Annotated in this window: 103 protein-coding genes, 1 tRNA gene and 1 pseudogene (3 of these 105 running past the window's edge); 58 read left to right on the top strand and 47 right to left on the bottom strand. The window is 65.6% G+C overall.

Features of this window, described 5'->3' with window-relative positions; all coding sequences use genetic code 11:
* Positions 1-960 carry the start of a TonB-dependent receptor domain-containing protein gene (locus QW845_RS18875; protein ID WP_315803056.1) on the bottom strand. Its footprint begins 1,431 nt before the window's first position, so 960 of the gene's 2,391 nt are visible here — the first part of the coding sequence; the start codon lies at positions 958-960; its stop codon lies off the left edge, out of view.
* A gap of 339 nt (positions 961-1,299) precedes the next feature.
* A complete protein-coding gene (locus QW845_RS18880) occupies positions 1,300-2,169 on the bottom strand; it encodes an NAD(P)-dependent oxidoreductase (protein WP_315803057.1) in 870 nt (289 codons plus the stop codon).
* 259 nt (positions 2,170-2,428) lie between these two features.
* Between QW845_RS18880 and QW845_RS18885 the strand changes: the two genes are divergently transcribed.
* The 4 genes from QW845_RS18885 to QW845_RS18900 all read left to right on the top strand — a co-directional run bounded on the left by QW845_RS18885 (position 2,429) and on the right by QW845_RS18900 (position 6,670).
* Positions 2,429-2,875 carry a VOC family protein gene (locus tag QW845_RS18885; protein ID WP_315803058.1) on the top strand — a complete coding sequence of 149 codons (447 nt, stop codon included), beginning with the start codon at positions 2,429-2,431 and terminating at the stop codon, positions 2,873-2,875.
* Between the two features lie 132 nt (positions 2,876-3,007).
* Positions 3,008-4,132, top strand: coding sequence for an Mrp/NBP35 family ATP-binding protein (locus QW845_RS18890; RefSeq protein WP_315803059.1), 1,125 nt, complete (start codon positions 3,008-3,010; stop codon positions 4,130-4,132).
* A 179-nt stretch (positions 4,133-4,311) separates the two neighbouring features.
* Positions 4,312-5,406, top strand: a complete 1,095-nt coding sequence (locus QW845_RS18895) for a TRAP transporter substrate-binding protein (protein WP_315803060.1) — start codon at positions 4,312-4,314, stop codon at positions 5,404-5,406.
* Positions 5,407-5,581: 175 nt separating this feature from the next.
* Complete coding sequence (locus QW845_RS18900; RefSeq protein ID WP_315803061.1) at positions 5,582-6,670, top strand: TRAP transporter substrate-binding protein; 1,089 nt, start codon at positions 5,582-5,584, stop codon at positions 6,668-6,670.
* Between the two features lie 98 nt (positions 6,671-6,768).
* Here the strand turns inward: QW845_RS18900 and QW845_RS18905 are convergent, their stop codons facing one another.
* From QW845_RS18905 to QW845_RS18920, 4 genes are all read right to left on the bottom strand, one after another.
* Complete coding sequence (locus QW845_RS18905) at positions 6,769-8,445, bottom strand: TRAP transporter large permease subunit (protein WP_315803062.1); 1,677 nt, start codon at positions 8,443-8,445, stop codon at positions 6,769-6,771.
* 23 nt (positions 8,446-8,468) lie between these two features.
* Positions 8,469-9,050 (bottom strand): TRAP transporter small permease subunit, encoded by a 582-nt coding sequence (locus QW845_RS18910; protein WP_315803063.1) that lies wholly within the window; start codon positions 9,048-9,050, stop codon positions 8,469-8,471.
* A 317-nt stretch (positions 9,051-9,367) separates the two neighbouring features.
* Positions 9,368-10,258, bottom strand: coding sequence for a cation diffusion facilitator family transporter (locus tag QW845_RS18915; RefSeq protein ID WP_315803064.1), 891 nt, complete (start codon positions 10,256-10,258; stop codon positions 9,368-9,370).
* A gap of 235 nt (positions 10,259-10,493) precedes the next feature.
* Positions 10,494-10,766: a hypothetical protein gene (locus QW845_RS18920; RefSeq protein WP_315717640.1), complete on the bottom strand. Its 273-nt coding sequence runs from the start codon at positions 10,764-10,766 to the stop codon at positions 10,494-10,496.
* A gap of 488 nt (positions 10,767-11,254) precedes the next feature.
* Here QW845_RS18920 and QW845_RS18925 point away from each other — a divergent pair, with 488 nt between their 5' ends.
* Complete coding sequence (locus QW845_RS18925) at positions 11,255-13,024, top strand: tannase/feruloyl esterase family alpha/beta hydrolase (RefSeq protein ID WP_315803065.1); 1,770 nt, start codon at positions 11,255-11,257, stop codon at positions 13,022-13,024.
* Positions 13,025-13,148: 124 nt separating this feature from the next.
* On the opposite strand, the gene QW845_RS18930 is transcribed toward QW845_RS18925, so the two are convergent.
* The 8 genes from QW845_RS18930 to QW845_RS18965 form a co-directional block, all read right to left on the bottom strand.
* Positions 13,149-15,410: a DUF2235 domain-containing protein gene (locus QW845_RS18930; RefSeq protein WP_315803066.1), complete on the bottom strand. Its 2,262-nt coding sequence runs from the start codon at positions 15,408-15,410 to the stop codon at positions 13,149-13,151.
* Between the two features lie 218 nt (positions 15,411-15,628).
* Complete coding sequence (locus tag QW845_RS18935; RefSeq protein ID WP_315803067.1) at positions 15,629-16,015, bottom strand: nuclear transport factor 2 family protein; 387 nt, start codon at positions 16,013-16,015, stop codon at positions 15,629-15,631.
* Positions 16,016-16,243: 228 nt separating this feature from the next.
* Positions 16,244-16,921 (bottom strand): spermidine synthase, encoded by a 678-nt coding sequence (locus tag QW845_RS18940; protein ID WP_315803068.1) that lies wholly within the window; start codon positions 16,919-16,921, stop codon positions 16,244-16,246.
* 136 nt (positions 16,922-17,057) lie between these two features.
* A complete protein-coding gene (locus tag QW845_RS18945; protein ID WP_315803069.1) occupies positions 17,058-17,879 on the bottom strand; it encodes a DUF2182 domain-containing protein in 822 nt (273 codons plus the stop codon).
* A gap of 36 nt (positions 17,880-17,915) precedes the next feature.
* Entirely contained in the window at positions 17,916-18,548 is a 633-nt protein-coding gene (locus QW845_RS18950) for a DUF1326 domain-containing protein (protein ID WP_315803070.1), read from the bottom strand.
* A gap of 182 nt (positions 18,549-18,730) precedes the next feature.
* The gene (gene moaA, locus QW845_RS18955; RefSeq protein ID WP_315803071.1) at positions 18,731-19,762 is read right to left on the bottom strand and encodes a GTP 3',8-cyclase MoaA; all 1,032 of its coding nucleotides are present in this window, start codon (positions 19,760-19,762) and stop codon (positions 18,731-18,733) included.
* A gap of 210 nt (positions 19,763-19,972) precedes the next feature.
* Positions 19,973-20,365 (bottom strand): hypothetical protein, encoded by a 393-nt coding sequence (locus QW845_RS18960; protein ID WP_315803169.1) that lies wholly within the window; start codon positions 20,363-20,365, stop codon positions 19,973-19,975.
* A gap of 266 nt (positions 20,366-20,631) precedes the next feature.
* Positions 20,632-21,318 carry an HAD-IA family hydrolase gene (locus tag QW845_RS18965; protein WP_315803072.1) on the bottom strand — a complete coding sequence of 229 codons (687 nt, stop codon included), beginning with the start codon at positions 21,316-21,318 and terminating at the stop codon, positions 20,632-20,634.
* 173 nt (positions 21,319-21,491) lie between these two features.
* Here QW845_RS18965 and rpiA point away from each other — a divergent pair, with 173 nt between their 5' ends.
* From rpiA to QW845_RS18990, 5 genes are all read left to right on the top strand, one after another.
* Complete coding sequence (gene rpiA, locus QW845_RS18970; RefSeq protein ID WP_315803170.1) at positions 21,492-22,184, top strand: ribose-5-phosphate isomerase RpiA; 693 nt, start codon at positions 21,492-21,494, stop codon at positions 22,182-22,184.
* Between the two features lie 48 nt (positions 22,185-22,232).
* Positions 22,233-22,754, top strand: a complete 522-nt coding sequence (locus QW845_RS18975; protein ID WP_315803073.1) for a DUF2059 domain-containing protein — start codon at positions 22,233-22,235, stop codon at positions 22,752-22,754.
* Between the two features lie 33 nt (positions 22,755-22,787).
* Positions 22,788-24,173, top strand: coding sequence for a glutathione-disulfide reductase (gene gorA, locus QW845_RS18980; RefSeq protein ID WP_315803074.1), 1,386 nt, complete (start codon positions 22,788-22,790; stop codon positions 24,171-24,173).
* Between the two features lie 152 nt (positions 24,174-24,325).
* Positions 24,326-25,084 (top strand): DUF4336 domain-containing protein, encoded by a 759-nt coding sequence (locus QW845_RS18985; RefSeq protein ID WP_315803075.1) that lies wholly within the window; start codon positions 24,326-24,328, stop codon positions 25,082-25,084.
* A gap of 107 nt (positions 25,085-25,191) precedes the next feature.
* Positions 25,192-26,415: a caspase family protein gene (locus tag QW845_RS18990; protein ID WP_315803076.1), complete on the top strand. Its 1,224-nt coding sequence runs from the start codon at positions 25,192-25,194 to the stop codon at positions 26,413-26,415.
* An 85-nt stretch (positions 26,416-26,500) separates the two neighbouring features.
* Here QW845_RS18990 and QW845_RS18995 read toward each other — a convergent pair whose 3' ends face one another.
* From QW845_RS18995 to QW845_RS19010, 4 genes are all read right to left on the bottom strand, one after another.
* The gene (locus QW845_RS18995) at positions 26,501-26,719 is read right to left on the bottom strand and encodes a hypothetical protein (RefSeq protein ID WP_315803077.1); all 219 of its coding nucleotides are present in this window, start codon (positions 26,717-26,719) and stop codon (positions 26,501-26,503) included.
* Positions 26,720-26,759: 40 nt separating this feature from the next.
* The gene (locus tag QW845_RS19000; protein ID WP_315803078.1) at positions 26,760-27,170 is read right to left on the bottom strand and encodes an SRPBCC domain-containing protein; all 411 of its coding nucleotides are present in this window, start codon (positions 27,168-27,170) and stop codon (positions 26,760-26,762) included.
* On the bottom strand, positions 27,167-27,490 hold the full coding sequence (locus QW845_RS19005) for a metalloregulator ArsR/SmtB family transcription factor (protein ID WP_315803079.1): 324 nt from the start codon (positions 27,488-27,490) through the stop codon (positions 27,167-27,169). Before QW845_RS19005 ends, QW845_RS19000 begins: the two co-directional genes overlap by 4 nt.
* A 194-nt stretch (positions 27,491-27,684) precedes the next feature.
* On the bottom strand, positions 27,685-29,397 hold the full coding sequence (locus QW845_RS19010) for a jacalin-like lectin (protein WP_315803080.1): 1,713 nt from the start codon (positions 29,395-29,397) through the stop codon (positions 27,685-27,687).
* Positions 29,398-29,725: 328 nt separating this feature from the next.
* Here QW845_RS19010 and QW845_RS19015 point away from each other — a divergent pair, with 328 nt between their 5' ends.
* Together QW845_RS19015 and QW845_RS19020 are read left to right on the top strand one after the other, a co-directional pair.
* Entirely contained in the window at positions 29,726-29,917 is a 192-nt protein-coding gene (locus QW845_RS19015; RefSeq protein ID WP_315803081.1) for a hypothetical protein, read from the top strand.
* Positions 29,918-29,959: 42 nt separating this feature from the next.
* Complete coding sequence (locus QW845_RS19020) at positions 29,960-30,688, top strand: sulfite exporter TauE/SafE family protein (protein WP_315803082.1); 729 nt, start codon at positions 29,960-29,962, stop codon at positions 30,686-30,688.
* A gap of 602 nt (positions 30,689-31,290) precedes the next feature.
* Here the strand turns inward: QW845_RS19020 and QW845_RS19025 are convergent.
* Positions 31,291-32,166: an alpha/beta fold hydrolase gene (locus tag QW845_RS19025; RefSeq protein ID WP_315803083.1), complete on the bottom strand. Its 876-nt coding sequence runs from the start codon at positions 32,164-32,166 to the stop codon at positions 31,291-31,293.
* 173 nt (positions 32,167-32,339) lie between these two features.
* Here QW845_RS19025 and QW845_RS19030 point away from each other — a divergent pair, with 173 nt between their 5' ends.
* The 3 genes from QW845_RS19030 to QW845_RS19040 are packed head-to-tail and all read left to right on the top strand — an operon-like array spanning position 32,340 to position 35,512.
* Positions 32,340-33,728: a class II 3-deoxy-7-phosphoheptulonate synthase gene (locus QW845_RS19030; RefSeq protein WP_315803084.1), complete on the top strand. Its 1,389-nt coding sequence runs from the start codon at positions 32,340-32,342 to the stop codon at positions 33,726-33,728.
* Entirely contained in the window at positions 33,728-34,081 is a 354-nt protein-coding gene (locus tag QW845_RS19035; protein ID WP_315803085.1) for a diacylglycerol kinase, read from the top strand. Before QW845_RS19030 ends, QW845_RS19035 begins: the two co-directional genes overlap by 1 nt.
* A gap of 12 nt (positions 34,082-34,093) precedes the next feature.
* On the top strand, positions 34,094-35,512 hold the full coding sequence (locus tag QW845_RS19040; RefSeq protein ID WP_315803086.1) for a nitrilase-related carbon-nitrogen hydrolase: 1,419 nt from the start codon (positions 34,094-34,096) through the stop codon (positions 35,510-35,512).
* Positions 35,513-35,538: 26 nt separating this feature from the next.
* Here QW845_RS19040 and QW845_RS19045 read toward each other — a convergent pair whose 3' ends face one another.
* Positions 35,539-36,702 (bottom strand): DUF2865 domain-containing protein, encoded by a 1,164-nt coding sequence (locus tag QW845_RS19045; RefSeq protein WP_315803087.1) that lies wholly within the window; start codon positions 36,700-36,702, stop codon positions 35,539-35,541.
* Between the two features lie 153 nt (positions 36,703-36,855).
* Positions 36,856-37,164 (bottom strand): hypothetical protein, encoded by a 309-nt coding sequence (locus QW845_RS19050; RefSeq protein WP_315803088.1) that lies wholly within the window; start codon positions 37,162-37,164, stop codon positions 36,856-36,858.
* A 390-nt stretch (positions 37,165-37,554) separates the two neighbouring features.
* Here QW845_RS19050 and cysS point away from each other — a divergent pair, with 390 nt between their 5' ends.
* From cysS to QW845_RS19070, 4 genes are all read left to right on the top strand, one after another.
* Positions 37,555-38,964: a cysteine--tRNA ligase gene (cysS, locus tag QW845_RS19055; RefSeq protein ID WP_315803089.1), complete on the top strand. Its 1,410-nt coding sequence runs from the start codon at positions 37,555-37,557 to the stop codon at positions 38,962-38,964.
* A gap of 113 nt (positions 38,965-39,077) precedes the next feature.
* Complete coding sequence (locus QW845_RS19060; protein ID WP_315803090.1) at positions 39,078-39,581, top strand: GNAT family N-acetyltransferase; 504 nt, start codon at positions 39,078-39,080, stop codon at positions 39,579-39,581.
* Positions 39,578-41,191, top strand: coding sequence for a citramalate synthase (gene cimA / locus QW845_RS19065; RefSeq protein WP_315803091.1), 1,614 nt, complete (start codon positions 39,578-39,580; stop codon positions 41,189-41,191). Before QW845_RS19060 ends, cimA begins: the two co-directional genes overlap by 4 nt.
* Before the next feature lie 115 nt (positions 41,192-41,306).
* Positions 41,307-41,684 (top strand): VOC family protein, encoded by a 378-nt coding sequence (locus QW845_RS19070; protein ID WP_315803092.1) that lies wholly within the window; start codon positions 41,307-41,309, stop codon positions 41,682-41,684.
* A gap of 3 nt (positions 41,685-41,687) precedes the next feature.
* Here the strand turns inward: QW845_RS19070 and QW845_RS19075 are convergent, their stop codons facing one another.
* Positions 41,688-42,290, bottom strand: a complete 603-nt coding sequence (locus QW845_RS19075) for a TIGR00730 family Rossman fold protein (RefSeq protein ID WP_315803093.1) — start codon at positions 42,288-42,290, stop codon at positions 41,688-41,690.
* A gap of 252 nt (positions 42,291-42,542) precedes the next feature.
* Between QW845_RS19075 and QW845_RS19080 the strand changes: the two genes are divergently transcribed.
* The 13 genes and pseudogenes from QW845_RS19080 to QW845_RS19140 all read left to right on the top strand — a co-directional run bounded on the left by QW845_RS19080 (position 42,543) and on the right by QW845_RS19140 (position 58,779).
* On the top strand, positions 42,543-44,516 hold the full coding sequence (locus tag QW845_RS19080) for an ABC transporter ATP-binding protein/permease (protein WP_315803094.1): 1,974 nt from the start codon (positions 42,543-42,545) through the stop codon (positions 44,514-44,516).
* A gap of 124 nt (positions 44,517-44,640) precedes the next feature.
* Positions 44,641-45,345 (top strand): annotated as a pseudogene (locus QW845_RS19085) (phosphatidylserine decarboxylase); the annotation flags it as partial.
* 87 nt (positions 45,346-45,432) lie between these two features.
* Positions 45,433-46,323 (top strand): phosphatidylcholine/phosphatidylserine synthase, encoded by an 891-nt coding sequence (locus QW845_RS19090; RefSeq protein WP_315803095.1) that lies wholly within the window; start codon positions 45,433-45,435, stop codon positions 46,321-46,323.
* A gap of 110 nt (positions 46,324-46,433) precedes the next feature.
* Positions 46,434-47,153 (top strand): RraA family protein, encoded by a 720-nt coding sequence (locus QW845_RS19095; RefSeq protein ID WP_315803096.1) that lies wholly within the window; start codon positions 46,434-46,436, stop codon positions 47,151-47,153.
* A 289-nt stretch (positions 47,154-47,442) separates the two neighbouring features.
* Positions 47,443-49,632 (top strand): hybrid sensor histidine kinase/response regulator, encoded by a 2,190-nt coding sequence (locus tag QW845_RS19100; protein ID WP_315803097.1) that lies wholly within the window; start codon positions 47,443-47,445, stop codon positions 49,630-49,632.
* Entirely contained in the window at positions 49,629-49,991 is a 363-nt protein-coding gene (locus QW845_RS19105) for an Hpt domain-containing protein (RefSeq protein WP_315803098.1), read from the top strand. The genes QW845_RS19100 and QW845_RS19105 overlap by 4 nt, the downstream gene beginning before the upstream one ends.
* A 164-nt stretch (positions 49,992-50,155) precedes the next feature.
* Positions 50,156-50,929, top strand: a complete 774-nt coding sequence (locus QW845_RS19110; protein ID WP_315714499.1) for a motility protein A — start codon at positions 50,156-50,158, stop codon at positions 50,927-50,929.
* Positions 50,930-50,965: 36 nt separating this feature from the next.
* The gene (locus QW845_RS19115; protein WP_315803099.1) at positions 50,966-51,796 is read left to right on the top strand and encodes a flagellar motor protein MotB; all 831 of its coding nucleotides are present in this window, start codon (positions 50,966-50,968) and stop codon (positions 51,794-51,796) included.
* Between the two features lie 280 nt (positions 51,797-52,076).
* The gene (locus QW845_RS19120) at positions 52,077-53,975 is read left to right on the top strand and encodes a potassium transporter Kup (protein ID WP_315803100.1); all 1,899 of its coding nucleotides are present in this window, start codon (positions 52,077-52,079) and stop codon (positions 53,973-53,975) included.
* Between the two features lie 151 nt (positions 53,976-54,126).
* Complete coding sequence (locus tag QW845_RS19125; protein ID WP_315803101.1) at positions 54,127-56,049, top strand: potassium transporter Kup; 1,923 nt, start codon at positions 54,127-54,129, stop codon at positions 56,047-56,049.
* Positions 56,050-56,157: 108 nt separating this feature from the next.
* Positions 56,158-56,487, top strand: coding sequence for a rhodanese-like domain-containing protein (locus tag QW845_RS19130; RefSeq protein WP_315714496.1), 330 nt, complete (start codon positions 56,158-56,160; stop codon positions 56,485-56,487).
* A 9-nt stretch (positions 56,488-56,496) separates the two neighbouring features.
* Positions 56,497-57,660: an aminotransferase gene (locus QW845_RS19135; protein ID WP_315803102.1), complete on the top strand. Its 1,164-nt coding sequence runs from the start codon at positions 56,497-56,499 to the stop codon at positions 57,658-57,660.
* A 12-nt stretch (positions 57,661-57,672) separates the two neighbouring features.
* Positions 57,673-58,779 carry a polyamine ABC transporter substrate-binding protein gene (locus QW845_RS19140; protein ID WP_315803103.1) on the top strand — a complete coding sequence of 369 codons (1,107 nt, stop codon included), beginning with the start codon at positions 57,673-57,675 and terminating at the stop codon, positions 58,777-58,779.
* A gap of 102 nt (positions 58,780-58,881) precedes the next feature.
* On the opposite strand, the gene QW845_RS19145 is transcribed toward QW845_RS19140, so the two are convergent.
* The 7 genes from QW845_RS19145 to QW845_RS19175 form a co-directional block, all read right to left on the bottom strand.
* A complete protein-coding gene (locus tag QW845_RS19145) occupies positions 58,882-59,259 on the bottom strand; it encodes a VOC family protein (protein WP_315803104.1) in 378 nt (125 codons plus the stop codon).
* Between the two features lie 155 nt (positions 59,260-59,414).
* Entirely contained in the window at positions 59,415-60,347 is a 933-nt protein-coding gene (locus tag QW845_RS19150; protein ID WP_315803105.1) for a lipid A biosynthesis lauroyl acyltransferase, read from the bottom strand.
* Between the two features lie 16 nt (positions 60,348-60,363).
* Entirely contained in the window at positions 60,364-61,638 is a 1,275-nt protein-coding gene (locus tag QW845_RS19155; RefSeq protein WP_409997940.1) for a beta-ketoacyl-ACP synthase, read from the bottom strand.
* Positions 61,639-61,676: 38 nt separating this feature from the next.
* Positions 61,677-62,882, bottom strand: coding sequence for a beta-ketoacyl-ACP synthase (locus QW845_RS19160; protein ID WP_315803106.1), 1,206 nt, complete (start codon positions 62,880-62,882; stop codon positions 61,677-61,679).
* Positions 62,879-63,349: a 3-hydroxyacyl-ACP dehydratase FabZ family protein gene (locus tag QW845_RS19165; protein ID WP_315803107.1), complete on the bottom strand. Its 471-nt coding sequence runs from the start codon at positions 63,347-63,349 to the stop codon at positions 62,879-62,881. The genes QW845_RS19160 and QW845_RS19165 overlap by 4 nt, the downstream gene beginning before the upstream one ends.
* 9 nt (positions 63,350-63,358) lie before the next feature.
* Positions 63,359-63,640 carry an acyl carrier protein gene (locus QW845_RS19170; protein ID WP_006609130.1) on the bottom strand — a complete coding sequence of 94 codons (282 nt, stop codon included), beginning with the start codon at positions 63,638-63,640 and terminating at the stop codon, positions 63,359-63,361.
* Between the two features lie 217 nt (positions 63,641-63,857).
* Complete coding sequence (locus tag QW845_RS19175) at positions 63,858-64,208, bottom strand: hypothetical protein (RefSeq protein ID WP_315803108.1); 351 nt, start codon at positions 64,206-64,208, stop codon at positions 63,858-63,860.
* Between the two features lie 239 nt (positions 64,209-64,447).
* On the opposite strand from QW845_RS19175, the gene QW845_RS19180 reads away from it, so the two are divergent.
* Entirely contained in the window at positions 64,448-65,074 is a 627-nt protein-coding gene (locus tag QW845_RS19180) for a ParB-like protein (protein ID WP_315803109.1), read from the top strand.
* Positions 65,075-65,079: 5 nt separating this feature from the next.
* Here QW845_RS19180 and QW845_RS19185 read toward each other — a convergent pair whose 3' ends face one another.
* Together QW845_RS19185 and QW845_RS19190 are read right to left on the bottom strand one after the other, a co-directional pair.
* Complete coding sequence (locus QW845_RS19185; protein ID WP_315803110.1) at positions 65,080-65,664, bottom strand: peroxidase-related enzyme; 585 nt, start codon at positions 65,662-65,664, stop codon at positions 65,080-65,082.
* Positions 65,665-65,822: 158 nt separating this feature from the next.
* The gene (locus QW845_RS19190) at positions 65,823-67,577 is read right to left on the bottom strand and encodes an ATP-binding protein (RefSeq protein WP_315803111.1); all 1,755 of its coding nucleotides are present in this window, start codon (positions 67,575-67,577) and stop codon (positions 65,823-65,825) included.
* Positions 67,578-68,065: 488 nt separating this feature from the next.
* Between QW845_RS19190 and QW845_RS19195 the strand changes: the two genes are divergently transcribed.
* The 3 genes from QW845_RS19195 (at position 68,066) to QW845_RS19205 (ending at position 70,363) form a co-directional block, all read left to right on the top strand.
* Entirely contained in the window at positions 68,066-68,587 is a 522-nt protein-coding gene (locus QW845_RS19195; protein ID WP_315714485.1) for an Hsp20/alpha crystallin family protein, read from the top strand.
* A 171-nt stretch (positions 68,588-68,758) separates the two neighbouring features.
* Positions 68,759-69,676: a 3,4-dihydroxyphenylacetate 2,3-dioxygenase gene (hpaD, locus tag QW845_RS19200; protein ID WP_315803112.1), complete on the top strand. Its 918-nt coding sequence runs from the start codon at positions 68,759-68,761 to the stop codon at positions 69,674-69,676.
* A 168-nt stretch (positions 69,677-69,844) separates the two neighbouring features.
* Positions 69,845-70,363, top strand: a complete 519-nt coding sequence (locus QW845_RS19205; RefSeq protein ID WP_315803113.1) for a hypothetical protein — start codon at positions 69,845-69,847, stop codon at positions 70,361-70,363.
* A 26-nt stretch (positions 70,364-70,389) separates the two neighbouring features.
* Here QW845_RS19205 and QW845_RS19210 read toward each other — a convergent pair whose 3' ends face one another.
* The gene (locus tag QW845_RS19210; protein WP_315803114.1) at positions 70,390-70,545 is read right to left on the bottom strand and encodes a hypothetical protein; all 156 of its coding nucleotides are present in this window, start codon (positions 70,543-70,545) and stop codon (positions 70,390-70,392) included.
* A 232-nt stretch (positions 70,546-70,777) separates the two neighbouring features.
* Here QW845_RS19210 and QW845_RS19215 point away from each other — a divergent pair, with 232 nt between their 5' ends.
* A complete protein-coding gene (locus QW845_RS19215; RefSeq protein WP_315803115.1) occupies positions 70,778-72,115 on the top strand; it encodes a sulfotransferase in 1,338 nt (445 codons plus the stop codon).
* 20 nt (positions 72,116-72,135) lie between these two features.
* Here QW845_RS19215 and QW845_RS19220 read toward each other — a convergent pair whose 3' ends face one another.
* From QW845_RS19220 to QW845_RS19230, 3 genes are all read right to left on the bottom strand, one after another.
* Positions 72,136-74,364 (bottom strand): tetratricopeptide repeat protein, encoded by a 2,229-nt coding sequence (locus QW845_RS19220; RefSeq protein ID WP_315803116.1) that lies wholly within the window; start codon positions 74,362-74,364, stop codon positions 72,136-72,138.
* A 226-nt stretch (positions 74,365-74,590) separates the two neighbouring features.
* Positions 74,591-74,664: transfer RNA gene (locus QW845_RS19225), tRNA-Gln, on the bottom strand.
* Between the two features lie 181 nt (positions 74,665-74,845).
* Positions 74,846-75,556 (bottom strand): TetR/AcrR family transcriptional regulator, encoded by a 711-nt coding sequence (locus QW845_RS19230; protein WP_315803117.1) that lies wholly within the window; start codon positions 75,554-75,556, stop codon positions 74,846-74,848.
* A 168-nt stretch (positions 75,557-75,724) separates the two neighbouring features.
* Between QW845_RS19230 and QW845_RS19235 the strand changes: the two genes are divergently transcribed.
* Positions 75,725-78,004, top strand: coding sequence for an arylsulfatase (locus tag QW845_RS19235; protein ID WP_315803118.1), 2,280 nt, complete (start codon positions 75,725-75,727; stop codon positions 78,002-78,004).
* A gap of 26 nt (positions 78,005-78,030) precedes the next feature.
* On the opposite strand, the gene QW845_RS19240 is transcribed toward QW845_RS19235, so the two are convergent.
* Positions 78,031-81,177: a multidrug efflux RND transporter permease subunit gene (locus QW845_RS19240; RefSeq protein WP_315803119.1), complete on the bottom strand. Its 3,147-nt coding sequence runs from the start codon at positions 81,175-81,177 to the stop codon at positions 78,031-78,033.
* Entirely contained in the window at positions 81,174-82,355 is a 1,182-nt protein-coding gene (locus tag QW845_RS19245; RefSeq protein ID WP_409997941.1) for an efflux RND transporter periplasmic adaptor subunit, read from the bottom strand. The genes QW845_RS19240 and QW845_RS19245 overlap by 4 nt, the downstream gene beginning before the upstream one ends.
* Before the next feature lie 146 nt (positions 82,356-82,501).
* Between QW845_RS19245 and QW845_RS19250 the strand changes: the two genes are divergently transcribed.
* The 7 genes from QW845_RS19250 to QW845_RS19280 all read left to right on the top strand — a co-directional run bounded on the left by QW845_RS19250 (position 82,502) and on the right by QW845_RS19280 (position 89,217).
* Positions 82,502-82,963: a MarR family transcriptional regulator gene (locus QW845_RS19250; protein ID WP_315803121.1), complete on the top strand. Its 462-nt coding sequence runs from the start codon at positions 82,502-82,504 to the stop codon at positions 82,961-82,963.
* A gap of 378 nt (positions 82,964-83,341) precedes the next feature.
* Complete coding sequence (locus QW845_RS19255; protein WP_315803122.1) at positions 83,342-83,602, top strand: hypothetical protein; 261 nt, start codon at positions 83,342-83,344, stop codon at positions 83,600-83,602.
* 258 nt (positions 83,603-83,860) lie between these two features.
* On the top strand, positions 83,861-86,284 hold the full coding sequence (locus QW845_RS19260; RefSeq protein WP_315803123.1) for a TonB-dependent receptor: 2,424 nt from the start codon (positions 83,861-83,863) through the stop codon (positions 86,282-86,284).
* A 2-nt stretch (positions 86,285-86,286) separates the two neighbouring features.
* Positions 86,287-86,976 carry a Fe2+-dependent dioxygenase gene (locus QW845_RS19265; RefSeq protein WP_315803124.1) on the top strand — a complete coding sequence of 230 codons (690 nt, stop codon included), beginning with the start codon at positions 86,287-86,289 and terminating at the stop codon, positions 86,974-86,976.
* Between the two features lie 11 nt (positions 86,977-86,987).
* On the top strand, positions 86,988-87,926 hold the full coding sequence (gene exbB / locus QW845_RS19270) for a tonB-system energizer ExbB (protein WP_315803125.1): 939 nt from the start codon (positions 86,988-86,990) through the stop codon (positions 87,924-87,926).
* A 6-nt stretch (positions 87,927-87,932) separates the two neighbouring features.
* Positions 87,933-88,412: a TonB system transport protein ExbD gene (gene exbD, locus QW845_RS19275; RefSeq protein ID WP_315803126.1), complete on the top strand. Its 480-nt coding sequence runs from the start codon at positions 87,933-87,935 to the stop codon at positions 88,410-88,412.
* 16 nt (positions 88,413-88,428) lie between these two features.
* Positions 88,429-89,217: a TonB family protein gene (locus QW845_RS19280; RefSeq protein ID WP_315803127.1), complete on the top strand. Its 789-nt coding sequence runs from the start codon at positions 88,429-88,431 to the stop codon at positions 89,215-89,217.
* A 21-nt stretch (positions 89,218-89,238) separates the two neighbouring features.
* Here the strand turns inward: QW845_RS19280 and QW845_RS19285 are convergent, their stop codons facing one another.
* The 7 genes from QW845_RS19285 to QW845_RS19315 all read right to left on the bottom strand — a co-directional run bounded on the left by QW845_RS19285 (position 89,239) and on the right by QW845_RS19315 (position 95,713).
* Positions 89,239-89,643 (bottom strand): hypothetical protein, encoded by a 405-nt coding sequence (locus QW845_RS19285; RefSeq protein WP_315803172.1) that lies wholly within the window; start codon positions 89,641-89,643, stop codon positions 89,239-89,241.
* A gap of 61 nt (positions 89,644-89,704) precedes the next feature.
* Entirely contained in the window at positions 89,705-90,385 is a 681-nt protein-coding gene (locus QW845_RS19290) for a site-2 protease family protein (RefSeq protein ID WP_315803128.1), read from the bottom strand.
* A 54-nt stretch (positions 90,386-90,439) separates the two neighbouring features.
* Positions 90,440-90,829: a GFA family protein gene (locus QW845_RS19295; protein ID WP_315803129.1), complete on the bottom strand. Its 390-nt coding sequence runs from the start codon at positions 90,827-90,829 to the stop codon at positions 90,440-90,442.
* Positions 90,830-90,926: 97 nt separating this feature from the next.
* A complete protein-coding gene (locus QW845_RS19300; protein ID WP_315803130.1) occupies positions 90,927-91,673 on the bottom strand; it encodes an SDR family NAD(P)-dependent oxidoreductase in 747 nt (248 codons plus the stop codon).
* Positions 91,674-91,799: 126 nt separating this feature from the next.
* The gene (locus QW845_RS19305; protein WP_315803131.1) at positions 91,800-92,534 is read right to left on the bottom strand and encodes an SDR family oxidoreductase; all 735 of its coding nucleotides are present in this window, start codon (positions 92,532-92,534) and stop codon (positions 91,800-91,802) included.
* Between the two features lie 137 nt (positions 92,535-92,671).
* Positions 92,672-94,495: an IlvD/Edd family dehydratase gene (locus QW845_RS19310; protein WP_315803132.1), complete on the bottom strand. Its 1,824-nt coding sequence runs from the start codon at positions 94,493-94,495 to the stop codon at positions 92,672-92,674.
* Positions 94,496-94,633: 138 nt separating this feature from the next.
* Entirely contained in the window at positions 94,634-95,713 is a 1,080-nt protein-coding gene (locus QW845_RS19315) for a LacI family DNA-binding transcriptional regulator (RefSeq protein ID WP_315803133.1), read from the bottom strand.
* Between the two features lie 288 nt (positions 95,714-96,001).
* Between QW845_RS19315 and QW845_RS19320 the strand changes: the two genes are divergently transcribed.
* The 6 genes from QW845_RS19320 (at position 96,002) to QW845_RS19345 (ending at position 103,090) form a co-directional block, all read left to right on the top strand.
* Positions 96,002-97,063: a sn-glycerol-3-phosphate ABC transporter ATP-binding protein UgpC gene (locus tag QW845_RS19320; protein ID WP_315803134.1), complete on the top strand. Its 1,062-nt coding sequence runs from the start codon at positions 96,002-96,004 to the stop codon at positions 97,061-97,063.
* A gap of 69 nt (positions 97,064-97,132) precedes the next feature.
* Positions 97,133-98,455 carry an ABC transporter substrate-binding protein gene (locus tag QW845_RS19325; protein WP_315803135.1) on the top strand — a complete coding sequence of 441 codons (1,323 nt, stop codon included), beginning with the start codon at positions 97,133-97,135 and terminating at the stop codon, positions 98,453-98,455.
* Positions 98,456-98,704: 249 nt separating this feature from the next.
* Positions 98,705-99,661, top strand: coding sequence for a sugar ABC transporter permease (locus tag QW845_RS19330; RefSeq protein ID WP_315803136.1), 957 nt, complete (start codon positions 98,705-98,707; stop codon positions 99,659-99,661).
* The gene (locus QW845_RS19335) at positions 99,658-100,593 is read left to right on the top strand and encodes a carbohydrate ABC transporter permease (protein ID WP_315803137.1); all 936 of its coding nucleotides are present in this window, start codon (positions 99,658-99,660) and stop codon (positions 100,591-100,593) included. Before QW845_RS19330 ends, QW845_RS19335 begins: the two co-directional genes overlap by 4 nt.
* A 271-nt stretch (positions 100,594-100,864) precedes the next feature.
* Positions 100,865-101,848, top strand: a complete 984-nt coding sequence (gene denD, locus QW845_RS19340; protein ID WP_315803138.1) for a D-erythronate dehydrogenase — start codon at positions 100,865-100,867, stop codon at positions 101,846-101,848.
* Between the two features lie 72 nt (positions 101,849-101,920).
* Entirely contained in the window at positions 101,921-103,090 is a 1,170-nt protein-coding gene (locus QW845_RS19345; protein ID WP_315803139.1) for an acetyl-CoA acetyltransferase, read from the top strand.
* 225 nt (positions 103,091-103,315) lie between these two features.
* On the opposite strand, the gene QW845_RS19350 is transcribed toward QW845_RS19345, so the two are convergent.
* Entirely contained in the window at positions 103,316-103,879 is a 564-nt protein-coding gene (locus QW845_RS19350; protein WP_315803140.1) for a DinB family protein, read from the bottom strand.
* Between the two features lie 165 nt (positions 103,880-104,044).
* Between QW845_RS19350 and ybaL the strand changes: the two genes are divergently transcribed.
* Positions 104,045-105,793, top strand: coding sequence for a YbaL family putative K(+) efflux transporter (gene ybaL / locus QW845_RS19355; RefSeq protein ID WP_315803141.1), 1,749 nt, complete (start codon positions 104,045-104,047; stop codon positions 105,791-105,793).
* Positions 105,794-106,561: 768 nt separating this feature from the next.
* Here the strand turns inward: ybaL and QW845_RS19360 are convergent.
* On the bottom strand, positions 106,562-106,987 hold the full coding sequence (locus tag QW845_RS19360; protein WP_011926088.1) for a GFA family protein: 426 nt from the start codon (positions 106,985-106,987) through the stop codon (positions 106,562-106,564).
* 264 nt (positions 106,988-107,251) lie between these two features.
* Between QW845_RS19360 and QW845_RS19365 the strand changes: the two genes are divergently transcribed.
* The 4 genes from QW845_RS19365 (at position 107,252) to QW845_RS19380 (ending at position 111,464) form a co-directional block, all read left to right on the top strand.
* On the top strand, positions 107,252-108,457 hold the full coding sequence (locus QW845_RS19365; protein WP_315803142.1) for a CoA transferase: 1,206 nt from the start codon (positions 107,252-107,254) through the stop codon (positions 108,455-108,457).
* A 4-nt stretch (positions 108,458-108,461) separates the two neighbouring features.
* Positions 108,462-109,628, top strand: coding sequence for an acyl-CoA dehydrogenase family protein (locus QW845_RS19370; protein ID WP_315803143.1), 1,167 nt, complete (start codon positions 108,462-108,464; stop codon positions 109,626-109,628).
* A 346-nt stretch (positions 109,629-109,974) separates the two neighbouring features.
* On the top strand, positions 109,975-111,111 hold the full coding sequence (locus QW845_RS19375) for a thiolase family protein (protein WP_315803144.1): 1,137 nt from the start codon (positions 109,975-109,977) through the stop codon (positions 111,109-111,111).
* A complete protein-coding gene (locus QW845_RS19380) occupies positions 111,108-111,464 on the top strand; it encodes a Zn-ribbon domain-containing OB-fold protein (RefSeq protein WP_315803145.1) in 357 nt (118 codons plus the stop codon). The genes QW845_RS19375 and QW845_RS19380 overlap by 4 nt, the downstream gene beginning before the upstream one ends.
* Before the next feature lie 676 nt (positions 111,465-112,140).
* Here QW845_RS19380 and glsA read toward each other — a convergent pair.
* The gene (gene glsA, locus QW845_RS19385; RefSeq protein ID WP_315803146.1) at positions 112,141-114,000 is read right to left on the bottom strand and encodes a glutaminase A; all 1,860 of its coding nucleotides are present in this window, start codon (positions 113,998-114,000) and stop codon (positions 112,141-112,143) included.
* A 384-nt stretch (positions 114,001-114,384) separates the two neighbouring features.
* On the opposite strand from glsA, the gene QW845_RS19390 reads away from it, so the two are divergent.
* Positions 114,385-115,343, top strand: partial view of an IclR family transcriptional regulator gene (locus tag QW845_RS19390; protein ID WP_315803147.1) — the 5' portion only. Its footprint extends 28 nt past the window's final position; 959 of the gene's 987 nt are visible here — the first part of the coding sequence; it begins with the start codon at positions 114,385-114,387; the stop codon falls past the right edge of the window.
* Positions 115,301-115,343 carry the start of an acyl-CoA carboxylase subunit beta gene (locus tag QW845_RS19395; protein WP_315803148.1) on the top strand. Its footprint extends 1,517 nt past the window's final position, so only the first 43 of its 1,560 coding nucleotides appear in the window; its start codon is at positions 115,301-115,303; its stop codon lies beyond the right edge, outside the window. The genes QW845_RS19390 and QW845_RS19395 overlap by 71 nt, the downstream gene beginning before the upstream one ends.

Here is a 115,343-nt window from a genome sequence, read left to right on the forward strand (position 1 = left end):
GGCCACCGGCACCAGCGGCGTGCCCTCATAGGGCTTGGCCTTGTAGTCCTTGAACTCGGCGGCAAAGAAGGTCTTGAAGCTCTCGGACAGCCGGTAGTCGAGCTGGCCGGAGACATGGACATTCTTGAACTCGGTGTCGTCGATGAAGCCGACCTCCTTGGTCCGGCTGATGTCGAAACGATAGTCCAGGCCCTTGACCGTCGTGCTGCCGCCGGAGCCGAAGCCGCTGCGGAATGTGCCGCGCTGGTCGAAGCCGACGAAGGCCTCGCTCTCGACCGGGCCGCTGTGCGGGGTCTTGGTGACGAAATTGATGGTGCCGCCGACCGCCCCCTGGCCTGAGATCAGCGAGGAGGGGCCCTTGAGAAACTCGACGCGGTCGAGGTTGAAGGTCTCCATCGTCAGCGCGCTGAATCCGGTCGGCCCGATGTTGATGCCGTTATAGAGGACGTTGACCTGGTTGCCCTGGAAGCCGCGCATCGCAAAGCCGACGTCGTTCGGCGCATCGCCGGCGCTGACGCCGGTGGCACCTTTCACCGCGTCGACGGTCGTGTAGTAGCCCTGCTCGCGCAGCGTCTCGGCGCCGATCACCTCGACCGTCGCCGGCACCTCGCGCGCGGCCAGGCCGAGCCGGCTGCCGGCTGCCGGGATGGCGTTGCCGTTGAGCGGGGTCGCGGTCGCGTTGGTGGCCTGTGAGGGAACGGATGGCGCTGCCTGCGCTGGCGCGGTCCCGCGTTGCTGGACGGGACGGGTGGTCCGGTCCGCCGTTCGGCCGCGCGATTGCGTCCGGTCGGACACTGGCCGCTGCCGCGGCGCGTCGACCGTTACATCCGGAAGCAACGTGTTGGCCGCCGGTGTTACGGCGGGGCTTGCCGTTTGCTGCGCGTGAGCCATGTGGCCGGCTGACCACCCGGCCACAAGTCCCGCCAACGATATCGACCCCCAGATCGTCCGCACGCTCATTCTGATCCCCACCGCAGGTCCGGACTGAGCCGGCGCCTGCGCCCGTAACGTTCACGATGCCCGGACGAGAGTTAGCTTAAACCTCCGGAAATGAAATGTTATAACATTTCAAACGGGCGATTCCGGCTGAAGGGCGTCTCGATCTGGCAACACATGCGAACGATTAGCGATTGCAACGGGTATCAGCGAGTCGCAGGGGGCGCAATGGAGCGTTCCGATGCCATTCAGAGCATCTGGCGTCGACGACAGGGCGGGTCCGGCTCGCATACCGAGTCCAATGCAAAACGGCCGCCCGTCGAACCGAGGGCGGCCGCTTGATGGTGTCGACAAGCCCCGGGACTACTTCTCCAGACGGGCCAGCAGGCTCGACGTGTCCCAGCGCTTGCCGCCGAGCTTCTCGACCTCGGAATAGAACTGGTCGACCAGCGCGGTCACCGGCAGATGGGCGCCGTTGCGGCGCGCTTCGCTGAGGCAGATCGACAGGTCCTTGCGCATCCATTCCACCGCAAAACCAAAGTCATATTTGCCATCGTTCATGGTCTTGTAGCGGTTCTCCATCTGCCACGACTGCGCGGCGCCCTTGGAGATGGTCTCGATGACAGCGGGAACGTCGAGGCCGGACTTCTTCGCGAAATGGATACCCTCGGACAGGCCCTGCACGAGGCCGGCGATGCAGATCTGGTTGACCATCTTGGTCAGCTGGCCGGAGCCCGCCGGCCCGAGCAGCTTGCACATCCGGGCATAGGCCGCGATCACCGGCTCGGCGCCGGCATAGGCGTCGGCGGTGCCGCCGCACATCACCGTCAGCACGCCGTTCTCGGCGCCGGCCTGGCCGCCGGACACCGGCGCATCGATGAATTTGAAGCCGGCCTTGGTGGCTGCGGCGTCGAGCTCACGTGCCACTTCAGCCGAGGCGGTGGTGTGGTCGACGAAGGTCGCGCCCTTGGCCATGCCGGCGAAGGCGCCGTCCGGGCCGATCGTGACCGAGCGCAGGTCGTTATCATTGCCGACGCAGCACATCACGAACTCCTGGCCTTCGGCGGCCTGCTTCGGCGTCGGTGCTGCCTTGCCGCCGAACCTGTCGGCCCATTCCTTCGCCTTGGCCGCGGTGCGGTTGTAGACCGTGACCTCGTGACCGCCCTTCTTCACGAGGTGTCCTGCCATGGGGAAACCCATGACGCCGAGACCGATGAAAGCGACTTTAGCCATATGAGCTACCTTGACCTTGGGGTTCTGCCGGCGGCCTTGAGAGGGCCGGGCTGTTCTTGAAAGGAACACATCAGCACCCGGCGCGGTCGCGGCGGTGCTGGACGCCGCACCATACCGGCTTGCGAGGCGGGGGCAACGGCTTCGTGACGGATGCGAAAGCGCCGCCGCGTGCTAAAGAGGCATCATCATGACGGCTTGCAAAGCCGCCATCCGGCAACGAAATCCAGTCAACCAACGAACCAGCCAGGGAGTGTCTCGCATGGGCGTCAGCGTCGGCGTGCTCGATCATTTCAACATCCGGACCCGCAACCTCGCCGAGACCGTGCGCTTCTATGAAGACGTGCTCGGGCTCGAGAACGGCGCCCGTCCGGACTTCGCCTTTCCCGGCGCCTGGATGTACAGCGAGGGCCGCCCGGTGGTGCATCTGGTCGACATCTCGCCGACCTCCGAGGCACAGAAGCCGGACTCCGGCGTCGTCCACCATGTCGCCTTCGTCAGCCGCGGCTTCGCCGGCATGAAGGCCCGGCTCGCGGAGAAGGGCATGCCGTTCGAAGCGCGGCAGGTGCCGGGCGGGGAGCTGTGGCAGATCTTCGTGCGCGACCCCAACGGCGTGATGATCGAGCTCAATTACGAGGCAGCGAAAGAGCGGGCTGAGGATGCGCCGGTGGAGACCGCCTCCGACATCGGAACCATGGTGGCGTTTTGAGCCGGTCGGCTTTATGAAGCGGCGCAACGCAGGGCCGGAGCGGTGCCGTCGCAGACGACGGAAGATCATGTCCGGCCAACAGGATAGGGCGCGACGATGTGGCGCGTTCTGAGCTATTTCAGGAGACGCGCCGTGAGCGTGACGCAGCAGCAGGTTATCGAGGCACTCAAGCGGGTCCGCTCGCCACGTGGCGTGGCGCTGCCGGCCGCCGGCGTGCTGTCGCCGATCACGGCCAATGACGGCAAGGTGTTCTTCTCGATCAATGTCGAGGCCAGCGAGGCTCGCGCCTGGGAAGACACCCGGGCGCAAGCCGAAGCCGCCGTGCGCGCCATTCCCGGCGTGACCATGGCGATGATCGCGCTGACCGCCGAGCGCAAGGCGGGCGCTGCCGCCCCGCCGCCGCGGCAAGGCGGGGTGCAGCCGGTCTCGGCGCATCGTCCGCACCAGCATCCGGCGGACTCGCCGATGTCCCGGCAGGCCGCGATTCCGGGTATCGCGGCCGTCATCGCCGTGGCCTCGGGCAAGGGCGGTGTCGGCAAGTCGACCACCGCGATCAATCTCGCGCTGGGCTTGCGCGATCTCGGCCTCAAGGTCGGGCTGCTCGACGCCGACATCTACGGCCCGTCGGTGCCGCGGCTGACCGGGCTGCAGGAAAAGCCCAAGCTCACCGACGACAAGAAGATGATTCCGCTGTCGCGCTTCGGCCTGTCGATCATGTCCATCGGCTTTCTCGTCGACGAGGACAGCCCGATGATCTGGCGCGGCCCGATGGTGATGTCGGCGATCAACCAGATGCTGCGCGACGTCGCGTGGGGCACGCTCGACGTGCTCGTCGTCGACATGCCGCCGGGCACCGGCGATGCCCAGCTGACGCTGGCGCAGAACGTGCCGCTGAAGGGCGCGGTGATCGTGTCGACGCCGCAGGACCTGTCGCTGATCGACGCCCGCCGCGGGCTTGCGATGTTCCGCAAGGTCAACGTGCCCGTGCTCGGCATCATCGAGAACATGAGCTACTTCCAGTGCCCGCAATGCGGCACCCGGTCCGACATCTTCGGTCATGGCGGCGCGCGCCACGAGGCCGAGCGGCTCGGCGTGCCGTTCCTCGGCGAAATCCCGCTGCACATGGACATCCGCTCGACGTCGGACGCCGGCAACCCGGTGGTCGAGAGCGAGCCGAAGGGTCCGCATGCCGCGATCTACAGGACCATCGCCGCGTCGGTGCGGGATCAGCTCAAGGACGCCATCGCCGTTGCTTGATGCACTGCAGCGAAGCGCGTGCGACTATTGGACTGTTTGTCATTCCAACGTCGCGTTTTCGCTTAACCGGTTCCGTGCTAAAGCCCGGCCCGGATCGCCTTCGACCGTGTGCGGCCAATCGCATCGGCGGATAAATGCTTTTTCAACGGGAAACGCCCCCAACAAGGAGATGCCTTAATATGAAGCGTCGTGATTTTCTGAAGGTTTCGGCCGCCGGTGCCGCGGCGACGGCTGCGGTGGCCTCGCCGGCGATCGCGCAGTCGATGCCGGAAATCAAGTGGCGGTTGACCTCGAGCTTCCCGAAGTCGCTCGACACGATCTATGGCGGCGCCGAGTACCTGGCGAAGCAGGTCGCCGAGATGACCGACAACAAGTTCCAGATCCAGGTCTTCCAGGCCGGTGAGCTGGTTCCGGGTCTGCAGGCGCTCGACGCGACCTCCAAGAACACCGTCGAGATGTGCCATACGGTGTCGTATTATTACGTCGGCAAGGACCCGACCTTCGCGATCTTCGCGTCGGTGCCGTTCGGCCTCAACGCCCGGCAGCAGAACTCCTGGCTGTATCAGGGCGGCGGCAACGAGCTCGCCAACGAGTTCTTCAAGAAGTCGGCCAACGTGATCGGCTTCCCCTGCGGCAATACCGGCACCCAGATGGGCGGCTGGTTCCGCAAGGAGATCAAGACCGTCGCCGACCTCTCGGGCCTGAAGTTCCGCATCGGCGGCATCGCCGGCCAGGTGCTGCAGAAGCTCGGCGTCGTGCCGCAGCAGCTCGCGGGTGGCGACATCTACCCGTCACTGGAGAAGGGCACCATCGACGCGGCCGAGTGGGTCGGTCCGTATGACGACGAGAAGCTCGGCTTCCAGAAGGTTGCCAAGTACTACTACTATCCGGGCTTCTGGGAAGGCGGTCCGACCGTCCACGCATTCGCCAACCTCGACAAGTATAACGAGCTGCCGAAGCACTATCAGTCGATTCTCGCCAACGCGACGGTCAACGCCAATACCTGGATGGCCGCGCGCTACGACCAGGTGAACCCGGCGGCGCTGAAGCGCCTGGTCGCCGGGGGCACGCAGCTGCGTCCGTTCACCAACGAGGTGCTCGAAGCCTGTCTCAAGGCGACCAACGAGCTGTGGGGCGAGATCTCGGCCAAGAACGCCGACTTCAAGAAGGTCATCGACGCGATGCAGGCCTACCGCTCGGACGAGTATCTGTGGTGGCAGGTCGCCGAGTACACCTATGACAGCTTCATGATCCGCTCGCGTACCCGCGGCTGATCGTAGCTTCAATCGGCGGATCGACTTGGGCCCGGCCTCGTGAGAGGCCGGGCTTTTGCGTTGCGGCAACTTTTCGCAATGGCACTCCGACGCACTTTGATCCACACTGGAACTGAAGCCTCACAAAGAAGGCTGCTCAGGAAACGAACACAATGACCCCCAGGAGGGAAGAACTATGAAGCGGAGAGACTTCATCAAGGTGACTGGGCTTGGCGCCGCTGGCGCGGCCGCGATCGCGGCGCCGGCCATCGCACAATCGATGCCGGAGCTGAAATGGCGCATGCCGACGAGCTGGCCGAAATCGCTCGACACCTTGTATGGCGGCGCCGAGATCATGGCCAAGGTGGTCGGCGAGGCCACCGACAACAAATTCCAGATCCAGCCGTTCGCGGCCGGCGAAATCGTCCCCGGCCTGCAGGTTCTCGACGCCGTGCAGAACGGCACCGTCGAAATCGGCCACACCGCGTCGTACTACTACTTCGGCAAGGACCCGACGTTCACCTTCGGCTCGTCGGTCCCGTTCGGGCCGAACATGCGCCTCAACCAGGCCTGGTACATGCTCGGCGGAGGACGCGAGATCCTCAACGAGTTCTACACGAAGTACAATGTCGTCTCGCTGCTTGCCGGCAACACCGGTTGTCAGATGGGCGGCTGGTTCCGCAAGGAGCTCACCGGCGTCAACGATCTCAAGGGACTGAAATTCCGCGTCGGTGGCTTTGCCGGCCGCGTGTTGCAGAAGCTCGGCGCGGTGCCGCAGCAGATCGCCGGCGGCGACATCTATCCGGCGCTGGAGAAGGGCACGATCGATGCGGCCGAGTGGGTCGGACCCTACGACGACGAGAAGCTCGGCTTCGTCAAGGTCGCGCCCCACTACTACTATCCGGGCTGGTGGGAGGGCGGACCGATGCTGCTCTCCTTCGTCAACCAGGATCGCTGGAATGCGCTGCCCAAGCACTATCAGAAGGTCCTCGAGCATGCCGGCCACTATGCCAACAACTGGATGATGGCGAAGTACGACCAGAGTAATCCGGCGGCGCTGCGCCGGCTGCTCGCCGCCGGTGCCAAGCTGCATGCGTTCTCGCCGGAGATCATGCAGGCCTGCCTGAAGGCGGCGCGCGAGCTGCACAGCGAGGTCGCGGCCACCAACCCCGACTTCAAGAAGACCTATGAGTCGCTGACGGCCTTCGCCGGCAATGGCTACTCCTGGTTCCAGGTCGCCGAGATCGGCTACGACGCCTTCATGGCGCGCAACTCGCAGAGCTGAGGCCGGCGTCGTATCGCGTCAGGAGGCAGCGACAAAACAAAACCCCGGCGCGTTGCGCCGGGGTTTTTCGTGGGCGGAGCGATTGCGCGCCGCGGCTATCACTGCTTCGGCGGTCCGACATCGATCTGCGGCGGGCCGAAGTCGAGCGGCGGCGCATCGATCTGCGGAATCTCGATCTTGATCGAGTTCGGATCGACGGTCGAGGCCGCGCCCTTGTAGTGCATGACCATCGAGGGGAACAGGATCACCAGCATCACCATGACCAACTGAATCACGACGAACGGCACGGCGCCCCAGTAGATCTGGCCGGTCGTCACCGGCTCCATCCGCTTGCCGGTGACGCGGTCGAGATAGGACTCCTTCGGCGCCACCGAGCGCAGATAGAACAGCGCGAAGCCGAACGGCGGATGCATGAACGAGGTCTGCATGTTGACGCCGAGGATGACGCCGAACCAGATCAGGTCGATGCCGAGCTTTTCGGCCGCGGGCCCCAGCAGCGGAATGATGATGAAGGCCAGCTCGAAGAAGTCGAGGAAGAACGCCAGCACGAACACGAAGGCGTTGACGAAGATCAGGAAGCCGATCTGGCCGCCGGGTAGGGAGGTCAAGAGGTGCTCGACCCAGACATGGCCGTTGACGCCGTAGAAGGTCAGCGAGAACACGCGCGCACCGACCAGGATGAAGACCACGAAGGCCGACAGTTTTGCGGTGGACTCGACGGCCTGGCGGACCAGGTCGAAGCTGAGCCGCCGCTTGATCGCGCCGAGGATGATCGCGCCGGCTGCACCCATCGCGCCGCCTTCGGTCGGCGTCGCGAGCCCGATGAAGATCGTGCCGAGCACCAGGAAGATCAGGAACAGCGGCGGCACCATCACGAAGGTGGTCTGCTGCGCCATGCGGGACAGGAAGCGGTATCCGGTGGTGCGCTCCAGCACCCAGTTCACGACTGCGACGGCGAAGGCAAACACGATGCCGTAGAACATGCTCAGCACGACGAAGTCGGCGCCGTGATATTCCGAGCCGCGCATCATGAACCAGCCGAACACGCAGCTCGCCAGAAACAGCACGCCCAGCGATTTCAGGCCGCGGTCGCCCGAGTCCTCGCGAAAGCCGATCGCATCGGCCGGCAGGCCGGGCGCCGATTTCGGAAAGATCATGCTGGTCAGGAAGGCGTAGAGCGCATAGATCGCGGACAGCACGAGGCCGGGGATGAAGGCGCCTTCATACATGTCGCCGACGGACTTGCCGAGCTGGTCGGCCATCACGATCAGGACCAGCGACGGCGGGATGATCTGCGCCAAGGTCCCGGAGGCGGCGATGATGCCGCTGGCAAGCCGGCGGTCGTAGCCGTAGCGCAGCATGATCGGCAGCGAGATCAGGCCCATCGAGATCACGGACGCGGCGACCACGCCAGTGGTGGCCGCGAGCAGCGCGCCGACGAACACGACCGCATAGGCGAGGCCGCCGCGGATGGTGCCGAACAGCTGGCCGATGGTGTCCAGCAGGTCCTCGGCCATGCCGGATCTTTCCAGCACCAGGCCCATGAAAGTGAAGAACGGAATCGCCAGCAGCGTGTCGTTGTTCATCACGCCGTAGACGCGTTCCGGTAGCGCCTGCAGGAAGTCCGGCCGGAATTCGCCGAGCTCGATGCCGACGAGGGCGTAGAACAGGCCGACGGCGCCGAGCGAGAAGGCTGCCGGATAGCCGAGCAGCAGCATCACGACCAGCGACGCGAACATGATCGGCGCCATGTTGGCGATCAGAAAAGCTGTCATTGAAGTATCCCCCAGCCCGCCGCTTACTTCTTTTCGATCGCTTCGACGAGGTGCTCGACCTCGGCCTCGATCCCGTGGGATTTCGCAGCGTGGGGATCAGGGATGAGCCCGCGCATCACGGCGATGCGCTTGATCAGCTCGGAGATGGCCTGCGCCAGCAGGAACACGAAGCCGATCATGATGAGGGATTTCGCCGGCCATTGCGGCAGGCCGCCGGCATTGCTGGACTGCTCGTTGATTTCGAACGAGCGCAGGAAGAACGGCACGCTGGTGATGATCATCACGACGCAGAGCGGAATCAGGAAGAGCACGTGGCCGACGACGTCGATGGTGTCGCGCAGCCATTTGGGCATCATCGCGTTGACGATGTCGATGCGGATGTGCTCGTTGTCGAGCAGCGTCCACGGCGAGCACAGCAGGAAGACCGCTGAGAACAGCACCCACTGCAGCTCGAGCCAGGAGTTCGACGAGGTGTCGAGCGTCTTGCGGACGATGGCGTTGATCGTCGAGATGATGACGGCGAGCAGGATGAGCCACGCCAGCCGCTTGCCGGTCCAGGTCGTGAACGCATCGATCCCACGGCTCAATTTCAGCAACGCTTGCAACGCAATCCTCCCCCAAATGTCTTGCGACGTCCCATGGCCCGTTCTGGCTGCGCAGCACATGGCGCAACGGCCTATCCGGCCCGGCAGGCTCAAAAACGAGGGCACCATTTCAGCGCCTCGTGTTGCCGTCAATCGGAAAAATGGGCAAAAATGAGCGTTGCCGCAACATGTTGCAGGACTGGCGACGCTGCGCCACAGCTGTCGCAGGTCGCCGGGGCCGGGCGATCGCTGGCCGGCGAATGAAGGTCAACGGGCCGAGCGTGAGGGCGGGGGAGTCCTGGGTGCGGCCGACGGACCACGTCCGGTGCGCAGCGGTCTTACAGCACCACCACGCCGGAATGCTTGGCCTTGTTTTCGGGTTCGACGTGGATGGTGATCCAGCTGTGCTCGTCGTCCTCGCGCAAGGCCGCCTCGATCCGGTCGCAGATCTCGTGCGCCTGGTTGACCGACATCTCTCCGGGCACCACGAGGTGGAACTCGATGAAGGTCAGCTTGCCGGCATGGCGGGTCCGGACGTCGTGCGCCTCCAGCGCCCCGTCGGCATGCGCGCTGATGATCTGGCGGATGCGCGCAAGCGTGGTGTCGGAGACCGCCTCATCCATCAGCCCGCTGGTGGATTCCTTCAGCACCTGCCATCCCGACCACAGGATGTTCACCGCGACCAGCACCGCCAGCGCCGGATCGAGGATCGGCAACTGCAACATCACCGCGAGGCCGAGGCCGACCACGACGCCGCCCGAGGACACGACGTCCGTCAGCAGGTGCCGGCCGTCCGCCACCAGCGCTGGCGATCGCAGCCGCTTGCCGCGCGTGATCAACAGCCAGCACCAGACCGCATTGATCGCGCTCGCCAGCGCGTTCACCGCGAGGCCTTCCGCAGGCGCCGAAAACGCGCGCGCATTGAAGAAATTCCCGTAGGCCTCATGGATGATGAGCAGCGCCGCCACGACGATCATGACGCCCTCGATCACCGCGCTGAAGTACTCGACCTTGTGGTGGCCGAACGGATGGTTGGCATCCGCGGGCTTGGCGGCGATGCGCACCGCGCCGAGCGCGACCACGGCGGTGACGACGTTGACGATGCTCTCGACGGCATCGGAGTAGAGCGCGACCGAGCCGGTGATCCAATAGGCAAGATATTTCAGGCCGAGCACGATCGTTCCGACCACGAGGCTGCCGATGGCGAGCTTGAGCGATTGCGAGGCCATGATGTCCTGATCCGATCCCGCGCTGGGGTACTCAACGCTGCGGCGGAACGCAACCAGGGTGGAAGCGGTTCGGTGTCGGGAAGGAGCTGATGCCCCCGGTTTTTATGGCCGTCGAGACCGCCTATAGCGGCGGTGTCGCTCCGATGGAGAAGTGATCTGTGGAAAACAGAAAGGTCGCGCCCACGGACATGGGCGCGACCTTGTCGGCAAACGCCAACAGGAATGACGCCGCCGACTACTTCTCTTTGATGACCGTGGTGGTGCTGGTGGAGCTGCCGACCGTGCCCTCGTCCTCGCAGACCTTGGTCTGGCGGATGCGGTCCTCGGCTTCCACGCGGCTGGTGAACGCCATCGGTCCGATCTGCGTGACGACCTCGCGGTCGGCGGGGCGTGTGGTGGTGATGGTGCAGCGATGGCTCGGTCCCTGCACGATGTAGTATTCGTCAGCAAGCACTGGCGCGACCGATCCGATGATCACTGCGCCGGCAAGAAGAAGGGGTGCTTTCATCGTCGCCTCTCTTTTCCAAGAACAGCCAAAAGGGGAGCGAGGGGGCGATGAGGAGATCTTGTCCTCATCGTTCGACGCTCTCCGCGTTTGCAACTCGGTCGACTGGTCGGGGTTCCGGCACGCCAGACGCAGCCTGTGTTGATGCGATGCAGTGTCGGCAACGATGGACGCGAGATTTCGTCAGGGCGCAGCGACGCCAGCGCAGGCCCGCGGTGGCTCGCTGGTCGATGTCGGCTGCGACGCGGACGATCGCGCAAAGTCTCCGCGGCGGGATCCCTGACATGCCGGTGGCGAAGCTGAGCGAACGGTCTGTGCTCGGCCGATCCGCACATCGTTTCCCAAAACGCGGGCACGCGACGCGAAGATATTTGCAGACCGGCTCGGCTTGAGCGGTGACGTTCTTCCGGGCTTCACATTCTGATGCGACCTTATGTTGTGGGGCGGCCCACATGCGCCGTCGGCTCAGACGGGGAAGCGGGGACTCGGACATGCTTGGGTTGCGTCTTTTCGGCTTGATCCTGGGAGGCCTGACCGCGATCGCGGAGATCGCGACGCCGTGTGCGGCAACACCGTGCAGCAACCTGCAGACGCTCGCGCTCGAGCATACCACCATCACGCTGGCGACCGACATCACGAGCGGCGTCTTCACCGTTCCCGGGAGCAATCCGGCGCAAGACATCACGGGCCTGCCGGCGTTCTGCCGCGTCGCCGCGACGATCGCGCCGACCGTGGATTCGGCGATCAAGATCGAGGTCTGGCTGCCGGCGTCGACGTGGAGCGGGCGGTTTCTCGGCCTCGGCAGTGGCGGATTCGGCGGCTACTACGACTATGGCGGCCTCGCGTTCCGCCTCAAGGCCGGTTACGCTGTTGCCTACACCGGTCTGGGAACCGGGACCTCCGGATGCACCGTTCACTACTGCGGATCGGACGGCAACAAGGGCAACGCGCTCGCGATCGCTCTCGGCGACAAGGCGACCCCGAGCCTCGGGCTCTACGGGCATCCCGAGCGGATCACGGATTTCGGCCATCGCGCGGTCCACCTGATGACGCTGCGCGCCAAGGAGATCGTACAAGCATACTATCAGCAGAGCGCGACCAGGGCCTATTTCTTCGGCTGCTCGACCGGAGGCCATAGCGGACTGATGGAGGCGCAACGCTATCCCGAGGACTATGACGGCATCCTGGTCGGCGCGCCGGCCTACAACCGCACGCACCTGTATGCGACGACGCCGCTCGGATGGCGCAACACGCATGCGAGGCCGGGACGGCAGATGCAGGCGGGTCAGATGTCGCTGATCAACAACGCCATACTGGCACAATGCGCGGGACGAGACGGCGGAGTCGCAACGGACCAGTTCCTGACCAATCCGCGGCGCTGCCGGTTCGATCCTAAAGTCCTGCAATGCACCGGCGGCGACGTGCCACCGGCATGCCTGACCGAGGAACAGGTCACGACGATGCAGAACTATTATGCCGGCACGGTCGACCCGGTGACCGGTGAGAGGATCGTTCCGGGCTTTGCACCGGGCAGCGAGACCGAGGATCTCTCGGTGAAGGGGATTATGCTCAAGCAGCAGCTTCCCGAGCCGCTGTTCGATGGCCCCCTTTATTGGGTCTATGGTCCGACCTTCGGGCAGCCCGGCAGTGCCGTGAACTACACGAACTTCGACATCCATCGCGACCTGCCGGCTGTGGAGGCCATGCTGGCCGAGCCGCTGAACGCCACCAGCCCGGATCTCACGGCCTTCCGGGAACGCGGCGGCCGGCTCATCATGTATCAGGGGTGGGCCGATGAGCTTGTGATGCCGCAGAACACGATCGACTACTTCAACTCGCTTGTGAAATTCGACAGCCCGTCCTTCGCGACGCGGCGAGGAGACGAAGCGCAGGTCGGTGCTGACGTCGCGGAAGATCGGTTCGGCGGCGATCACGTGCGAGCCGGGCTGCAGCGAACCCTGAGCTACGCCCGCCTGTACATGGTGCCGGGCATGTATCACTGCGGCGGCGGACCTGGCCCCAACGCGTTCGTCTTCCTTCCGGCGCTCCAAGACTGGGTCGAGAACGGCACGCCGCCGGGGTCCGTCGTCGCGACCAAGTACGTCAACGACACGGCGCCCGATGTGCAGATGACGCGGCCGCTCTGTGTGTTCCCGAAGATCGCGCGATACAACGGCCGCGGCAGCACCGACGACGCGGCGAGCTTCTCTTGCGTCGAGGGTGGGCACCGTCATGACCACGGTCCGCACGACGAGCAGTGAGGCAGGTGTTTGAACACAGCGAAGCGGCTCGCCGACAATCGATGATGACCTCGTCCCTGCATCAGAGAACCGCGATCGACGTCGCGATGTCGATACGCCGGTCCACACCGTCGGCGATGGTGATTCACAGCAGCCTGACGCTCACCTTCGCCTTGCCGGTGTTGTTCGGATAGAATGCATCGTACACCCAGGGTAACCCGATCACCGCGTCGTTGACATAGAGGAACAGCTCGCCGCCGCGGTCGGCCTTGAACCTCGCCTTGTAGGCTTGAGGTGTCGTGTTGGGCGCGGGAACGGGGTCGAGGAAATATTCGTCGACGCCGGTCTCGCCGACCCTGGCGATCAGCCGATACCACGGCCGGAACAGAACGCGGCGCAGCAGGATGCCTGCGTAGAACTTCAAGCGGGCGTAGCCCTGGACCGTCGAGGTGCGATAGCCGGCGGGCGTGACCGGCCGCCCGGCGTCCTCCCACGGATCGGTCATTGTGACGATGATCTCGTAGGAGAAGCCGGGACGGACGCTCAAGCCGGTGGGCGCGCAGACCGCGTCGGTCGAGAAATCCCGGGCATCCTGCGGAATGCCCTTGTCGACCGCGACGAGCTCGCGGGCAGGGGTACCATGGCAGAAGGCGCCCATCGAGTCCGCGGCGTTGAACAGGAAGTGACTGATCAGCGTGGCCGCAAGCCAGACGGTGCCGACAGCGAGGAAGAACGGGCCGACATGCCGCTTGCCGTTCCTAATGACGAACTGATAGGCGCGATTGGTCCGGAGCGCGTAGATGGTCCGATGCACCAGGCCAGACGGCATCGGGGGTGATGCCCGTTCGCGCCAGATTACGCGCATCCGGTCGCCGATGCGGTCGCTGAGGCCTGTCCCGAGCGCAGTCAGTACGACCAGGATGATGATCCCGCCGGCGAACCATTCGGGGTTGGCGGCGTACCAGTCCGTCCACCAGTGCAGCGAGTTCGGCAGGAACGATTCGACCAGCCGGACGGCTTCGGAGACCATCCTGATGCGGGAGGCGTATTCGTGCGTGCGATCGAGGTCGTGGAACAGCCAGAACGCCGCGAGGTGGAGCGAGGCTGCCAGCGTCGCGAAATAAGCGAGGCGTCTGAACCACACCAGATTCCACAGCTTTTCCTGGGCCGCGAACCGGGCCGCCGCGCCGGCCGGCGTTTCGAACGTGGTCGGCCCGAGCGGCGTCAGTGTGCCGTCGTAGCGGACGATCATGTAGTTGTCGGGCAGCCCGATGGGCGCATAGGCGTTGCAGCCGCTGTCGATGCGGTCGAAGACGCTTTCGTGGATCTTCGGCATCGGCACCTGGACGCCCGCGGCCGGGTCGTTGCAGAGATCCGACACCTTGCGCGGGCCATAGCGATAGTAGGAGCCGAGCCCGGAGCGCGAGTTGTAGAGGCGTCCATCCTTGTCCTGCGACGTGACGATCGACCTGATCGCATCCGGATCGGCCTCGGGCGCGGTCTTGAAGATCAGGCCGCGCTTGACGGCTTCGCCGACCAGCCAGGTCAGGGGGACGTAGGAGACGGAATCGTCCGGATAGCCGCCGCCGACATTGCCGTGCATGCCGACGAACCAGACCTGAACCAGCCGTTCGTCATCGATCGTCCTGGCATCCTGCGGCTTGGTCTCGCCGGCCTCGGTCCAGAGCACCGGATGGAATGTCGTTCTCTCGTCGTCGAGCGCGAGCGCGTGGCGCGCGCATGTCACCCGCGGGTTGAGCACGCGATTGGGCAGCTCGAGCGGCCACACCCAGTTGGAGATGCCTCGCGTCATCTCGTCGATCGGCAGTCCGTAGGCGGCGACGGTGTCCCACAGCCCGATGAACTCGATCGCCGGGAGGCGTTTTCGCTCGAGGAGGTCGAGAGATTTGCGGCCCATGATGCGGTCGATCACCGGCACCAGCACATGATCGCGAAGCCAGCGGAACGGCACCTCGATCCGCCAGATCGAATGGTAGCCCTTGGCGCGATAGGCGCGATAGGCCTTCACGGCGCCATCGTGCAGCTCGGCCTCGGTGCCGGCAACGATCAGGCCCTGGTCGAGCATCAGCGCGGCCAGCACCCGCACGGTGAAGGCGCCGCGGCTGAAGCCGAACAGATAGATCTTCGAGCCATGCTCGTGGTCGTAGTTGCGACAGACGAACTTGTAGGCGTCGAGGATGTTGCGCTTGAGACCGAAGCCGAACGCGCCGCCGAGCAGGGCGAGAGGGACTAACGACGATGTGCCGACGCCGTCGTCATACTTGGCCGCCTGGGCATTGCTCTGCAGGTCGAGCGCCTGGAACATGCGCCAGACGTTGGTCCGCCACACGCTCGACGCGGCGTTGCCGGTCCCGTCGGACAGGATGATGATCTTGGGACTCGCCATGCAAAGGACCCCGCTCGACATTCCCCCGGTCGAGAGCCGGGAGCGTAATACGGACGATCGGGAAAGCAACCTGAGATGGTGTGAGGCTTTCGGCGGCGTGGCCGGAGGATGCGGGACGCCGCTGCAGCGACGCGGCGACCCGAGGACGAAAATGCACTGCGCTGCCACCGAAATGCCGACATCACCGAAATGCGGTTGCCGTCGCCGTTCATCGCCCTTCAGGCGGGGTTGATGTGCTCGACGAGATGTGCGCGCGAGGGCGCCCGGTCGAAGGGATCGCTGAAATATTGCGTCTCATGCACCACTTTGCCGTCGCGGAATTCCATGATGCTCACCACGTAGGAGGGCACGCCGTCATAGGTCAGGACCAGTTCAGTGACCCAGAGATCGCCGCCGCCGATGATCCGCTGCACTGTGAAGCGCTTGTGGTTGGGCTGGACGAAGCGGCTTTCCTGAATGTTGCGCCGGCTGCGGATACGCTCGCCCGATTGCGGATAATCGAGCACGGCATCGTCGCGATAGATGGCGTGCTCGGCGTCGAAATCGTTGGCGTCCGATGCATCCCAATGGTGCTGCAGGGCAGCGCGCGTGGCGCGGTCGTCCATGGCAATCTCCCATTCAGGCACGCGCTCTCGTTGCAGAGCGTCCGTCGACACGCCAGAGAACGGCGCATCCTCGCGGCGTTCGCGCGTTGATGCGGGCATCCGCCGGCTTCGCAGCCGTGATGCATCATAGGACGATGGCTGACGCCTCACCACTCCGATGCGAACGGCGGGAGATGCGAAGGAACGAGCTCTCCGCCTGAGTGGCTCCCCGCAACAACGCTGCCGCCGTCACGCCGGCCGCGTCGCGATCCAGATCACGTGGCGGGCGCCGCCGCCGCGGCCGGTGGCGCGGATGTTGATCTCCTCGGCGGCAAAGCCTGCTTTGCGCAGCCGCGGCGTAAAGCGCTCGTCCGGGTGTGACGACCACACCGCCAGCACGCCGCCGCGGCGCAGGGCGGTGAAGGCGGTGCGCAAGCCCGAGGAATCATACAGCGCGTCGTTGGATTGCCGCGTCAGTCCCTGAGGGCCGTTGTCGACGTCGAGCAGGATCGCATCATAGGTGCCGCGCGCGGCGGCGATCAGCTTCACGACGTCGCCCTCGTGGATGTCGACGCGTGGATCGGCGAGGCTTGCGCCGGACAACTCGGCCATCGGGCCGCGGGCCCAGGCGATCACCGCGGGCACCAGCTCGGCGACGGTGACGCGGGCCTGCGGACCCAGCACCTTCAGCGCGGCGCGCAAGGTGAAGCCCATGCCGAGGCCGCCGATCAGCAGCCGCGGAGCGGGCGCGGCCTTGATGCGGGCGCAGCTCAGGGTCGCCAGCGCCTCTTCGGATCCGTGCAGCCGGCTGTTCATCAGCTCGTTCGCGCCGAGCTTGATCGAGAACTCCTTGCCGCGCTGCATCAGCCGCAGCGGCTCGCCGCCGCCGGGGACGTCCGCGGTGTCGATCAGCTTCCAGGGAATCACGGGCGTCTCGCGTCAGTTGGATTACGCTATGTCAGGCGGCGGAGTCGCCGCGCTGGGCCGCTGCTTACCACATTGCCTGCATCCAGCACCAAGGGCGACGCCACTGTTGCGACGGCCTGCATGGCGCCGTCGCGCATCATTGCGGTGGCGACACCAGCATCCAGACGCCCGCGGCACTGAAGGCGATCCCGGCCGCGCGCGCGACCCATCGTCCGAACGGAGCGACTTTCTCAAACAGCACGAGCAGGGTCAGGAGGGCGATCCACGTTACGTTCATGACGCCACCGACGAATAGCAGCGCCATCAGAGCCCAGCAGCAGCCGACGCAATAGCCGCCGTGCCGGAGGCCCAATAGCAGGCACCCGCGCAGGTCGCCGCGAAAGCCGCCGTGGCGCATCAGGAACAGGAGCGGCGACTGGCATTGGACGAGGCAGGCGCCCTTCAGCGGTGTCCACTGATAGACGCCCGCGGCGATCAGCACGGTGGCGCCGAGCACGTGGCTGTCGATCGCCATCCGCGAATCCAGCAGGGCCGTCCGCTCCACACCCCATTGCAGCACGGTCGCCAGCAGCGAAAAGCCGCTCCAGGCGAGCAGATAGCCGGCCGCAAACCAGCCGGTCGCAGCGAACGGCTGGCCCTGTGCGCGGCCCTGCCGACCGACACGGGCGTACATCAGGATCATCGGCGCGGCCGACGGCGCCATCATCCCGACCATCATCACCACCCACATCAGGAACACATAGGCAAACTCGATTGCGCGCCACGACTCGCTGGCCGGCAACATGATGCCGATGCCGGCCGGGATCATGCGGAAGCCGGTCATGTCCATGCCGCCCATGTCCATGTCGTTGGCGAGCCAGACAACATAGGCCCATGACAGGGCGACCATGATTGCGATCGCGCCGCCGACGATCCAGCGATCGCGCCGCAGCACGGCTTCCAGGGCGCTGCCGGTCATCTGCAAGGCGGGTTGCCGGCCTTGCGCCACGTCGAATTAGGCCTGGTTGGACCAGCTGATCGACGCGTACAGGCCGTTCTTGCCGGAATTGTCCCAGCGCATGCCGTGATCATTGTAGGTGTTGCCCGCCGCGCCGACGGCGAGCGCCATCCTGTCCGGGCTGACGGGGTGGCCGATGTTCACCCACATCTCGCCGCTCGGATGCATGGTCGGCAGCGGGTCGACGGACATGTGCAGGATGTCGGCGATCTCGGCGGATCGCGTCTTGCCGGCGATCCGGAAGGTGATGGCGGCTTTGCGCACGCCGAGATTGGTGCTGATCAGCGGCGTGAACGCAGCCATCGGGCCGCCGGCGGCGCCGGTGAAGATCGCGGCCATCGCCTCGGTCTGCGGATCGTCGGCGCGCTGATCGACGTATGCGGCGATCGACCAGTCTCCCTCCGCCATCACGCCGGGCGCATGGAGCATCACCGCCGCGTTGAGGCCGTCAAGCGCGACATCGCCATAGCGGCCGGTGTCGATGTGGAACAGCAGCGGCACGTTGCAGAACCCCTCGGTCGGCTGCGCGGTCAGGGGAGGCGCGGCCGACATCAGGCACGGACACAGCAGGCTGCAGCTGCAATTCTCGAAATAGTCACCGGACAGGTGCCAAGCGACTGGGTCTGCCATCGCCGCCTCCCGCTAGGTCTCACCGACGACGTGCTCTGGAACGCACGATCTCAGGTTGAAAGCTACGCCGCGTCGGGACGTGCCGCAAGCCGGTCATTTGTTCCTCTCCACGTCAGGGGGGCCGGCCCACTGACTGGCTCCGGCCGCGATCGGTCGCAGGCCGCGGTGGTCGAGGACTCCGGTCAGCCGCCCGTCACGCTCATGTGCCGGCTGACGCTCGGGCGGTTGTGGCGGCGGTCGATGATGAAGTCGTGGCCCTTCGGCTTCAGGCCGATGGCGCGGTCGATCGCGTCGCTCAGCTGCTCGTCGCTGGCCGAGGCGCGCAGCGGCTTGCGCAGGTCGGAGGCGTCCTCGTGGCCGAGGCAGGTGTGCAATGTGCCGGTGCAGGTGACGCGGACGCGGTTGCAGCTCTCGCAGAAATTATGCGTCATCGGCGTGATGAAGCCGATCGTGCCGCCGGTCTCGGCGACGCGGACGTAGCGGGCGGGACCGCCGGTGGTCTCGTCGAGATCGGTCATGGTGTAGGTCTGGGCAAGACGCCCGCGCAGCAGCGACAGCGGCAGATACTGGTCGATGCGGCCTTCGCCGATCTCGCCCATCGGCATCACCTCGATCAAGGTCAGCGCCATGCCCTTGCCGTGCGCCCAGTCGATCAGCGCGGGGATCTCGTCCTCGTTCATGTTCTTCAGCGCGACCGCGTTGATCTTCACGGCGAGACCCGCAGCGCGCGCCGCCTCGATGCCGGCCAGCACGCGGTCGAGATCGCCCCAGCGGGTGATGGCGCGGAACTTGTCCGGGTCGAGGGTGTCGAGCGAGACGTTGATGCGGCGGACGCCGCAATCGGCGAGCTCGGCGGCGTATTTGGCGAGCTGCGTCGCATTGGTCGTCATCGTCAGCTCGTTGAGCGCGCCGCTCTTGAGATGCCGCGACAGCGAGCGCACCAGGCCCATCACGTTGCGCCGGACCAGCGGCTCGCCGCCGGTGAGCCTGAGCTTCTTGACGCCCTTGTGGATGAACGCCGAGCAGAGACGGTCGAGCTCTTCGAGCGTCAGCAGGTCGGCCTTCGGCAGGAAGGTCATGTCCTCGGACATGCAGTAGAAGCAGCGCAGGTCGCAGCGGTCGGTCACCGAGACGCGCAGATAGCTGATGCGGCGGCCGAACGGGTCGGTCATCGGGCGCGTCAGGGCGGTGTCACTCAACGTCTCTGCGGTCATGGAAAGCCTTGATGGAAAGCCTTGATGCAAGCCTTGGCTGGTGGCGGCCCAGGTGGCGGCGATGCCACGCGGCGGCCGCGCAAGCGCGGCCGGATGTCGGTCTCACGACAATCTAATCATGATCGCCGCGCCTCACAATCATCGACGTTGAAACGTCGATGCTGCAATGCAGCTTCGCCTTGGCAAGGGGACGCGCGGGACGATGGCCCGTTATTGCCGTCCCGGCGCGGGGGCGGGGAAGGCGGACCCGGTGGTCGCCGGTGCTTCCGGCGCAGCGGCGGATTTCGGCGGCTTCGGCTTCTTCGGCCGCATGTGCTTGACGGCCTTGGGCGGCGCACCCGGCATCGGCTGCAGCTCGGCGACGACCGGGCTCGGATCCATCACCACCGGCGGCGAGGTGTTGAAATCGCCGGAGTTGCGGATCACCTGCACCGGGATGGTCGCGGGCTGGTACTTGTCCATCGTGAAGGTGACGCTGAAGCCGGCATCGGGCGCCGGCACCGAGACGGTGCAGGGCGTCTTGCAGCCCGGTCCGAGCGAGGTCTTGGCGTCAGCGCCCGGCGGCACGGAGTCGAGCTGCACCGGCACCTCGGGCGCGGCCATCTTGAAGCTGTCCATGGAGAAGGACGAGCAACCGGCCAAGCCGGCTCCCGCAACCGCAATTGCGATGACACGCCGCATCATGATGTCCGCCCCACAACCCTGCGGCCATCGGCCGCAATCCCAAGGCGACCATAGGAGCGTCAGAACAGCGGCGCAACTGCGGTCAACCCTATTCTCAACAGAACGTTAACGCACCCCAAGGCGCGGATTCAGGTCGATCGGGCAGGGAGTTAGGGCGCGATGCGGCAGTCGAATCGCAAGTCCGCTCAGGTGATCCGGAGCGAGGAGCTGAGGGCCGTGACGGCTGCCGGCAGCTCGCGCATGTGGTCGATCAGGTGGTCCGGATTGAGCTCCGCGATCGGTACGTCGGTATAGCCGAAGGTGCAGCCGATCACCGGCACGCCGGCGCGGCGGGCGGCGCCGACGTCGGTGCCGGCATCGCCGACCATGATCGCGGCCCCGACCTCGCCGCCGGCCTGCGTGATGGTCTGGCGCAGGATCGTCGGATCCGGCTTGGCGACGCCGAACGTGTCGGCGCCGCAGATCGCGGCGAAGCGGGAGGACAGGCCGAGCTGGTCGAGCAGCCGCCTGGACAGCCATTCCAGCTTGTTGGTGCACACCGCGAACTGGCAGCCGCGGCCGGCGAGCTCGTCGAGCGCCGCCTCCAGCCCCTCGAAGGGGCGCGATTCGATGGCGATGTTCTCGGCGTAGAAATCGATGAAGTCGACCGTGAGCCGCTCCATGTCGGAGGGACTGGCGAAGCGGCCTTCCGCCTCCAGCCCGCGCTCGAGCAGCTTGCGCGCGCCGTGCCCGATCATCTTGCGGGCCGAGGCCAATGGCACCGGCCGCAGCCCTTCGCGCTGCAAGATGTGGTTCAGTGCGTTGATGAGGTCCGGCGCCGTGTCGACCAGGGTGCCGTCGAGATCGAAGACGATGGTGCTGGAGATGGCCATCGGTATCCGCTAGCGGCCGGCTCGCGTCCGTGCAAGAGCCTCGCAATGGCTTTTTGTCCGATTTCGTGGCCGGCGAGAGCTAGGCCCCGCGTCAAAACATCGCTAGATATGCGCCGGCTTTCGGCCCCGGCTTGTGGGGGCCCTGGGTGCGAAGGGCGGGTTCCTTGGTCGACATGGATGCATTGAAGCGGCAGGCGGCGGCGCGTGCGCTGGAGGAGGTCGAGAGCGGCATGAAGCTCGGTCTCGGCACCGGTTCGACCGCCAAGCATTTCGTCGATCTGCTCGGAGAAAAGGTGCGCGCCGGCCTCAAGATCGTGGGCGTGCCGACCTCGGAGGCGACGCGCGCGCAGGCGCAGGCGTGCGGCGTGCCGCTGACCACGCTCGACGAGATCGACCGGCTGGACATCACCATCGACGGCGCCGACGAGATCGATCCGGCGCTCGATATGATCAAGGGCGGCGGCGGCGCGCTGCTGCGCGAGAAGATCGTCGCCAGCGCCTCGGATCGCATGATCGTGATCGCTGACGACAGCAAATGGGTGGCGCGGCTCGGCCGCTACCCGCTGCCGGTCGAGGTGGTTCCGTTCGGCCTCGCTGCGACCCAGCGCGAGATGAGTGACGCCTTCGCCACGGCCGGCGTGTCCGGGCCGATGAGCCTGCGCAAGTCCGCAGACGGCCACGTTTTCGTCACCGATGGCGGCCACTGGATTATCGACGTCCGCCTTGGGGAGATCGTGGATCCCCCGCGCCTGGCGGACCTTTTGAGCGCAATTCCGGGCGTGGTCGAGCATGGGCTGTTCATCGGCCTCGGCAGCACGGCGATCCTGGCAGGCGCACAGGGAATTCGCGTTATCCAGCGGCCCTGAGCGCGGCACGAGGCTGCGCTCAGGGCGGCAACTCACAGGAGACTTGGAATGAAGAGCGTGTTCAGAATCTTGCCGGCCGCCGGACTCGTGCTGGCCCTGGCCTCGGCAGGCCCGGTTGCGGCGCAGGGCCAGGCGCCGGCGCTGAAGCCGGCCTCGCCCGCCTGCATGGCCGGCGCGCGCGAGATTCTGGGGATGAAGAACGCGGCTGCGATGTACGCCAATGCCGTCCCCGGCATCGTGCAGCAGACCAAGCAGGCGCTGCTGCAGTCCAATCTCAACTACCAGAAGGACCTCGACGAGGTCGCCGTGGTGGTCGCGCAGACCTATGCCGGCAAGGAGAAGGAGATCGGCGAGAAGATGGCGCAGATCTACTGCAACGAGTTCTCCGACCAGGAGATCGCCAACCTCGTCGCTTTCTACAAGTCAGCCATCGGCCAGAAGCTGCTTGCGGCGGAGCCGAAGGCGATCCAGATGAGCATGCAGGCGATGAACCTGTGGGCGGCGGAGTTCTCCGACACCGTCACCGCGCAGTTCCGCGCCGAGATGCGCAAACGCAACAAGCCGATCTGAGGCTTGCGGCCGAAAGGCCAGGTCGGGGGAGCGATGGCTGAATTCGACGTCGACCTGTTCGTGATCGGTGGCGGCTCGGGCGGCGTGCGCGCCGCCCGCATCGCGAGCGGCTATGGCGCTCGCGTTGTTGTCGCCGAGGAATACCGCATGGGCGGCACCTGCGTGATCCGCGGCTGCGTGCCCAAGAAGCTGTTCGTGATCGGCTCGCATGTCCGCCAGGAGATCGCCGATGCCGCGGGCTTCGGCTGGACCATCCCGACCGCGACCTTCGACTGGCCGACGCTGATCAGGAACAAGGACAAGGAGATCGCGCGGCTCGAGGCGGCCTACACCAGCAACGTCGAGAAGTCCGGCGCCAGGATCGTCAAGACCCGCGCGGTGCTCGAGGACGCCCACACCGTGCGGCTGACGACTGGCGAGACCGTCCGCGCCAAGTACATTCTCATCGCGACCGGCGGCGCGCCCAACCACGGCACGCCGATTCCCGGCATCGAGCACGTCATCTCGTCCAACGAGGCGTTTCATCTCGACGAGCTGCCGCGCCGGATCGTGATCCAGGGCGGCGGCTACATCGCGCTCGAGTTCGCCTGCATCTTCGCCAATTTCGGCTCCGACGTGACCGTCATCTATCGCGGCGACAACATCCTGCGCGGCTTCGACGAGGACGTCCGCAAGCATGTCCGCTCCGAGATGGAGAAGGAAGGCATCACCATCCTCACGGGCTGCACCGTCACCAGCGTCGACAGGCACGGCAAGGACTACACGACCCATCTGTCGAACGGCTCCAGCATCGCCTCCGACAAGGTGATGTTCGCGATCGGCCGCCATCCGGCGGTGGCCAATCTCGGCCTGGAGAAGGCCGGCGTCGCCATCAATCCCCGGAACGGCGGCATCGCGGTCGACGCGTTCTCGCAGAGCTCGGTGCCGAGCATCTACGCGATCGGCGACGTCACCCATCGCTTCAACCTGACGCCGGTTGCGATCCGCGAGGGCCACGCCTTTGCCGACACCGTGTTCGGCGGCAAGACCGTGCGCGTCGATCACGCGGACATTCCGACCGCCGTGTTCTGCCAGCCTGAAGTCGGCACCGTCGGCCTGACGGAAACCCAGGCGCGCGAGCTTTACGACCGCGTCGACATCTACAAGACGAATTTCCGCCCGATCAAGGCGACGATGTCCGGCCGCGACACCCGCGTGCTGATGAAGCTCGTCGTCGACGGCACCAGCGACCGCGTGCTCGGCTGCCACATCGTCGGCGACATGGCTGCCGAGATTACCCAGGCCGTCGCCATCGCCATCAAGATGAAGGCGACCAAGGCCGATTTCGACGCCACCATCGCGCTGCATCCCTCGGCTGCCGAGGAGCTGGTGACGATGCGCACGGTGACCGAGCGCCACGTGCGGCAGGCGGCGGAGTAGGACGCCGTCTGCTTCTTGGGGCTCGTGCGCGGCCGGCGTCCGTCGCGATTGCTGTGGCCAGTGCTCACGGTCTGACGACGGTCCACACCATGGCCGATCGGGCTTGCCATCTTGGAGCCGTTCAGTGAACGGGCGGTTGGAGAGCGACCAGCATGTCCCAGGATGATTGCCTTGCGACCTATCCGCCGCTCAACACCCTGAAGCCCGTTGCCGCGAACATCTGGATCGTCGACGGGCCCGTGATCCGCTTCGGCATTCCCGGGCTGAAATTTCCGTTTCCCACCCGCATGACCGTGGTGCGCTGCGCCTCCGGCGATCTGTTCATCCACTCGCCCACGCCGTTGACGCCGGCGCTGCGGGCTGAGATCGACCGGGAAGGCCGCGTGCGCGACATCATCGGTCCGAATCGCATCCACTATTGGTGGATCCCCGACTGGCAGGCGGCGTTTCCCGACGCGGCGATCTATCTGGCACCTGGCATTCGCGCGCAGGCGAAGGGCCGCATCGACTTCGAGGGCATGCCGCTGGATCGCAGCACTGGCTATCCGTGGGATGATGAGATCGCGACCTTGCCCGTCCTCGGCAGCTATATGACGGAGGTCGTGTTCTTCCATCGGCCGTCGCGCACGCTGATCCTGACCGATCTGATGGAGAATTTCGAGCCGGCCAAGATCGGCGCCGGCTTGGCGCGCTACCTGAGTTGGATCGGGGGCGTCGGTCCGCCGCATGGCGGCCTGCCGCGCGATCTCCGGCTGACATTTACCTGGCGGCACCGACGCGAGTTGCGGGCGGCGGTCGAGACCATGCTGGCGTGGCACCCCGAGCGGATCGTGATCGCCCATGGCGCCTGGCACCCGGCTGACGGCACCGAGATCCTGCGCGAGGCATTCCGCTGGCTGTTGCGGCCTTGAACCGCCGGCTGGTCTTCGCAAGACCAGCCTTCGTGATGCGGTGCTTTTCTCCTCCCGCCACGGACGTATAAGCTCGTGCCATTGAGGTTGGCGCCAGGGGGGGACCGATGCGGCGATGGATGAGGCTGGTGCTCGCCGGATGCAGCGTGCTGATCCTTTGCAGCCCGGCGCTCGCCGACACCCGCATCGCGCTCGTCATCGGCAATTCGGCCTATCGCGCCGTCAGCCGGCTCGACAATCCCAGACATGATGCCGCGCTGATGGCGCAGACGCTGGCCGGGCTCGGCTTCGCCCTGGTCGGCGGCAGCGCGCAGCTCGATCTTGACGAGGCAGCGATGCGCCGCGCCGTGCAGGAGTTCGGCGCCAACGCGCGCGGCGCCGACGTCGCGCTGGTCTACTATGCCGGCCATGGCGTGCAGGTGCGCGGCGCCAACTATCTGGTGCCGATCGACGCCAATCCGACGCGGGAGGCCGACGTGGATTTCCAGATGCTCGACGTCAATGTCGTGCTGCGGCAGATGGAGAGCGCGGGCACCAAGCTCAACCTCGTGATCCTCGATGCCTGCCGCAACAATCCGTTCGGCGGCCGCGGCCTGCGCGACGCCGGCAGCGGCCTTGCGCAGATGCGCGCGCCGGAGGGCACGCTGATCTCGTTCGCGACCCAGCCCGGCAACGTCGCGCTCGACGGCCGCGACGGCAACAGCCCGTTCACGAAGGCCCTGGCCGAGACGATCAAGCAGCCGGGTCTCGACATCTTCAAGACCTTCAACCAGGTCGGCCTGGAGGTGAAGCGGGCGACCGCTGGAAGCCAGCAGCCCTGGGTGTCGAGCTCGCCGGTCGACGGCGACTTCTACTTCGCGGGCCAAGCGTTCGCGCCGGCCTCGACCGCGCAGCCGGCGCCGTCGTCATCCGATCCGGCCGAGCGGGCCTGGGCGGTGACGCAGAACACCAGCAGCATCGCCGTGCTCGAGGATTTCGTGCGCCAGTTCGGCAGCACGCCATACGGCTCGATGGCGCGCGCCCGCATCGAGGAGCTGAAGAAGACCCAGACCGCGGCGCGTCCGACCGACTCTCCGACGGAGCGCGCGCAAGCCATTCTGCCCAATCCGCACCTCGTGCCGCGCGTGGTCAAGCGCAACGTCTCGCAGGGCTATCTCAACCTGCGCAGCGAGCCCGGGCAGAAATCCAGCATCCTGACCCGCATTCCGGCCGGCGAGACCGCGATGGTCGGCGGCTGCGTGATGCCGGGCGACGGCATCAGCCGGTTTCCGTCGTGCCGGGCGGTGTGGAACGGCGTCGTCGGCTGGGTGTCGTCGAACGGGCTGGAGTGAGCAGTCCCGCACCCTCAGCGCATCGCCGCTCAGATCGCGCTTGTACACCACCCCGCTCGCAATGACGGGCCAAGCTGCTGTCTCGTCAACCGGCCTGCCGCGCGTTGCGCGGTCGTGCGAGATAGGGCAGCGCGAACATGTAAAGCCCCGTGCAGAGCAGCATGATCAGCGGGACAAGCGCGAGCAGGCCGATCCAGAAGGCCGGCTGCGTCTGCGTCATCGCCGCGATGTTGACGATGACGCCGAGCGTGAAGGCGATGGACACCCAGCGATGCACCTGCCGGATCGTGTTGCTCCAATTCATCTGTTTCTTTCCTTGATGATGAGTTTTCGTCCGGTTCGGCTCAGTCGAGCCGCGCCAGAGTCTGCTCCAGGCCGTCGAAGAACTTCGGCCAGCCGTAGCTTGCGCCCTGATAGGCGCGGGTCTGATCCGGTCCGAAGCCGGTCTGCTCCATGCGCAGATGCGTGCCCGCCGCTGTCGGCGTCAGCGTCCAGGTCACGACGCTGTCGAGGCCGAGCGCCGCCCAGCTGTAGGACAGCGTCCTGTGCGGCTCGACAGTCGTGACCTGGCAGTCGACCACGCCCCAGTCGGCCTTCAGCTTGAAGCGATGACCGGCCGCCGGCACGAAATCATTAGCCATCAGCCACTCCGCGATCAGATGCGGCTGCGTCAGCGCGCGCCAGAGCTTTTCCGGCGGATGCGCGAACTCGCGTTCGACGACGACGGTGCGGGTTTCCGGCGCGGCTTTCGTCATTGATCCATCCTGTTGAGAAGATTTTCCAGGTCATCGAACCGGCTCTCCCAGAACGCGCCCATGCGGCTGGTCCAGTCGAGCAGGGGGGCGAGCGCCTTCGGCTGCGCGCGATAATGCGTCTGGCGGCCTTCGTGGCGCTCGCGCACGAGGCCGGCTTGCTTGAGCACGCCGAGATGTTTCGACACGGCTGGTTGCGACACGCCGGCCTTGGCCGTCAGCGCGCCGACGGTCTGCTCGCCATGCCGGCACAGGCCCTCGAAAATGGCCCGCCGGGTCGGGTCGGCAAGTGATCTGAACAGGAGGTCGGGCGATCGCGCCATTTTATCCATAACCCGTTGGTTATGGATAAACTCATAACCGCAAAGTTATGAATAGGTCAAGCATGAATTCTCGTTGGAGCGATCGGTCCGCAAGTTCGACGGGTGGGGCGCGGACGGCTTCGGTGGACTTCCGGGACCACCGCAGCATGATCCGGCCGGCGCGACCGCCCGGATCATCTGCGTTCATGGTCGGCTCAAGGCGTCAGCGTCCATTGCTGCGATCCCGCCGCCGAGGCCGAGGTGGTCAGCAGCTGGTTGCCGACGGAGGTGCCGTTCTGGCTCATGACCTCGACCGGATAGCTGCGCACCGCGATCGTGCCGGCCGCGGCGTCGTAGCGGAAACGCTGGTTGTTGTTGCCGGTGCAGGTCCAGATGACGAGTTGCGCGCCGTCGCCATAGCTGCCGTTGTTGTCGAGGCAGTAGTGCGGGTCCTGCATGCTGCGGATCATGCCGCTGGCATCGTCGTAGCTCCAGGTCTGGTTGGCGGCGCCGGTGCAGTACCACTGGATCACCGCGGTGCCGTCGGCCATCGCGCCGCCGCTGGCGTCCATGCACAGCGCCGACGTGCGATTGACGATGCGGACCGGCTGGCGCGCTGGCGCTGTGGCGATGGGGACCGGCGCGTAGACGACGCCGAGCTTGTCGATCTCGTCACCGGACCGGCCGTGGAAGCCGGTGATCTGCCAGCCGCTCGGTGCGGTGTAGCTGGTGCAGCTCGACGTCGTCGTGCCGCCCGACAAAGTGCGGCCCGCGCTGGTGCCGAACGCGACCCGGAAGATGCGCGTGTGGCCCTGATACTGATCACTGCACAGATTGACCGAGGTGAGATATTCGCCGCTGCCGAGCGCCAGGCTCTGCGCCGTGCCGCCGGTGCCGCCATGGCTGTAGACATAGCCGTTGGACAGCGTCAGCTCGACCTGGTCGACCCGGGCTCCGGTGCGGATGGTCAGCTTGCTCGCCACCGGGTTGGCCGGCAGCGCCGAGACGTCGTTGTAGCTCGTGCCATGCGGCCCGCCGAACTGGTCGCTCAGCCTGCGGCTCGCGGCCGTGGCGAAGCTCCAGTCGACCTCGACCGGATGATGATCGGAGAGCTGCGCGCCGTTCGAGTCCAGCGCGTCCTGGCGGTCGGCATAGTTGGACGCCTGCAGGTTCAGGAAGCCGTTGTTCCGCCACAGCACCTTGTCGACGATCTCGCAATCCGGCCGCGCCGTCTGGGTGCCGCCGCAGACCAGCGGGTCGCCGATCGGCGGCACGCTGCCGCCGCGCACCGTCTCGATCCACGCATCGCTGAAGCCGTGATGCAGGAATTCCCACATGTTCTGGCCGGCCCGGGTGTAGCGCGTGTTGGTGTCGCCCATCACCATGACGGCGTTGCCGGCCGAATTCGCCTCGATGTAGCTCAGGGTCTGCGCCACGTCGGACTCGCTGTAGGCGAGATCGGTGGAGGACGTGCCGGACTGGGCGTGCAGGTTGTAGAAGTCGAGATAGACGCCTTCGGCCAGCCGCGTGCGGACCAGCGAGAAGCCCTTCGGCGTCAGCGCGTCCGAATCGGCGCGCTTGGTCCAGGTCACGCGATCGAGATCGTCGAACGAATAGGTGCTGAGCGTATTCATGCCGTCGCCGATGCCGGCCGTGCCCGAGGTCGGCGTGCGATAGGGATGGTTGTCGCAGGTGTCATAGAGCGCCGCGTGCCAGAGAAAATCTTCCTGCACGTTGACGATGCCGAACTGGCGCAGATAGCAGCTGATCACGCGCGAATGCGCGTCGCTGCCGCCATTGTAGGCGGTCGGCGTTTCCGCCACGTTGTAGGTCAGCGTGCTGAACGTTCCGTCTGCGGCGTGCAGCGCGCTGCCGAGTAGGCTGGTGCATCCAAGCGCGATTGCGCCCGCCCATAGGCGAAGTGTCATTGGTCGATTCCCCTCGATGATGCCGGATAGCGGGGCGCGCGATATCACCTGCCGCGTGTCGGCCTGATGACGGATCGATGCATGTTCTGCGCGCGGCGTGTCGGGATGGCAGATGCGAGCGGGGGTTGCGTCGTGTGCGCACGACCGATCCGCCTGCGCTCTGCGATCGACCGCGGCCATGGCAGCGGTTGCGAATGACGAGCGCCGAGGAACTGACCGACGCCGACTCCTCCTCGCCCTGCACGGAAACACGCCGCACGCCATACTCTGCTCGGGGGACGCTGAGGGGACGCTGAACTGCTAGCAAGCCCGGCATCAGGTGATGGAGATGACGGACATGCAGCCAAACGAGGCTCGGCCGCGGCGCAAGCTGCCGATGATCCCCCGCGCGGTGTTGGCCGCGAGCGTCCTCGCCGTCTTCCTGTTCCTGCACGTCGTCGCAGCCACGATGCTGCGGGGCGATGCCACGCAAAGCGGAGCGCAGGCCGATGGGACTGCAACGCTCCAGCCCTACGATTGACGATCCCCGCTCATTTTCAACTTCATCAGCCGGAGCTATTTCATGGCCGGATCAGGATCATTTCTGCTGCTCAGCGCCGCCGTTTTCTTTGGTGCCTTCGTTTCCGGCCTGGCCGGGTTCGCCTTTTCCGCCGTGGCCGGCGCGATCCTGCTGCACAGTCTGCAGCCTTTGGAGGCCGTGCCGTTGATGATGGCGTGCAGCGTCGGCGTGCAGGCGACGAACCTCTGGGCGCTTCGCAGCAGCATCCGCTGGAAGGACAGTTTCGTCCTGATCCTGGGCGGCCTGCTGGGCGTCCCCCTCGCGCTTTGGCTGCTGCACAATGCGGACGCGCGCGTGTTTCAGCAGGTGTTTGGCGCGACGATCGCGATCTACGCCGGCTACATGCTGTTCAAGCCGGCGCTGGGCAGCCTTCAACCGATGAACCGAGGCCGCACCGCGATCGTCGGCTTCGGCGGCGGTCTCATCGGCGGCCTCACGGCGATGCCGGGTGCGCTACCGACGATCTGGTGCGAGATGCACGGCCTGCCGAAGACCGAGCAGCGCGGCGTCGTCCAGCCGTTCATTGCCGCGATTCAGCTCGCCTCGCTGGCGGCGATGCTGGCCCGGCAGGATCTGTCGTCCAAGGTGATCATCGATCTCGCCTTGAGCATCCCGGCGCTTTTCGCCGGCACGGCGCTCGGCATCCTCGCCTTCCGCAGGATCAACGACGCGCTGTTCAGGAAGATGATCCTGGGCATCCTGCTGCTGTCGGGTCTGTTGCTGGTCGTATGACGGAGAGGCGTCGTCCCCTTCGCGCGCAGCCAAGCTATCGTTGCTGCATTCCGGGACGTGCCGCGAAGCGGTGCGGGTCCGGACTACTCCCGATCGCGGTCATGGACGAAAGATTTCTCTTTACGAATATCAGAAATCATGCTTTAGTGTCGCCATCCCGCCTCACTCGGAAGGGGCGTTGCGCGCGATCGTCACGACACGCGGGGCGGGGAGCGATGGCCGCGAGGGAGCCGCAGCATGTCTTCGGGCGTGCGGACGAACGGCTCGGCGCGGACGTGAAGTCGCAGCGTGCTGACACCCCGACGCTGGTGTCACGTTACGCGGAGCCTCGCTTCGCGTGGCAATGGTGGCCAACAAGCTCGGCGCACCAGGCAGACTGCGTATAAGCGTGAAGACCGTCGCGCAGGGAATGCCGGTTGACCGGCTGAACCTGTGGTACCTGCCGCCTGCACTTTCTTCCGCAGGCGGGCCATGGGCGAGGCCATCAGTCCGGCATTCCCTGCGCCCTCCGACTATTGGAGGGTGAGCAAGACCAGTCCAGCTCGGGCACCATGGCGCCGCGAGAACGTTTGCTCATGGGCAACGGCGAGCCGACCCCTGACTCAGCTTTCGAGCAGCCACTCCGTCGCGCTGCGCCACAGCGTGTCGCGATGCGCGGCGCGGAAGAAGCCCATATGGCCGATCGCGGAGGCGCCGACGTCCTGTGGCGCGATGCTGAGCAGCTCCGGCGTCGTGCCCGTATAACCGGCGCACAGCTTCTCGACCGCGGGCCGTGTCGCCCAGGGATCGTCGGCCAGGCACAGCGCCCGCAGCGGGGCGTTGAAGCCGGCGTAGTTCGCGAGGCCCGGCAGCGATGCGTCATCGAACAGATAGCGCGGGCTCATGATCCAGCGCACCCATTGCAGGAACACCCCCTTCGGCAGGTCCTCGCCGACGCCGCTCCATCCCGGCGTGTAGCCGAGCGCATGCGTCAGCGGAACGCCGATGCCGTTCAGCATCGCCGCCACGCGCCAGCGTTCGCCCGGGGCCATCAGCTTCCAATAGCCGGCCTGCGAGGCGATGAAGAGCGCGCGCGACACCTCGGTGTTGTTGGCGAGCAGGCCGAGCGTCTGGCCGCCGAAGGAGTGACCGACATAGCGCAGCGGCAGCTCACCGAAGCTCTCGCGCATCCAACCGACCGCGCCGGTGATGTCGAGTGCGGCCCAGTCGGCCATCGAGGCCGCAAAGCCCTTCAGGGAGCGGGGACGGCTGCCGCCGATCCCGCGATAGTCGTAGGTGAGGACCGCGCAACCCTGCTGGGCGAGATGGGCTGCGAAGCCACGATAGATCCGGCGTGGGATTGCCGCCCCGGAATTGATCAGCACGGCATGCGCCGGCCTGCCGCGCGGCATGAACAGGCTGCCGGCGAGCGCAAAGCCATCGACGGCCGGAACGGTCAGATCCTCGCTCGAAACGCCGTCGGATTCCGTCTCGCCCACGCCTCGTTCTCCCGTCCCTTGCCCTTCCGCAGCAAAGTCAAATTCCGGTTGCGGTGCAAGCCCTTGTGTCCGCGCTTTAAATTCCAAGTGGCGGCACGGGGACAGGCTGTGTATAAGGCGCGCGCCGCCGTGCGGGGAACAAGTGTGCGGCCGTCCAGAGGGAGTAGAAAGCCATGACGGAGCGCTGGAGCCCGGAGAGCTGGCGGTCCAAGCCGGTGCAGCAGGTGCCCGACTATCCCGACCAGAAGGCGCTGGCCGAGGTCGAGGCGCAGCTTGCGACCTTTCCGCCGCTGGTGTTCGCCGGCGAGGCGCGCAACCTCAAGAAGGCGCTGGCGCGGGTGGCGGCGGGCGAGGCGTTCCTGCTGCAGGGCGGCGACTGCGCCGAGAGCTTTGCCGAGCACGGCGCCAACAACATCCGCGACTTCTTCCGCGTGCTGCTGCAGATGGCTGTCGTCATGACCTATGCCGGCGCGGTGCCGGTGGTGAAGGTTGGCCGCATCGCCGGCCAGTTCGCCAAGCCGCGCTCCTCGCCCACCGAAAAGATCGATGGCGTCGAGCTGCCGAGCTATCGCGGCGACATCGTCAACGACACCGCCTTCACCGCCGAGGCGCGTATCCCCAATCCGCAGCGTCAGCTCGACGCCTACCGGCAGTCGGCGGCGACGTTGAACCTGCTGCGGGCGTTCGCCACCGGCGGCTTCGCCAATCTCGGCAGCGTACATCAGTGGATGCTCGGCTTCGTCAAGGATTCCCCGCAGTCGCGCCGCTACAAGGAGCTCGCCGACCGCATCTCCGAGGCGCTCAACTTCATGCGCGCCTGCGGCCTCGACCTCGAGAGCCATCCGGAGCTGCGCGCCACCGATTTCTACACCAGCCACGAGGCGCTGCTGCTCGGCTACGAGCAGGCCTTCACGCGCGTCGATTCCACCACCGGTGACTGGTACGCGACCTCAGGCCATTTCATCTGGATCGGCGACCGCACCCGCCAGCTCGACCATGGCCATGTCGAATATTTCCGCGGCATCAAGAACCCGATCGGCCTGAAATGCGGCCCGTCGCTGAAGCCGGACGAGCTGCTCAAGCTGATCGACATCCTCAACCCCGACAACGAGCCGGGACGGCTGACGCTGATCAACCGCTTCGGCGCCGACAAGGTCGGCGATCATCTGCCGGGACTGATCCGCGCAGTGCAGCGGGAAGGGCGCAAGGTGGTGTGGTCGTGCGATCCGATGCACGGCAACACCATCACCTCGACCTCGGGCTACAAGACGCGGCCGTTCGACCGCATCGTGTCCGAGGTGCGCGCGTTCTTCGCGGTGCATGCCGCCGAGGGCACCCATGCCGGCGGCATCCATCTCGAGATGACCGGCAAGGACGTCACCGAATGCATCGGCGGCGCGCGCGCGATCACCGACGAGGATCTCAACGACCGCTATCACACGGTGTGCGATCCCAGGCTGAACGCCGAGCAGTCGATCGACATGGCGTTCCTGATCGCCGAGCTGCTCAAGCAGCAGCGCGGCGGCAAGTCCGCACCGATGCCGGCGGTCGCGGGCTTCTGATGCTGCGCATCTGGCGCGCGACGCTCAACTCGCGCAATGGCCTGGCCTTCGCGCTGCGCTCCGAGCAGGCGGTGCGCGAGGAGGTCGTCGCATTCCTGCTGGCGCTGCCGCTCGCCTATGTGATCGGCGCGACGCCGATGCGCAGCGTCGAGCTGGTCTGCGCGGTGGTGCTGGTGCTGGTCGTCGAGCTGCTGAACACCGCGATCGAGAAGCTCGCCGACCGCCTGACCACCGAGCACGATCTGCAGATCGGCCGGGTCAAGGATCTCGGCTCGGCCGCAGTCGGCGTCGCGCTGCTGATGTCGGGCTGCTTCTGGCTGTTCGCGATCGCCGAGCGGCTCGGGCTGCTGTGAATGAGTTGAGCGATGGCCGCTGACTTCTTCAGGATCACGCTGGCCCAGCTCAACCCGACGGCCGGCGACATCGCGGGAAATGCCGCGAAGGCGCGCGAGGCGCGGGCGAGGGCGGCGGCCGACGGCGCCGATCTCGTGGTGCTGCCGGAGCTGTTCCTGGCGGGGCATCCATCCCGGGACCCGGTGCTGAAGCCGGCATTTCAGGCCGCGTGCCGGGCCGCGATCGAGGCGCTCGCGCGCGAGACCGCCGATGGCGGGCCGGCGGTGCTGATCGGCACGCCCTGGACCGAGGACGGCAAGCTCTACAATGCCTGCGTGCTCCTCGACGCCGGCCGCATCGCCGCGACGCGCTTCAAGGCCAACCTGGCCGATGGTGATCAGAAGCGCGTGTTCACGCGCGGTCCGGCGGCCGGCCCGCTCAGCGTGCGGGGCGTCCGCATCGGGGTCGCGATCGGCGAGGACATCTCGCTCGAAGACTCCTCGCACTACGAAAACGTCGTCGAGACGCTGGCGGAAACCGGGGCCGAGCTCATCGTCGTGCCGAGCCGCTCATGCTACGTGCGCAGCGGTGGCGACCGGCGCCTGTCGGCCGCCGTGGCCCGCGTCACCGAAAGCGATCTGCCGCTCGTCTGGCTCAACCAGGTCGGCGGTCAGGACGGCGAGGTGTTCGACGGCGCGTCCTTCGCGCTGAACGCCGATCTCTCGGTGGCGGCACAGCTCCCGGGCTTCGTCGCTGAAGTCGCGACCTTGGCATGGAGCAGGGGAGACGATGGCTGGCAGTGCCGGGGACCGGTCACCACGCTGATCGAGGGCGAAGAGGCGGACTACGCGGCCCGCGTGCTCGGCCTGCGCGACCACGTCGAGAAGCACGGCTTCACCGGCATCGTGCTCGGCCTGACCGGAGCCATCGAGTCGGCGCTGGCCGCAGCCCTGGCGGTCGATGCGCTCGGGTCCGGCAAAGTCCGCGGCGTGATGCTGTCCGGACCCGGCACGTCGCAGGCGTCGCTGGATCAGGCCATGGCGGTCGCGGCGCGACTCGGCTTCGCCGCCGAGCGGGTACCGATCGCGGCCGCCGTCGAAGGCTTCGAGCGCGCGCTGCCCGGGCCGCTTGCGGGAAGCGCCCGTCATCAATTGCTGGCCCGCGTCCGCGCGACGCTGCTGATGGCACTGGCGAGCCTGTCCGGCGCGCTGGCCGTTGTCGTCGGCGCCACGGCCGAGATCGGCGACGTGGCTGGCGGGTTTGCGCCGCTCGAAGGCATCGGCCCGGCACAGTTGCGTCGTCTCGCAGCATTGCGAAACCGCTGGCGGTTCGCTGACGCGCTGGGACCGTCGGGCGAGGTCATCTCGCCCGCTCTGATCACGAGTCCGCTGGAGGCGCGCGACGACCGGGCGCTTGCCGACCGCGCGTCATCAGACGCGTTCGAGGGATGACGCCCATGGCCCGGCGACTGACTCGATCAGCGCTGCGGGATGAAAGTCGGTCCGACCGTGCGGATCTGCTTGTCGCCGCCTGCGCTGGTCGTGATGTCCGCGGTCGCTGGCGCTGCGGCCTCGGCCGGCGCGGCACCCTTCCTGGCGGCGTTCGCCGGCGCCCTGCCGGTCTGGCGCTGCTGCATGCGCTTGGCGCTCTCCTCGGTGACGATGATGTCGCCCTGCTCGGCGGCGGTGGCTCGGTCGTCGATCGACTTCAGTGCCTCCGCCCAGGTCTGGCCCGGCGCCTTGCAGGAACAGCTCGGGTTGAACTCGGTGCGGAACTTGAAGGCATTCGGCAGCGCGGTGTAGGGCTGACCGTTGACCGAGACCGCCTGGTTCATGTCTTCGCCGGGATTGCGATAGGTGAACAGCGTCGCGTCGGCGGCAGGGCATTGCGCCTTGCAGGCGCGCTCGTCGTCGGCGAAGCGGCCGGGAACGGTGGCAAACGAGATCGGGAAATAGGCGCCGTCGCAGCTGCGCACGCACACGGTCCGAAAGGTGCCCTGCGGCGCCGCGAGATCGGCGCTCGGCGGCGGCAGCGATGCGGCGGGATTGCTGTCGGCCCCGCCGCCGAACAGGCTGGTCAGGAAGTTGCCGCCGCCGCTGCGATTGGCGTTTGCATTGGCATATTGCTGGTACTGCGGGCCGCAATTGTTCTGGCCGAGGGCAACCAGCACCGAGCGGCGCTGGTTGTCGCGCTCACCGCCGAACCCACCGCTGCGCAGACGCTCCAGGCTGCCCATGATCTGGTCGAGGTTGGAGCGCATCTGCTGGATCTGGTTGTTCACCGGCTGGCATTCGGCCGCGCGGCCGTTGAAGATCGAAAAGAAGCCGGGGCTGTCGCAACCCATGCGCTTGGCCTGCATGCTGACGCGGTCGAGCTCGCCTTGCTGCTTGGCGGCCGCGTCCTGATAACGCCGGATCTGGTCCTCACGCGCGGGATCGCCGCCACCGCCGCGATCGATCGAGGCGAGCTGCGCTTCCAGACGTGGGCAGATCGGATTGACGCCGGCCTGCGGCCCGGGCGGGCCCGGCGGCATCTGCGCATAGGAATCGGAGCTGGATTGCGCCAGGGCGTGCGAGCCGGTCAGGGTCAGTCCGAGCAGCGCAGAGAGGGCCAACAGGCGCGGAGACAGGGATGCGATCAAGATGCGGTATTCCGGTCCATGGGTGCAGCCGCGGGACTAGCACAGAATTCGGAAAAATCGCGGCAGCGGCGGGCATCCCATAGCCGCTTTGTCGGGCATCGTCACGTCGTTTCCGGGGCGCCGAGGTGGCGGGAACAGCCGTTCCCGGCCGTCTCAGCGCTGGCAGGTGATCGCGACAAAGTCTCTGCAGCCGCCATGGGCGCAGTTTGCGCCGGCTTTCGGCACCGATCCGGTGATTTCATCGGGGTCGACGCGGCGATAGGAGGAGGCCTGTGCAAAATCCCGTGATTGGCAGTACGAGCGCGCAGCCGAGGCGCCGCAGCGGTCGCCCTTGGCGAGGCACTGGTCGACGCCGTAGCCGTCGGCTTCGTTGGCGATGATGAAGATGCGGCTCTCCGCCGTGGCGGTGGTCGCGGCGGCGAGGAGAACACAGCAGGCGAGCAGCGCCGGGGAGATTCGCATGGTGCACCGGTGGGTGTAGGAGACAACTCATGGTTAGGCCCAAAAGGTTAAAAATGATTAACCATGAGGCGGGGCGCGAGCATTTGGGCAGTGAAAGCGGCCGTTTTGCGGCTCTTGACGGAGACAGCCTGCTGCATCATGGTGAGTTTCATGAACGGTTTCCTCGCCATCTGCTGCATTTGCCGCGAGATTACGCGCTAGCGATTCGCTGGCTGAGGCCGTCTTTTCTCAACAGAGATGATCAGGACGCCCGGCCGGCAGGTCGGAAGCGTGATTCGTGCCGTTGCCGTCCGCTCGCGGTCGGTCGTTCGGCGTAGGACACCCGTTGCGCCTCGTCATGGACCTGTCGGTCCGGCGAGGCGGTGAGCACAGGGCATTCGGGGACGGACCATGGACTTGCGTTTGTACGACACCGCATCGCGGGAGAAGCGCCCCTTCGTGCCGCTCGATCCCAACAACGTCCGCATGTATGTCTGCGGACCGACGGTCTACGACTTCGCCCATATCGGCAATGCGCGCCCGGTGATCGTCTTCGACGTGCTGTTCCGGCTGCTGCGGCATCTCTATGGCGAAAAGCACGTCACCTATGTCCGCAACATCACGGATGTCGACGACAAGATCAACGCCCGCGCCGCGCGTGACTTTCCCGGGCTGCCGCTGAACGAGGCGATCCGGAAGGTTACCGAGGTGACGGCCAATCAGTTCCGCAGCGACGCGGCTGCGCTCGGCAGCCTGCCTCCGACCTTCGAGCCACGCGCCACCGAGTTCGTGCTGCCGCGCCCCGATGGCAAGGCGGATATGGTGACCCTGATCAAGCAACTGATCGCGCGTGGCCACGCCTATGAGGCGGGCGGCGAGGTGTTGTTCGACACCCGATCAATGCCGGACTATGGCGCGCTGTCGGGTCGCAAGCTCGACGAGCAGCTTGCCGGCGCGCGCGTGGCCGTCGACGCACACAAGAAGAACCCTGCCGACTTCGTGCTGTGGAAGCAGTCGTCGGAGGACGAGCCGGGCTGGGACAGCCCGTGGGGCCGCGGCCGCCCGGGCTGGCACATCGAGTGCTCGGCGATGAGCGCGGCCTATCTCGGTGAGGTCTTCGACATCCATGGCGGCGGGCTCGACCTGATCTTCCCGCATCATGAGAACGAGATCGCGCAGTCGCGTTGCGCCCATGGCACCTCAGTGATGGCGAACTACTGGCTGCACAACGAGTTCGTCCAGGTCGAGGGCGCGAAGATGTCGAAGAGCCTCGGCAATTTCGTCACCATTCGCGACCTGCTGGCGGACTGGCCCGGCGAGGTGCTGCGCCTCAACATGCTCAAGATGCATTATCGCTCGCCGGCGGACTGGACGGCCAAGGGCCTGGAGGAGAGCGCCAAGACGCTCGACGACTGGTATCGCGTCGCGGCCGATGCGCCGGGCGAGCAGCCGGAGCCTGAGATCATCGCGGCGCTCGTCGACGATCTCAACACGCCGCTGATGATCGCAGAGCTGCACGCGTTGCGGAGCCGTGCGGCGTCCGGCGGCGAGTCGGATCGCGCTGCCTTTGCCGGCTCGCTTCGCTTTGCGGGTTTCCTGTCGGAGACCGCCGTGCAATGGGAAGCGCGAAAGCAGCAGGCCAAGGGCGTGGACGCCGCCGCGGTCGAAGGCCTGATCGCCGAGCGTACCGCGGCCCGCGCGCGGAAGGACTTCAAGGAGTCCGATCGCCTGCGCGACGCGCTCGCGGCGATGGGCGTTGTATTGAAGGATGGCAAAGGCGCCGACGGCAAGCCGGTCACGACCTGGGAGATTGCGCGATGAGCAAGCCCGACACCCCGTTTCCGCGGCACTGGCTGTACTACATCCTGCTCAAACTGGTGCTGATCGCGGGCGCAGTGGCGCTGGTCACGAAACTCTACGGCATGTGGTGACACATGGGACAGGCTCTCCCGAGGCCCGCACTGCGGCCGTTTCTTCCGGCTGATACGCCGCTGCTCGCCGCGATCTTCGTCGCCAGCATCCAGGGGCTGACAGGTGACGACTACAGCGAGGAGCAGCAGGAGGCCTGGGCGTCCGCTGCGGAGGATGAGACGGGCTTCGGCAAGAGGCTGGCATCCGAGCTCACCTTGATTGCGACCCTTCAGGGATCGCCGGTCGGCTTCGCCGCGCTGAAGGGAAACGATCACATCGACATGCTCTACGTTCATCCGAACGCGGCGGGGCAGGGCGTCGGCGCCCTGCTATGCGACGCACTGGAAAAGCTGGCGGGCGCGCGCGGCACGACCGGTCTGTCGGTCGACGCCAGCGACACGGCGGTCGAATTCTTCCGCAAGCGCGGCTATGTCGCGCAGCAGCGCAACAGCGTCTCCATCAATGGCGAGTGGCTCGCCAACACCACGATGAAGAAGACGCTCGGCTCCGGGGGAGCGCAGGCATGAGCAGGGCAGGCACAAGCAGAGAACGACTTTATCTGTTCGACACCACCTTGCGCGACGGTGCGCAGACCAACGGTGTCGATTTCACGCTGGCCGACAAGCAGGCGATCGCGCGCATGCTCGACGATCTCGGCATCGACTATGTCGAGGGCGGCTATCCCGGCGCCAACCCGCTCGACACCGAGTTCTTCGCCGCCAAGCCCAAGCTCGGCCATGCCCGCTTCACTGCCTTCGGGATGACGCGCCGGGCAGGACGCTCGGTGTCCAACGATCCGGGCGTCGCCGCACTGCTGGACGCCAAGGCGGACGCGATCTGCTTCGTCGCGAAGTCATCCGCCTATCAGGTGCGCGTCGCGCTGGAGACCACCAACGAGGAGAACCTCGCCTCGATCCGCGACAGCGTGACGGCCGCAAAGGCCGCGGGACGCGAGGTGATGCTCGACTGCGAGCATTTCTTCGACGGCTACAAGGAGAACGCGGAGTTCGCCCTGGCCTGCGCACGCGCGGCCTATGAGGCCGGCGCACGCTGGGTCGTGTTGTGCGACACCAATGGCGGCACCATGCCGCACGAGATCGAAGCGATCGTCGGCGAGGTCGTCAAGCACGTGCCGGGCGATCACCTCGGCATCCACGCCCATAACGACACCGAGCAGGCAGTCGCGAATTCGCTGGCCGCGGTGCGCGCCGGCGCGCGCCAGATCCAGGGCACCTTGAACGGGCTCGGCGAGCGCTGCGGCAACGCCAATCTGTGCTCGCTGATCCCGACATTGAAGCTGAAGACCGAGTTCTCTGAGCGCTTCGAGATCGCCGTCTCCGACGAGCAGCTCAGCGGCCTCGTGAAGGTCTCTCGGACGCTCGACGACATGCTGAACCGCGCCCCGAACCGGCACGCGCCTTATGTCGGCGAGAGCGCCTTCGTGACCAAGACAGGCATCCATGCCTCGGCAGTGCTCAAGGATCCGCAGACCTATGAGCACGTGCTGCCCGAGAGCGTCGGCAATCGCCGCAAGGTGCTGGTGTCGGACCAGGCCGGCCGCTCCAACGTGATCGCAGCACTGGAGCGCGGCGGCGTCCCCTTCAGCAAGAGCGATCCGAAGCTCACGCGCCTGGTCGAGGAGCTGAAGGAGCGCGAGGCCGCGGGCTATGCCTACGAATCCGCCAACGCCTCGTTCGAGCTGCTGGCGCGGCGTACACTGGGCTCGGTCCCGGAGTATTTTCGCGTCGAGCAGTTCGACGTCAATGTCGAGCAGCGCTACAACGCGGTCGGCGAGCGCGTCACGGTGGCGCTGGCCGTCGTCAAGGTTGACGTCGCCGGCGAGCGGCTGATCTCCGCGGCCGAAGGCAACGGTCCGGTCAATGCGCTCGACGTCGCGCTGCGCAAGGATCTCGGAAAATACCAGGGCTACATCGACGGCCTCAAGCTGATCGACTATCGCGTCCGCATCCTCAATGGCGGCACCGAGGCGGTCACGCGCGTGCTGATCGAAAGCGAGGACGAAAAGGGGGAGCGCTGGACCACGGTCGGCGTCTCGCCCAACATCATCGACGCCTCGTTCCAGGCGCTGATGGATTCGGTGTTCTACAAGCTGGTGAAGTCCGGCGCGCCGGGTTGAGGTGATGCATCCGTCATGGCGAGCGAAGCGAAGCAATCCAGGGCTGAATGCACGACTCTGGATTGCTTCGTCGCTTCGCTCCTCGCAATGACGCGGAGAGGGCAGGAGCAAACGCATGATCGACCACGTCTCAGTCGGTGTCAGCGATCTCGCCCGCAGCGCGCGGTTCTACGAGCGCACGTTGGCGCCGCTTGGTTTGACGCGCCTGGTCGAACGTCCCAGCACGATCGGCTTCGGCAAGAGTTATCCGGAATTCTGGATCAATCTGCGCGCCGGCATGGCGCGGGTATCCGCCGAGACGGGCTCGCACCTTTGCTTCCGTGCCAGGAGCTCCGACGACGTCGATGCATTCCACGCCGCGGCGCTGGAGGCAGGCGGTGTCTCGGACGGCGCACCGGGGCTGCGGCCGCATGACCGCGTGCGCTATTACGCGGCGTTCGTGCTCGATCCCGACGGCAATCGGATCGAGGCGGTGACGTTTCCGGCCGAATAGGGATCAGAGCCGCTTGGCGATCTCTGGCGCCATCTCGGTCTCTTCCTTGGCGACGCGTGCGGCGGCCTCGCGCAGGCGCGGCAGGATGTCCTCGACGCGTTCGGCCTTGAGCAGCTCGATTTGGAAGCCGGGGCGGATGAACTCGGTCTCGCGCATGTGGGCCAGCAGCGCGAACAGCGGTTCCCAGAAGCCATCGATATTGGCCATCAGCACCGGCTTGGCGTGGCGTCCGAGCTGCTTCCAGGTCAACTGCTCGACCAGCTCTTCGAGCGTGCCGATGCCGCCGGGCAGGGCCACGAACGCGTCGGAGTGCTCGAACATCAGCCGTTTGCGCTCGTGCATGTCCGGCGTGATGATGAGATCCTTGAGCGGCATCATGACCTCCTTCTTCACCAGGAAGTCCGGAATGATGCCGGTGACGTCGCCGCCATGGTCGAGCACCGCCTTGGCGACCGCGCCCATCATGCCGATGGAGCCGCCGCCATAAACGAGCCTGACGCCGTTCTCGGCAAGCGCCTTGCCGAGTGCCTTCGCCGATTCGATGAAGCTGGGATTCGTCCCCGGGCCGGAGCCGCAATAGACGCAAACGGTGCGGATTTCAGTCATTGGAGCGGTGTGACACTGCAGTTGAAAGGCGTCAAGACGAGGGCGGAGGAAGTGGATTCGCGGGCTTTCACGGGATGATGCAGGCTGAATGGGTCCATTTGTCCGAAAACGAGTATGCAAATACTGCGCCGCGGTAACGGATTCCGTCGACGTACCGGTGCATCCGGCGCCCGGACACTCTATATGACATATGACGCAGGCAACGCCCCGGCATCACAACATGCCAAAACACTCGCTGTTCCAGAACGTTTGATGCCGCCCGATTCCTCCTCCGAAGCAGCCGCCAACCCGCCGCCATCGTCCCTCGAGCAGGGAACGCTGGCCGGTACGCTGCGCCATTTGTGGCCCTTCATCTGGCCGAGCGATCGCGCCGATCTGAAGATGCGCGTGCTGTGGTCCGTGGTGCTGCTGCTCGCGGCCAAGGTGGCGACGCTGGTTCTGCCTTTCACCTTCAAGTGGGCGACCGACGCGCTGACCGGCGCCAACACCGCGCCGATCGCGCCCGATAACTGGGCGTTCTGGCTGGTGGCCTCGCCGATCGTCATGACGGCAAGCTACGGCGGGATTCGGGTGCTGATGGCGGTGCTGACGCAGTGGCGCGACGGTATTTTTGCCCGTGTCGCCATGCATGCGGTGCGCAAGCTCGCGACCATCACCTTCGTCCACATGCACGAATTGTCGCTGCGCTTCCATCTGGAGCGCAAGACCGGCGGCCTGACCCGCGTGCTCGAGCGCGGCCGCAACGCGATCGAGACCATCGTGCGCATGGTGATCCTGCAGCTGATCCCGACCATCGTCGAGGTCTCGCTGCTGACCGCGGTGCTGCTGTGGCAGTTCGACTGGCGCTACGTGCTGGTCACGCTGACCATGGTCGCGGCGTATCTCTATTACACCTACATCGCGACCGAGTGGCGCATCGAGATCCGGCGCCGCATGAACGACTCGGATACGGACGCCAACACCAAGGCGATCGACTCGCTCTTGAACTACGAGACGGTGAAGTATTTCGGCGCCGAGGCGCGCGAGGCGGAACGTTACGACCGCTCGATGGAGCGCTACGAGCGGGCCAGTGTGAAGACCTATACCTCGCTGGCGGTGCTCAACGCCGGGCAGGCCGTGATCTTCACGGTCGGGTTGACGGTGGCCATGCTGATGTGCGCCCAGGGCGTGCGCCAGGGGCGCAACACCGTCGGCGACTTCGTCATGATCAACAGCATGATGATCCAGCTCTACCAGCCGCTGAACTTCATGGGCATGGTCTATCGCGAGATCAAGCAGGCCATCATCGATATCGAGAAGATGTTCGGCGTGCTCACGCGCGATGCCGAGGTGAACGACGCGCCCGGAGCGACGCCTTTGGTGGTGACCTCCGGCAACGTCCGCTTCGAGGATGTCCGCTTCGCCTATGAGCCGGAGCGGCCGATCCTGCAGGGGCTCAGCTTCGAGGTGCCGGCGGGCAAGACGGTCGCGATCGTGGGGCCGTCCGGCGCCGGCAAGTCGACCATCTCGCGGCTGCTGTTTCGGCTCTACGACGTCTCCGGCGGCCGCATTCTGATCGATGGCCAGGACATCCGCGATGTTACCCAGGTGTCGCTGCGCGCCCAGATCGGGATGGTGCCGCAGGATACCGTGCTGTTCAATGACACCATCCGCTACAACATCCGCTACGGACGCTGGGATGCGGACGACGCCGCGGTCGAGGAGGCGGCCCGCCTCGCGCAGATCGACGGTCTGATCCGGATGGCGCCGAAGGGCTACGAGACCCAGGTGGGCGAGCGTGGCCTCAAGCTCTCCGGCGGCGAGAAGCAGCGCGTCGCGATCGCCCGCACCATCCTGAAGGGGCCGCCGATCCTCGTGCTGGACGAGGCGACCTCGGCGCTGGACAGCCATACCGAGCACGAGATCCAGGAGGCGCTCGATGGCGTGTCGCGCAACCGCACCTCGCTCGTGATCGCGCACCGGCTTTCGACCATCGTAGCGGCCGATGAGATCATCGTGCTCGACCGGGGTCGCATTGCCGAGCGCGGCACCCATGCCGAGCTGCTGGCCAAAAGCGGGCTGTATGCCGGCATGTGGAACCGGCAGCGCGAGGCCGAGGAGGCGCGCGAAAAACTGGCGCAGATCGGCGATGAGGCCACGGCGCCGAACCGCAATCCGCCTGATCGGGGCGAACCGGACGTCGCCGGGCCGGATCTGGCGGGACGGGTAGCCAGCGCCGCCGAATGATGCTGCGGACCGCCCTGATCTGAACTCAAGACTGCATTAAGGATTCATTTTGACCTTCGCCGGCCATCGACCTAGTCAAGGCGGCGGTCCGCTCTGAGGGTCAGAGCGACAACACTCAACGAAGCAGGCCATGTCGATCAGCAATTCCATCCGCGCTCAGATCCCGCCGATCCACCCGGAAGGCTACCCCTTCATCGGGGGATTTGCCCTCGTCAGCCTGATCCTGTTCTGGATATTCACCCCGCTCGGCTGGATCGGCACGCTGCTCACCGTCTGGTGCGCGCTGTTCTTCCGCGACCCGATCCGGGTCACGCCGCAGCGGGAAGGGCTGGTGGTGGCGCCGGCCGACGGACGCATCTCCATGATCACGCGCGCCCTGCCGCCGGCCGAGCTCGGCCTCGGCGACCGGCCGCTGCTGCGGGTCTCGATCTTCATGAGCGTGTTCAACGTGCATGTGAACCGCAGCCCGGTGGCCGGCCGGATCGAGAAGATCTCCTACCGTCCGGGTGCCTTCATCAATGCCGAGCTCGACAAGGCGAGCGAGGACAACGAGCGCAACTCGCTCGCGATCTCGACGCCGCATGGCCGGATCGGCGTGGTCCAGATAGCCGGCCTCGTGGCGCGCCGGATCGTGTCGTTCGTGCGCGAGGGGCAGACCATTGGCGCGGGCGAGCGCTTCGGCCTGATCCGCTTCGGCTCGCGGCTCGACGTCTATCTTCCTGACGGCACTGAGGTTCTGGTCTCGGAGGGGCAGACCGCCATCGCCGGCGAGACGATCCTGGCCGATTTCGACGTGCCCGTGCCCGGCCTGACGTTCCGGAGCCAGTGAACCGTCGCTGCCCGCTGGTGACCCATTAAGGAGACCTTGAGCCGTGTTCAGGCACAAGGTCCCGGACAAACCACACGTGGTGTGATCATGAGCTTCGATCTGAACTCTCCCGAACTGCGCCGCCGCCGTTTCCGCCCGATCCCGGTGCGGCTGCTGGTGCCGAACATGATCACCTTGCTGGCGATCTGCGCCGGCCTCACCGCAATCCGGCTGTCGACCGAGGGGCGGATGGAGCTCGCCGTCGGCGCCATCGTCTTCGCCGCCTTTCTGGACGGCATCGACGGCCGCATCGCCCGCATGATCAAGGGCCAGTCGAAGTTCGGCGCCGAGCTCGACAGCCTGGCCGACTTCGTCAATTTCGGCGTGGCGCCCGGCCTGATCCTGTACTTCTGGCAGCTCCATGAGCTGCACGACGGCGGCTGGATCGCCGCCATGATGTACGCCATCAGCGGCGGGCTGCGGCTGGCGCGCTTCAACGCCAGCATCGACGATCCCAACAAGCCGCCCTTCGCCGCCAATTTCTTCACCGGCGTGCCGGCCCCGCTCGGCGCCATCACCGTGCTGCTGCCCGTCTATCTGGCTTTCCTGGACCTGCCGAGGCCGCCGGCGCTGCTGACGGCTTTCTACACGCTGCTGATCGCCTTCCTGATGGTGTCGCGGCTGCCGGTGTTCTCCGGCAAGACCGCGCGGATGCGCGTCTCGCCCGAACTCGTGCTGCCGGTGTTCGCCGCGGTGGTGTTCTTCGTCGCGCTGCTGGTGGTCTATCCCTGGCACATCCTGTCGGCCGGATCGATCCTCTACATCCTGAGCCTTCCGTTCGGCTGGCGGCTGTATCGGCAGCAGGCGGCGCGGCACGCCGCGGTCCTTGGTGCCGCGGCTGCAGCGTCGCACGCCTCGTCTTCATCCACGACGGCTTTTGCGCCGACCGGCGTGCCGGCGGCGGAGCAGGGGCAGCGGCCGCCGGAACGGCTGCACTGAGCGCAGGGCGCCCCGACCGAGCCCGCGCTTTGCCGGCTTCGGCGCCTCAGTTATACCGGATGGCCAAGGACGGCCCGCGAATGCCGTCCGCATCATCCGGAGAAACGCCCGTGACAAGCACTGCCGCCGCGCCCCTCGCTGCTTCCGTCCTCGAGGCGCTCGCGCGCTATGACACGCCGACCATCTGCAACGCGATGGAGATCGTGGCGCCCGAGCGCCGCCTGATCGGCTACACGACCAAGCCGCTGGTGTGCCCGTTCCCGGACCTGCCGCCCATGGTCGGCTACGCGCGGACGGCGACGATCCGGTCCGTCGTCAAGTCGGGCCTGCCGGCGGACGAGCAGGCGAGGCGGCGCACCGACTACTACGAATATGTCGGCACCGGTCATGGTCCGCGCATCGTCGTGATCCAGGATATCGATGGCCCCGACATCGGCTACGGCGCGTTCTGGGGCGAGGTGCAGAGCAATGTCCACAAGGCGCTCGGCTGCCTCGGCGTGATCACGGATGGATCGATCCGCGACATCCCGCAATGGGCTGCTGGCTTCCAGGCTCTGGCGGGCTCGATCGGTCCGTCGCACGCGTGGGTGCATGCCGAGAGCTTCGGCGGCGAGGTCCGCGTCGCCGGGATGACCGTGCGCTCGGACGACCTGATCCACTCCGATCGCCATGGTGCGATCGTCATCCCCGCCGACATCGCCGCGAAGCTTCCCGAGGCGGCCGAGCTGTGCGCGCGCCGTGAAACGCCGATCCTGGACATCGCGCGGTCTGCGGATTTCTCGCTCGAGAAGCTCAAGGCCGCCTTGAAGCGGTCGGCGGAGATTCATTGAGCGTCGCTTCGCTCCGGTCCAAATGAGCGAGCCGTGCCGCTCGACGGTGCGGCTCGCCGCCCTTGCGCGGGGCGCTCGCCGAACTGCGACGCTGCAACCGCATCCGGATGACTACGGGGTGACGACTGAGCTTCGGCCGAAAATGTCGAACGCGGTGACGAATTACCCGCAAACTGGCCGGGACTCGCCGAAGGTTAAGCGGCCGTCGCTCGTTGAGAAGATTTTATCCATCAAGCTTTACCTGATGGCTAGCCCGTCCCGATAGGCATGTCGCCCGAGGGCGAAGGACATGCGCAGGCTGATATCGAAATCGAGGCCGTTGTTCGGGCGGGTCGACCGGACCGTCGACAGGATGGTTCGGCTGATCGGACATTTCGGCAGTGCCGCGATCGGCCTCTCGGCGATCGCGCTGGTGTGGGCCGGCATCTTCTACACGATCTCCGAAGAGTATACGCGCACCGAGCAGTCGGCGCTGAAGAACGGCGCCAACCTGGCCCGCGCGTTCGAGGAGCAGATCATCCGCTCGATCCGCGCGGCAGATCAGACCTTGCTCTACGTCCGCGACTCCTATGCCAGAGACCCGCACAACTTCGACATGTCGCTATGGTCGAAGAACAGCCAGTTCCTGTCCGACTTCTCGTTTCAGGTCGTCGTGATCGGCAAGGACGGCATCATGCTGTCTAGCAACATCGATCCGAAGATGCGCGGCCTCGACCTGCGCGACCGCGAGCACTTCCGCGTTCATGCCGACGGCAAGGATGATTTTCTCTTCATCAGCAAGCCGATCTTCGGCCGTGTCTCCAACAAATGGTCGATCCAGTTGACCCGCCGCATCATCATGCCGGACGGTTCGTTCGGCGGCGTGGTGGTGGTCTCGCTCGACCCCGAATATCTGTCGAGCTTCTACAATTCGGTCGATCTCGGCAAGAAGGGCAATGTCACACTCCTCGGTCTCGACGGCATCGTGCGCGCACGGGCCTCGGCCGGTCCGGGGGGCGTGGGATCCTCGCTCGCCGGCAGCCCGGTGATGAGCGCCATTCAGCACAGAAGCAGCGGCTTCTACACCTTCAAAAGTCTGATCGACGGCATCACGCGCATCTACTCGTTCCAGCGCATCAAGGATCTGCCGCTGGTGGTCATCGTCGGTCAGGCCTCCGAGGAGATCTTCAGCGCCTTCAAGCTCAACCGCGATCGTGATCTGCTGGTCGGGGCGTTGCTGACGGTGGTCATCGGCATCATCACGATCCTGATTGCGCGCTATCAGGCGGGACTTGCCGCCTCACGCGATGCCGCCGAGGCAGGTACGCGGGCGCGCTCCGAATTCCTGGCGATGATGAGTCATGAGATCCGCACGCCGATGAACGGCGTCATCGGCCTTGCCGATCTCTTGCTGTCGGCGGACCTCGCGCCGGAGCAGCGCAAGATCGCGACAACCTTGCGCGAGTCGGCCGATTACCTGTTGCAACTGCTCAACGATGTCCTCGATTTCTCCAAGCTCGATGCCGATCGGCTGGAGATCGAGCACATCGAGTTCGACCTGCACCGGTCGGTGACGGCGACCGCCGAGTTGCTGGTGTCCCGCGCCAGGGAAAAGGGCTTGCAACTGACGACGTCGATCGCGCCGGACGTGCCGAACTACGTGGTCGGCGATCCCGCGCGGCTGCGCCAGGTGCTGTTCAACCTGGTCGGCAATGCGCTCAAATTCACCGAATCGGGCGGCGTCCATATCGATGTGCGTGCCGAGAACCTTGCCGGGCCGAACCTGACGCTGGTGTTCTCGGTCGCCGATACCGGCGTCGGCATTCCCGCAGACGCCGTCAGCCGGCTGTTCAAGCAGTTCTCGCAGGTCGACAATTCCATCTCGCGCCGCTTCGGCGGCACCGGTCTGGGGCTCGCGATCTGCAAGCGCCTCGTCACCTGCATGGGCGGCGACATCAAGGTGCAGAGCAAGGTGGGCGAGGGCAGCACTTTCACCTTCTCGATCCAGGTCCAGCCGCAGCCGGACGTCGAGCAGGTGAGCGCGCCCGAGGCGACCATCGTGCCGGTCGGCGAGACGATCGCCGAGGAACGTCCGGGCAGCCTCGCGCCGCTGAAGATCCTCGTTGCCGAGGACAATCTGACCAATCAGTTCGTCATCAAAAAGCTCCTGGACAAGCTTGGTCACGGCTACGACATCGTCGAGAACGGCACGCAGGCGATCGCAGCCGTGCAGAAGCAGCCTTACGACCTCGTGCTCATGGACATGATGATGCCCGAGATGGACGGGCTCACGGCGACGCGGATGATCCGTTCGCTGCCGCCGCCCGCGCAGGACATCTACATCGTCGCTCTGACGGCCAACGCCACCAGCCAGGATCATCTGGCGTGCACCGACGCCGGCATGAACGACTTCGTGACCAAGCCGGTCACGCGCGATCGACTGAATGCCGCTCTGCTTCGCGCGGCCGCTGCTACACACAAGGAAAGGCTTGTCGCATGACCGACTGGGTGCAATTCGACGAATCCGTCTATCAGATCCTGGTCTCCGAGCTCGGCGAGGAGGATGCGCTGGAGGTCCTGCGCACGTTCCTCGACGACACGTCCGGAAAGTTCGGCACGCTTGCGGCCAAGTTCGAGGATCGCCTCGAACTCAGGCGCGAGGCGCATTCGATCAAGAGCTCGTCGGCGACGTTCGGTTTCTCGGCGCTGTCGCGCCTGTCGCGCGAGCTCGAGGTGGGATCGGCGACGATGGAGCCGGCGCAGATGCTGGAGATGGTCCACAAGATGCAGCGATCATTCGATCAGTCAGCCGTCTTCGCCGCGGCGAACCTGCTCAAGTCCGGATCGTCGGTCGCTTGAGCGAGGTCGGCGTCGTACGCGGCGCTGCTGTTTACCTTTCATTATGCCTACCGAATTCAGTAACTCGTCCTTAATGGCGGACATTTAGTGTCGTGACATGCGGTCCAGAAGCACCGCGTCGGTCCGGCAGGGTCCGTGGTTTGCGTACGCGGTGGAGTTGAATCATGGATATTATGACGAGTGCGGGGCTCGTGGCTGGCGTGATCGTCATCGCGACGATGATGCTTCTGGGCGGCGATCTCGAGATGTTCGTCAGCGAGCACGCCGCAATCATCATCTTCGGCGGTTCGATCGCAGCCACCATGATTCGCTTCCCGCTGGGCGTCATGCTGCACGGCGTTCCGCTTGGAATGAAGTACGCCTTCACCATGAGCCGCCTGTCGGCCCGCGAGCTCGTCGACGAGCTCGCCCGCATCGCCGAGATCGCGCGCAAGCAGGGCCCGGTCGGCCTGGAAAAGGTCGAGACCGACGAGCCGTTCCTCGCCAAGGGAATCCGCTACGTGGCCGACGGCTACGACCTCGAATTCATCCGTGACAATCTCGAGCGTGACCGCGACAATTTCCTGATGCACCTGGACGAAGGCAGCAAGATCTATCGCGCCATCGGCGACTGCGCCCCGGCGTTCGGCATGGTCGGCACGCTGATCGGCATGGTGCAGATGTTCGCCAACATGACCGACCCCTCGAAGCTCGGCCCGTTCATGGCGACCGCGCTGCTCGCGACCCTGTACGGCGCGCTGGTGTCGAACCTGATCTGTCTGCCGATCGCCGACAAGCTGCATGGCAAGCTGCTGGACGAGGAAACCAACCGGACGCTGATCATCGACGGAATCCTGATGATCCGCGACTCCAAGAGTCCGGCCCTGGTCCGCGAAATGCTCCTGGCCTATCTGCCGGAGAAGCATCGCCACGCCGAAGGCGAGCCCGTGCCGGCCTGATCGGCTGCGGCGGGGCGATCCGGGGTGGGGTAGGCAATGGCCAAGAAGAAGAGGGGCGATGCGCATGGCGGCGGTCACGGCTGGTTCGTGACCTTTGCCGACCTGATGGGACTTCTGGTCAGCTTCTTCGTGATGCTGGTCGCGTTCTCGACCATGGACAACGCCAAGCTGAAGGTCGTCGCAGGCTCGATGCGCGACGCCTTCGGCGTGCAGACCGAGTCGCGCTATTCGGGCATCGTGGAATCCGACGGCCTGCCGACCCGGCCGAAGCTCAAGAACGCCGCCCACATCTCGCCGGAGGAGACCGCGCGCGAGCCGAGCCCCGAGCAGGAGGAGCGCCAGCATACCAATGGCGCCAAGCTGAAGATCGATCGCCAGTTCGCGCTGGCGTCCGCCTCGCTGCGCCAGGCGCTGCAGGACATGCCGGAGATGACCGAGATCTCCAAGCACATCATGTTCGAAGAGACCAAGCAGGGTCTCAACTTGGAGATCGTCGACCAGGACGGGCGGTCGATGTTCGCTGATGGCTCGAAGGTGCCGTTCGACCGCACGCGACGCCTGATAGAGAAGCTGGCTGCCCCGCTCAAGGCGACCCCGCTTCGGGTCCAGATCACCGGGCACACGGCCGCCGGCTTCGTTCCCGCCCGCAGCGACTATGGCGGCTTCGACCTGTCGGCGGACCGCGCCAATGCGGTGCGCCAGATCCTGGAGCGGGAAGGGCTGCCGGCGAGCCACATCTATGCCGTCTCCGGCAAGGCGGACACCCAGCCGCTGTTTCCCGACGACCCGTCGCTGGCAGCCAACCGCCGCGTGACGATCACCCTGATGCGGGAAGACCCGCCATTGCCGCCCGATCTGAAGCCGTAGCCGGGATGCTTCGCTTGCCGCATCATAATGCCGCATGGCGGCTTGCGAACGGCAACGAAGAGCATCAGCGGGCACTTGATTCGCCGGGGGTAGATCCGACATCTGCCTCAGGATGCCTGGGCTAAAGGCACTTGCCGCGATGCGGCATGCGACATCCGTGTCAGCCATGCCGTTTGGTTGCGACCTGGGAACAGCGGTCTGCTTACGCTAGAGACTTGACCTGCGAACGGTCTACGTTCACACGCGCCGGGCCAAACAGGGAAGATGCGTTCCGAGCAACATGACGGCCAGCGCGACATCGACCGAAGGACAGGACACCGCGAGCACGTCGGGGTTCTGGGGGCTGACGCTAGGCAGCATCGGCGTGGTGTTCGGAGACATCGGCACCTCGCCCCTCTACGCCTTTCGCGAGGCCGCGCACGGCGCCGCTCAGGGGCAGCCGGTGTCGCGGATCATCGTGCTCGGGGTGCTCTCGCTGATCCTCTGGTCGCTGTTCATCGTGGTGACGGCCAAATACGTCCTGCTGCTGCTCCGCGCCGACAACAACGGCGAGGGCGGAACGCTGTCGCTGATGGCGCTCGGACAGCGGGCCTTGGGCCGGCGCAGCCTGTTCCTGATGTCGCTGGGCGTGATCGGCGCTTCGATGTTCATCGGAGACTCGATGATTACGCCGGCGATTTCGGTGTTGTCGGCGGTCGAAGGCCTCAAGCTCGCGGCGCCCGCGCTCGAGCACTACGTCGTGCCGCTGACCGTGTTCATCCTGGTCGTACTGTTCGCGGTCCAGAGCAAGGGGACGGCGCGCGTCGCCTCCGCCTTCGGCCCGGTCATGGTCACATGGTTCACCACCCTCGCCGTGATGGGACTCGTCCACATCCGCGACGACCCCTCCGTGCTCGCGGCGATCAATCCCTATTATGCGGTGCAGTTCCTGCTCTCGCACGGCACGATCGGCCTGGTCACCCTGGGCGCGGTGTTCCTCGCGGTCACCGGCGGCGAGGCACTCTATGCGGATCTCGGTCATTTCGGCCGCAAGCCGATCCAGTCGGCCTGGCTGTTCTTCGTGCTTCCGGCGCTGCTGATCAACTATTTCGGGCAGGGCGCACTGGTGCTGTCCGATCCCGCCGCGATCGAGAATTCGTTCTACCGGATGGTGCCCGAACTGCTGCTGCTGCCGCTGGTGGTGCTGGCCACCGCCGCGACCGTCATCGCGAGCCAGGCCGTGATCACGGGCGCCTATTCGCTGGTCAGCCAGGCGGTCCAGCTCGGCCTGCTGCCGCGTTTCGAGGTGCGCTATACGTCCGAGAGCCATGCCGGCCAGATCTATCTGCCGCGGGTCAACCGGTTGCTGCTGATCGGCGTGCTGTTGCTGGTGCTGCTGTTCCGGACCTCGAGCAATCTCGCCTCCGCCTATGGCATCGCAGTGTCCACCACCATGGTCGCCGACGGCATCATGGGCTTCGTGGTGATCTGGAAGCTGTGGAACTTGCGCGCGGCCGTGGCGGCCGCCGTGATCGCTCCCTTCGTCATCGTCGATATGACCTTCTTCAGCGCCAACCTGCTGAAGCTGCTCGAAGGAGCCTGGGTTCCGCTGCTGTTCGGTGCCGCGATGGTCGTGACGATCTGGACCTGGCGGCGTGGTTCGGCGATCTTGGTGCTCAAGACGCGCAAGATCGAGGTTCCGCTGGATGACCTGATCACCAGCCTGGAGAAGAGGCCTCCTCACATCGTCAAGGGCACGGCGGTGTTTCTCACCAGCGACCCGACCTCGGTGCCGACCGCATTGCTGCACAATCTCAAGCACAACAAGGTGCTGCACGAGCACAACGTGATCCTGACCATCGAGACCGCGCAGACGCCGCGGGTCGATGTCTCGGAGCGCGTGCGCATGGAGAAGATCAGCGAGAAGTTTTCCAAGGTGCGGCTGCGCTTCGGATTCATGGAATCCCCGAACGTGCCGCGCGCGCTCGCGGTGGCGCGCAAGCTCGGCTGGCAGTTCGACATCATGTCGACGTCGTTCTTCGTCTCGCGCCGCTCGTTGAAGCCATCGTCCCAGTCGGGCATGCCGACCTGGCAGGACCATCTCTTCATCGGTCTGAGCCGGTCGGCCAACGACGCCACGGACTATTTCCAGATTCCCACGGGCAGGGTCGTCGAAGTGGGTACCCAGGTAACGATTTGATCGGCTGGACTTCCCTGACGGCTCGTGCATGCTTAAATGCATGGCTGAGGCGCATTCCCGACGGGTCCGTCGTAACGCGCTGCCGCTATAAGCCGCGCGCTCTGCCGCGTTGTGCAGTGAAGCATTAACGAGTCCTCGAGGGGGCTACCCCATGACAGTCGACGTCGCAGCTACGCCCGCGGAAGCGCCGGCGACCAACGGGCATGGCAACGCCCATTCCACGGCGAGCTTCGCGGCGCTGACACTGGGAAGCATCGGTGTCGTCTATGGCGACATCGGCACCAGCCCGCTGTACGCGTTGCGTGAAGCGGTCTTGGCTGCGAGCAGCAGCGGCGAGCCTGCGCCTCACGCCGTGATGGGGGTGATCTCGCTCATCCTGTGGGCTCTCATCGTCGTCGTGACCCTCAAATACGTCGTGATCCTGCTGCGCGCCGACAACCACGGCGAGGGCGGCACCCTGGCGCTGATGGCGCTCGCCCAGCGCGGAGTCGCGCGCGGCGCCAGCATCATCGTGCTGCTCGGCATCATCTCGGGCGCGCTGTTCTATGGCGATGCGGTGATCACGCCGGCTCTGTCCGTGTTGTCGGCGATCGAGGGCATCAAGCTGGTCACGGCAGCGTTCGAGCCCTACGTCGTGCCGCTGACCGTCGTGATTCTGGTCGCGCTGTTCGCTGTCCAGGCGCGCGGAACGGCCAAGGTTGCGGCGTTCTTCGGTCCGATCATGCTGATCTGGTTCCTGGTGATCGGCATTGCGGCGTTGCCGCCGATCCTGCGCCATCCCGAGGTGCTGTGGGCAATCAACCCGCTGAATGCCGTGACCTTCATGCTGCATCACGGGATCATCGGCTTCGTCACGCTCGGCGCGGTGTTTCTGGCCGTCACCGGCGCCGAGGCGCTGTACGCCGACCTCGGCCATTTCGGCAAGCGGCCGATCCAGACTGCCTGGCTGTTCATCGTGCTGCCATCGCTGGCGCTGAACTATCTGGGGCAGGGGGCGCTGGTGATCGCCGACGCGAAGGCGATCGAGAACCCGTTCTTCCTGATGTTCCCGGAGTGGGCGCTGATCCCGATGGTCGCGCTCGCCACAATGGCGACCGTCATCGCGAGCCAGGCCGTCATTACCGGTGCCTATTCGCTGACGCGGCAGGCGATTCAGCTCGGCCTGCTGCCACGCTTCGAGATCCGCCACACCTCCGAGGCGCATTCGGGCCAGATCTACATTCCGCGCATCAACAAGCTGCTGCTGATCTCGGTCATGCTGCTGGTGCTGATGTTCAAGTCATCGAGCGCGCTCGCCTCGGCCTACGGCATCTCGGTCACCGGCACAATGGTCGTCACGGCCATGATGGGCTTCGTCGTGATCTGGAAGGTCTGGCGCTGGTCGCCGATTGCGGCGGCCGCGCTGATCGCGCCGTTCCTGTTCCTGGATCTGACCTTCCTGGCGGCGAATCTCCTGAAGGTGTTCGAAGGCGGCTGGGTGCCGCTGGCGCTGGGCGGCTTCGTGATGACGCTGATGTACACGTGGCGGCGCGGCAGCCGGCTCTTGTTCGACAAGTCGCGCAAGCTCGAATTCCCGCTCGCCGATCTCGTGACCATGCTTGAGAAGCGTCCGCCACAACGGGTGGCCGGCACGGCCGTGTTCCTGACCAGCGATCCCTTGAGCGCGCCGACCGCGCTGATGCACAGCCTCAAGCACTACAAGGTGCTGCACGAAAAGAACGTCATCCTGACGATCGAGACCGCGCCGACGCCGCGCATCGAGCCGTCAGAACGGGTTCGCCTCGAGCAGATCAGTCCGACGTTTTCCAAGGTGACGTTGCGCTTCGGCTTCATGGAATCGCCCAACGTGCCGCGGGCACTTGCGATCGCGCGCAAGCTCGGCTGGCAGTTCGACATCATGTCGACCTCGTTCTTCCTGTCGCGACGTGCGCTGAAGCCGGCTGCGCATTCAGGCATGCCGCGCTGGCAGGATCACCTGTTCATCTCGATGAGCCGCTCCGCCAACGACGCGACCGACTATTTTCAGATCCCGAGCGGACGGGTGGTGGAGGTCGGCACCCAGGTTACGATCTGAGCTCGAGACCCGTCTCCTCAGCGTGCCGAAGCGCTTGATTTTCGGTGCGTCTGGGGTGAGTTTGGCGACCGGATTGGGGCCGATATGGCCCTGCTGAAGGCTTGGAGGATGGGCGTGGCTGTTGTGCACGATTTGACCCCGCAGGACGTGGCCCAGGGGATCGCGGAAGGGCGAATTCTTCTGGTTGACGTGCGCGAGCCGAATGAAGTTTCTGCGGAAGCCTATCCCGACGGCGTCGTCGTTCCGCTGTCGGGCTTCGACCCGAAGCTGATCCCGGATCCGCAAGGCAAGGACGTCGTGTTCGCCTGCCGCTCCGGCAAGCGCTCGGTCACGGCCTCGCTGGCCGCGCAGGCCGCCGGTCTGCCCTACGACAAGCATCTCCAGGGCGGTATGCTCGGCTGGAAGGCGGCTGGCCTGCCGACCAGGACTGGCGGCTGACAGGCGATCATGATCTCGCAGAACAAGGTCTTTGCCGACCTGCCCGTCACCATTTTCGAGCAGATGTCGCAGCTCGCGCGCGACAACGACGCGATCAATCTGGGGCAGGGCTTTCCCGACGATCCGGGTCCGGAGGATATCCGCCGTGCCGCGGCCGACGCGGTCCTCAACGGCTACAACCAGTATCCGTCGATGATGGGCCTGCCGGAGCTGCGCCAGGCCATTGCCGCGCACTACAAGCACTGGCACAAGCTCGATCTCGATCCGATGAGCGAGGTCATGGTCACCTCCGGCGGCACCGAGGCGCTGACGTCGGCGATCCTGTCGGTGGTGGAGCCGGGCGACGAGGTGATCTGCTTCCAGCCGGTCTATGATTCATACTTGCCGATCATCCGCCAGGCCGGCGGCATTCCGCGCCTCGTCCGTCTGGAGCCGCCGCACTGGCGGCTGTCGGAGGAGATGCTGCGGCAGGCGTTCTCGCCAAAGACCAAGGCGGTGCTGTTCAACAACCCGCTCAACCCGGCCGCGGTGGTCTACCCGCGCGAGGATCTCGAGCTGCTGGCGCGCTTCTGCCAGGAGTTCGACGCGGTCGCGATCTGCGACGAGGTCTGGGAGCACGTCGTGTTCGACGGCCGCGCGCACATCCCGCTGATCACCATTCCCGGCATGCGCGACCGCACCATCAAGGTCGGCTCGGCCGGCAAGATCTTCTCGCTGACGGGCTGGAAGATCGGCTTCGTCTGCGCCGCGCCGCATCTGCTGCGCGTCGCCGCCAAGGTGCATCAATTCCTGACCTTCACGACGGCACCGAATCTGCAGGTCGCGGTCGCCTACGGCCTCGGCAAGTCGGACGACTACTTCATCAACATGCGCAGCGAGCTCGCGCGCAGCCGCGACCGGCTCACGGCCGGTCTCGAGAGCCTGGGCTTTCCCGTGCTGAAGGCGCAGGGGACCTACTTCCTGACCGTCGACCTTTCGCCGCTCGGCCTCAACGAGACCGACGAGCAGTTCTGCCGCCGCATCGTCAACGACTACAAGGTGGCCGCCATCCCGGTGTCGGCGTTCTACGAGACGGATGCCGTGACGTCGGTGGTGCGGTTCTGCTTCGCCAAGAAGGACGCAACCCTGGATACGGCGCTGGAGCGCCTCTCGGACGCCATCCACCGGCGCTAGGAGACACGAGTGATGACGCGCGGCTGCATGGGTTCGGCTCTGGCGCTGGCTGTCGCGGCGCTGACGCTCACGGGGGCGGCCGGTCGCGCAGAGGAGCGCGTCGTCAACTTCTACAACTGGTCGAACTACATGGCGCCCGGTGTCCTTGACGACTTCACCAAGGAGACCGGCATCAAGGTGGTCTACGACACATTCGACGCCAACGAGACCCTGGAGACGCGGCTGCTCGCCGGCAAATCCGGCTACGACGTCGTGGTGCCGACCGCGTACTTCCTGCAGCGCCAGATCAAGGCCAAGATCTTCCAGCCGCTCGACAAGTCGAAGCTGCCCAATCTCGTCAATGCGTGGCCCGTCGTGACCGAGCGTCTGGCCACCTACGACCCCGGCAATCAGTTCGCCGCCAACTACATGTGGGGCACGACCGGGATCGGCTACAACGTCAAGGCGGTCGAGAAGATCCTGGGGCCCGGCGCGCGGATCGACAGCTGGGACATGGTGTTCAAGCCGGAGAACCTCGCCAAGTTCAAGGACTGCGGCGTCCACATGCTGGATTCCGCCGACGACATCTTTCCGGCGGCGCTGAACTATCTTGGCCTCGACCCGAACTCGACCAGGCAGGCCGATCTGGAGAAGGCGGCCGAGGTGGTCGGCAAGGTCGCACCATCCGTGCGCAAGTTTCATTCGTCGGAATACTTAAGCGCGCTCGCCACCGGCGAGATCTGCCTCGTCGTCGGCTGGTCCGGCGATATCATGCAGGCGCGCAGCCGCGCGGAAGAAGCAAAGAACGGCGTCGAGATCGGCTACGCAATCCCGAAAGAGGGCGCGCAGATGTTCTTCGACAATTTTGCGATTCCCACTGACGCTCCGCACGTGGCCGAAGCCTATGCGCTGATCAATTATCTCTACCGGCCCGAGGTCGCGGCCAAGAACTCCGACTTCCTGTCCTATGCCAACGGCAACCTGGCGAGCCAGAAGCTGATCGATCCAAAAATCTTTGGCGACAAGAACATCTATCCGGATGAGACGACGCTGAAGAAGCTGTTCGTCATCACCGCCCGCGAGCCCGCGACGCAGCGCGTCATCAACCGGCTCTGGACGAAGGTGAAGACCGGGCGGTAGCCAGCGCTGCTGCCGGCATTGCGAACGCTGCGAAGCAATCCAGGGCTGAGAAGAAGATCTGGATTGCTTCGTCGCGTTGCTCCTCGCAATGACTCCGCGGGATTACCCCAGCCGATGCATCGCGCAGAGCTTGTTGCCGTCGAGGTCGCGCAGATATGCCAGATAGAGTTTGCCGGCGGAGCCTTCACGAACGCCGGGCGGATTTTCGCAGCTGGTGCCGCCGGCTTCGAGCCCGGCTGCATGCCAGGCGTCTGCCTGCTCAGGTGAGTTGCAGGCAAAGCCGATCGTGCCGCCATTGGCGTGCGTGGCCGGCTCACCGTTGATCGGCTTCGACACCCCGAAAATGCCGGTCGGCGTGATGTAGAAGATGCGGTGGCCGTCGACCCGTGCCGGCCTCACGCCGAGCGTTCCCAGCAGCTTGTCGTAGAAGGCCTTGGCCTTGTCGAGGTCGTTGGTGCCGATCATCACATGCGAAAACATTCGCGCTTGTCCTCCCTGCAGCTTCCGAACAGCCGTCGGATACGCGACCAAGGTAGCGAGCGTCGATGGATGAGGTAAGCGTTTTCTTTGAACGGCCCGTCAGCGGTAAGTGGTGCTGCAGCGCTTCCCCGCAGCGGAGTTTGTCCGGGCGCGGGCTACCGCCAGCGCCGATGCAGCCAGAGCCATTGCTCGGGATATTCGCGGACCCAGCTCTCGACGACGTCGGTGATCGCCTGTGTCGTGCCCTGGATGTCGATCTGACCATCGGCCGTCCGGACCGGCTTCACCTCCTCCGAGACTTCGGCGCGGAAGCGGTTGCCGGGAAGGCGGATGATGCGGACGCCGTGCACGGGGCATTCGACCTGGCGTAACAGACGGGCCAGCATCGGATTGGCGCGGGTCTTGCGGCCGAAGAAGGTGACCTCGACGCCACCGGTCAGGTACTGATCGACCAGCATGGCAACGTGCTGGCCGTTCTTCAGCGCCTGTGCCAGCCGCAGCGGCGCGTCGCGGCCGGCCGGGACCAGTGTGCCCATCTTGACCTGCCGTATCTCCTGGATGATGCGGTCGGCAGCGGCGATGTTGGGCCGGCGATAGAGGATCGCCGTATCGAGCTTATGGGCGACCGCCGCCAGCGCCGGCATCTCCCAATTGGCGAGGTGGCTGGCAAAGATCAGCGCCGGCTTGCCGTCGAGACGGAGCTGATGAAACAGCTCATGGGTGCGCGGCGACAGCTCGATCCGGCTGCGCTCCGGATGAGCCTCGTCGTAATCCCAGATCTTGTCGAGATGGGCGAACTCGGCGCCGACGCGGCCGAGATTGTCCCACACGCCGGCAAGGATTTTCTCGATCTCCTCGGGCGATTTCTCCGGAAAGGCCGCCGTGAGATTGTCGCGGCCGATGCGCTGCTCGCGCAGCCGCGGACCGATCCACTGCGCGAGGCGCGCGAAGCGGTCGGCCGTCTTCTGCGGATCGAAATAGCGCGTGGTCCTGAGCATGCCGACCGTCAGCGCGCCGACGGCGGACGCCCCGGCCGACTTCACGGCTCGGCGGATCACGAGCTTGGTCCGGAGGGGCAGGAGACTCATCGATGTGACAGGCGGATCAGGCCGGTTCGCGCGTCAGGATCAGCGAGGCGTTCTGGCCGCCGAAGCCGAACGAATTCGACATCACGGTGGTGACGCGCGCATCGCGGGCCTTGTTGCCGACGACGTCGAACAGGATCGCGGGATCCGGAATGTCGTAGTTGATGGTCGGCGGAATGCGCTGATGCTCGAGCGTCTGCAGCGAGAAGATCGCCTCGACCGCGCCGGCCGCCGAGATGGTGTGGCCGACCATCGACTTGTTCGACGACACCGGGATCTTGCCGGTGTGCTCGCCGAACACGGCGGAGACGCCGACATATTCCATCTTGTCGTTCTCGGGCGTGGCGGTGCCGTGGGCGTTGATATGGTCGATCTGCTCCGGCGCCATGCCGGCATCGGCGAGCGCCTTGCGGATGCAGCCGATGATCGGCTTGCCGTCCGGCGAGGAACGGGTGCGGTGGAAGGAGTCGGTCAGCTCGCCGCAGCCGGCGACGACGCCGAGGATCTTGGCGCCGCGCGCCACGGCCGCGTCGTAGCTTTCCAGCACCAGCGCACCGGCGCCCTCGGCCATCACGAAACCATCGCGGTTCTTGGAGAACGGCTTGGAGGCGGCCTGCGGCGGGTCGTTCTGGGTCGACAGCGCCGACAGCAGCGAGAAGCGCACGAGCCCTTCCGGATTGACCGAGCCTTCGGTGGCGGCGCATAGCGCGACGTCAGTCTCACCGCGCCGGATGGCTTCGACGCCGAGCTGGATCGCGGTCGCGCCGGAGGCGCAGGCAGTCGACAGCGAGATCGGCGAGCCCTTGGTGCCGAAGGTGTCGGACAGCGAATCGGCGACGGAGCCGAACAGGAAGCGGTGGTGATAGTTGACGAACTTGCCGCCGCCGCAGACCTTCAGCAGGTCGTCATAGGTGAACTGAGTGCCGCCAACCTCATGCGCGAGCTCCAGGCGCTGCGGCCACTCGATCTCGACGGGCGCCACGGCAAGAAACAGTGGGCCCGGGAAGTCGCCCTTGCTGCCGATTCCAGCCTGCGCGATGGCTTCCTCGACGGCCATGTGGCCGAGCCGCTCGGACAGGCCCGTCGACGTGAACGGCGCCACGGGGACGAAATCGACCGTGCCGGCCATGGTCGTCTTCAAGCCGTCGATCGGAAAGCGCGTGATGGTGCGGATGCCGGACTCGCCGGCCACGAGCTTGTTCCAATTATCGGACTTGCCGGCCCCAAGGGAGGTGACGATGCCCATCCCGGTCACGACCACGATGGGGCGTCCAAACTTGTCGCGTACACTCATGATGTCCCCCGTCGCGTCTTCTTAAGGCCGTACCGTGTTCACTTGACTGCTTCGACCAAGGCCATGCCTTCGCCGCGGTAGTGGCCGGCGCCGACCACCACGATCTGGGTCGGAGCCTCCTTCATCTCTGCCTCCACACCCGAGGCGTCGCCCGGTGCGAACAGGGCGCCGCGCGAGATCGAAAGTGCGGCAAGCGCCAGACCAAGCGCGAAATGCGCTTCCATCGTGTGGCCGAAGCGGGTCCCGCTCGAGCGCACCGCGAACGCCTTGTGATGGTCGAGGAAGGCGCGCTCCTCCGAGGTCACCGGCTCCGCACCGGTCGCGCCCGTGATGATGGCGCCGGGGGCCTCGTGGACGTCGAGCGCCGACCATAGACGGTCCAGCGTTCCGGTCACCGCGCCTGCCTCCTTGCGGCGGGCGCGGTCGGCGACGACCTTGCTGAGCCGCGCCAGCGGCTTGGCGCCGCGGGCTTCGGCATGCGGCTTGGATTCCAGCACCAGGAACGCGCCGGCCGATCCGAGCGCGAAGCCCGGATGGTCCTTGCGGGACCAGACCGGCTTGAATTCGTTCTTCAGATTGTAGTCGCCGAACTCGTACAGCACGAGCAGATCCTTGCGCTCGCCATTGTGCGAGCCGCCGACCAGCGCGATGTCGCTCTGGCGGCCGGCGATGCGGGCCAAGGCGATCTTGAACGCGTCGACGCCCGCAACCTCCTCGCCCATGAAGGTGCGCGAGGTGCCGCAGACGCCGTGCGAGATCGCGATGTTGCCGGCGAGCAGGTTGGACAACTGCGCCAGGAACAGGGTCGGGCGCAGGTCGCTCATCAGCCGGTCGTTCAGGAAGCCGGGCGTGCAATTGCCCTGGGCCTCCGCGTTGAGGATCGCGGTGTCGACGGAGATGTCGCGCTCGCCGCCGCCCGCGGCCACGATCATGTCCATCCGGGACAGGATGTCCTTGTTGCCCTTGAGGCCGGCGGAATCCAGCGCAAGCCCGGCGGCATAGGTGCCGATGCGCTGCCACGCCTCCATCTGGCGCTGCTCCTTCTTCGGGATCTGCGCTTCCAGATTCACCTTGGCCCAGGGATGCACGATGTAGGGTGCAAAACCCTGCTCGTCGACGTTGATCTGGCCGGCGTTGAGGGCCTCCCAGTTCGCATCGAGTCCCTCGCCGAGCGAGGTCGCAAGGCCGATACCGGTGATCCAGACTTCGACGGGCTCGGAGGTCACGGCTGTCGTCTCACTCATCGCTGTAGGACCTGTTGCGGAAAGCCGACGCGCTCGGCGACGGCGTCCATGTGTCCGCGCAGCTCCGGATTGGGGAAGGGGACGTGGCTGAAGGTGATCGTCGCGTTCGAGCGTAGCTTGCCGCCGACCTTCACGCGCGCTTCGGTCATGGCATAGCCGGAGCCCTCGTGCAGCACGTTGGCCTCGACGGTCAGCACCTCGCCCGGCGACACGAAGCCGCGCATCTTGGCCTCCTTGACCGCGGCGAGGAACGGCATCCGCTCGAACTTCATGAGCGCGAGCAGCAGCCAGCCCGATGTCTGCGCCATCGATTCGATCAGGAGAACGCCGGGCATGATCGGATAGCCCGGGAAATGTCCTTCGAAGATCGTGCTTTCGGTGGGGACCTTGGCTTCGACGGTGATGGCCTTCTCGTCCAGCCGAAGATCGAGAATGCGGTCGATGAGCAGGAAGTATTCGATCTGCATGGCAGGCGCTCACGCGCCCTTGGCGGCGACCAGCTCGTCGATGCGGGCGCACAGGTTCTTCAGCACGAAATACTGCTCGGTGCTGGCTTTGCCGTCGTTGACTTCCTGCGTCCACTTCTCGAGTGGCAGCTTGATCCCGAAGGCCTTGTCGATCGCAAACGCGATGTCGAGGAAATCGAGGCTGTCGATGCCCAGATCGTCGATGGCGTGGCTATCCGGCGTGATCGTGTCGCGCGGGATGTCGCAGGTTTCAGCGATGATCGTGGCGACCTGATCGAATGTTGAGGACATCACTAAGCCTTTGATATTTTGGAGCTAATCCGGTAGGTGGCGACGGGAGGACACCGCGCCCCCGGGGGCGTCTGATGCGAGCCCTTTTACCCCCGTCGCCCGGGGAGTCGTGTGCCCGTATATCGGAGCGACGCGGTGAGTTCAATGGAGCCGGACACGGCGGTTGTGGCGGGATTGTGATGCCCCGCCGGCCGCGGCAGCCGCGTCCAGCAGGGGATCAGGGCGTGTAGGTCTCGGTGATGATGCGGGCGCAGTCGCGCCGTCCGGTCAGCAGGCAGTCCTGGGTCTTGCGCAGGTCGGCAATGCTCATCGCCAGCCAGATGCCGATCGCGGTCAACGCGACCGTGAAGGCGATGGCGGCGATGTTGGCCAGGATGCGGTGACGGAAGTCATCGGGCTCCTCACGCGGCTGCTCATACCGGGAGAGATCGAGTGTCGGCTGCTCGCGCCGGTGCAGCTGAATCGGCGGACTGCCGCCCTCGGCCGCGCGCCGCACCGGACTGCTGCGCGGCCGGAACGGCACCACGCGATGCTCTTCCTCCGCTGCAATGGGGCGCTGGGACTTCATGCCTCGACTCCGATGGTCCTTTTTAGCACGCGGGCCCAACCTCTCACAAAGAAACTTTGCCATAATTGAGCTGCATCAGCAAAACATCTCCCTCCTCGGATGCATCCAGTCGGCGCCTGCTCCGCGGGTGATTGGAACCTGCCGCGGTCGGTCCGAACGGCGTCGCAGCTCGGGGAAGATGCGCTGGAACGGCTCGGCAGGCGTGGCATAATGCTGATCATCCCCCTGGAAGCCCAGCCATGGCCAATACCCGCGAGCCGCTGCTTCATCCCGTGCCGATCCTGTCGCTGCGCCCGACCCAGATGACCGTCGGCATGCGCGAGGTGAAGGAGAAGCGCGAGCGCTGGCGCGAGCACAAGTCGAAGAAGAAGCAGGCCGAGCTGCTCGGCAAGCACATGATCCCGGTGGTGCTCGGTCCCGACGAGCGGCACTACGTCGTCGACCACCATCACCTCGCCCGCGCGCTCCATGACGAGGGCGTCAAGGATGTGCTGGTCACGGTGATCGGCGACCTCTCGATGGTCGATCGGGAGGCGTTCTGGGGCGTGATGGACAACAAGCGCTGGGTCTATCCTTACGACGCCAAGGGCGTGCGGCGGCATTTCAAGGACCTGCCGAAGACCGTCGCGAATCTGAAGGACGATCCGTTCCGCAGCCTGGCCGGTGAGCTGCGCCGCGCCGGCGGCTTTGCCAAGGACACGACGCCGTTCAGCGAGTTCCTATGGGCCGACTTCCTGCGCCGCAAGGTCAAGCGCAAGACGGTCGAGACCCATTTCGCCGCCGCCATGGAGCACGCGCTGGCGGCCGCAAAGAGCCACGACGCGGTCTATCTGCCCGGCTGGTGCGGGCCGGCGTCGGACGACTGATCGTCTCACTTGGTCTTCGGCAGCCGCCCCATCAGGTAGAACTCGTCGTTGGGCCGCATGCCTGTGACATTCGCCATCCGGTTCGACAGCGCGAAGAATGCCGCGATTGCGGCGATGTCCCAGATGTCGTCGTCGCTGAAACCGTGGCCGGCCAGCGCCTTGAAATCGGCGTCCCCGACGGTCTGCGCCTCGAGCGCCACCTTCATCGCGAAATCGAGCATCGCCCGCTGCCGCGGCGTGATGTCGGCCTTGCGGTAGTTGATCGCGATCTGGTCGGCGATCAGGGGACTCTTGGCGCGGATGCGCAGGATCGCGCCATGCGCGATGACGCAATACTGGCACTGGTTGGCGCTCGAGGTCGCCACCACGATCATCTCGCGCTCGGCCTTGGTCAGCCCGCCGTCCTTCTCCATCAGCGCGTCGTGATACGCAAAGAACGCGCGGAACTCGTCCGGCCGGTGCGCGAGTGTCAGGAACACGTTGGGCACGAAGCCGCTCTTCTCCTGCACGCCGAGCAGCCGGGTGCGGATGTCGTCCGGCAAGGCGTCGATTGCGGGAACGGGAAAGCGGCTGATGGGAGCTTGCGTCATGGCAACGGGTCCGGCGTGCGTGGCAGGGGGCGAACCTTAGTCGATCGCCGCGCAGGCGCAACGGTCCAGCTCAGCCCATCACCTTGCTTTTGGCGACGTGCCCGCAACGCCTCCTCGGGGCGTCATCGACCGGGATTTGAGAGCGGCGGCCGCCGTGTTTAGCGCAGCGGCTTCTTCAACAGGGAGAAGCGGTCCGGATCGAGCCCCATCGACGGCTGCAGCATTGGCGCGTCCAGCGATGCGGACATACTTCCTCGATCCCCGAGGTTGCCGGCGCCGCCGTCGCCGCTCGAGGCGTCCCGGCTCGAGGTCGCTCCGCGCCAGCGCTCCAGCACGGCACTGACGAAATGCATGTCGTGTCCGGCATTCACCGAGCGGACGGTGGCGATCGTCGCCTCGCTGCGCGGCAATTGATGCAGCGGCACCTCCTTGAAGCGCAGCCGGGTCGGCAGCGCGACGCCTTCGCCGAACGCCAGCACCTCGCGGGTGCCGAGCGAGGGGACGAAGGAGAGCAGGTTGGCGGCGGCGTCCGACACCGCCGAGCGCAGCAGCGACTGGTCGCGCTCGTTGGCGAGGCGCATCGTGAACAGCGTGTTGCACTGGGAGATGATGGTGGCGTCGAGCTCGGCCGGCCGCTGGGTGATCAGGCCGAGATAGACGCCGTATTTCCGGCCTTCCTTGGCAATGCGCGAGATCGCCTTGCGGGTCGGGCCGAAGCCGATCGAGCGGTCGGCGGAGGCGTAGCGGTGGGCCTCCTCGCAGACGAACAGCAGCGGCGAGACGCCGTCGCTCCACAGCCCGAAATCGAACGCCATGCGGCACACCACCGACACGACGGAATCGACAACCTCGGCCGGGAAGCCGGCGAGCTGCATCACCGTCATCGGCCGGCCATTGGCGGGCAGGCGGAACAGATGGCTGATGACCTCGGCCATGGTGTCGCCGCCGACATTGGCGTTGTCGAACATGAAGGCGTAGCGCGGGTCGTTGCGTACGGTCTCGATGCGCGAGATCAGCTTGTGATAGATGATGCGCGAGGAGCGGTTCTCGAGCTTGCCCATCCGCTCGTCGATCAGGTTGATCAGGTCGACGAGGCGGTAGGGCACCGGCGTATCGACGGTGTAGCCGACCATCTTGGGGTCGACGCGCTTGAGCCCGATGCGGTCCGTGTTCTGGTACTGGGTGTAGATGCCCTTCGCCAGCGGGATCACTTCGGCAAGGATGTCGAGCTCTTCCGGCACGCCCGGCCGGCCGCCGAACAGGACGTCGACGATCTCCTCGAAATTGAACAGCCAGAACGGCAGCTTCAGGTTGCGCGGGTTCAGCACCAGCGCCTTTTCACCAAAGCAGCGGCCGTATTCGTTGTGGACGTCGAGCAGGAAGATGCGCAGGTTCGGCCGCGCCTTCAGGATCTCGTTGAGCAGCAGCGACACGCCGGTCGATTTGCCCACGCCGGTCGATCCAAGCACCGCGAAATGCTTCGACAGCATTTCCTCGACATTGACACAGGCGCGCACGGAGGTGTCCTGCTGCAGCGCGCCGATGTCGATGTGGTCGCCGGCGGTCGGCGTGTAGATCGTGCGCAGCTCCTCGCTCGTGATCATGTCGACGGCGTCGCCGATGGTCGGGTAGTGGGTGACGCCGCGTTGGAACTTGGGCCGTTCGGCCGGCCCGAGAATCTCGCCGAGCAGGTCTACCGACGCCGTCGCGACGTATTCGCTGGCATGCGAGAGGTCCTCGCTGGTCACCTCGGTGATGATCGCAATGATCGTGGCGCTCGGGCAGCGAATGCTGATGAAACGGCCGACTGTCGCGCGGATATCGGAGACGTTCATCTGCTGTTTCGACAGAATGCCGACGCGGGCCTGGGAGCCCCGCACCGAGATCACGCGTCCGAAGGATGTCACGGTCATGAAACCTGTGGTGAAATTGTTGAGCTGACACCTTCTCTGCTGGGACTGGAAAATTTGTTAAGCGGGCAATGTTTGTGAACGCGCCGGCGCCCGGTCCGGCCGTCGGAGGGTCGCGCGGAGCGTTGCGATCGCGCCTCCTCAATGGGGCCTAACACTTTGGAGTGTAAGGATTTCTGCATCCTTCCCTAAAGCGTTGCGCGAGCCGTTCGGGTTAACGTCCGGTTCACCATCTCCAAGGCTCTTCCTTCAGGGCTCTTCGGCGCTGGACGCCCCGACCCCGAAAGCAACCTGGATGGGTTGCCGCACCGATCCGAAAGCCGTCCGGCCGCTCAGCGATTTGATCGCAATCAATCTGGAACCCGGGCGTGCCGGCTATATCTTTCCCGTCAAGCGCGAGGGAGCGGATGCCGGCCGATCTCGTCGGATGACATTGGTCGCGCCCATGCCGTTGCAGACCTGATCCTCGCGTGAAGCAGGAGGATGATGTTATGGCTGAACCTACCAAGCTGCCCGTCAACACCGAGAAGGCAGGTGCGCCCTCCATGCAGGGATGGCGGCCGTTCGAGAACCTGCGCCGCGAGATCGATCGCGTGTTCGAGGACTTCCATGGCGGGATCTGGCGCACACCGTCGCTGTTCGACCAACTGCCGGGTCTGGCCCGCGCACGGTCCTTTGCCGTGGCGCCGGCGGTCGACGTCGCCGAGCACGACAATGCCTATGAGGTCACGGCTGAGTTGCCCGGCCTCGACGAGAAGAACGTCGAGGTGAAGGTTGCGAGCGGCGTGCTCTCGATCAAGGGCGAGAAGCAGGAGGACAAGGAGGAGAAGAAGAAGGACTATTACGTCCGTGAGCGCAGCTTCGGCTCGTTCGAACGCTCCTTCCAGATCCCCGACGGCGTCGACACCGACAAGATCGAGGCCGTGTTCAAGCAGGGGGTGCTCAAGGTCACCCTGCCGAAGAAACCCGAGGTACAGAAGGCCGCCAAGACCATCGACATCAAGGCGGCGTGACCGCATCCTGTGGCTTTCTGTCCCATGATCATGGGACAGACGATGGATCGGACGCCGAGGAAGGGCCGCGCGCGCGGCCCTTTTTTTCGTGGAGCTGCAGGGGTAATCTGCTTCCCAAGCAAACGCGGTCGGCGATGCCGGACCGGGGAACGACCGGAAGGAGACGAGAGGATGGGCAAGCTCGCACTGGCGGCCAAGATCACGCATGTGCCGTCGATGTATCTCAGCGAGCTGGACGGTCCGGCCAGGGGCAAGCGACAGTCGGCGATCGACGGTCATATCGAGATCGGCCGGCGCTGCCGCGAGGCCGGCGTCGACACCATCGTCGTGTTCGACACCCATTGGCTGGTCAATGCCGGCTACCACATCAATTGCGCGCCGCATTTCGCTGGGCTCTACACCTCGAACGAGCTGCCGCACTTCATTGCCAACATGACCTATGAATACGACGGCAACCCGGAGCTGGGCCACATCCTCGCCGAGGGCGCCAACGCCCATGGTGTTGCCACCATGGCCCACGATGCGACGTCGCTGGCGCTGGAATACGGCACCTTGGTGCCGATGCGCTACATGAACCCCGACCGCCACTTCAAGGTCGTCTCCGTCTCGGCGCTGTGCACCTCGCATTATCTCGCCGACAGCGCCAAGCTCGGCTGGGCGTTCCGCCGCGCGGTCGAGGATCATTACGACGGCACGGTCGCCTTCTTCGCCTCGGGCTCGCTGAGCCACCGCTTCGCCCAGAACGGCACCGCCGACGAGTATCGCGACCGGATGTTCAGCCCGTTCCTGGAGCGGCTCGACCACGAGGTGATCCAGATGTGGGAGCACGGCGAGTGGCCGGATTTCTGCGACATGCTGCCGGAATATGCCAGCAAGGGCCATGGCGAGGGCTTCATGCACGATACGGCCATGCTGCTGGGCGCGCTCGGCTGGAACCACTACGACCGCGGCGTCGAGGTGGTGACGCCGTTCTTCCCGTCATCAGGGACGGGCCAGATCAACGCGGTGTTTCCGGTCTCACCGATGCCGCAGGCGCTGGACGACGTCGGCCGGCCGCGCGCCGCCGCGCTCGCGGGCGGTCGGCTGTAGCGCCGCTCACCAGACCTCCGGATGCCGGAACATCTCGATGATGTCCTCCGGATAGACCTGATCGGCGGTCGCCGTGAGCCCGGCTGGTCGCCGCCATTTGCTCGGTGTTGAACCGCGGCGTCGGCGGCGCGACCAATGCGGGATGGACCGGAGGCCGGTGACCGCTCAATGCTGACGAGAATTCTGTTGCTGACCGCGATGCTCATCGTGCCGGGCATGGCGGCGGCGCAAGTGCCGCATCGCGAGGCCTGCAACGTCGAGGCCGACATCATCGACCGCGATCCGAACGGCGCCAATGTCCGCGCGGAGCCAGGCGGCGGCATCGTCAATGCCTTGAAGAACCCGACCAGCGACGGCTGGATCGTCGTGCATCTCACCGCGCAGCAGGGTGACTGGTTCGAGATCGACCGGGCCGTGCTGAACGACGTCGAGCAAGGCAAGGAGACCGTGATCTTTCAGGGCAGGGGCTTCCTGCATCGGAGCATCGTCGGCGCCGGCGGCCTGCAGAACGGCGCGGCGATCTACCGCGATCACGCCACATCGAGCGCGAAGCTCGACCCGCATGCGAGCGGTGACCAGGCGGTCGAGCTGCTCGGCTGCTTCGGCGACTTCGCCAGGATCCGCGTCAAGAAAGGCGTCGGCTGGACGCGGCAGCTCTGCACCAACATGGTGACGACCTGCTCGTGAGCGGCTGCGCCCTCTGATGCGATCCTTCAGGCCGCGTGGCGTTGATGCGACAGCCGCTCGCGCTCGCACCGGCACTCGGCCGCGAACTGGCGCAGCCGCTCGATCGTCAGCGTGTCGGTGATGCTGCGCGCGAGTCGCTCGGCGCGTTCGATCTGGTCTTCGAGGTCCATCAGCTTGGTCATGTCCCGTCTCCCTGGCCAGACAATTTGAAGCAAATTGCATCGTTCCGGCCGGATGAGGATCGTGGTGAATGACGGGTTAATTCCGTGATCGGGCGCACCTTGGCGAGATCGTGAAGTCGAGGAGACGATGCGAGGCGGGGACCGGCAGGACAGCGTCGTCGACGCAGCGCAAGCGTCGCATTCAGCCTCGATCGCGGCGCCTCTGTTGTGATCGGGCGGGCCGTTCGCTAGCATGGACGCCTCACCGCGCCCAGGGAAGCGTTCCATGCCTCGCCGGAAAGTCGATTCCGACGAAACCATCGTCGTCGCTCCAGAGCTGCGCTCGCCCAAGGCTGTACAGCTCCTGACGAGGATGCTCTCCCTGGATCGCGAACTTGGCGCGAGGCAAGTGCTGGACGTCGATCAGTTGCTCGACCTGGCGCAAAGCCGCGTCGGCTCGGTGCCGCTGGGGACGCACAGCGAACTGCATCTCGAAGGGATCAGGCGCCTGGCAGGCTCGATCGCACGCGATACCCACTATGACGATCTCGGCCGCTACATGGCGAGCCACTACATCTATGGCTGGCTCGAGCGGTACCTTCAGTTCGAGCAGGATGTGGCCGACTTCCCCGACATCGTCGACGTGCCCGTTGCAAAGCCTCTGTTTCTCGTCGGTTTCGGCCGGACCGGAAGCACGTTTCTGCATCATCTGCTGGCCCTCGATCCCCAGGCGCGGGCACCGCGGCTCTGGGAGTTGCAGGAGCCGTCGCCACCGCCTCGTCGGGAGACGTATGAGACGGATCCGCGGATCGACCGGCTTCGCGTGCACGCCGATTTTAGGTCGGCCGTGATGCCGGATCTGCACAAGATCCATGAGTTCGCCCCCGCGGCCCCCGAGGAGTGCCAGCTCATGATGTGGCACGGCCCGCAGCACATGATCCTCGGGCTGAGGTCACCGGACTATTGGCAATGGTTCCGAGGGGTGAGTCCGTCAGAGTTGGACATGCTGTACGCCGGCTACAGACGTCAGGTTCAGCACCTGCAGCTGTTTCATCGCGGCGGGCACTGGGTCAGCAAGTCGCTGGCTCATGCGCAGTTCTTTCCGGTGCTGTTCAAGAGCTTTCCCGACGCACGGATCGTTCGGCTGCATCGGGATCCCTGCCAGATCATTCCGGCCCTCGCCAGCCTGATCGCGCAGATGCAGATCGCCTATACGCCGCGCCTCGATGCCCACGACCTCGGCCAGCGCATGCTCGAGCTGTTCGAGCAGTCGATGGCCCGGATGATGCAGGCCGACGAGGAGGCGAGATCCGGCCAATTCATCGATGTCCTGTTCGAGGATTTGACTCGCGACCCGATCGCGACCGTTCGCACCATCTATGCGAAGTTCGGCTACGATTTCACGGGCGAGTTCGAGACCCTCATGCGACGGCACTTGCAGGCGGAGTCCATCAGCCGCCGTTTCAAGCATGTCTACTCGCTCGAGCAATTCGGATTGTCGCGGGCGCAGGTGCTGGCCCGGTCGGAAGAGTATCTCGCATGGGTGGAACGGCGCACGGGCGCGAGGCTCTGCCGGCCCGGTCGGTCCTGATCCAATCAGAACAGGAAACGCTAGCGGATCGGCGCTTGCCGGCAATAGTCGCGCCAGAACGTCCGATATCCCTGTTCCACATGCTGCGTGTAGAGCGCGCCGTTTCCGGCCGCTGAATGCGAGACCCTGGCCGGCAGCTCGGCGCGGAGCGCGGCAAGCTCGGCAGGCCGCGAGCAGAATTTCAGCGCTGTCGCGAGATAGCTTTCGTCGTCATCGGCGACCCACGCGTCCAGGCCCACTGCCTTGGCGATCGCGCCGCCCGCGCGGGCGGCAGGGCCGCTGCCGAGCTTGGTGACCACAGGCACGCCCATCTGCAGCGATTCCCAGGTCGAGATGCCGCCATTCTGCGGGAACGGATCGAGCGAGATGTCGATCTCGGCGAACATCGCAAGATGCTCCTGGCGCGTCGTCTTTCCTGCAAAACGGACGCGGTCCGCGGTAATGCCGTGAGCGACGAACCGTGCAACCAATCGGTCGCGCAGCAGGGGATCGCCCATCGAGTGGTTCTTGACGACGATGATCGAGCCGGGCGTTGCAGCCATCAGCTGCGACCAGAGTCTGAGAGCAGGTTCGGACATCTTGTCGATGCGATTGAACACGCCGAAGGTGACGTGGCCGTTACGAAGCATCGGCAGCGGCGATGGCGGAATGGGAGGCGGGGGTTCGATCGTGATCAGCGACGGCAGGTCGTAGATCTTTTCGGCGAACAGATGCCGGACCGCGGGTGGAATCGTCACCGGATCGGCCAGCAGATAATCCATGACGGGCAGGCCCGTCCCGGTGACGCTGCCGACGGCCGAGACCTGGACCGGGGCGGGCTTGCGCGCAAACATCGTGAGCCGGTGGCCGGCGGAATGCCCCGAGAGGTCGACGAGGATGTCGACCTTGTCGGCCTGGATCTGATCGGCGAGCTTGTCGTCGCCCCACAGCGAGGCGTCGACAAAGCGATCGACCAGCGAGCGGCACAGGTCGGTCTTCGCGTCCTTCATCGGCGAACAGGAATAGGCGAGGATTTCGAACTTGTTGCGATCGTGGTGGCGCAGGAGGGGGAGGAAGGCAAAGGCCGCTGAATGGTCGCGGAAATCGGACGAGACGTAGCCGACGACAAGCCGCCGGTCGGGGTCGATATTTCGCACGCCGAGCGCGCGGCGCTCCAATCGCGAGCCGATCGCATCCCACCAATATCTCCGCGCTTCCTGAAGACGTTCCACCCCGGTGTCGGGCAGGAAATCCAGCGCGAAGATCTTCTTGGTGATCGCGTCCTCATGGTTCGGTCGGATCGCGAGCGCGCGGTCGTAATGTTCGATCGCCGTGGCGGTGTCGCCCTGCGCTGCAGCGCAGACGCCGAGCAGGGTCCAGGCGATCTCCGAGTCCGGGTTCTGTGCCAGCACCTTGTTGATAACGGAGATCGCGAGCGCGATATTGCCATGGACGAGAGTGACCGTGGCCTTGCCGCAAAGTGCTTCTTCCAGCAGCGGCTCGAGCGCGCGCGCGGCGTCGAAATCGGCTTCCGCCTGGTCGAACTTGCCCATCTCCTGATACGCCCGGCCGCGCTGGGCGAGCACGGCGGCAGCCTTCGGATTGATCGCCAGCGCCGCATTCAGCGCGGCCAGCGCGGAATCGAACTCCCGCAGGTTCATGCTGGCCACGCCCTTGCCGAACAGGGCCGTCAGCAACCGCGGCTGCAGCGCCAGCGCGCGATCGAAGTTCTGACCGGCCTCGTCGTTGCGGCTCGTGAACAGCAGCGCCATGCCGCGATTGGCGTAGGCCTCGGCATAGTCGGGCTTCAGGGCAATGGCGCGGTCATGCGCCGATATCGCCTCCTCGAAACGGAAGAGGCTCATCAGCGCGTTGCCCAGATGCGTGAGCGCGGCCGGGAAGTTCGGCCTGAGCGCGATGGCGCGCTCGAAGCGGGCGCGAGCGTCCTCGTGGCGGCCGAGCCGGGACAGCGACAGGCCGAGATCAGACTGTGCGTCGGCCGAGCGCGGGTCGATCTCGGTCGCGCGTGTCAGCACGCGCACCGACTGGTCGAAGCGGCCGCAGTCCCGTTCGGACACGCCGAGCAGACGCAGGGCTCCGAAATGGTGCGGCAGGTCCTGCAGGATCTGCTGGCACAGGGCCTGAGCCTCCGGATGCCGGCCCTCGCGGTAGGCCTTGACCGCTGCCGGCAGCAGCACGTCCGCCTGTTTCTTGGCCCGCTTTTGCAGCCTTGCGTTCTGGAAGGCGCGGGAGCCGACGCTGCTTTGCAAGTGTGTCCTCCACGGAACCGGTCCATTGCTCGCAATGGTTGTTCCGTTCTCGCCGATTCGCAATGAGCAGACGTTAACGCGCGGGACCGCGTGCCGAAGGGGCGGACGCCGCAGCGTGTCCCGCATGGGCATGCAATCTCGGGCGTAGGGCAAAACCGAGCCGGATGCTTCTCAGATCACAAGGAGGAGGCGGTGGAGCTTCAAGCCGTCGCGGCAATGATCAAGCTGGCTGGGGAACCTGGATTCGAACCAAGACAAACAGAGTCAGAGTCTGTTGTGCTACCGTTACACCATTCCCCAACGGAATGCCCTGCAGTTTCAAGCAATTGCCGGACTGTTTGGCACCGTTCTGCGCGCCGGCCGGCAAAGCTCGGGCGGCGGCGACGCGTCCTTCTACCCGCATGTATCAGGCTTTGGCAAGCCGCTGGATGACGGATTTCCAACGTGCTCTGCCGCCCGTCGCGCCACGGGCTGGCCGGGTCTAGCGCTCGGCTCTCGCGGCCCGCGGCTTTCGCGGCGCGCCGTCCGGGCCGCCGCGCACCAGCAGGACCAGACAGGCGCCGAGCCGTTCCGCGATCTCGTCGTCGTCGATCGACAGCGGGCCGGGATCGTTGAGGATGGCGTTCACCAGGGTGCCGAGCACGACCTGGACGCCGAACGCGACCGTCTTTCGCGCGTCCGCTGTTCCCGACCGCGTGCGCGACGCCGCGCCGGCGCGCCCGCCCCCAGGCAGCAGCAGCGCCGCACGCTCCGACAGTGCCTGTGCCAGCTCCTTGAAGCCGCTCCAGTGGTTCGCGCCGCGCTCGCTGCGCACCAGCGCGGCTCGCAGCACGCCCTTGTGACGGCGCATCCACAGCACGGTGCCGCGCACCAGCAGGTGGCATTGCCGGTTCAGGTCGCCCGCGCGGGCGGGATCGGGCGGCTGGAGTCTCAAGAGCTGCTTCCGCCCGTCCGCCAGGGTGAGCGAGAGCAGGGCGTTGAAGTAGGCCTCCTTGCTGTCGAACCGGCTGTAGAAGGCGCCGACCGTTGCCCCGATATGCGCACAGAGGTCGCTGATCGACAGCTCCGCGAGGCCGCGCGTGTGCAGCAGCTCCGCGCCGGCCGTCAGCAGGGCAAGCGTCGTCTCGCGGCTGCGCTGCTGCCGCGACGGGGTGACGCCGGGCAGGTGGTCCGGCGCGATCCGCTGAGGCATGTCGCTGGCTCCCTCTAGAACAATAATCATAATTATGATTATGATCTGAGGCAAGCCTGGCCGTGCCGCCCCTGCCCGGGACGTCGCGGATCCCAGAGCTATCAGAACGATACAACTCGTGCGGGCTGCCAGGCGCGGCCGGGACGCGAGCAAGAGGGAGGACGAGGCATGAGCGAGCCCGCATTCGGTGGCACGATCGGCAGGACCATTGCAGGCTCCAGGCCGTGGTGGCCGGCGCCGCAGCAGCCGCCGAAGGGCGCGCCCAACATCCTGGTGGTGCTGTTCGACGATGTCGGCTTTTCCGATTTCGGCTGCTACGGCTCGCCCATCCGCACCCCCGCGATCGACGCGCTGGCCGCGCAGGGCCTGCGCTATTCGGGCTTCCACACCACCGCGATGTGTTCGACCACGCGGGCGGCGCTCCTCACCGGCCGCAACCATCATTCGGTCGGCGTCGGCTGCCTTGCCAATTTCGACTCGGGCTATCCCGGCTATCGCGGCAAGATCGCGCGCGAGGCAGGGACGCTGGCGGAGATGCTGCGCACCCATGCCTATCGCAACTACATGGTCGGCAAGTGGCACGTGACGCCCTTGACCGAGAGCGGCGCGACCGGGCCGTTCGACGGCTGGCCGCTGGGGCGCGGCTTCGACCGCTTCTACGGCTTCCTCGACGCCGAAACCGATCAATATGCGCCGGAACTCGTGCTCGACAACACCCATGTCAGTCCGCCCGGCAGCTACGCCGACGGCTATCACCTGACTGCCGATCTGGTCGATCAGACCATTCGCTTCATCGCCGACCACACCGCCGACCGACCGGAATTGCCGTGGCTGACCTGGCTCGCACTCGGTGCCTGCCACGCGCCGCACCAGGCGCCCCGCGAGATCATCGAGAGCTACGACCCGGCCTTCGCTCATGGCTGGGACGCCGAGCGCGCGCAGCGGCTGGCGCGGCAGAAGGCGATGGGGCTGGTGCCGGAAAATACCGATCTGCCGCCGCGCAATGACGGCGTGAAGGCCTGGGACGCGCATTCCGACGACGAACGGCGCGTCTTCACCCGGCTGCAATCGGCCTTCGCCGGCATGCTCGATCATGCCGACCAGCATCTGGCGCGGCTGCTCGCCTTTCTCGACAAGACCGGCCAGCGCGACAACACGCTCGTGATCGTCATGTCCGACAATGGCGCCAGCCAGGAGGGCGGCCCGCTCGGCTTCGTCAACGCGATGGGACCATTCAACTTCAAGCCGGAGCCGGTCGCCGAGAAGCTCGCGCGGATCGACGACATCGGCGGGCCGGATACGCACGCGAACTTCCCGCATGGCTGGGCGATGGCGTCGAACACGCCGCTGCGCCGCTACAAGCAGAACACCCATGGCGGCGGCATCCGCGATCCCTTCATCGTCTCCTGGCCGCAGCGCATCGCGGCGCGCGGCGAAGTCCGCCACCAGTTCGTCCATGCCTGCGACCTCGTGCCGACCCTGCTCGACCTGATCGGCATCGATGCGCCGGCCACGATCGCGGGTGTGCCGCAGATGCCGCTCGAGGGCGTGAGCTTCGCCGCCTCCATCACCGATCCGTCCGCGCCGTCGAAGCCCGTGCCGCAATATTTCGAGATGTTCGGCCATCGCGGCCTCTGGCACGACGGTTGGAAGGCGGTGGCCTTTCACCCGTCGGGCACGCCGTTCGACAACGATAAATGGGAGCTGTTTCATCTCACGCAGGATTTCTCCGAGACGCATGATCTCGCCGCCGCCGAGCCGGAGCGGCTCGCGGCACTGGTGAAGCTGTGGTGGGAGCAGGCGGAGGCGCACCAGGTACTGCCGCTCGACGATCGCTTCGGCCCGCGCTTTGCCGAGAACGCCGCGCGTTTCCACGGCGCGCGTACGCGCTTCACGTTCCACGCCGGCATGGGCCATGTGCCGACCGACGTCGCCCCCGACGTGCGCAGCCGCGACTATCTGATTGAGGCCCATGTCGAGATCGATGCAGAGGGCGCATCCGGCGTACTGATCGCCCATGGCGATGCCACGTCAGGCTACAGCCTCTACGTCAAGGACGGCCATCTCGTGCACGATCTCAACATCGGCGGCCGCCACGAGATCGTCAGCTCGGCCCGCCCGGTGCCGGCGGGATCGCATCGCCTGGGCGTGCGCGTCGAACGTCTGAGGCGGCAGACCGAGCCGGCCAAGGGCGCGCGCACCGGCCTGAGCCAGTACACATTGCTGATCGACGGCGAGGAGGCCGGCGCGCTGACCACGCAGCTCGCCTTCCACACGCTGATCTCATGGTCGGGGCTCGACATCGGCCACGACCGCGGCAGCCCGGTGTCGGACTACGCGGCGCCGTTCGCATTCACCGGACGGCTGTCGCACGTGACCGTGACGATGCAGAACGAGCAGAGCCTGGACGGCGAAAGCGTCGGCAACGCCGAGATGGCGCGACAATAGTTGACGACCAGGGAAGCGGCGGATCGTTATTCCGCCGCTTCCTTCACGGCGCCGCCGGGAGCGGCCGCGTCGGGCTCGTGGTCGATATGCGTGCGGCCCCAGCGCGCGAAGGCGTTGTTGACCTTGTCGAGATAGAGATAGATCACCGGCGTGGTGAACAGCGTCAGCATCTGGCTGACGATCAGGCCGCCGACCATCGCATAGCCGAGCGGCTGGCGGATCTCCGAGCCGGTGCCATTGCCGAGCATCAGGGGCACGCCGCCGAGCAGGGCCGCCATCGTCGTCATCATGATCGGACGGAAGCGCAGCAGGGCGGCTTGGCGGATCGACTGCTCGGGCGGCAAGTGCTGGTCGCGTTCGGCGGCGATGGCGAAGTCGACCATCATGATGCCGTTCTTCTTCACGATGCCGATCAGGAGAATGACGCCGATCAGCGCAATCAGGCTGAAATCGTAGCCGAACGCCATCAGGATCGCGAGCGCGCCGACGCCGGCCGAGGGCAGCGTCGAGAGAATCGTGATCGGGTGGATGTAGCTCTCGTAGAGGATGCCGAGGATCAGATAGACCACGACGAGGGCGGCGAGGATCAAGAGCGGCACGGTCGACAGCGACTGCTGGAACGCCTGCGCGGTGCCCTGGAAGCTCGAGTTCAAGGTTGCGGGCGCGCCGAGCTCGACCATCGCGCGCTGCACCGCATCGGTGGCCTGGCCGAGCGCGACGCCCTGGGCGAGGTTGAAGCTGATCGTGATCGACGGGAACTGACCCTGGTGGCTGATCGACAGCGGCCTCACCGGCACGTTGGTCCAACTGGCGAAGGTCGAGAGCGGCACCTGGTCGCCGGTGGTCGGCGATTTCACGTAGAGCTTGTTGAGCGTGTCGATATTGCCCTGCAGCTCAGGCAGGATCTCCAGGATCACGCGGTAGGAGTTGAGCTGGGTGAAGTACTGCGCGACCTGTCGCTGGCCGAACGCGTCATACAGCGTGTCGTCGATCAACTGCGGCGAGATGCCGTAGCGCGAGGCGGTGTCGCGGTTGATCGTGAGCTGCACGGTGGTGCCGTCGGCCTGCTGGTCGGTGGCGACGTCGCGCAGCTGCGGCAGCGAGCGCATCTTCTCCAGGATCTTCGGCGCCCACTCGTTGAGCTCGGAGATATTGGAGTCCTGCAGCGTGAACTCGAACTGGGTTCGGGACGGCCGGCCGCCGAGGCGGACGTCCTGCGCGGCCTGCATGTAGAGCCGGGCTCCCTCGACCTTCTCCAGCTGCGGCCTCAGGCGTGTGATGATCTGCTGCGCCGATGCATCACGCTCGTCACGCGGCTTCAAGGTGATGAACAGATTGCCGGTATTGCCGGCGCGGCCGGAGCCGCCGATCGCCATTGCGACGCTGGCCACGCCCGGATCATCCTGCACGATCTTGGCCAGCGCCTCCTGGCGCGACTGCATCGCCTTGAAGGAGATGTCCTGCGACGCCTCCGACGCGGCGGTGATCAGGCCGTTGTCCTGCTGCGGGAAGAAACCCTTGGGGATCAGCACGAACAGGTAGATCGACAGGCCGAGCGTGGCGAAGAACACCATCAGCGTGGTGAAGCGCCAGCGCAGTGCGATGTCCAATCCCTTCTCGTAGGCCCTGAGCAGCGCCTCGAAGCCGCGCTCGCTCCACTGGTAGAATTTGCCATGAGCCTGGTGGCCGCCGCGCAGGAAACGCGAGGCCATCATCGGCGTCAACGTCAGCGAGACGAACATCGAGACGAAGATCGTCATCGCCAGCACGACCGCGAATTCGCGGAACAGGCGCCCGATGATGCCGCCCATCAGCAAGAGCGGGATCAGCACGGCGACCAGCGAGATCGAGATCGAGACAATGGTGAAGCCGATCTCCTTGGCCCCCTTGTAGGCGGCAGCCATCGGGGACTCGCCTTCCTCGACATAGCGAGAGATGTTCTCGAGCATGACGATGGCGTCGTCGACGACGAAGCCGACCGCGATCGTCAGCGCCATCAGCGAGAGGTTGTCGAGTGAATAGCCGACCCCCCACATCATCGCGCAGGCGCCGAGCAGGGCGAGCGGCACGGTGATCGTCGGGATCACCGTGGCCCAGAAGCTGCGCAGGAAGATGAAGATGACCATGACCACCAGAAAGATGGTCAGGAGCAGCGTGAACTGGACGTCTTCGACCGCGGCACGGATGGTCGTCGTGCGATCCGACATCAGCTCGACCTTGATGGCCGGCGGGATCGCCGCAACCAGGCGCGGCAGCGTCGCCTTGATCTTGTCGACGGTTTCGATGACGTTGGCGCCAGGCTGCTTGAAGACCACCAGGAACACGCCGCGCTTGCCGTTGGCCCAGGCGGCCTGCTTGGCATCCTCCGGTCCGGTCACCGCCCGGCCAATGTCACGGATGCGCAACGGACCGCCATTGCGGTAGGCGATGATGACGTCGTTCCAGTCCTTCGACTCGGTGAGCTGGTCATTGGCGTAAATGGTGTAGGCCCGACGCTCGCCGTCGATGTTGCCCTTCGGGCTGTCCACCGTGGTGATCGCGATCTGGCTGCGCACGTCCTCCATCGAGAGGCCCTTGGCGACCAGCTTGGCCGGGTCGATCTGGATACGGATCGACGGCTTCTGCTGGCCGCCGATGATCACCTGGGCAACACCCGAGATCTGGCTGATCTGCTGCGCGAGCTGCGCATCGACGGAGTCGGAGACCGTCGTCAGCGGCAGCGTCTCGGACGTGGCGGACAAAATCAGGATCGGCGCGTCCGCCGGGTTGACCTTGCGGTAGGTCGGCGGCGACGGCAGGGTCTTGGGCAACTGGCCCGAGGCGGCGTTGATGGCGCCCTGGACGTCGTTGGCGGCGCCGTCGATGTTGCGATTCAGGTCGAACTGGATCGTGACCGATGCGGTGCCCAGGTAACTGGTCGACGTCATCTGGGCGATGCCGGGAATCTGTGCGAATTGCCGCTCCAGCGGCTGGGCGACCGAGGTCGCCATGGTCTCAGGGCTGGCGCCCGGCAGATTGGCGGTCACCTGGATGGTCGGGAAGTCGACCTGCGGCAGCGGTGCGACCGGCAGCAGCGGGTAGGCAACCAGGCCAATGAACAGGATACCTGCCATCAGCAGCGAGGTGCCGATGGGGTATTTGATGAAGGGTGCCGAGATGCCGCCGCCGTTCATTCCTGCCGGACCTTAGCTGGCGCCGGCTCCGAGCTGGCCACCGCGGTGGTCACGACCGAGCCTGGCTGCACTTTGAATTGACCGCCGGTAATCACCTGCTGGCCGGGCGTCAGCCCTTCTTCGACGACGGTCCGGCCATCGAGCGAAACGCCGACCTTCACCTTGCGCAGCTCGGCCTTGTTGTCCGGGCTCACCGTGTAGGAATACAGCCCGCTGGTCGAATGCTGGACCGCGTCGTCAGGAACCACCGTGGCGTCCTTCAGCGTCCGCACCAGGAGCCGCGTCGAGACCGACTGTCCGGGCCACAGCACGTGGTCCTTGTTGTCGAACACCGCTTTCAGCCGGATCGTTCCGCTGGACGTGTCGACCTGGTTGTTCACGACCATCAGCTTGCCCTCGGCGAGCTGCTTCCTGCCGTCGGTGGTGAACGCGATCACCTTCAACGGGGCGGTCTTCTGCGCCTCGTTGATGTAGGGCAACTGCTCTTCCGGCGCGGTGAAGATCACCGCGATCGGTTCGATCTGCGCGATCGAGACGATGCCGGTCTGGCTCGAGGCGTTGACGATGTTGCCGATGTCGACCTGGCGGAGGCCGGCGACCCCGGAGATCGGCGCCTTGACCTGGGTGTAGCTGAGCTGGGTCTGGGCATTGGCGATCGCGGCGTCGTCGGCGGCGATCTGCGCCGTGAGCTGTGCGACGGTGGCGCGCTGGGTGTCCTGCTGCTGCCGGGTCGCGAACTCGCCGAGCTTGGTGGTGCGCTGCAGGTCGAGATTGGCGTTGTTGAGATTGGCCTCGTCCTGCGCCCGCTTGGCCTTGGCCTGGTCGAGCGCGGCCTGGAACGGCCTCGGGTCGATCTCGACCAGCAGGTCGCCTTCCTTGACGAGTTGGCCTTCGGTGAAGGCGATCTTGTCGATCTGGCCGTCGACGCGGGTGCGGACCTGGACGGTGTTGAAGCCTTGCACGGTCCCCAGGCCGGTGAGGAAGACCGGAAAGTCCGTCTTCTCGACCGGCACGGTCGAGACCCGAACCGCCTGCGGTCGGGCCGATTTCTGCTCAGCGGTCTTCTTCGCTGCCTCGGCGCCCTGATGACGCTGCCAGCCATAATAGCCGGCGCCGCCGAGAGCCGCGACAAGCAGGATCCAACCGAGGGTTCGTGATGTCTTCATGCTGGCCCACATGCTGAGACGAACAGGATAACCGGTCTTTAAAACCATTCCCAGCATGCCAGATATAGTACGCACGCAATTAATGTGTAAACACACGAGCGCGTGGACAAACCTAAACAATCGGCAAGCTTCGAGGGATCGCAAGGGAGTTCACAGCCATGTCGCTGGATATGAGACGGCAGCTCGTTACGCAGCTTGTCGAAAGCTCGCGCATCCTGCGCAACTATATTGATCATCGTGCCAAACAGCGCGGCACGACCCGCGCCCAATGGGTGGTGCTGTTTCGGCTGCGCGCGCATGAGGGGATGTCACAGGTCGATCTCGCAGAAGTGCTGGAACTGCAGCCGATTTCACTGGTGCGTCTGCTCGACAGGCTGGTGGAGCAGGGGTTGCTGGAGCGCAGGCACGATCCGAGGGATCGCCGCGCGAACCGTCTCCATCTCACCGCCGCGGGACGAGAGCTCGTCGATGATCTCGACGAGCTGCGCGATGCGATCGCCGGCGACGTTCTGCACGACATTCCGGACGAGGCCGTCGCCACCAGCCTGTCGACGCTCAGGGACCTGAAGGATCGGATCAAGACGCTGTCCGATCCGAAAGCCGAGGTGGCGCTCAAATAGCCGGGCCGCAGCGCAGACCGGTTTAATCCCATCTTGAGTTGCGTCGTATCGTAAAACATCTTGAGTGCGAAAAATGGCCGAGCGGCTTGCCGGTGCCGCAGCGTGGCCTGCGCGAGAGCAGGGCGGTCTGCGGCGGTCCTCTGCCGCCATCGTCGGGCAGCGCGTCGCGCAGGACCATTCGCCGACGGCGCCGGTCTCTCGTGCGAACGCCGCACTCCGACCTATTGTCGCCGTCTTGTCGCGCCCGATGGGAGCTGATTAGAAGCCGATGAGTCCGGCCGCCGTCATGGCGCCGCCGGGCAGCGGCAGGATTCAACCGGAGCGAGGCCGCGTCGTCCGACGATGCGCCGTGCGACGATAGCGAATGGGGAGCTCACGATGGAAGAACTGAATGGAAAGATGCTCGCGTGCCAGATCCTGGTCACTGGCCTGATCGCGCGCGTCGCCAACGAGCAGCGCGATCCCTTGCGCTTCCTGACCGATTTTCGCGATGAGATCAGGGCCGTCGTCAAGGGCGTGCGGATCGCGGGGATCGATGATTCCGACCGCGTGCGCCAGATCGCGGTGCAGACTGTAGACGAGCTGTTCTCGTTAATGAAGCCGCCGAGCAGCGACGAGCCGGCTGGCTCGTCGAACTGACCTGCGCCGGAGTTGCGCGCGACGCAGTGGTGATTCGACGACAGCGCGAGTCAAATCGCGCTGTTTAGAACGATTTCAAGTTTCGTATGTTGTTAGTTGAGCGTTTTTAGAATTGTTTTGATCTGGAACTATTCAAGGCCAAATTAGGGCTCCTCAAATTGACCCCCTGAAACGCGCCCGATACCAACGACACATCGTCGCGCTGCGAATGATCCGCGTAAGCGACGTGGAATGAAAATCTGGGGCGCGTGAAAATAAATGGGACAGGTGAGAGCACCGCGTTCGCTGCGTGGGATCGCAGCGATGAAGTTCAATGACGGACGAGGAGAAGGGCCCTCCGTCACCAAGGTGTCGGCGGTGGCCGGGCTGATGGCGGTGGCATCGATGTCGTCGGCCGAGGCGGCGCAGCCGGCGTCCGACCTGCCGCCCGTCAACGTCGATGCGCCGATCGCGCGGGCCAAGCCGACGTCCTCCAAGCCGACCGCCGAGCAGGTCCGCGCGCGCAATGCCCTGCGCCGCGCGGCGGCCCGCCAGCAGGCGGCGCAGCAGGCCGCGGTCGCGTTTCCGAACGCAGGCGGCCTGTCCGCGCCGGACGCCAACCCCTACGCGGACGCAGCCGAGCCCTACAAGGTCAACCGCGTGCAGGCATCGGGCAAGTTTCCCGAGCCGCTGCTGAACACGCCCAAGACCATCACGGTGATGAGCAAGGAGGTGCTTGCCGACAAGCACGTCACCGCGCTCAAGGAGATCGGCCGTTCGACCGCCGGCGTCACGCTGGGCTCGGGCGAGGGCGGCAACGCATTCGGTGACCGCTTCTTCATCCGCGGCTTCGATGCCCGTAACGACGTGTTCATCGACGGCATCCGCGATCCCGCAGTATCGATCCGCGAGAACTTCTTCACCGAGCAGATCGAGATCCTGCGCGGCCCCGCGTCGTCCTATGCAGGGCGCGGCACGGCCGGCGGTGCCATCAACATCGTCACCAAGCAGGCCGGCGACACCAACTTCAAGCGGATGGATACCGAGTTCGGCACCGATCAGCAGAAGCGCGTCACGCTCGACGTCAACCAGGTGATCTCGCCGACCGTCTCGGTGCGCACCGGCGGCCTGTTCCAGGACTCCAACGTCGCCGGGCGCAACTTCGTCACCGACGACCGCTGGGGCGCCTTCCTCTCGACCAAGTGGACGCCGATCGAGGATCTGAAGATCACGACCAACTATGTCCACACCGATCTCTCCGGCTATCCGGATTTCGGCGTGCCCTACTACAAGCAGGGCAACGTGCCGGTGACCTCGGCCGGCATTCCGCGCGGCACCTGGTATGGCTTCCTCAATCGCGATTTCCAGACCGCGCGGCAGGATTTCGGCACTGCCGCGGCCGAGTACAAGGTCAACGACGCGATCACCCTCAGCAGCAAGTTCCGCGGCGAGCACTCGCTGCTGAACTACATCGGCACGCTGCCGCAGAACCCGAACACGACCAGCCCGAACCCGCTGCTCTGGACCACCACCGCGAGCGCGCAGAGCCGCTATCAGACCGTGGACGTGTGGGCCAACCAGAACGACGCCACGTTCAAGCTCGACACCGGGGGCGTCAAGCACACCGCCGTGCTCGGCACGGAATTCTCGAACGAGAACATCTCGATCGACCGCTACACCGGACTGTCATCTGAGCTGTTCGGCGGCGGCTCGACCAGCAACGGCGCCGTCACCGGCGTCAACGTTTACTCGCCGCAATACACCTACATCCCGTTCAGCACGACGCCGTCGCTGTCCGGCAACCCGACGCGCTACGGCGTGAACACCAACAGTGTCTACGCCATGGATACCGCCAATTGGCGGGACATCATCATCCTGAACGGCGGGGTGCGCTATGACGGCTACAACATGAGCTCGTCGACCAACTCGCCGAAATACCTCAAGATGAATGCCGACCTGGTCAACTACAATGTCGGCGTGGTCTACAAGCCGATGCCGATCGGCAGCCTCTACGCGGCCTATGCGACCTCGGCCAATCCGTTCGGCTCCGAGCTCGACGCCACCGGCACCGACTACGGCGGCGTGCCCGCCAACACCGCCGTCCTGCTCGGGCCGGAGCGCAACAAGGCGGCCGAGCTCGGCACCAAATGGGAGCTGGTCGACCGCCATCTGCTGGTCTCAGCCGCGCTGTTCCAGACCACCAAGGACAACGCGCGCGAGACCGTCGGCGGCCTGCTCACCTCGGGCGCGGCCTACCGCATCCAGGGCATCGACATCGAGGCGGAAGGCAAGCTCACCGATCGCTGGAGCATCTTCGGCGGCCTGGTGCTGATGCAGTCGAAGGTCACGCAGAGCGGCGTTGCCTCCAACATCGGCCTGCAGCTCGCCAACATCGCGCATCAGTCGTTCAGCATGCTGTCGAAGTACAAGTTCGACAATGGCTGGGAGATCGGCGGGCAGGCGGTCTACCGCTCCAAGGTCTATGGCGGCACCTTCGCGGCCAACACCGGCAACGAGCTGCCGAGCTACTGGCGCTTCGACGCCTTCGTCGAGAAGCAGCTCGACAAGAACTGGACGATGAAGCTCTACGCGCAGAACCTGACCAACAAGCTGTACTACGACACGCTGTATCGGAGCGCGGTGCCGTTCGTCGCCGTGGCCCCGGGGCGCGCCTTCTATATCGTCACCACTGCGAAGTTTTGATCATGCTGATCTGCATCCCGGACGTTCTGTCCAAAGACGAGGTCGCCGACTTCCGCCGCATCATGGATGCGGCGGAGTGGGAGGACGGCCGCTCGACGGCCGGGGCGCAGTCGGCCATGGTCAAGCGCAACGAGCAGCTGCCGCCGGACGGCGAGGCGGCGCGGGTGCTGGGCCAGCGCATCATCACGGCGCTGACGAAAAATCCGCGCTTCCTGTCGGCAGCGATCCCACTGCAGATCTTTCCGCCCTTGTTCAACCGCTACACCGCCTCGCGGGGCGACCATTTCGGCATCCATGTCGACAATGCCGTGCGTGGCGATCCGCTGACCGGCCTGCGCATCCGCACCGACCTGTCGATGACCTTGTTCCTGGCCGAGCCCGACAGCTATGACGGTGGCGAGCTTGTGATCGAGGACACCTACGGCTCACACGAAGTCAAGTTGCCCGCGGGGCACGCGGTGCTGTATCCGTCATCGAGCCTTCACATGGTCACGCCGGTCACGCGTGGCGCCCGGGTCGCCTCTTTTTTCTGGATGCAGAGCATGATACGGGATGCCCACGTCCGGAGCATGATCTTCGATCTGGACACGGCGATCCAGAGCTTGGCGGAACGCCTCGGGAGGGACGATCCCGATGCGGTCAAGCTGACCGGCATCTATCACAATCTGATCCGGCAATGGGCCGAGGTCTAATGGGCCGAGATATGATGACATCGTTCCTCGTTAGGTTTGCAATCGTCCTGTCATGTCTGTCTGTTGCTGCGGGGCTACCTGCACATGCGCAGCAGGAGCCGGCCAGGTCCGCGCCAGCGGTCTCGACCGATCTTGCCGCGCCGGCACCGGGCACGGCGCAGACGATGGCGCCGCCCGCGTCGGGACAGGCGGCCGCAACGACCGCCGCACCGGCGGGCAGCGAGAGCGCCACCCGAACTGGCAAGTCGGTAACCACCGGGCTGGACGAGCTGTCGCCGCTCGGCATGTTTCTCAAGGCCGATATCGTCGTCAAAGCGGTCATGATCATGCTGGCGCTGGCCTCGGTCGCGAGCTGGACGATCCTGATCGCCAAGAGCCTCGAATTTTCCGTCCTGCGCCGACGGCTGATCGGCGCGCTGCGCAAGCTGACCGGAGCAAAGTCGCTGGCCGAGGCCCAGCTCGCGCTCGGACAGGGCAAGAATGTCGCTGCGATGCTGCTGCAGGCCGCGGTCACCGAGGCGCGGCTGTCGGCCGGGCTCGGCAGTGACGAGGGCATCAAGGAGCGCGCAGCCTCGAGCTTCACCGAGATCGTCCGCGCCGAAGCGCGGCGGGTGCGGACCGGCATGGGCCTGCTCGCCACCGTCGGCGCGATTTCGCCCTTCGTCGGTCTGTTCGGCACGGTCTGGGGCATCATGAACAGCTTCATCGGCATTTCGAAATCGCAGACCACCAACCTCGCGGTGGTCGCGCCGGGTATCGCCGAGGCGCTGCTGGCGACGGCGATCGGTCTGGCCGCGGCGATTCCGGCCGTGATCATCTACAATCACTTCTCGCGCGTCACGAAGGGGTATCTCGAGCTCGTCAACCGCGCCTCCGGCACCACCGGACGATTGCTGTCGCGCGATCTCGATCGCGGCCATGGTGGTCTTCACGTTCGGGCGGCGGAGTAGCCGACGATGGCCGTCTCGCTCTCCGAAGGCGATCTCGACGACGATTTCGACGAGACCCACGACATCAACGTGACGCCGTTCATCGACGTCATCCTGGTGCTGCTGATCATCTTCATGGTGGCTGCGCCGCTCTCGACCGTCGACCTGCCGATCGACCTGCCGTCCTCGAGCGCCACGCCGCAGAAGAAGCCGGACAAGCCGACCTACGTCTCGATCAAGCCGGACCTCACGCTGGCGATCGGGGAAAATCTGGTCAAGCGCGTCGATCTCGTGCGCGATCTCGATGCCATGACCGATCGGCCGAAGGACCGGCCGATCTTCCTGCGCGCTGACAAGCTGGTGCCCTATGGCGAGCTGATGGGAGTTCTGGAGCTGCTGCGCGCCGGCGGCTACACCAAGATCAAGCTGGTGGCCCTGGAAGCGCCGCCAGCCGCGGCTGCCCAGGGACCTGCGGCAGCGCCGCCGGCCCAGCCCGCGCAGCCGTGAGGAGCGCCGACGTGTGATGAGCGACCTCGACGTCGGGCACTCCCCCTCGCGCCGTCTCTGGTTTCTGGCGATCATGGGCGCGCTGATGCTGCATGTCGGCGGGGCCGCGCTGGCGCTGACACATCTGAAGGACGACGAGGACGTCGGCGGCCTCGGCGCGGCGGGCGCCGAGGTCATCGACATCGATATGGGCTCGCCGAAGGTCGACGACGACGAGGTTCCGGTCGGACAGGACTCGGTGGCGCAGACCGCCGCTCCGCAGATGCAGGAGCAGAAGGCCGAGGTCGAGCAGACCGATCTGCAGAAGGATGTCCCGACCACGACCGAGGAGGCCGACCGCGAGGTCACGACCTCTGACGTGAAGAAGCCGACCGAGGAGCAGAAGGTCGCGACGGTCCAGACACAGGCGTCAGAGGCACAGGAAGCCTCCGAGGACAGTGCGCGCAAGGCCCTGGACGAGAAGGTTCCTGAAGCCGAGAAGACCAAAGCGCCGAATGCCGGCATCGGCAAGGACGTGCAAAGGTTGACGGCCAATTGGGGCCGCAAGATCAGCGCCTATTTCGAGCTGCACAAGAAGTATCCATCCGGAAAGAAGACCGCTGCTCAGCTCAAGCTGGCGCTCGTGCTCAACCGGCTCGGCCGTGTCGTCTCGGTGGACGTCAGGGAAACGTCCGGCGATCCGGAGTTCGATCAGGCCGCCGTCAGCATGGTCCGCCGTTCGGATCCCGTGCCAAAGCCTCCCGCGGGCCTCACCGACGACGAGTTCTCCTTCATCCTGCCGGTCAAGTTCAACCCGCCGAAATGAGCGGGTGGGGTTCGGCTGGCCTCACTGCCAATACAGTCTGATCCCGACATAGACCACGCAGAGCGCGGCGAAGATCAGCCCGACCGGCAGCTTGCGCGGAGCGGTCGTCCCGCTTTGCGCCGCCTTCTGCTTCGGCGGCAGCTTGCGGAAGGCGGTGACATTGTCGGTCACCGGCTCAGCTGTGACCGGCTTGACCTCGGGCGGGGCGCCGCCGCCGCCCATCTCGGCATAATAGGCCTTGTACATCTCGCGGATGGTGGCCTCGGTCGCCTCGTCCTCCGGCATGTCGCCAAGGCGGGCCTTGTAGCTGGCCAGGAATTCCTGCGCCGCCGGCGGCAGGCCGGAGGCGCCGTTCAGCTTGGCGATCATCTTCCAGGTCGCGAAATCGGCACGGGCGCGGGTGTCGGCGCGGCGTGCGATCATCATGTCGGCGGCTTTGACCAAGAGTGCCTCGGGGCTCGTTCGTTACCATCCCTGACGGGTAGATCTAGGCATTACCCGTCAATAGCAGAAGCAGTTGCTTCAGAGAATCGGTCGTGGCGCGGAGCAGCCCCGACACAAGATCAAGATTGAGACCGAACTGGGAACCCGCCAGCGGCAGGAGGATCAGGCATCCGATCAGAATCAGCATGCCGTACGGCTCGAGCCGGGCCAGCGGCCGCGCCAGCACCGCCGGCAGGACACCGACCGCGACCCGGCCCCCGTCGAGCGGCGGTATCGGGAGCATGTTGAACACGGCGAGCAGAATGTTGAACGAGAAAATATTCCATAGATTGCTCGCCACCCACCGCGCGGCCTCAGGTGGAACCAGCGGAAGGGCGTGGAACGCCAGTCCCGCCGCCAGCGCGAGCGCGATGTTGGTGGCGGGTCCCGCCAGCGCCACCATCACCATGCCGGCGCGGAGCGGCTGCAGATTGCGAAAATCGACCGGCACCGGCTTGGCGTAGCCGAACAGGAACGGGGAGCCGGACAGCAGCAGCATGCCCGGCAGCAGGATCGTGCCGAACGGATCGATGTGCCGGATCGGGTTGAAGCTGACGCGACCGAGTCGCAACGCGGTGTCGTCGCCGAACCGCCAGGCGACGAAGGCGTGAGCAGCCTCATGAAAGGTGATGGCGATGATGATCGGCAGGATCCAGACGGAAATGCCGTAGAGCGAGATGTTCAAGGATCGGGTTTCCGGACGCGTTCGGCCCTACATAGGCACGATGGTTCCCCGATGCTACGCGGGATTTTCCGGAAATTGCGGCAGTCCGTCGTTGAGCTGCACCCAATCCATCTTTTCCGAGACCCAGATGTGCTCGGTCGGGGCAAAGGCGTTGCGGTCGTCGAAGCAGGCCAGGGCCACGCCGACCACCGGGCGCGTGGTGCGCCATGAGAACAGCCTGACTCCGCAGCGCGGGCAGAACATGCGGTCGAGCGCGTCGGAGGAGGGGAAGCGCGCGGTTTCGCCGGTGATCGTCAAAGCGTCGTGCGAGAACAGCGCGCGGGCGAAGAACGGCGCGCCCGTCGCCCGCTGGCAGTTGCGGCAATGGCAGACGCGCACATTGATCGGCTCGCCCGTGCATTGGAAGCGCACCGCGCCGCAGAAGCAGCCGCCATGGTGGGTCATCAGGCAAGCTCCATGGATCGGGACATCCGTATCGCCAGCGAGACGAAGGTGGGCCCATCGCCGTCTGCGATGGCACCTTTGCCCACCCCGCCGCAAACTAATAGGTCGCGCGGCCGCCGGAAATGTCGAACACGGCGCCGGTCGAGAACGAGCACTCTTCCGAGGCGAGCCACGACACCAGCGCGGCGAGCTCTTCCACCAGCACGAAGCGGCCCTTCGGGATCTTCGACAGCATGAAGTTGATGTGCGCGTCCGTCATCTGGTCGAAGATCGCGGTCTTCGCCGCCGCCGGCGTCACCGCATTGACCGTGATGTTATGCTGCGCCAGCTCCTTGCCGAGCGACTTGGTCAGCGCGATCAGGCCGGCTTTTGACGCCGAGTAGTGCGCAGCGTTCGGGTTGCCTTCCTTGCCGGCGATCGAGGCGATGTTGACGATGCGGCCATAGCCCTGCTTCAGCATCACCGGCACGATCGTCTTGGCGCAGATGAAGGGACCGTCGAGATTGATGCGCAGCACCTTGCGCCACTCCTCGAGATCGGTCTCCCACACCGTCTTGTTGATGCCGGCGATGCCGGCATTGTTGACCAGGATGTCGATGCTGCCGAACGCGGCCAGCGTCGCGTCGCGCGCGCCTTCGACCGCTTTGGTGTCGGTGACGTCGACCTGCAGCGCCAGCACCTCCGGACCGATCTCCTGCGCGGTCTTCTCCGCCAGCGCGATGTCGTGATCCCAGATCGCGACCTTGGCCCCAGAGGCCCTGAAGCGCTCGGTGATGGCGCGGCCAAAGCCCTGCGCGCCGCCGGTGACGACGGCGCAGCGATTGGCGAGATCGATGTGGTTCATGAAGAAAGACTCCTCTTTCGACCCTCATGGTGAGGAGCGCGGAGCGCGTCTCGAACCATGAGGCCCCTGACATCCGGGCCTCATCCTTCGAGACGCCGCTGCGCGGCTCCTCAGGATGAGGAGAAGCTACAGTGTCCAGCCGCCGTCGATGGTGTGCGCGACGCCGGTCGTGAACGCGCTCTCGTCGCTGGCGAGATAGACCGCGAGATGGGCGATCTCCTCCGCCGTGCCGAGCCGGCCCATCGGCTGGCGCGAGATGAACATCTCGAGCCCGTTCGGGCCGGCCGAGGCCGCCCGTCCGAGCATCGAGGGCGTTTCGATCGTGCCGGGGCAGATGCAGTTGCAGCGGATTTTCTTGCCGACGAAATCGGCTGCGACCGAGCGCGTCAGCGCCGCCACCGCCGCCTTGGTCGCGCCGTAGACGTAGCGGTTCGGTGCCGCCTTGAACACGCCGGCGGCGGAGGCGATGTTGACGATGGCGCCGCCGCCCTGATCGAGCATGTCAGGCAGGAAGGCGCGGATCGTGCGATGCATCGACTTGACGTTCAGGTCGAACGAGAAATCCCAGTCGTCGTCGGAGCAGTCGAGGATGGTGCCGTTGTGCACGAAGCCGGCAGCGTTGAGCAGGATCTCGACCTTGCCGACGCGATCGGCCATCGCGTTCACGGCCGCGGTGTTGCGCACGTCGAGCGTCGCGACCTCGGCAATGCCTTCGCTCTTCAGCGTGCTCAGGCCGTTCTCATCGATATCGGTGGCGAACACGGTCGCGCCCTGACGCGCGAAAGCGATCGCGCAGGCGCGGCCGATGCCGGCTGCGGCGGCGGTGACAAAGGCGCGCTTGCCCTTGAGGCGGTCGGACATGGGGTCTCCCTTGGGATGCTCGTTGATTCTTTCGTCATTGCGAGCGCAGCGAAGCAATCCAGGGCTGCGCGCGCGGCTCTGGATTGCTTCGTCGCTTCGCTCCTCGCAATGACGGTGGCCGGCTTTGCGCGGCGTGTCTAGTGATTATGCCTTGCCACGCCGACAGTGCCAGCGATGTTGTGATAGCGCGTGGCAAGCTCCATGCAGGCGCCGGTGGCCTGCTGGCCGACGGTGTTGCGATAGAGCTCCTGCCACGGCGTCTGGTTGGCGGGGTGTGGGAAGCCGCCCTTGGCCTTCAGCTCGGCGCGCCGCGTCGCAAGCTCCTCGTCCGAGATCAGGATGTTGGCCGAGCCCTTGTTGAGGTCGATGCGCACGCGATCGCCGGTCTTGAGGATTGCGAGCCCGCCATCGGCGGCGGCCTCTGGCGACGCGTTGAGAATTGACGGTGAGCCCGAGGTGCCGGATTGCCGGCCGTCGCCGATGCAGGGCAAGGACAGGATGCCGCGTTTGATCAGCGCTGCCGGCGGCTGCATGTTCACGACCTCGGCGCCGCCGGGATAGCCGATCGGGCCGGCGCCGCGGATGAACAGCACGCAGTGTTCGTCGATCTCGAGCGATGCATCGTCGATGCGGTCGTGATAGTCCTCCGGACCCTCGAACACGATGGCGCGGCCCTCGAAGGCGTTCGGGTCCTTCGGATTGACGAGATAGCGGTCGCGGAACTCCTTGGAGATCACGCTGGTCTTCATGATCGCGGAATCGAACAGGTTGCCGCGCAGCACCAGGAAGCCGGCATCCTTCACCAGCGGCTTGTCGTAGGACCAGATCACGTCGTTGTCCGGCTTGGCGGCGTCGCGGCAATTGTCGCCCATGCTGCGGCCGTTGACGGTGATGACGTCCTCGTGGATGCGCTTGTGCCGCATCAACTCGCCGATCACGGCCGGCACGCCGCCCGCGCGATGGAACTCCTCGCCGAGATAGAAGCCGGCCGGTTGCATGTTGACGAGCAGCGGTACGTCGTGGCCGACCTTCTGCCAGTCGTCGATGTCGAGCTCGACGCCGACATGGCGCGCCAGCGCGTTGATGTGGATCGGCGCGTTGGTCGAGCCGCCGATCGCGGAGTTGGCGACGATGCAGTTCTCGAATGCCTTGCGCGTCAGGATGTCCGACGGCTTCAGGTCTTCCCACACCATGTCGACGATGCGCGTTCCGGTCTCGTAGGCGATCTGGCCGCGCTCGCGATACGGAGCTGGAATCGCGGCGCAGCCGGGCAGGGACATGCCGAGCGCCTCGGCCAGCGCATTCATCGTCGAGGCCGTGCCCATGGTGTTGCAATGGCCGACCGACGGCGCCGAGGAGGCGACGATCTCCATGAACTCCTCATAGCCGATCTCGCCGGCGGCGAGCCGTTCGCGCGACTTCCACACCACGGTGCCGGAGCCGGTGCGCTGGCCTTCGTGCCAGCCGTTCAGCATCGGGCCGCCCGACAGCACGATGGCGGGGATGTTCACGGTCGCCGCGGCCATCAGGCAGGCCGGCGTCGTCTTGTCGCAGCCGGTGGTCAGCACCACGCCGTCGAGCGGATAGCCGAAAAGGATTTCGACCAGGCCGAGATAAGCGAGGTTGCGGTCGAGCGCGGCCGTCGGGCGCTTGCCGGTCTCCTGGATCGGATGGGTCGGAAATTCCATCGCGATGCCGCCAGCGGCGCGGATGCCCTCGCGGACGCGGTGCGCCAGCTCGATGTGGTGGCGGTTGCAGGGCGAGAGATCGTTGCCGGTCTGGGCAATGCCGATGATCGGCTTGCCCGACTGCAGCTCAGCCCGGGTCAGGCCGTAATTCAGGTAGCGCTCGAGATAGAGCGCGGTCATGCCCGGATTGTGCGGATCGTTGAACCACGCCTGCGAGCGCAGCTTGCGGCTCTTGTCAGCGCCGTTGCCGGCATGCCCGTTCGAGTTCGTCATGTGTTTTCTCCCGCAGTGCAAACGTGGCGAGGCCGGTCCGTCGTCTGTGCGCCATCGGCCCGCTGTCGAGGATCGCCTACGTCTTTCGTTCAAGTCGTTGTTGGTTCGAGTGGTTCTAGTGCATGGTTTTTGGTTGCGCTACCATTTTGTTCCGGCAGCGCGCCCCGACGCAGGCTGCGGATTTGCGGTGCCGCGCTGCAAGGTCGAGCTCTGCCGTTCGATCACCTCGAAGCCGAGATCGACGACACGCTGCGCCACGGGACGGCCTTCCACGGCGTCCATGATCATCGTCGCCGCACGCCGACCCATCTCGTAGCGATTGGTGCGCACGCTGGTGAGCGTCGGAACCGCCGCGGCCATGAATTCCATGTCATTGAAGCCGACGATCGCGATCTGCTCGGGCACCGCGATGTGCCGGCGCTGGCATTCGAACAGCACGCCGAGCGCGAGATCGTCATTGGCGCAGAACACCGCATCGAGATCCGGCGCCTTCATCAGCAGATCGGAGAACAGGCTGCCGCCCATCGTGGTCGAGGTCGGAACAGGCGCCGTGACGATGAGACGCGGGTCGAACAAACCGGCCTCCTTCATCGCGTTCTGATAGCCCTGCAGCCTGCGCTGCACCCTTGGGTCCATGCGGGCGCCGATGAAGCCGATGCGGCGGCAGCCCTGCGCGAGAAGGTGTGAAATGGCTGCAAAACAGGCATCGACGTGCGAAAATCCGATCATCATGTCGATCGGGTCGGCGCCGAGCTCCATGATCTGCACGACGGGACAGTCTGCCGCCTGGATGATCAACCGGCTCTCCGCCGTCTGGTCGAGACCGGTCACGATCAAGCCGGCCGGCTTCTGCATCAGGAACAACCGCAGCAGGCGCTCCTCCTGCAACACGCTGTAGCGGGTGTTGGCGAGCTGGATGCTGTAGCGGCTGCCTTCGAACGCATCATAGATGCCGCGCAGCACGTCGGAGAACACGTTGTTGGTGAGGGACGGTATCAGCACGCCGATCACTTCGGTGCGCTGCGATGCGAGCGCGCGCGCGGCGAGGTTCGGCACGTAACCGAGCTCCTTGGCGGCGCTTTCGATCCGCGTGCGGCGGCCGGCCGAGACCGTGGCGGGATTACGGAAGAAGCGTGACACCGTGATCGGGCTGACGCCCGCCAGTGCCGCAACTTCGGTCAGCCGGACTTTGCCCGGCTCGATGCGTTTCCGTCCCATGCCTCGCTCATAGCATAGGCGGTCTGGTACACAAGCGATATTGACAGCGCTATCACGCGGTTGCTAAGCGAGACATTGCGGAAGCGAACTGAACTGCGGACAATGCCAGCCGAGCTGGCCCTGTTTCGGAGCCAGTCGGAGCGACCGGAGCCAACAACAAGACCACCAAGAACAAGACTGCACGACCAGGACTACAAAACGACAAACGGCCTGATCAAACGGCCGAGAACAACGGTCAGAATGCCGCCGGCAAGCAGCCAATGCTGTCGGTCTTTGAGGAGGAAATTGATGTCGTCGGTGCAAATTCGCGACGTGCGCAAATCATTCGGCGGATTCGAGGTGCTGCACGGCGTGACGATTCCGATCGAGGATGGCGAGTTCGTCGTGCTGGTCGGGCCGTCCGGCTGTGGCAAGTCGACGCTGCTGCGCATGCTCGCAGGGCTCGAGAACATCACCTCCGGAACCATCTCGATCGGCGAACGCGTCGTCAACAACGTGCAGCCGAAAGAGCGCGACATCGCGATGGTGTTCCAGAACTACGCGCTCTATCCGCACATGACCGTCGCCGACAACATGGGCTTCTCGCTCAAGCTGCGCGGCGCACGGCCCGAGGACATCAAGAAGGGCGTCGCGCGCGCCGCCGAGATCCTGGCGCTGACGCCGCTGCTCGACCGCTATCCGCGCCAGCTCTCCGGTGGCCAGCGCCAGCGCGTCGCGATGGGCCGCGCCATCGTGCGCGATCCGCAGGTGTTCCTGTTCGACGAGCCGTTGTCGAATCTCGACGCCAAGCTGCGCGTCGCGATGCGCACCGAGATCAAGGAGCTGCATCAGCGGCTCAAGACCACCACCGTTTACGTCACTCACGACCAGATCGAGGCCATGACGATGGCCGACAAGATCGTCGTCATGCATGACGGCATCGTCGAGCAGATGGGCTCGCCGCTCGATCTCTACGACAAGCCGGACAACCAGTTCGTCGCCGGCTTCATCGGCTCGCCGGCGATGAACTTCCTCAACGGCCACCTCAAGTCGAACGGCTCGGTCTATGTCGAGACCGACAACGGCGCCAAGCTGCCGCTGCTGACCGCGCCGGCCGCCTCCGACGGCCGCCCCGTGGTCTACGGCGTGCGGCCCGAGCATCTCGAGCTTGCCGATGACGGCATCGAGGCCGAGGTCGTCGTCGTCGAGCCGACCGGCTCGGAGACGCAGATCGTCGCCCGCATCGGCACCCAGGACATCATCGCGGTGTTCCGCGACCGCCACGAGGTCAATCCCGGGGAGAAGATCCATTTGCGCCCGCGCGCGTCGGCGGCGCATCTGTTCGACAAGGACAGCGGCCGGAGACTCTGATCCGGGCGCTCGAGGCGCAGAACTGACAACAAACAAAACAAGCAAATACTCAACGGGAGAAAACTTCAGATGACTCATTTCCCCACCGATCGCCGGTCCCTGCTCAAGGGTGGCGCGACCTTGCTGGCGGCCGCGGCGACGATGTCGGCCGACGAACTGCTCGGCTATGCCAAAGCCTGGGCGCAGACCTCGCCGTGGAAGCCGGAAGCCGGTGCCAAGATCAATCTTCTGCGCTGGAAGCGCTTCGTCGAGGCCGAGGACGTGGCCTTCATGAAGATCGTCGATGCGTTCCAGAAGGCCAACAACGTCACCATCAACGTCTCCAACGAATCCTACGACGACATCCAGCCGAAGGCCTCGGTCGCCGCCAACACCGGTCAGGGCCTCGACATGGTGTGGGGCCTCTACACCTTGCCGTTCCTGTTCTCCAACAAGGTCACCGATGTCAGCGACGTGGCCGACTATCTCGGCAAGAAGTGCGGCGGCTGGACCGACTCGGGCAAGGCCTACGGCATGCTCGACGGCAAGTGGATCGGCATCCCGGTGGCGGCCACCGGCGGCCTCGTCAACTACCGCATCTCGGCGATGGAGAAGGCCGGCCACAAGGAGTTTCCGAAGGATCTCGCGGGCTTCGCCGACCTTGTGAAGGGCATGAACAAGAACGGCACGCCGGGCGGCATGGCGCTCGGCCACGCCTCGGGCGACGCCAATGGCTGGCTGCACTGGGCGCTGTGGGCGCATGGCGGCAACCTGATCGACAAGGACAACAAGGTCGTCATCAACTCGCCGGAGACCGCCAAGGCGCTCGAATACGTCAAGGGCCTGTACGACAATTTCGTGCCGGGCACCGCGTCGTGGAACGACTCGTCCAACAACAAGGCGTTCGTGGCCGGACAGCTCTATCTGACGGTGAACGGCATCTCGATCTACGTCGCAGCGAAGAAGGACAATCCGGAAGTCGCGAAGGACATGAACCACGCGCATCTGCCGGCGGGCCTCGACGGCAAGACCCGCGAGCTGCATCTCGGCTTCCCGATCCTGATCTACAACTTCACCAAGTTCCCGCAGACCTGCAAAGCGTTCACGGCCTTCCTGCTGGAGCCGGAGCAGTTCAACCCGTGGATCGAGGCGGCGCAGGGCTACCTGTCGCATTTCCTCAAGGCCTACGACGCCAACCCGATCTGGACCGCCGATCCGAAGAACACGCCGTATCGCGACGTCGCGGCGACGGCTGTCACGCCGGCCGGCGTCGGCAAGCTCGGCGAGGCGGCAGCCGCCGCGATCGCCGACTTCGTCGTGGTCGACATGTTCGCGAACTACTGCACGGGCCGCGAGGACGTGAAGACGGCGATGGCGAGCGCCGAGCGCTCCGCCAAGCGCATCTTCCGCTGAGGTGATGACTGCGTAGGCTGGGCAAGGGCGCAACCCGCCGTGCTCGCCGTCATTGCGAGCGAAGCGAAGCAATCCAGGGCAGTGCGCTCGACTCTGGATTGCTTCGTCACGGAGCCTGCCCACGGGCTCGCCGACGGCGAGACCCGGGGGGGGCGTCTCGCAATGGCGGACCAGAACCATCCGTCCCGAACGCCGGTGGGCATGCTGCGGTTTGCCCATCCCAAGGTTCGAAGGGAGCTGCTCGATACGATGAGTACCATTCAGACTTCGCTGCCACGTGGCGCGGCCGTGACCGGCGAGCCCTCCGCGTGGGAACGCATCAAGACCAACCGCAACTTCGTCGCGCTCTGGTTCATGCTGCCGGCGGCAGCATTCCTGATCCTGTTCCTGGCCTATCCACTGGGCCTCGGCGTCTGGATGAGCTTCACCGACGAGAAGATCGGCCGCGCCGGCGTCTTCGTCGGGCTGGAGAACTACGAGTGGCTGTGGGATGACGCGATCTTCTGGCTCGCGGTGTTCAACACGCTGCTCTACACGATCGTCGCAAGCGCCATCAAATTCGCGATCGGCCTCTATCTGGCGCTGCTGTTGAACCGGCGGATGCCGTTCAAGGCCATGGTCCGTGCGATCGTGCTGGTGCCTTTCATCGTTCCGACGGTGCTGTCGGCGATCGCGTTCTGGTGGATCTACGATTCCCAGTTCTCCATCATCTCCTGGTCGCTGATCAAGCTCGGCCTCATCAGCCAGAACATCAACTTCCTGGGCGACACCAACTGGGCACGCGCCTCCGTGATCATCGCCAACATCTGGCGCGGCGTACCGTTCGTCGCGATCACGCTGCTGGCCGGCCTGCAGACCGTCTCGCCCTCCCTGTATGAGGCCGCCACGCTCGACGGTGCCACCAGCTGGCAGCGCTTCCGCTTCATCACCTATCCGTTGCTGACCCCGATCATCGCGGTGGTGATGACGTTCTCGGTACTGTTCACCTTCACCGATTTCCAGCTGATCTGGGCGCTGACCCGCGGCGGTCCCGTCAATGCCACCCACCTGATGGCGACCTTGAGCTATCAGCGCGGCATCATCTCCGGTCGCCTCGGCGAGGGTGCGGCGATCGCGACCGCCATGATCCCGTTCCTGCTCGCGGCGATCGCGATCTCCTGGTTCGGCATGCAGCGGCGCAAATGGCAGCAAGGATCCGACCAATGACCGAGACTGCTGCGCTGCAATCCAAGACGCAATCCAACGCCACGACGGCGGCGGCCGCGCTCGCGGCCGACGACGACAGCGAGGGCATGAGCTATCTCGAGTCGCTGCCGCGGCGGCTGATCACGCTGTATCTGCCGCTCGGCATCATTCTCCTGGTGCTGCTGTTCCCGTTCTATTGGATGGGGCTGACGTCGATCAAACCCGACGAACAGCTGATCGACATGGAGAAGTACAACCCGTTCTGGGTGGTGCATCCGACCTTCAAGCACATCTCGAAGCTCCTGTTCGAGACGCAGTATCCGCGCTGGCTGTGGAACACGATGTATGTCGCGGTCGGCGCCACCACGCTGTCGATCTTCGCATCGGTGCTCGCGGCCTATGCGATCGTGCGGCTGCGCTTCAAGGGCGCGGACACCGTGGGCGTGCTGATCTTCTTCGCCTATCTCGTGCCGCCGTCGATCCTGTTCATCCCGCTGGCCTCGGTGATCCAGGCCTACGGCCTGTTCGACTCGCCGCTGTCGCTGATCCTGGTCTATCCGACCTTGCTCATCCCGTTCTCGACCTGGCTCTTGATGGGCTACTTCAAGACCATCCCGTTCGAGCTCGAGGAGTGCGCCCTGATCGACGGCGCCAGCCGCTGGCAGATCCTGGTCAAGATCGTGGTGCCGCTCGCGGTCCCCGGCCTGATCTCGGCCTTCATCTTCTCGTTCACCTTGTGCTGGAACGAGTTCATCTACGCGCTGACCTTCCTGCAATCGACGCCGAACAAGACCGTGCCGGTCGCGATCGTGAACGAGTTCGTCGACGGCGACATCTACAAATGGGGATCGCTGATGGCCGGCGCCCTGGTCGGCTCGCTGCCACTGGTCATCCTTTACGCCTTCTTCGTCGAGCATTATGTGTCGGCCATGACCGGCGCGGTGAAGGAGTAGGGCGCTCGCACAGCACTTCAATCTCACCGCACGGGCGGTGCACCCTCTCCCCTTGTGGGAGAGGGTGGTGACGCGCGAAGCGCGCCGCCGGGTGAGGGGTCTCTCTCCGCGATGGCGGAGTTTGTGGGACCAAACCCCTCACCCAAGCGAGCGTGCGGCACCGGCAGTGTAGCCCTCTCCCACAAGGGGAGAGGGCGCAGTCATGAGCACCGCTTTGCGTCGATGATCGTCGTCGCGCATGGTGAAACAACAAGAAACAAGGAGCATCCCCTTGCATATTCTCGTTCTCGGCGCCGCCGGCATGGTCGGACGCAAGCTGGTCGAGCGTCTGGTCCGCGACGGCCGCCTCGGCCAGGCGGCCATCACCCGTATGACCTTGCAAGACATCGTCGCGCCGGCGAAGCCCGACACGCCCATCGCGGTCGAGACCATCGCCGGCGACTTTGCCGTGCCGGGCTTCGCCGAGAAGCTGGTCGCCGCGCGTCCCGACGTGATCTTCCATCTCGCCGCGATCGTTTCCGGCGAGGCCGAGCTCGATTTCGACAAGGGCTACCGCATCAATCTCGACGGCACGCGGATGCTGTTCGACGCGGTCAGGCTGATCGGCGACGGTTACAAGCCGCGCCTGGTCTTCACCTCGTCGATTGCGGTGTTCGGCGCGCCGTTCCCCGACGCCATCGGCGACGAGTTCGTCAATGCGCCGCTACTCAGCTACGGCACCCAGAAGGCGATCGGCGAGCTCCTGCTGGCCGACTACAGCCGCCGCGGCTTCTTCGACGGCGTCGGCATTCGCCTGCCGACCATCTGCATCCGCCCCGGCGCGCCGAACAAGGCCGCCTCGGGCTTCTTCTCCAACATCCTGCGCGAGCCGCTCGCCGGCAAGGAGGCCGTGCTGCCGGTGTCCGAGGACGTCCAGCATTGGCACGCCACGCCGCGTTCGGCGGTCGGCTTCCTCCTGCATGCCGCGACGATGGACACCGCGAAGATCGGCCCGCGCCGCAATCTCACCATGCCCGGCCTGACGGCCACCGTCGGCGAGCAGATCGCCGCGCTTCGGCGCGTGGCGGGCGACAACGTTGCCAACCGCATCCAGAGGGTTCCGGATCCCTTCATCATCGGCATCGTCGCCGGCTGGCCGCGGAATTTCGAGGCCAAGCGGGCCCGCGAGCTCGGCTTCACCACCGAGGAAAAGACGTTCGACGACATCATCCGGATTCACATCGAGGACGAGCTCGGTGGTAAGTTCGTGGCCTGAGAACGCCACCAGCCTCTGGACTCCAATGGCGCAAAGCGCCATTTGAGCAGGGAGACATTCGGGAGAGAAATCATGACCGCCAGCATCGTCGGATGGGCGCATACGCCGTTCGGAAAGTTCGACGCCGAGACCGTCGAGAGCCTCGTTGTCAAGGTCGCCAATGAGGCGATCGCCGACGCCGGCATTTCGGCAGGCGACGTCGACGAGATCGTGCTCGGCCATTTCAACGCGGGCTTCTCGCCCCAGGACTTCACCGCCTCGCTGGTGCTGCAGGCCGATCCTGCGCTGCGCTTCAAGCCCGCGACGCGGGTCGAGAACGCCTGCGCGACCGGCTCGGCCGCCGTGCACCAGGGCATCCGCGCCATCGCCGCCGGTGCCGCCAAGATCGTGCTCGTCGTCGGCGTCGAGCAGATGACCCGCACGCCCGGGCCGGAGATCGGCAAGAACCTGCTGAAGGCGTCCTATCTGCCGGAGGACGGCGACACCGTCGGCGGCTTCGCTGGCGTGTTCGGCAAGATCGCGCAGGGCTATTTCCAGAAGTACGGCGACCAGTCCGACGCGCTGGCGCTGATCGCGGCCAAGAACCACAAGAACGGCGTCGCCAATCCCTATGCGCAGATGCGCAAGGATTTCGGCTTCGAGTTCTGCCGCTCCGAGAGCGACAAGAACCCCTATGTCGCCGGCCCCCTGAAGCGCACCGACTGCTCGCTGGTCTCCGACGGCGCCGCCGCTCTGGTGCTGACCGACAGCGAGACGGCAAAATCGTTCGCCAAGGCGGTGAACGTGCGCGCCACCGCGCACGCGCAGGATTTCCTGCCGATGTCCAAGCGCGACATCCTCGCCTTCGAGGGCTGCACCGTGGCCTGGCAGCGCGCACTGGAAAAGGCCGGCGTCACGTTGTCCGATCTCTCCTTCGTCGAGACCCACGACTGCTTCACGGTCGCCGAGCTGATCGAGTACGAGGCGATGGGCCTCACCCCGAAGGGGCAGGGCGCCCGCGCCATCAAGGAGGGCTGGACGCTCAAGGACGGCAAGCTGCCGGTCAATCCGTCCGGCGGCCTCAAGGCCAAGGGTCACCCGATCGGCGCCACCGGCGTCTCCATGCACGTCATGACGGCGATGCAGCTCACCGGCACCGCGCCCGAAGGCATGCAGCTCCCCAACGCCAAGCTCGGCGGCATCTTCAACATGGGCGGCGCCGCGGTGGCCAACTACGTGTCGATTCTGGAGCCGACGAAGTAGGCGAGGTCCGTCCTCCCTCATTCCGAGCACAGCGACGCAATCCAGGGCCGCGCATGCCGCCCTGGATTGTGTCGTCGCGGAGCCTGCCCTCAGGCTCGCCGGAGGCGAGACCCAGGGGCTCCTCGCAATGACGGTGGCGGGGCCACGTAGCCCGGATGGGCGGAGCGATATCCGGGTCCATCGCGAAAGCTCGTGTGACCCCGGATATCGCTGCGCTCATCCGGGCTACGGCTTCCACACCTTCTCCTCGCTGAAGCCGAGCTCGGCGAAGTCCTTCGCCCGCAAGGCCGCATCGTCCGCTGGGAAGAACTCATCCAGCTGCGGTGGCTTGACGGACGTCGCCGACAGCATCGCATGCGCCTGGCCGCGGTGATGGATGTCGTGCTGGAACAGATGCAGCAGCAGCCGGTCGCAGCGCTCGTTCTGCACCCGGCTCTCGCGGTTGATGCGGACGGTGTCGTCGAGCCGGGCCGGCGTCAGCGCCTCGCAGAATGCAATCAGCCGGCGGTCCATCGCGTTCTGCGCCTTGACCAGGTCGGACAGGCGCGGGAACGGCACCTCGTTCTGCCAGGCCATCGGGCCGAGCCAGCCGCCTTCTAGCGCGTCGATGTAGAACAGGTCGATGATGTAGATGTGGTTCAGCGTCCGCTGCAGGCTGGGGAAGAAGCCCGCGCGCTCCGCGGCGAAATCCTCGGCGCTGAGCTGGCCGCAGGCGGTCAGCAGCCGGTGATTGGTCCATGAATTATTATAGGCGAAGGCGCGAAACGTCTGGACGAGATCGGCGGGCATTGGGACAGGGCACCCCGTGATGGCTCGCTTCACATCATACGGAACTGATGACGCCATTCACCACCGATTTCCGCAGCCGTCCGTGCACCATCCCCATGCGCATTTGCGGAACTCTGCCACAATTGGTCGCGGTGCATCGCTGCGCCTCCCGTGCAACAAGTTGAGATGCCGCACGACACACCCCTCATCGCGACCATCGTCGCCGGCCTTGGACTGGCCTTCGTCTTCGGAGCGCTCGCGCAGCGGTTCCGTTTCCCGCCGCTGGTCGGCTACCTCCTCGCCGGCGTTGCCGTCGGCCCGTTCACACCCGGCTTCGTCGCCGACCAGGCGCTGGCGACCGAGCTCGCCGAGCTCGGCATCATTCTCCTGATGTTCGGCGTCGGCCTGCATTTCTCGCTCAAGGACCTGATGTCGGTGCGCGCCATCGCCGTGCCCGGCGCGATCGTGCAGATCACGGTGGCGACCCTGATGGGCATGGCCTTGAGCTGGGCGATGGGCTGGTCGATCGGCGGGGGCCTCGTGTTCGGTCTCGCGCTCTCGGTCGCCAGCACCGTGGTGCTGCTGCGCGCGATGCAGGAGCGCCGGCTGATGGACACCGAGCGCGGCCGCATCGCGGTCGGCTGGCTCATCGTCGAGGATCTCGCGATGGTGCTGGCGCTGGTGCTGATCCCGGCCTTTGCCAGCCTGCAGAACGGCAATGGCGACGTCGCCGCCGCCGATCCACTCGCCGCCCGCTTCGGGCTCGGGCTGACCGGCGTGCTGCTGCTGACCTTCGTCAAGATCGGCGTGTTCATGGCGGTGATGCTGCTGGTCGGCCGCCGCCTGATCCCGTGGATCCTGCACTACATCGCCCACACCGGCTCGCGCGAGCTGTTCCGCCTGGCGGTGCTCGCAATCGCGCTCGGCGTCGCCTTCGGCTCGACAAAGCTGTTCGGCGTGTCGCTGGCGCTCGGCGCCTTCTTCGCCGGCATGATGCTCGGCGAGTCCCCGCTGAGCCAGCGCGCCGCGCAGGAATCGCTGCCGCTGCGCGATGCCTTCGCGGTGCTGTTCTTCGTCTCCGCCGGCATGCTGTTCGATCCGGGAAGCGTGATCCGCGAGCCCTGGCCGCTGCTCGCGACCTTGTTCATCATCCTGTTCGGCAAGTCGGTTGCCGCGTTCCTGATCGTGATCGCTTTCCGTCATCCGGCCTCGACCGCGCTGACGATCTCCGCGAGCCTTGCGCAGATCGGCGAATTCTCCTTCATCCTCGCCGAGATCGGCGGCGCCTCGAATCTCTTGCCGAAAGCCGGGCGCGACCTGATCCTGGCCGGCGCCATCATCTCGATCATGCTCAATCCGCTGATGTTCGCCGCGCTCGATTGGCTGATGCCGCGGCTGGAGCGCCGCCGGGCCGATGCCTCGACGCCTTCAGCAACACCGCCGGCCGAGATCCCGGTGACGCAACTGACCGAGCACACGATCATCGTCGGCTATGGCCGCGTCGGACGCCTCGTCGGCGAGGCGCTGCAGCAGCGCGGGCATCCGTTCCTTGCGGTGGAAACGTCGGAGGACATCCTGAAGCAGCTGAAGAGCGCGGGTGTCGAGACCATCACCGGAAACGCCGCGCGCAGCAACGTGCTGCGGGCGACGAATCTGGCCGGCGCGCATGCGCTCGTCATTGCTATTCCCGAGGCGTTCGAGGTCGGACAGATCGTCGAGCAGGCCCGCGCCGCCAATCCGGCGCTGCACATCGTGGCGCGCGCCCATTCCGATGCCGAGGTCGAGCATCTCAGATCCCTCGGCGCCGATATGGTGATCATGGGCGAGCGCGAGATCGCGCGCGGCATGATCGAGGAGCTGGACACGCGGCCGCCTGATGCCGCGCCCGAGCTGGTGCCGGAACGCGCGGCGGAGAGCGTGCAGGTCCAGGCGTAGCCCGGGCGCAGGCTTGTCACTACGGATTCAAGGGCTGCAGCTTTGTTTTGTGCCCATCTCCCTCAGCGTCGTCATGGCCGGGCTTGTCCCGGCCATCCACGTCGCTCGGCGTGCCGAGAACGACGTGGATGCCCGGGACGGAGCCCGGGCATGACGACGTGGAACCGTTTCGCAACAAACTCAGATTGGTGGAATGACGGTGACCGTGGCTGCGCCGAGCGGCGAATTTCTCGTGCGCGTTCAAGCTGATTTGGGCTGTCCAGTCCCTGCGCGGAAAATATTCATGTTTCGCTTTTCCAGAAAATATGTTTCACTCCCGCCATCCTGCTTCGCCACGAGGGGCGCTTCGCGATCGTCACGAACGTTGAGGCAGGGATGCGGTGGCCGCGACGTGTCGCAGCGCAGCTTGGCTCGCGTGGACGAACGGCAGGTTGCGGACGTGAAGTCGCGTGGTCCCGGCATCCCGACGCTGATGCCAAGCCTGCGGGTGATGATGAGCCCAAGGGCGACGGTGGCCAAAAGCCGGTGCACCGAGGAGAGCGCGAAATAAGCGTGAAGACCATCGCGCAGGGAGGGCCGGGTTGATCCGGCTGAACCTGTGGTTCTCTCCCCGTGCTTTCTTTCGCACGGGGGCCACGGGTGCCAGTCGGCACCCGGCCTTCCCTGCGCCCTCTTTTTCAAGAGAGGGCCACATCGATCAGCAGAGCTCGGACAAATCCTGTCGCGAGGCCGGTGATGCTTGCCCGCCTGTTGAAAGCGAACCTTGGCTCACTCCGGCATCATCTCGCCGGAGCCGCCGAACTCGGCCGGAAAATCCTTCAGCTTCGGCAGGCCGTCCTTGATGGGCAGCACGCTCTCCGCGTAGTTCACGTGGACGCCGGGCGTGAACTTCAAGGTCGGAATGGTCGCGGCATAGACGTCGATCATGCCGAGCGGCGGATGGTCGGTCATCAGATGACCGCCGCACTTGGTGCAGTACTTGCGGTGGCTCATGTCGGTCTTGTGATAGGTGCCGATCGCCTCCGCGCCCTTGGTGACCCGCACGTTCGAAGGCTTCCACAAGGTGAAGGCGTTGACGGGGCCGGCCGACCAGGAGCGGCAGGACGAGCAGTGGCAATAACCCATCGCCTCCGGCTCGCCATCGGCCTCGAGCTCGACCGTGCCGCAGAAGCATTTGCCCTGATACAGCGTCATGACAGCGTTCTCCCTCAATCGTCTTTTTGGATGTTGGACTGCCATGCTGACACAGCTGCCCGGCGAAAGGGAATCGCAGAATGCAGGTGTTGGCACGGAACATCTGGTGCGATGCAACGGCGGGCGTCCGGCAGTGATCCGCGCGGCGGAATGTTGCGACGGCGCAATCCCACGCATGGCCCCATACGCGCGCGCCCGCTTGCCCCGGAACCGGGTGTGCCGTTAGCTCTGTCCATAACGACGAACGAGGGAGCTGACGCCGCGATGGGACCGCTTGCCGGCATCAAGGTCATCGACATGACCACCGTGCTGATGGGGCCGTATGCCGCCCAGACGCTCGGCGACTACGGCGCCGACGTGATCAAGGTGGAATCACCCGACGGCGACGTCACCCGCAAGATCGGCCCCTGGCGTCATCCCGGCATGGGGCCGGTGACCCTCAACACCAACCGCGGCAAGCGCGTGATCTGCCTCGACCTCAAGAAGCCGGCGGGACGGGAAGCCGTGCTGCGCATGGTCAAGGATGCCGACGTCCTGCTCTACAACATCCGTCCGCAGGCGATGGCACGGCTGAACCTCGGCTACGAGGTGGTCGCCGCGCTGAATCCAGGGCTGGTCTATGCCGGCGTGTTCGGCTTCGGCCAGAACGGACCTTATGCGGCCAAGCCGGCCTATGACGACCTGATCCAGGGCGGGGCGGCGCTGTCTCACCTGATGGCCGTCGCCGGAGACGGCACGCCGCGCTATGTGCCGAATGCCCTGGTCGACCGCATCGTCGGCCTGACGGCGGTCGGCGCAATCTGCGCCAGCCTTGTGCATCGCGACCGCACCGGCCGCGGCCAGCGCCTGGACGTGCCGATGTTCGAGACCATGTCGGCCTTCATCATGGGCGATCACATGGGCGGTCTCACCTATGAGCCGCCGCTGGACCGCGGCGGCTACGCCCGGCATCTGTCGCAGGACCGCCGGCCCTACAAGACCGCCGACGGCCACATCTGCGTGATCGTCTACAACGACAAGCAATGGGACGCATTCTTCGCGGCATCCGGCCGCACCGACCTGCGGGCTGATGACCGCTTCAACAGCTTCGCCCGTCGCGCCGCCAACATCGACATCGTCTATGCCGAGCTCGCGCGCATCTTCGAGACGCGCACCACGGCGGAATGGACCGCGCTGCTGGACAAGGCGGACATTCCGGTGATGCCGATGCACGATCTCGAAAGCCTGCTGAACGATCCGCACCTCGTGGCGACCGATTTCTTTCCCGTGGTCGAACATCCGACCGAAGGCCCGATCCGCAGCACCCGCGTTTCCGCGACCTGGTCCGAGACCAAGGCCGAGCCGCAGCGTCTGGCGGCGCGGCCGAACGAGCATGGCGCGCAGATCCTGCACGAGCTTGGTTTCTCGGACGAGGAGATCGCCGCGATGATCCGCGACGGCGTGACCACGCCGGCGCCTGCCAGGGAGTGAGACGATGGATTTCGCGCTCTCCGCCAACCAGGAATCGATCCGTGATGCGGTGGCCAAAATCTGCGCGCGCTTCGACGACGCCTACTGGCTGAAGAAGGACAAGGAGGGCGGTTTTCCCGCCGACTTCCACAAGGCGCTGGCCGAGGCCGGCTGGCTCGGCATCTGCATTCCCGAGGAGTATGGCGGCTCCGGTCTCGGCATCCTCGATGCCGCGATCATGATGCGGACCATCGCGGAATCGGGCGCCGGCATGTCCGGTGCCTCGGCGATCCACATGAATGTGTTCGGGCTCAATCCGGTCGTCGTGTTCGGGACCAAAGAGCAGTGCGCGCGGATGCTGCCGCGCATCGTCGATGGCAGCGAGAAGGCGTGCTTCGCCGTGACCGAGCCGAACACCGGCCTCAACACCACACAGCTCAAGACGCGCGCCGTGCGCAAGGGCGACCGCTACATCGTCAACGGCCAGAAGGTGTGGATCTCGACCGCGCAGGTCGCCGAGAAGATCCTGCTGCTGGCGCGGACCACGCCGCTCGAGGAGGTGCAGCGCCCGACCCATGGGCTCAGCCTGTTCTACACCGATTTCGATCGCGGCCGCATCAAGGTGCACGAGATCGAGAAGATGGGCCGCAAGCCGGTCGACTCCAACGAGCTGTTCTTCGAGGATTTTGAAATTCCAGTCGAGGATAGGCTGGGCGAGGAGGGCCGGGGCTTCGACTACATCCTGCACGGCATGAACCCGGAGCGAATCCTGATCGCGGCCGAAGCCGTCGGCCTCGGCCAGCTCGCGCTGTCGCGCGCGTCAGCCTATGCGCGGACGCGCAACGTGTTCAACCGCCCGATCGGCCAGAACCAGGGCATCCAGCATCCCCTGGCCAAGAACTGGATGGAGCTGGAGGCGGCCTGGCTGATGGTGCTGCAGGCCGGCTGGCAATATGACCAGGGCATGGCGTGCGGGCCAGCGGCGAACGCCGCCAAATATCTCGCTGCAGAGGCCGGCTTCCACGCCTGCGAGCAGGCGGTGATGACTCACGGCGGCTTCGGCTACGCGCGCGAGTACCACGTCGAACGTTACCTGCGCGAATCCCTGATCCCCCGCATTGCCCCAATCAGCCCGCAACTGATCCTGAGCTTCATCGCCGAAAAGGTCCTCGGCCTGCCGAAATCGTATTGAGGATGAATTGCACTGAGATGGCGAACGCAGGCGTGATGGACGCACAATGCCAGCATTCCCTCCCCCCTTGTGGGGGAGGGGCAGGGAGGGGGGTACCCCACAAAGACTCGTTGTGTGGCTACCCCCACCCCCAACCCCTCCCCGCAAGGGGGAGGGGAGCGCAGTTGTCCTCGGAGCATCGTCCTCGATCAAAAATAGACTCTGTACGTCAGACCTCGTCATTCCGGGGCGCGACGAAGTCGCGAACCCGGAATCTCGAGCTTGTCGTGCACGATCGTCTCTCATTTCGAGATTCCGGGTTCATCGCTGCGCGATGCCCCGGAATGACGGGGGAGCGAGTGGCACGATGACCTACATCACCGGCACCGGCCTCACCTCGTTCGGCCGTCACGACGGCCGCTCCTCGCTCGACCTGATGAGCCTGGCCGCGCAGCTTGCGCTCGACGATGCCGGGCTGACACGGCGTGACATCGACGGCATCCTGTGCGGCTATTCCACGGTGTCGCCGCACATCATGCTTGCCACCGTGTTCGCCGAGCATTTCGGCATCACGCCCTCCTATGCCCACGCCGTGCAGGTCGGCGGCGCCACCGGCCTCGCGATGGTGATGCTGGCGCATCATCTGGTCGAAGCCGGCGTCGTCAGACACATGCTCGTCGTCGCCGGCGAGAACCGCCTGACCGGGCAGAGCCGCGACGCCTCGATCCAGGCGCTGGCGCAAGTCGGCCATCCCGACTATGAGTTGCCGCTCGGGCCGACGATCCCTGCCTATTACGGCCTCGTCGCCTCGCGCTACATGCACGAATACGGCGTCACCGAACAGGATCTCGCGGAGTTCGCCGTCCTGATGCGGACGCACGCGCTGGATCATCCCGGTGCGCAATTTCACGAGTCCATCACGGTGGCCGACGTCATGGCATCGAAGCCGGTCGCGCGGCCGCTGAAGCTGCTCGACTGTTGTCCGGTCTCCGACGGCGGCGCCGCCATCATCATCAGCCGCGAGCCGACCGGAGCGACGGCGGTGCGCGTGCGCGGCTGCGCCCAGGCGCACACGCATCAGCACGTCACGGCGGCGCCGGCCCTGAGCGCGCTCGGCGCCGAGATTGCGATCGCGAAGGCGAAGGCAGCAGCGGGTGTGGACATCAAGGACGTCGACTACGCCGCCGTCTATGACAGCTTCACCATCACGCTCTGCATGCTGCTCGAGGATCTTGGCCTGGCCGGCCGCGGCGAGGCGGCGGCGCGGGTCAGGGCCGGTCATTTCGGCCGCGACGGCGCCGTGCCGCTCAACACCCATGGCGGCCTCTTGAGCTACGGCCATTGCGGCGTCGGCGGCGCCATGGCGCATCTGAGCGAAGCGCATCTGCAGATGACGGGGCGCGCCGGACCTCGCCAGGTACGCGAAGCAGAGCTGGCGCTGCTGCACGGCGATGGCGGCGTGCTGTCGTCGCATGTCAGCATGTTCTGGGAGCGTGTGCGATGAGCGAATCGGCGGACTGGACCAGGGGTGTTGCAGCGATTCGCTTTCAGCGCTGCGCGTGCTGCGCCCACCTGCAGTATTTCCGCCGCGACTTCTGCGCGGCCTGCGGCTCGCTTGCGCTGACCGACCACGCGGCGACGGGTGAAGGCACCATCTATGCGGCATCACTCGTGTGCCGCGCGGCGACGCCGGAGACGCGCGCGCACGTGCCCTACAACATCGTGCTGGTGGATATGCGCGAGGGCTTTCGCATCATGGCCCATGGCGACCACGAACTTGCGATCGGTGATCCCGTCACGGCCCGCTTCGTCACCTTCGCAGGCGGCATCGTGCCTTACTTCGGGAAAGCCAAATGATGATGGAAAACAGGGCGACGTCGGGGGAGAGGCCGACCGCGGGCGGCCGAGGCGGGACGATACGCATCACAAATTCGTCCCGACCCGGATCGCCGCGCGATTGACGCAATACTGTTACGCTACGCTCACTAACTCAAACGCAACTCAACTCGGTCGTTCGCGTGAGCAATCAAGCTCACAACCCTACCTACGGGCGATGAAGAAACTGCGACGCAGAACCTCCAGACAGCCCTTCATCGCCCGTAGAACAGGACGCTGGCGATGACGATCATGGACGTCACCGCCAGCATATGCGCGAGTGCCTCCGACGTTGCCCTCTTAGTGGCTTCCTTCATGCCGTTTCCTCCCTGGACACTGGACACGACTCTCCGTGGCGCAATTACACACGCTACGTCGGCTGGAATTTTACTCGGAACACCCCACTTCGATGTCCGCTTTGCGAGTCCCCACTCGGCGTTCATCGACGGTTCAGAACATCGTCGGGTAATGCGGCGCGAATTGGGCTCGCTTATGGTTGTCCTGCGACCGAGTCCCGGTAACGTTTGGGCGAGCCCGTACAAATACGAGTGATGAAAGATATCGACCGGAACTACTAACTGCTGTGAAATGCAACCTTGCGTATTTGTCTGCTTCGGCCGCGTGCGACACGTCGATGACGAAGGCCGATGCAGCGAAATCAGTCTGCCGCGAGCAGGTTGAGCCGCGCATTGGCGATTGTCAGACGCTCGGCCAGCAGTTGCGCGAGATTGCGCATGATGCGCTCGCCGGCTTTCGGATGTCGCACGCGGAAACGTTCGAAATCCACCAGCGAGATCTCGAAGGCGGTGGCGGAGAAATCAGCGACGACGTCGGCGGAGCGCGCGGGCTCAAGCAACGCCATCTCGCCGAAGCATTGCCCTGCCGTCAGCGTCGCCAGCCGGATGCCGTCGGGCAGGGTGACGTGGACGACGCCGGAGCGCAGGAAGAACAGCGAGGCCGCCGCATCGCCGGCCGCCAGGATGCGTTCGCCCTGCTGATAGTGCCGGATGGTTGCGAGCGCCGCGAGCTCGTGGCGCTCGTCTTCGGTGATCCCCGCAAGCAGCGGCTGCTCGGCGAGCTCGGTGGTTTCGAGGAAGTCGATCGCCCCGCCATAGCGATAGACGATCTGGTCCTCGGCCCATTCGATCGCGGTGTCGAGCAGGTAGAAGTCGCGCACGTTCTTGATGTCGCCGGTGCGGGCCGCGATCTCCTGCCATTCCGGCGAGCTGCGGCGGATGCCCGACAGCACGACGGTGACGTGAAAGTCGGCCAGCTCGTGAAACAGCTCGGAGAGCAGGCGCAGGCCGGCTTGCGTCATCGCGGTGACGCGATGGAGGTCGACGATGACGAATTGCGGTCGCGTGCCCGCCGCAAGCTGGCGCGAGACGTAGTCGACGTTGGAGAGGGACAGCGTGCCGACCAGCTCGAGCACGCGCACCGCGTCGGGATGCGCGGCGAGGATGGTGCGCTCCTGGGCGCGGCGGCTGCGCCGCGACGGGCTGGCGCCGATGTCGTAGTCGGCGATGATCGTGGTGCGCGCATCGTCGGAGCGGTTGAGCATGTGCAGGCCGTAATGCGCCGACAGCGCCTCGCAGACCTTGATGCCGCGCACGCTGTTGCCGTGGCCGTCAAGCCGCGGCGAATAGCTGCCGAGGCCGAGCCGCGCCGGCAGGCTTGCCAGGATGCCGCCGCCCACGCCGCTCTTGGCGGGAATGCCGACGCGGTAGATCCACTCGCCGGCGAAGTCATACATGCCCGAGGAGGTCATTACCGACAGCGTGCGCGACACCGCATAGGGCGTCACCACCTGCTCGCCGGTGACCGGATTGACGCCGCGATTGGCGAGCGTCGCCGCCATGATCGCGCAGTCGCGCGCGGTGACGAGCACGGCGCATTGTCGGAAGTAGACCGCGAGCACCTCGTCGACAGGCTCCCTGATGACCTCCGACGTCCGCAGCAGATAGGCGATCGCGCGGTTGCGATCGCCGGTGGCGGCTTCCGATGCGAACACCGCGTCGTCGACATCGAGCTCGCGGCCTGCGAAGCGGCCGAGCGCGTCGCGGATGGTCTCGAAGGCGTCGTCGTGCCGTGCCTTGCGGATCAGGCCGCTGCAGGCGATCGCGCCGGCATTGACCATCGGATTGAACGGATGGTTCTGCGCATTGAGCCGGATCGAATTGAAGGGATCGCCCGACGGCTCGACCCCGATCACGCGCTCGACCTCGTCGGAGCCGAGCGTATCGAGCGCGAGCGCAAACACGAACGGCTTCGACATCGACTGGATCGTGAACGGCACACGGCTGTCGCCGACCTCGTAGATGTGGCCGTCGAGCGTGGCGAGGCTGATGCCGAAATGCGACGGGTCGGCCTTGCCGAGCTCGGGGATGTAGTTCGCGACGGCTCCGTCATGATCGGGCCAGAAGTCGGCATGGCATGCGGACAGGAAGCGCTGCAGCGGCGGCATGGCGGCCGTCGCCCAATGCTGAGGATTTCTGATCGGCGTGGGGTGGGTGGTCATCGGAAGCTCGGCGGGAACAAGGTCTCGCGCCGGTTATGTCGCAGCCGCGAGGGCGCAGCCAGCCCACACTTGTCGCAAGGCTGGTCAAATGTTGCCGCTGCCCACCGTTTGAGCGGGCTCGCGGGCGTGATGACCGCCCGGTGTTGCCATGCGCAGGAGGGGATGCCGATCGAAAGCCAGCGCTCCGGTACCGCCATTTGGAACCGGCGATGATCGTTACTCCCGCATCCCGCTGCCGATTGTGCGAGGGCGTCGAGTCTTGTGCCAACACGCTGAAGAACGGTGGCTTTTAGAGACGGTCTACTGTTGTGACGGCAAAATGGCTGGGCTAGCTTGTTCGATAAGCGGAATATCATTCCGCATGACGGAATTGGTGGGAAACGGATGGGACGACGGTCTGAGCGATTGAGCAGGGGCAGCATGCTGCCCGGAGATCTCGCCGGCGAGGGCGAGGTCATTCAGGTGGTGTCGCGGGCGTTCGACGTGCTTCGCTGTTTCGAAGGGCACGAGGCGCGGCTCGGCAACCTCGAAATCTCCAACCGCTGCGGTCTGCCGCGGTCGACGGTGTCGCGGCTCACGCACACGCTGACCCGCATGGGCCAGCTGGTCTACCTGCCGCGCGATCAGAAATACCGCATCGGCCCGAGCGCGGTGGCGATGAGCACGTCGATGACCCGCGGCTTGCAGTTGCGCAATCTGATCCGGCAGCGGCTGCAGGACGTCGCCGAGCAGTTGCCCGGAACGGTCGGCTTCGTGATTCCCGACCGCTTCCACCTCGTCTATCTCGAGTTCGGCCGCGCCGCCAACGCGCTCGGCCTGCATGAGACCACCGGCAGCCGCATCTCGATGGCCTCGACCGCGGCCGGGCATGCCTATGTCGCCGCGCTCGAGCCGGAGGTCGGCGACGCCCTGCTGGCCGAGATGGAGCGCGAGATGCCGGACGCGGCCAAGCTGCTGCGGCCACGCCTCGAGCACAACAGGCAGTTTCTCAAGGAGCACGGCTACGTCGTGGCCTGCGGCCTGTGGAGTGCTCACATCAACGGCGTCGCGCTGCCGCTGTGGTCGCCGCAATACCAGACCTATGTCGTGCTCACGATCGGGCTGTTGTCGGCGATGTACGACGAGCAGCGGCTGCACGACGAGGTCGCCCAGCCGATGCGCGAGCTGGGCCGCAGCATCGCGGCGCTATTGCAGGGCGCCGAAGCCGACGTCTTCAACAACCGGATGGACAGAAAACCGCTCCAGGTGAACGCGAAGACCAACCATAAGAACAAGACCATCACCGGGGCAGGGGGAACGAATGAGTTGGCAGCCGGAGCTCGAGGAACTGGCCCGGCGCGAAG

Source organism: Bradyrhizobium sp. SZCCHNS3002, from assembly GCF_032377435.1.
GTDB lineage: Bacteria > Pseudomonadota > Alphaproteobacteria > Rhizobiales > Xanthobacteraceae > Bradyrhizobium.

Coding starts and splice junctions, on each gene's coding strand:
- QW845_RS19240 (WP_315803119.1), bottom strand. CDS start 81,177: ATGAACGGCGGCGGCATCTCGGCACCCTTCATCAAATACCCCATCGGC.
- QW845_RS18900 (WP_315803061.1), top strand. CDS start 5,582: ATGAAGCGGAGAGACTTCATCAAGGTGACTGGGCTTGGCGCCGCTGGC.
- QW845_RS18880 (WP_315803057.1), bottom strand. CDS start 2,169: ATGGCTAAAGTCGCTTTCATCGGTCTCGGCGTCATGGGTTTCCCCATG.
- QW845_RS18905 (WP_315803062.1), bottom strand. CDS start 8,445: ATGACAGCTTTTCTGATCGCCAACATGGCGCCGATCATGTTCGCGTCG.
- QW845_RS19195 (WP_315714485.1), top strand. CDS start 68,066: ATGGCTGAACCTACCAAGCTGCCCGTCAACACCGAGAAGGCAGGTGCG.
- QW845_RS18920 (WP_315717640.1), bottom strand. CDS start 10,766: ATGAAAGCACCCCTTCTTCTTGCCGGCGCAGTGATCATCGGATCGGTC.
- QW845_RS19155 (WP_409997940.1), bottom strand. CDS start 61,638: ATGAGTGTACGCGACAAGTTTGGACGCCCCATCGTGGTCGTGACCGGG.
- QW845_RS19370 (WP_315803143.1), top strand. CDS start 108,462: ATGGATTTCGCGCTCTCCGCCAACCAGGAATCGATCCGTGATGCGGTG.
- QW845_RS19150 (WP_315803105.1), bottom strand. CDS start 60,347: ATGAGTCTCCTGCCCCTCCGGACCAAGCTCGTGATCCGCCGAGCCGTG.
- gorA (WP_315803074.1), top strand. CDS start 22,788: ATGGCTGAATTCGACGTCGACCTGTTCGTGATCGGTGGCGGCTCGGGC.
- QW845_RS19115 (WP_315803099.1), top strand. CDS start 50,966: ATGGCCAAGAAGAAGAGGGGCGATGCGCATGGCGGCGGTCACGGCTGG.
- QW845_RS19060 (WP_315803090.1), top strand. CDS start 39,078: ATGGGACAGGCTCTCCCGAGGCCCGCACTGCGGCCGTTTCTTCCGGCT.
- QW845_RS19315 (WP_315803133.1), bottom strand. CDS start 95,713: ATGGGACGGAAACGCATCGAGCCGGGCAAAGTCCGGCTGACCGAAGTT.
- QW845_RS19090 (WP_315803095.1), top strand. CDS start 45,433: ATGAGCTTCGATCTGAACTCTCCCGAACTGCGCCGCCGCCGTTTCCGC.
- QW845_RS19070 (WP_315803092.1), top strand. CDS start 41,307: ATGATCGACCACGTCTCAGTCGGTGTCAGCGATCTCGCCCGCAGCGCG.
- QW845_RS19180 (WP_315803109.1), top strand. CDS start 64,448: ATGGCCAATACCCGCGAGCCGCTGCTTCATCCCGTGCCGATCCTGTCG.
- QW845_RS19185 (WP_315803110.1), bottom strand. CDS start 65,664: ATGACGCAAGCTCCCATCAGCCGCTTTCCCGTTCCCGCAATCGACGCC.
- hpaD (WP_315803112.1), top strand. CDS start 68,759: ATGGGCAAGCTCGCACTGGCGGCCAAGATCACGCATGTGCCGTCGATG.
- QW845_RS19255 (WP_315803122.1), top strand. CDS start 83,342: ATGGAAGAACTGAATGGAAAGATGCTCGCGTGCCAGATCCTGGTCACT.
- ybaL (WP_315803141.1), top strand. CDS start 104,045: ATGCCGCACGACACACCCCTCATCGCGACCATCGTCGCCGGCCTTGGA.
- QW845_RS19110 (WP_315714499.1), top strand. CDS start 50,156: ATGGATATTATGACGAGTGCGGGGCTCGTGGCTGGCGTGATCGTCATC.
- QW845_RS19145 (WP_315803104.1), bottom strand. CDS start 59,259: ATGTTTTCGCATGTGATGATCGGCACCAACGACCTCGACAAGGCCAAG.
- QW845_RS19030 (WP_315803084.1), top strand. CDS start 32,340: ATGACGGAGCGCTGGAGCCCGGAGAGCTGGCGGTCCAAGCCGGTGCAG.
- moaA (WP_315803071.1), bottom strand. CDS start 19,762: ATGACCGCAGAGACGTTGAGTGACACCGCCCTGACGCGCCCGATGACC.
- QW845_RS19265 (WP_315803124.1), top strand. CDS start 86,287: ATGCTGATCTGCATCCCGGACGTTCTGTCCAAAGACGAGGTCGCCGAC.
- QW845_RS19190 (WP_315803111.1), bottom strand. CDS start 67,577: ATGACCGTGACATCCTTCGGACGCGTGATCTCGGTGCGGGGCTCCCAG.
- QW845_RS19040 (WP_315803086.1), top strand. CDS start 34,094: ATGGCCGCTGACTTCTTCAGGATCACGCTGGCCCAGCTCAACCCGACG.
- QW845_RS19125 (WP_315803101.1), top strand. CDS start 54,127: ATGACAGTCGACGTCGCAGCTACGCCCGCGGAAGCGCCGGCGACCAAC.
- QW845_RS19205 (WP_315803113.1), top strand. CDS start 69,845: ATGCTGACGAGAATTCTGTTGCTGACCGCGATGCTCATCGTGCCGGGC.
- QW845_RS19005 (WP_315803079.1), bottom strand. CDS start 27,490: ATGGCGCGATCGCCCGACCTCCTGTTCAGATCACTTGCCGACCCGACC.
- QW845_RS18895 (WP_315803060.1), top strand. CDS start 4,312: ATGAAGCGTCGTGATTTTCTGAAGGTTTCGGCCGCCGGTGCCGCGGCG.
- QW845_RS19305 (WP_315803131.1), bottom strand. CDS start 92,534: ATGTCCGACCGCCTCAAGGGCAAGCGCGCCTTTGTCACCGCCGCCGCA.
- QW845_RS19300 (WP_315803130.1), bottom strand. CDS start 91,673: ATGAACCACATCGATCTCGCCAATCGCTGCGCCGTCGTCACCGGCGGC.
- QW845_RS19000 (WP_315803078.1), bottom strand. CDS start 27,170: ATGACGAAAGCCGCGCCGGAAACCCGCACCGTCGTCGTCGAACGCGAG.
- QW845_RS19245 (WP_409997941.1), bottom strand. CDS start 82,355: ATGTGGGCCAGCATGAAGACATCACGAACCCTCGGTTGGATCCTGCTT.
- QW845_RS19080 (WP_315803094.1), top strand. CDS start 42,543: ATGCCGCCCGATTCCTCCTCCGAAGCAGCCGCCAACCCGCCGCCATCG.
- QW845_RS19140 (WP_315803103.1), top strand. CDS start 57,673: ATGACGCGCGGCTGCATGGGTTCGGCTCTGGCGCTGGCTGTCGCGGCG.
- QW845_RS18885 (WP_315803058.1), top strand. CDS start 2,429: ATGGGCGTCAGCGTCGGCGTGCTCGATCATTTCAACATCCGGACCCGC.
- QW845_RS18925 (WP_315803065.1), top strand. CDS start 11,255: ATGCTTGGGTTGCGTCTTTTCGGCTTGATCCTGGGAGGCCTGACCGCG.
- QW845_RS19165 (WP_315803107.1), bottom strand. CDS start 63,349: ATGCAGATCGAATACTTCCTGCTCATCGACCGCATTCTCGATCTTCGG.
- glsA (WP_315803146.1), bottom strand. CDS start 114,000: ATGACCACCCACCCCACGCCGATCAGAAATCCTCAGCATTGGGCGACG.
- exbB (WP_315803125.1), top strand. CDS start 86,988: ATGATGACATCGTTCCTCGTTAGGTTTGCAATCGTCCTGTCATGTCTG.
- QW845_RS19020 (WP_315803082.1), top strand. CDS start 29,960: ATGGCCGGATCAGGATCATTTCTGCTGCTCAGCGCCGCCGTTTTCTTT.
- QW845_RS18995 (WP_315803077.1), bottom strand. CDS start 26,719: ATGAATTGGAGCAACACGATCCGGCAGGTGCATCGCTGGGTGTCCATC.
- QW845_RS19260 (WP_315803123.1), top strand. CDS start 83,861: ATGGGACAGGTGAGAGCACCGCGTTCGCTGCGTGGGATCGCAGCGATG.
- exbD (WP_315803126.1), top strand. CDS start 87,933: ATGGCCGTCTCGCTCTCCGAAGGCGATCTCGACGACGATTTCGACGAG.
- QW845_RS19345 (WP_315803139.1), top strand. CDS start 101,921: ATGACCGCCAGCATCGTCGGATGGGCGCATACGCCGTTCGGAAAGTTC.
- QW845_RS18965 (WP_315803072.1), bottom strand. CDS start 21,318: ATGGCCATCTCCAGCACCATCGTCTTCGATCTCGACGGCACCCTGGTC.
- QW845_RS18960 (WP_315803169.1), bottom strand. CDS start 20,365: ATGGCCGCGCCCGAGGTGCCGGTGCAGCTCGACTCCGTGCCGCCGGGC.
- QW845_RS19310 (WP_315803132.1), bottom strand. CDS start 94,495: ATGACGAACTCGAACGGGCATGCCGGCAACGGCGCTGACAAGAGCCGC.
- QW845_RS19100 (WP_315803097.1), top strand. CDS start 47,443: ATGCGCAGGCTGATATCGAAATCGAGGCCGTTGTTCGGGCGGGTCGAC.
- QW845_RS19160 (WP_315803106.1), bottom strand. CDS start 62,882: ATGAGTGAGACGACAGCCGTGACCTCCGAGCCCGTCGAAGTCTGGATC.
- QW845_RS19010 (WP_315803080.1), bottom strand. CDS start 29,397: ATGACACTTCGCCTATGGGCGGGCGCAATCGCGCTTGGATGCACCAGC.
- QW845_RS18975 (WP_315803073.1), top strand. CDS start 22,233: ATGAAGAGCGTGTTCAGAATCTTGCCGGCCGCCGGACTCGTGCTGGCC.
- QW845_RS19295 (WP_315803129.1), bottom strand. CDS start 90,829: ATGACCCACCATGGCGGCTGCTTCTGCGGCGCGGTGCGCTTCCAATGC.
- QW845_RS18990 (WP_315803076.1), top strand. CDS start 25,192: ATGCGGCGATGGATGAGGCTGGTGCTCGCCGGATGCAGCGTGCTGATC.
- QW845_RS18945 (WP_315803069.1), bottom strand. CDS start 17,879: ATGACCGGCAGCGCCCTGGAAGCCGTGCTGCGGCGCGATCGCTGGATC.
- QW845_RS19280 (WP_315803127.1), top strand. CDS start 88,429: ATGAGCGACCTCGACGTCGGGCACTCCCCCTCGCGCCGTCTCTGGTTT.
- QW845_RS19135 (WP_315803102.1), top strand. CDS start 56,497: ATGATCTCGCAGAACAAGGTCTTTGCCGACCTGCCCGTCACCATTTTC.
- QW845_RS19050 (WP_315803088.1), bottom strand. CDS start 37,164: ATGCGAATCTCCCCGGCGCTGCTCGCCTGCTGTGTTCTCCTCGCCGCC.
- QW845_RS19230 (WP_315803117.1), bottom strand. CDS start 75,556: ATGCCTCAGCGGATCGCGCCGGACCACCTGCCCGGCGTCACCCCGTCG.
- QW845_RS19375 (WP_315803144.1), top strand. CDS start 109,975: ATGACCTACATCACCGGCACCGGCCTCACCTCGTTCGGCCGTCACGAC.
- QW845_RS19130 (WP_315714496.1), top strand. CDS start 56,158: ATGGGCGTGGCTGTTGTGCACGATTTGACCCCGCAGGACGTGGCCCAG.
- rpiA (WP_315803170.1), top strand. CDS start 21,492: ATGGATGCATTGAAGCGGCAGGCGGCGGCGCGTGCGCTGGAGGAGGTC.
- QW845_RS19120 (WP_315803100.1), top strand. CDS start 52,077: ATGACGGCCAGCGCGACATCGACCGAAGGACAGGACACCGCGAGCACG.
- QW845_RS19285 (WP_315803172.1), bottom strand. CDS start 89,643: ATGATGATCGCACGCCGCGCCGACACCCGCGCCCGTGCCGATTTCGCG.
- QW845_RS19210 (WP_315803114.1), bottom strand. CDS start 70,545: ATGACCAAGCTGATGGACCTCGAAGACCAGATCGAACGCGCCGAGCGA.
- QW845_RS19325 (WP_315803135.1), top strand. CDS start 97,133: ATGACTCATTTCCCCACCGATCGCCGGTCCCTGCTCAAGGGTGGCGCG.
- QW845_RS18950 (WP_315803070.1), bottom strand. CDS start 18,548: ATGGCAGACCCAGTCGCTTGGCACCTGTCCGGTGACTATTTCGAGAAT.
- QW845_RS19250 (WP_315803121.1), top strand. CDS start 82,502: ATGTCGCTGGATATGAGACGGCAGCTCGTTACGCAGCTTGTCGAAAGC.
- QW845_RS19175 (WP_315803108.1), bottom strand. CDS start 64,208: ATGAAGTCCCAGCGCCCCATTGCAGCGGAGGAAGAGCATCGCGTGGTG.
- QW845_RS18935 (WP_315803067.1), bottom strand. CDS start 16,015: ATGGACGACCGCGCCACGCGCGCTGCCCTGCAGCACCATTGGGATGCA.
- QW845_RS19380 (WP_315803145.1), top strand. CDS start 111,108: ATGAGCGAATCGGCGGACTGGACCAGGGGTGTTGCAGCGATTCGCTTT.
- QW845_RS18915 (WP_315803064.1), bottom strand. CDS start 10,258: ATGGCCTCGCAATCGCTCAAGCTCGCCATCGGCAGCCTCGTGGTCGGA.
- QW845_RS19365 (WP_315803142.1), top strand. CDS start 107,252: ATGGGACCGCTTGCCGGCATCAAGGTCATCGACATGACCACCGTGCTG.
- QW845_RS19105 (WP_315803098.1), top strand. CDS start 49,629: ATGACCGACTGGGTGCAATTCGACGAATCCGTCTATCAGATCCTGGTC.
- QW845_RS18930 (WP_315803066.1), bottom strand. CDS start 15,410: ATGGCGAGTCCCAAGATCATCATCCTGTCCGACGGGACCGGCAACGCC.
- QW845_RS19015 (WP_315803081.1), top strand. CDS start 29,726: ATGACGGACATGCAGCCAAACGAGGCTCGGCCGCGGCGCAAGCTGCCG.
- QW845_RS19235 (WP_315803118.1), top strand. CDS start 75,725: ATGAGCGAGCCCGCATTCGGTGGCACGATCGGCAGGACCATTGCAGGC.
- cimA (WP_315803091.1), top strand. CDS start 39,578: ATGAGCAGGGCAGGCACAAGCAGAGAACGACTTTATCTGTTCGACACC.
- QW845_RS19330 (WP_315803136.1), top strand. CDS start 98,705: ATGAGTACCATTCAGACTTCGCTGCCACGTGGCGCGGCCGTGACCGGC.
- QW845_RS19320 (WP_315803134.1), top strand. CDS start 96,002: ATGTCGTCGGTGCAAATTCGCGACGTGCGCAAATCATTCGGCGGATTC.
- QW845_RS19170 (WP_006609130.1), bottom strand. CDS start 63,640: ATGTCCTCAACATTCGATCAGGTCGCCACGATCATCGCTGAAACCTGC.
- QW845_RS19075 (WP_315803093.1), bottom strand. CDS start 42,290: ATGACTGAAATCCGCACCGTTTGCGTCTATTGCGGCTCCGGCCCGGGG.
- QW845_RS19360 (WP_011926088.1), bottom strand. CDS start 106,987: ATGACGCTGTATCAGGGCAAATGCTTCTGCGGCACGGTCGAGCTCGAG.
- cysS (WP_315803089.1), top strand. CDS start 37,555: ATGGACTTGCGTTTGTACGACACCGCATCGCGGGAGAAGCGCCCCTTC.
- QW845_RS19350 (WP_315803140.1), bottom strand. CDS start 103,879: ATGCCCGCCGATCTCGTCCAGACGTTTCGCGCCTTCGCCTATAATAAT.
- QW845_RS18985 (WP_315803075.1), top strand. CDS start 24,326: ATGTCCCAGGATGATTGCCTTGCGACCTATCCGCCGCTCAACACCCTG.
- QW845_RS19215 (WP_315803115.1), top strand. CDS start 70,778: ATGGACGCCTCACCGCGCCCAGGGAAGCGTTCCATGCCTCGCCGGAAA.
- QW845_RS19035 (WP_315803085.1), top strand. CDS start 33,728: ATGCTGCGCATCTGGCGCGCGACGCTCAACTCGCGCAATGGCCTGGCC.
- QW845_RS19335 (WP_315803137.1), top strand. CDS start 99,658: ATGACCGAGACTGCTGCGCTGCAATCCAAGACGCAATCCAACGCCACG.